Source organism: Acinetobacter sp. BWR-L5 (assembly GCF_039655985.1).
Lineage (GTDB): Bacteria > Pseudomonadota > Gammaproteobacteria > Pseudomonadales > Moraxellaceae > Acinetobacter > Acinetobacter johnsonii.
Genome location: NZ_JAGFEV010000003.1, coordinates 57,672 through 173,014, shown reverse-complemented (window position 1 = coordinate 173,014; position 115,343 = coordinate 57,672). Strand labels below are relative to the sequence as shown.

Here is a 115,343-nt window from a genome sequence, read left to right as displayed (position 1 = left end):
AAACCGACTGAGAGCGAAGCTAAAAAAGTGACAAAAATGATTAGCCCGACCTGAATGCCAATACTTTGCTGAATGCCAAAAAGATAATTCAGTCCCGAATTAATTTGGGTCACCCCAAAACCAAGTGTGGTCGCAACCCCGAAAATAGTGCCTAAAGTTGCAAAGGTATCAACCGCATCTCCCGTTGCACCATAGATTTTTTTGCCCACCAAAGGATATAAAGCAGAGCGAACTTTTAAAGGCAAATTATGTCGGAAAGAGAAATAGGCCAGTGACAATCCCACAAGCGCATAAATGGCCCATGCATGTAATCCCCAGTGGAAAAAGGTGATCCGCATTGCTTGTTGTGCGGCATCTACGGTTTGCCCATCTCCTGTGGGCGGGTTGACATAATGCATCACTGGTTCAGCGACACCGAAGAACATCAAACCAATCCCCATCCCTGCGGTAAACAGCATGGCGAACCAAGAGCTACTGCTATATTCAGGCAGACTATGATCAGGACCGAGTTTGATTTTCCCCATATCGGAGAGCGCAATAAAGATCAGTAAGATCAGAAATAACGCGACAGATAAAACATAAAACCAGCTAAATGAATCAATAATCCATTGATTTAAATGTTTGGTTAAAGCCTCAAAACCACTTGGATCAAAAAGAATCAAGGCCAGAAAAAGCACTAGAATCACGACAGTGCTGAGAAATACATTCCGTTTGATGTTTGCAAACAGCGATGGCTTTATGGAAGGCATAATTCCCCCAGAAAATTATTTTTAGTACAAAGATATAACCAAAATGGTTAATTAGACGAGTCTAATAAAGAGTGAAGAATGAATAGCTTAAAATTTAACGATTCTGTTCCATCATAATTTATGTTTAAAAATAAGGCAGTGCGAATCCTGTAACAGTTTAATTTTCTTTATGATCATTGGGTCGATGCTGAATATACTGCAAGGCAATCAAGCGTGAGACGACTAAAGCCAAATACATCACCCCACAAAACATCTGTAACATCGCGATCATACGAGCCAGCGGTGTTAATGGCATTAGATCAGACAAACCTGTCGCCGACTGTAAACTAAAGCTTAAAAAAAGTAAATCGAGCCATGACTGTGCGCCCGCCACATTGGGATTTAAAAAGCTATTCGGTTCTAAAATCTGACAAATGCTATATAAAAAGGCAAAACCCCATGCAATAAGCGTAAACACTGCCCCTGCAGCAAATAGCTCATCCTTAGTCAAATAACGGTCTGCAAACATATAGCGCAGCAAGCCATAGGCCGCAATAAAATAGGCCATCGCCTCAAAGGCATGACTAATCACCAACAGCATCGGATCTCGCGCACCCAGCAAAATCAGTAAGGAAAAGAACAATGCACCACCAACAAAACTCAAGCCGAGGATGGTAAACACGGGGGTTTGACGAATGACCTTGGCAATGAGTAATAGGACCAAAACACCTAAGCCCCAAACCAATACACGTAAAGACAAGCTATGGCCGCTCAACAGCGCCAAAATCAGCATAATAAATTGCAATAGCAGTAACCATGCTGATGGCAGTAAACGGAAGCCTTTCCAAAATTCGACAAATACTTGCATATGCAGCCTGTTGTTTTTAAAGCCAAGTTTGATTGGTTCTTGTTCTCGCTTTTAAACTTAGCACGAATAGCCACTGAAACCGATGCTTTTTATTCACGTGATTCAATTCATTTTGATTACAACTTGAGTACAGACTGTATATCACGATCTTGCATTTCAGCATTCAATGCCAACAAAATTAGGTATTCAACACCATAAAAAAAGCCCCAATCAATGGGGCTTTTTTTAGTTCAGGTTCAGATTAGTGATCTGAAGCGCCTGAGATACCAATACCTGTTTGTGAACGTACATACTGCGCATCAAATGCTTTACGTTCTGCTTGTGCACGTGCTGAGTTATCAGTCACAGAGAACAACCAGCAGCAGAAGAACGCCAATGGCATTGCAAAGATCGCTGGACCATTGAATGGATTTACTGGCGTTTCAGAGATTGCGAATGTATCTACCCAAACGGCTTTAGACAAGACAATAAGTACTACTGCAGTCGCTAGACCCACTACACCACCAATCACCGCACCACGCGTGGTTAAACCTTTCCAGAACATTGAAAGTACAAGAACTGGGAAGTTCGCACATGCTGCTACAGAGAATGCTAATCCGACCATGAAAGCAACGTTTTGTTTCTCGAACAGAATCCCTAAAATCATTGCAAAAATAGCAAGACCTAAAGTCGCGATTTTAGACATACGAAGTTCAGATTCAGGAGTCGTTTGACCTTTCTTGAATACGTTTGCGTACAAGTCATGCGAGATTGCTGAAGCACCTGACAAGGTCAGACCTGCAACAACAGCAAGAATCGTTGCGAACGCTACTGCTGAAATGAAGCCCATGAACAAGTCACCGCCCAATGCATCAGACAAGTGAACCGCTGCCATGTTGTTACCACCAACAAGCTCTAGCTTGCCAGTTACTGCCATTTTCGCGACATCAAGGAACTGCGGGTTGTTCGATACATAAAGGATCGCACCAAAACCAATGATGAAGGTTAGAAGGTAGAAGTAACCAATGAAACCTGTTGCAACAACCACTGATTTACGTGCTTCTTTAGCATCTTTAACGGTAAAGAAACGCATTAAGATGTGTGGTAAACCCGCTGTACCGAACATTAAAGCCAAACCTAAAGAAATGGCATCAATTGGGTTCGCTGCAAGTTTACCTGGGCCCATGATATTGCCCGCTTCTGCTAAAGAAATGTCATGTACTTTAGAGAAAACTTGAATTGACTGGGTGAACATTTCAGAGAAGCTGAAGCCCACGCCTTTCATCACCATGAAAGCCATGAATGTCGCGCCAGACAAAAGCATCACAGCTTTAATAATCTGTACCCAAGTCGTTGCCAACATCCCACCGAAGATCACGTAAGCCATCATCAGAAGGCCGACAATCACTACAGCAATGTTGTAGTTCAAACCAAATAAGAGTTTGATCAGCTGACCTGCACCCACCATCTGAGCGATCAGATAGAATGCAACGACAACCAATGAACTCACTGCTGCAAGCGTACGCACTGGTTTTTCCGCTAAACGGAATGACACTACGTCAGATAAGTTGAACTTACCTAAGTTACGTAGACGTTCAGCCACCAAGAACAATACGATTGGCCAACCAACCATGAAACCCAATGAATACAGCAAGCCGTCGAAGCCTGAACTGAAAACCATTGCGGAAATTCCCAAGAATGACGCTGCGGACATATAGTCACCCGCAATCGCTAAACCATTTTGGAAACCTGAAATCCCGCCACCTGCTGTGTAGAAGTCAGCAGTGTTGGTGGTTTGTTTTGCTGCCCATTTGGTGATGAGCAAAGTAAATCCGACAAAGATACCGAACATGATAATTGCATGCCAGTTTGTCGCTTGTTGTTGAGCCTCGCCCAAATCTGGGCCTGCAAGTGCTAGGCTCGAAGTCAACAGTGCGATAGCAGCGACTGTAAGCGCTTTCAATGAATTCCATTTCATTAGTGCTGTCCTTTCTCTTGCGCAATGGCTTCGACTTCACGCATTGCTTCTTCATTTAATGCGTCGAGCTTGTTATTCGAGATATACGAATACACACCACACAAAACAAAAGACAATACAATAATGCTTAGACCCAATGGCATTCCAATCGTGGTCACCCCACCACTGACTGAAGTCATTAAAAATTCTTTGTTGTAGCCGACCAACAACATGAAACCAACGTATACAACCAACATAATAGTTGTCAGTGTCCAGCTCAGTTTACTTTTACGACTAACCATTTCCTTGAATTTGGGATTTTGTAGAATCTGTTCTACTTGTCTCTCATCCATAACCATACTCCTGTCTGTATCCAACCGTAGATACAATTTTTTAATTCGAATTATTACATTTGCTAAAGTAGCAAGCTTCTGTATTGGTTGTAATTTAGACTTTGGTCTGTAAATTTTAAACAAGCTCAGCAGCCTCTATCCCAGATGCGCTATGATGGCCGAGATGATGGAAAAACTTTAGGTAAAATGAACAGCTGGCTCATTATCGGGGTATTGGCCCTCTATATCGTCTTACTCTTTATCTGCGCCTTTTTTGGTGAAAAACACGCCAGCCGCCTGAGCACGCGTGGGCGCATGCTATTGTTTAGTTTAACTTTAGGGGTCTACTGTTCATCTTGGACCTTTTATGGCGCAACAGGTGCAGCAGTTCGTGAAGGCATTATCTTTCTGCCGATCTACCTTGGCCCACTACTCTTCGTCGCACTGGGCTATGACATTTGGCGTCGTTTAGGCCGCGTCCGTCAGCACCATGCTATTTCATCGATTGCCGATTTTGTTGCTGCACGTTATGGTAAAAGTGGGCCTTTGGCCTCGATGGTGACCATCCTCGCCGTCATTGCGATTATCCCTTACTTAGCCCTGCAGTTACGCGCTATTGCACTTAGTGCTGCGGTGATTTTAGAGCCCACCGCAGGCAGTATCGCCTCAACCACCAACGGTGTGCTATTCCTCACCGGTATTTTGGCGATTTTAGCCATGATTTTCGGGACCAGACAGATTGCCAATACAGAACAACATGGTGGTCTGATGTTGGCGGTAGCCTTCGAGTCTTTTGTTAAACTGTTTGCTTTGCTGTGTGTTGCGCTCTTTTTCGTGTTTGCTGCACCTGAAAACATCCATCAAATTTCTAAGGATGTCGCAGAGACTTTCCATCAAGTACAACTGATTGGTGTACCCGATACGTTTTGGATTCAAACCTTATTGGCTGGACTCGCGATCATTTGCTTACCGCGTCAGTTCCACGTCGCTGTGGTCGAATTACGTGATGAAAAGCATATTCGCGGGGCACGGCGCTGGTTCGCAGTTTATTTAGTTTTAACCATCATTGCTATTATCCCGATTGCCAGTTGGGCGCTGCATGCAACGCCAGGTTACTTAGCTATTCCCGATGTAGCGGTTTTGTCTCTACCCTTAAGCTATGGCCAAGACTGGTTAACCCTATTGGCCTTTTTAGGTGGCTTTTCTGCCTCTACGGGTATGCTGTTGGTGTCTTCAGTTGCGCTATCAATCATGCTCAGTAATGACTTGATCATGCCTGCCTTATGGCGTACCAATTTACTGTCCCGCCACGATAAACGCTTACCTTTGGTACTTAAATTTACCCGTCGGGTCTGTATTTTAGCCGTCATGTTATTGGGCTTTTTGTTCTTCCATTTTTTCAATGACATTGACCAACTTTCAGTCTTTGGCTTATTGGCCTTTAGTGCGGTGGCTCAGTTCTCACCTGCCCTCATTGGTGGTCTATACTGGCGTGGCGGCAGTAAACAAGGCGTCTATGCAGGTTTATTGGCTGGTTTTGGTATGTGGGCCTACACCCTGCTATTACCCACTGTACTGCGCAGTTTGCCTGCAGAATATTCACACTTTACCGAAAGCTTTCTCAATTTCGGGCCAATGGGCATTAACTGGTTACGCCCTGAAGCTCTGCTCGGTTTTGAATCCTTTGCCGCTCTCACCCATGGGGTGGTGTGGGCACTGGGTCTGAATATTATTTTATACATTTGGATTTCTCGAATTTTCCGCCCCAGCGTGGCCGAACAAATTCAAGCAGAAAGCTTTTTCTATTATGAAACCAAACCACTACCAACGCAGAGCACGTCTACAGACATCAACTACATTCATCACGATGTTGCACGCTTAAAAGTCGGTGATTTAATTACCTTAGCCAAACGGATTACAGGGGATGGCGCAACCATGCGCGCTTTCCAACAGTTCTGTGCACAGAACAATGTGGTGCTGAATGAAAACAGCAATGCCAACGGCATGTGGTGGCGTTTTACCGAACAATATTTGGCAGGCACCATTGGTGCTGCATCGGCACGTACTCTGCTCACCACCGCAATGGTCAACAATGGCCTCGCTTTGGGGCAAGTGGCAAACATTCTAGACCAAGCCTCACAGTGGCAACGTTTTAATCAAAACCTGATCATGACCATGATTGACCACATGACCCAAGGGGTGAGTGTGGTCGATGAAAATATGTGTTTGGTGGCGTGGAATAATCAATATTTAAAACTGTTTGATTACCCAAAAGATATTGTCTATGTCGGTTGTCCGATTTCCGATTTGATTCGGTATAACGCAGAGCGCGGCGAATGTGGCCCGGGTTCGGTCGAAGAACATGTACGGAAACGGATGCACTGGATGCAAGTCGGTAGTGCGCACGAGTTTGAACGGATTCGTAAAGATGGTCGTGTCATTCAAATGCGTGGCAACCCAATTGAAGGCGGCGGCTTTGTCACCACCTTTGCCGACATTACCGCCTTCCGTGAAAATGAAGCCATGCTGGAGGCACGTGTCCAAGACCGAACCCAACAGCTAGCAGATGCATTGACTGAACAACAACTGGCACGTGAACAAGCCGACAAAGCCAATATGTCGAAAAGCCGCTTTATTGCCGCGGCCAGTCATGACTTATTGCAACCGATGCATGCTGCGCGTCTATTCAGTACGGCTTTAGAACAAAGCGTTCAAAGTGAAGAAGACCGTAAAACCTTACAACAGCTTGATCGTGCCTTACACGGTGCAGAAAGTATGTTGTCTGCGCTGTTGGATATTGCCCGTCTTGAAGGTGGCACCATTCAACCCAACCGTCAGGCTTATCCGCTGCATGATTTACTCAGTGACCTCGAATTGCAGTTTAAATCCATTGCAGCACAGCGCGGTATTCGTTTCAGCGTACATGATGCTCAGTTCTGGATAGATACCGACCCACAATGGATTCGCCGTATTATTCAGAACTTTGTCAGTAATGCCCTACGCTACACTGCCAAAGGCAAAGTGGTGGTGGGCGTACTCCGCTCCACGGACAAACCACGCCATATTCGAATTGGAGTTTGGGATACAGGACCCGGGATTGCAGAAGAACAACGAATCAAACTATTCCAAGAGTTTGAGCGCTGTGGCCATACCTCACCGTGGGGTGAGCAAGGGCTTGGCTTAGGCTTAGCCATCGTACAGCGGATGACCAGCCTGCTCGACTACCCAGTGCATGTCTATTCAGAGTATGGCAAAGGGTCATGCTTTATGATTGAAGTACCAATCATTGCCCCACCAAAAGTCGTAGCAGCGCCTGTACAAGCGGTACCACTCAAAACCAAAGCCTATAAGATTTTGTGTTTGGACAATGACGAAACCATTTTAGAAGGGATGTCGACTTTACTGACCAAATGGGGCTATCAAGTGTTTAAGGCAACTGAACCTGAACAGGCTTTTGAGATGATTCAGCAAGAAAACATTCAGGTCTGGTTGGTCGATCAGCACTTAAATCATGACAAAATTGGTTTGGACTTTATTTTGGCCAATCGCCAAGAAAATGTACCTGTCGCTTTGATTACCGCAGACTCAGATCCTGAACTGCCACAACGGGTCAAAGATATGAATATCGTGCTTTTGAAAAAACCATTAAAACCTGCTTCTTTACGAGCATGGTTATCGGGTTTAAAAATTTCAAATCCTGAATAAATTCACTACATTTACTCACAAAACCCAAGTCATCTGACTTGGGTTTTTGTCTTTTTTAGGCCCTGTATATACGCAAACTGACTAAAGTTTTAAAGGTTTCGACCAAAGTGCTCATTTCCAGCTCTTTGAAGCCCCACAGTATTGGCTAAAAATTACACATCCATTTTTACTATGGCAAAATACACCACTTACATTAGTGAACACTTGTATACTTAGTTACAATTTTTCAAGTATTTGTTTTATTTAAACTAAATATACATAAAAACACAAACTACGACTTTAGTCGTATTCATCTCCACAGGGGATTGGCAGATAACTAGGACTAAGAAAAGATCAGTTTTTCTACCTATATACCCCTTCCTTCGCTGAAGAAACTGATCATCCTTCTCTTGGAGTTTTATGATGAACATTTCTAAAGCAATGCCACATGGCTCAGATCAGTCACAACAATTTTTGCGCCAGTATAGTGCCAATGCCTTTTTACCCAGTATTGACTGGGTCGAACTCTTTAAACAAAGTAGGCTCAACGAGACTCATGTTCAGGCCTTAGATACGCTGTATCACACCGCTATTCCCCTCGCATTACAAGTGTTTGAACAACTCGACTTTGATGTGTTTCGACCTGCGGCGTACCAACCGCACGGCTTAGGTCTATTTGAAAAACTTCAACAACAAGAAGACCCGTTCTTGCTGGCATTGGAAACTGAATCCAGTGCACTCAGTGTAGATGTACGCCATCAAATTTGGAGTATGCTCCTTCGCGGCGGCGCAGTATTGGTGTTTAAAGCATGGCTCGGTAAAGTCAAAACCGATCAGGATCAACTCGACACCACCCAGTTTGACCAATTGTCGGATCTGCTCTTTATTAAAACACCACCGCAAGTCTTGGCGGATCGATTAAGTATTGATACGCAAGGGACACAAGACCATATTTTCCTCATGTATGACAACGAAATCTACTTAGACCGTTTCAATAGCTTGGAAACGGCGGCTTTATTTGTCGATCTTGGCGTGTATGATGCGGCCTTTTTAAGTCTGCGTGATGACCGTGTTGCCGCTTATTTGAAACAACAGGGCTATGTCTCTGAAGAGCAAATTGATGACTTACAATGTGCTTTAAATCCTTTATTTTGTACCGATGTCACCAGCAAACAAAACTGCTTGGCTTAAACTCAAAACCGAAAAAAAGCGCTGATGATTCAGCGCTTTTTTAATTCAATAGATCAGCTTACATGCGTTTTTCTTCAATATTTAAAGCATTGATCGCGAGGACCGCTTGAGTTCGGTTTTGTACCCCGAGCTTACGGAAAATCGCAGTCACGTGCGCTTTAATCGTTGCTTCTGAAACATCGAGTTCATAGGCAATCTGCTTATTCAGCAAACCTTCTGCCACCATCATCAATACACGGAACTGCTGAGGTGTTAAGGATTGAATTCGCTCAGCCAGTGCAGTTTCATCGGCAGCACGTGGGTCAAAGTTCATGTTGGCGGGTAAATTTGGCGGCAACCAAATTTCACCATCTAAGACTTCGCGAATTGCTTCGCCAATATGACTTGGATGTGCCGACTTTGGAATATAACCCATCGCACCATGCGCAATTGAACGCTGAATGATCGACGTCTCTTCATGCGCTGAAACGACAATAATCGGTAATGATGGATACTGGGCACGAACGTGTACCAATGCAGAAAAACCTGAAGCACCTGGTAAGTTTAAGTCCAATAGCACCAAATCAGGTTCAGGACCTTTTTCAAGGCGTTCATAAAACTCGTTTACTGCGGCTGTTTCATGAATTTGAGCTTGCGGTAAGCTATAACGAACAGCTTGGATTAACGCATGGCGAAACAGCGGATGGTCATCAACGATTAATATATTCATAAGCAACGAGAGATTTCGAGTGCACTAGTCTTGACTATTCTAACCATACAAGTGCCGATAAGGATATGCAAAGTCTAACTTTTTTTCACTTTATCACGCTTTCAGCAGGAAAATAGCCTCAATTCCAAGTCGATATTGAAATATAAATAACTAATCACATTTTGATATAAAATTTATAAGCACATCGAAAAAGGTTATTTATTTTAAATATATATATAAAATACAACTACTTAATAAAAATTTTAGTAACCTTTTTCAAGCTCAACAGATATATCTTAAAATCAGATAACTTAACGCTATTTCTTTATTTTACAGCCTTCGTTCAGATATTAGATAAATAAGCCCATTCCGAGATACAACACTTTAGGGCTGTCCTTATGTCTACTTTACTGCAAAAACCACTCAATATTGTCGCTGTGTCAGGCGGTTTAAATACTCCGTCTAAAACTGAGGCATTGGTACAAGAAATTTTAAATGAACTGGGCGATGCAACCCCAATCAATGTACATTTCATTAAGTTTAGCGAAATTGGACACCTACTCGGTGGTGCAATATACCGCAATCAACTGCCTCAACGTGTGCAAGATGACTTAGCCGCGGTCGAAGCTGCCGATGCTTTGATTGTTGGAACACCAGTTTACCGTGCTTCTTTTACTGGTTTATTCAAACACTTTTTCGACTTTGTTGAGCAAACGGCGCTGGTCGATGTACCGGTACTACTTGCAGCCTCAGGCGGCAGTGAGCGTCATGCCCTGGTACTGGAGCATCAACTTCGCCCACTATTTAGTTTCTTCCAAGCGCAAACTTTACCGATTGGAGTCTATGCCACAGACAAAGACTTTACACCCGCGTATACCATCCACAGTGAATTATTACGAGATCGCATCACCCTTGCTGTGGCCCGTGCTTTACCCATTCTAGAATGGGCACCTGCCAAAGGTCAGCGTGCAGAAGTGGTGAAAGAAAAAACCCAACTTGCCAATCAGAACTTGGGTATCAACACGCAAATCGAACAAGACGATGTACTGCCTTCAGCAGCAGTACCAAATTTAGATGCAGCCGAGTCTCGCTTGCATCAGAAAAAAGCCAAACCACAGGTCGCTTAACGCAAAAAGCATTGAGAGGGTTTTCACATGTCACAACAGAATAAAAATATTACGTTTGCTTATTGGGTACCCAATGTTAGCGGTGGCTTAGTGGTGAGTAATATTGAGCAGCGCACAGACTGGAGTTATGACTATAACGTCCGTTTAGCGCAGGCTGCGGAAAAAAATGGCTTTGACTATGCTCTAACTCAGATTCGTTTTACTGCGGGTTATAACGCAGAAAACCAACATGAGTCGGTCAGCTTTAGTCACGGTATCTTAGCCAAAACCAGCAAACTCAAAGTCATAGCCGCCATTTTACCTGGCCCGTGGAAACCCGTGCTTGCCGCAAAACAGCTTGCAACCATCGACCACTTAACCCAAGGGCGTATTGCGATTAATGTGGTCAGTGGTTGGTTCCGCGGCGAATTTGATGCCATTGGTGAAACATGGCCTGAACATGACCAACGCTATGCTCGCTCGGAAGAGTTTATTCGTGCATTAAAAGGCGTTTGGACCCAAGACAACTATAGTTTTGATGGAAAATACTACCAGTTCAAAGACTACACCTTGTCCCCCAAACCTGTGCAAAAGCCGCATATTGAAATTTTCCAAGGCGGCAGCTCTCGTGCTGCACGGGATATGGCTGCACGAGTTTCAGACTGGTATTTTACCAATGGCAATACCCCTGATGAACTCAAAAAACAGATTGATGATATTCGTGCAAAAGCCCAACAGAATGGCCATCAGGTCAAAATTGGGGTGAATGCTTTTATCATTGCCCGAGATACCGAGGAAGAAGCGAAAACGGTTCTGCAAGAAATTATTGATAAAGCCAATATTCAAGCGGTTCATGCCTTTGGCGAGGCCACCCGTGAAGCGGGTGCAGCAACACTGGAAGGTGAAGGCAATTGGGCCAAATCGACCTTTGAAGATTTGGTTCAATACAATGATGGCTTTAAAACCAATTTGATTGGTACACCACGCCAAATTGCTGAACGTATTGTGGAATTAAAAGCCGTTGGTGTGGATTTAATCCTTTCAGGTTTTTTACATTTTATCGAAGAGGTTGAATACTTCGGTGCCAAAGTGTTGCCATTGGTTCGTGAGTTGGAAGCTCAGCAGCAATCCGTTGAGACTGCCAAATCTGCTTAGCTCGGTAAGCAGCAGACACGAACTAAAAAATAATAATGATAGGTGACTCTATTCTTCCCTCAAGGCTCGGCTTGAGGGTTTTTTTATTGGTGTATAATCCGCACAAAGTAAAAAATAACCATTTTATATGAACAACAGCCAACCCTCTAAATTCATTAATCTTTCTTTGGCCTTTTTATGGGGCTATCAAGGTTTAGTTCCTAAAATCCTTTTTATCAATCCCGATGAGATTGCCATTTGGCAAACTTTTGGGCTTTCCTACACACAGGCCCAACTGGCAGGTCAGGGCTCAGGTGTGCTTGAGTGTGTTTTTGCTTTATTGTTCCTCTTTAATTCCAGTAAATATCTGCATTACCTCAGTATTTGCAGCTTAGTGTTTTTATTCGCACTGGTCGCTTTTCTGATCCCAGATAGTCTCATTCGTGCTTTTAACCCTGTGGTTATGAACCTTGCAATGATCAGTCTATCCATTTGTTATTGTATGCTTCACAGTCAACAAGCGACGTCCTTTAGTGCACAAAGTAAAGGATTCATATGAATTCAAAATCAGGTTGCATCGTCATTACAGGCAGTTCTAAAGGTATCGGCTTGGGTTTAGCTCAAGCCTTCTTGGAACAGCAACAAGCCGTTGTGATTTCTGGGCGAAATAGCACAGATTTACAGCGCACCCTGCAACAGCTACGGCATCGTTTTCCCGCTGCGCTGATTCATGCTGTCACTTGTGATGTCACGCAGATCCATGAAGTACAAATGCTTTGGGATGAAGCCATTCAACAATTTGGTGCTGTTCAGATTTGGATTAATAATGCAGGCAGTTGTACTGCGACACTAGACTTTAAAGATCTCGCAGCAGCAGAAATACAGACAGTGGTGCAAACCAATATTCTAGGCAGTATGTTCGGCTCACAAGTGGCCTTAAACGGCATGCTGGCACAAGGCTATGGTCAAATTTTCAATATGGAAGGTTGGGGTACTCGAGGCGAATGGAGTGCAGGCATGACCGCCTATGCCACCACCAAACGTGCCATAGGGTACTTTAGTCAAGCCCTGTTTAAAGAAACCAAACAGACCCACATTCAAGTCGGTACACTCAGTCCCGGAATGGTAGCAACTGACCTACTGGTATCCTCTTGGCAAAATGGCAATGTTCAGCACTGGAACAAAATGAAACGGCTTTTTTTGTTTATTATCGATCCTCCTGAGGTGGTCTGCCGCTATTTGGCCCAACGTATTTTAGAGAATAAACGTCGCCATACTCGAATCGTATGGATGACGCCCTTACGGCTGTTGCTCCGATTTTTGCGGCCCTATTATTGGCGTCGAAATCCCATTAAAGATACAGCTTTAGCGCATCTCAACTCAAAATAATACCACATCAAGTTGTAGATCATTTACATTAAACATAACCCCCGAATTAGGAAGACTTCTGATGTACACAGGTATTGTACAAGGCTTAGAGAAAATTCTAGATGTCCGTCAAGGCGACGGTTTTAGCACCCTTGTCGTTTCAAATACACACAACTTTTTTCACGATGTCTTCATCGGTGCAAGTGTAGCTATCAATGGCACCTGCTTAACTGCAACGCACATCGATCTGACCGCCAATCAAGTCCATTTTGATGTCTCAGATTTGACTCGACGCCTGACCACTTTAGGCACTTTACAGGCAGGTGATGAGGTGAATATTGAACGTTCAGCCAAAGTCGGAATGGAAAATGGGGGGCATAACTTGTATGGACATATCGAAGGAACGGCTACAGTAAAGCAGCTGAGCCGTCACGGCGAGACTCTGCATTTGGATCTTCACATTCCAGAAGGCAATATTAAATACTTTTTCTTAAAAGGTTTTATTGGTCTGAATGGTTGTAGCCTCACCGTCAACCATGTTGATCGTAACAACCATGAAATTTCAGTTGATTTGATTCCTGAAACCTTGCGTCTAACCACGTGGGCATCGGTACAAATCGGCGATGCAGTCAATTATGAAATTGATCAGATGACACGGACGATGGTGGATACCTTAGAAAGCATCCATCAGCGTTAAACTGCGTTTTTTGACATTACAGCTGTACAAAAGCGCCTAACTCAGGCGTTTTCTGTATTTTAAAAATGTTATTTATCAAAATGATATACGTATAATTTCAATATTAAGCATCAATCAACTTACCGATACTCATCCCCCTTTTCGACTCTTCTCAGTTCAAATCTCTAAGGGTTGAGCTTCATATTTCACATCAATAATCGCTGCCAAAAACTACGACTAAAGTCGTATAAAATTTCCGCACAGGAGAGATTGTTCAAAATTTACATGTTGCATGCAACATGCTACTATCAATTTTAGATCCAGTTGAGATAGTCATTGGTACTGTAATCTGACCAGTTTTCACGTTTTTCCGATTCTTGGTTTATCAGTAGCGTAGCGGTATTGATTATGTGAGCTTTCATCAAGTTAGCGGCTTGTTGAGCATCTCCACTCACAAATGCATGATGTAACTTTAAATGGTCATCAAAGGTCTGTATACAATTTCGCGAATGCGGAATGGTTGCAGAACCCGCGATTAACACTTGGTTACGGGTATTGCTAATAATATCAATCGCTTTCTGATTGCCCACAATTTGTAACAACGCTAAATGGTAATCCCGGTCAGCTTTTAGAGTCCCTGTAATGTCATTTGAGGCCGCCTTCAGTTTGAACTCCTCAAAAATAGCATTCAAATGTTCAATATCTTGCTCTGTTCTGACCTTAGTTGCACGGTAGACCAGAGGAACCTCCAGCATCAATCGGATTTGAAAGGATTCAATCATTGTGGTGAATGTTGTCGGAATAATACGTATCCCTTTATTTTTCTCAATTTTCACAATACCAATCTTTTCAAGCATTTGTGCTGCTTCACGTACAGGTGTGCGTGAAATGCCGCCAAGCATCTGACCCAATTCTGTTGCTGAGTACAAGACATTGAACTGTAAGTGATTATTGATAATTGCATCCTGCAAAATTTCAAAAGCTTCTTCAGTTAATGTTTTTGGTTTTTGGATCAGTTTCATGAGGTTTTACAAAGGGAATCAATATGCTGAATAAACATTATGCCATCATCGGGGGGGGAATCAATGGATTGGCTGTTGCCCGCCAACTTCTGTTGGACTATCCAGATGCCCGTGTCACGGTATTTGAAAAAGAAACTGATGTTGCCATGCATCAATCTAGCCATAATTCAGGTGTAGTACATGCTGGACTATATTATGAACCAGGTGGCTTAAAAGCCCGCTTATGCCGTCGTGGTGCGACACTGGTTCAACAATACTGTACTGAAAACCAAATTCCCTATGATGAATGTGGCAAAGTCGTGGTTGCACTCTCTAAAGATGAAGAAGGCCGTCTCGACGCAATCTACAAAAAATCAATGGCCAACCAAGTTCCTGATGTCCGTATTCTGCAAGCTGGCGAAATTCAAGACGTCGAGCCGAATTGTATTGGGACCAAAGCCCTCTATTCCCCACGTACCGCAATTGTCAGCTACGGTGCAATTGCCAAAAAAATTGCAGAAGAAATTAAACAGAAAAATGGCACCTTGGTATTGGGTCGAAAAGTCATTAATTTGACGGAAAAAAATAATAAAGTCAGCATACATTTTGATGATCATGAGGTCTATCCAACCCAGTTTGACTACGTCGTAACCTGTGCAGGTTTACAGTCTGACCGACTTGCGAGCAATTCAGGCGATATTGCCACGCCAAAAATTGTCCCATTCTTTGGTCAATACTATGTGATTGATGAACAATTCAAAAATCATGTCAAAGGTCTGATTTATCCTGTACCCGATCCTAAATATCCATTTTTAGGGGTGCATTTCACCAAACGAATTGATGGTCAGATGACCATTGGACCAAATGCGTTTATTTCGTTTGGCCGTGAAAACTATACAGGTAATAAATTTAACCTCACCGATATTTACGACTTCCTCACTTACAAAGGTTTCTGGAAATTCTCATCTAAAAACATGCCAGCAGCGGTACGAGAGCTGAGAACGGTGCTCAGCCAAACCAATTTTGTCGCAGAAGCAGCCAAATATGTGCCATCTCTTGCTGACGTCTCTGTTGAACCTGCAACACGTGGCATTCGAGCTCAAGCTATGGAAGCTGATGGCTCATTGGTCGATGACTTTGTCATTCGCAAACAAGGCAATATCACCCATATTCGTAATGCCCCGTCTCCGGGTGCGACCTCCTCTTTAGCGATTGCCGAATATATTGTGCGCGAAGTCATGTCTCACCACTAATAAAAAACTGACTCTCATAAAGGAATATCAAATGAGCAATACTCATGAAACAGAATTAGAAAAAAAGAAGCGACTCAAAAAAGTAGCAACCGCAACCATTGTCGGCTCCATGTTAGAGTGGTATGACTTCTATCTGTATGCCACCATGGCCTCGATTGTCTTTGCTAAAGTGTTTTTTGACACTTCAGACCCAGGTAGTGCCAGTCTGAAAGCCTTTGCTACTTTCGCGATTGGCTTTATCGCACGCCCTCTAGGGGGGCTGTTCTTTGGCTATTTTGGCGATAAATATGGTCGTAAGAAGATGCTGTTTGTCACCTTCTTGTTGATGGGATTATGTACCACGGCCATTGGTCTAATTCCTACCTATGAATCCATCGGTATCTGGGCAGCAGTGTTGTTGGTGACCTTCCGTATTATTCAGGGTCTCGGTGCAGGGGCTGAATTTGCAGGGGCTGCGATTACCTCGTATGAACATGCCTCTGAAGATAAACGCGGTAGTCAAGGTGCATGGCCTGCCCTAGGTCTAAACCTAGGACTCCTACTCTCTTCACTTACGGTCTTTTTATTAACCTTAAATGGTGATGAGTTCTTAATTAATGGTGGTTGGCGTATTCCATTTATTCTCAGTTTTGTGCTGGTGATTATTGGTTTATGGGTACGTAAAAGTTTGCCTGAAACGCCTGATTATGCTGAAGCACACGTCGAAAAATCGACTGAAAATCCATTTAAACAGATCTTAAAAACCAATATGAAAGGTCTAAGCGTGGTCTTTCTGATTGCAATTGGCTATAACGCCTTGAGCTATATTTTTAAAACCTTCTCTTTGGCTTATTTAACTCAATTCCAAGGTGTTACGGCACATGTCACTTCATTATCCGTGACCATTGCAAGTTTGGTCGCCATCTTCACTGTACCATTCTTCGGTTGGTTGTGTGACAAATGGAACAGTAGAAATGTTCTGATCTTAGGTGGTTTTCTCTCAATCCTGTTTGCCTATCCATTTATGAAATTACTGGAAACAGGAAACAACACTTCAATCTACATCGCTTTAGCGATTGGGACAGGTATTCTTGCTCCAATGATGTTCGCACCACAGGGATCTTTCCTCAGTCGTCAGTTTGCCGTGGAGAACCGTTCTACTGGAGTAAGTACAGGCCGCGAAATTGGAACAGCAATTGCAGGGGGCTTAGCACCTTTAGGTGCCTTGTCATTGGTGGCAGCTTCACCAACCCATTCGACGACAGGTGTGATTCTAATTTTAGCGCTAGCAGGTTTATTTGTGGTCTTAACTGCCCTTTGCGATCAAGGCTATAAATTCTCCAAACATAAAAACTAAGCACTTGAACAACTCTTCGTTCACAAAGACAAAGCCCATGTCTAAAATTTAAGACATGGGCTTTTTGGCTGCAGCCAACATTTATCCGTTTGGATAAACTTCTTTAATCAACACTTCGACCACTTGTGGTTCAGCCAGCGTCGATGTATCGCCCAAACTATCTAACTCGTTCGCCGCAATTTTTCTTAAAATACGGCGCATAATTTTACCTGAACGTGTTTTCGGTAAAGATGGTGCCCAATGTAAGGCATCTGGTGTCGCCACTGGACCGAGTACCTTTCGTACCCACTGAATCAGCTCTGCACGGAGTTCTTCCGTTTGTGCAGTGCCCGCTTGTAAAGTGACAAAGGAACAAATTCCTTGCCCTTTGATGTCATGTGGCATTCCTACTACGGCAGCCTCAGCCACCGCCTCATGTGCCACCAAAGCACTTTCCACTTCGGCCGTGCCTAAGCGGTGCCCTGACACATTTAGTACATCATCGACTCGACCTGTGATCCAGTAGTAACCATCTTTATCACGGCGTGCACCATCGCCCGTGAAATACGTTCCCGGATAAGTTGCAAAATACGCTTCGATAAACCGCTCAGGATCCCCCCAAATGGTTCGCATTTGTCCCGGCCATGAATCCTTAATCACCAGATTGCCTTCGGCCTCACCTTCTAACTCTTTGCCTTCAGCATCAACCAAAGCGGGTTGAATCCCAAATAAAGGACGCGTTGCAGACCCTGGTTTAAGTGGTGTCGCACCCGGAAGTGGAGAAATTAAAATCCCGCCTGTTTCAGTTTGCCACCAAGTATCCACCACTGGGCAACGGCTTTCCCCCACCACTGTGTAGTACCAATTCCATGCTTCAGGGTTGATCGGCTCTCCGACGGAACCAATTAAACGCAAACTGCTACGATCACTCTCACGGACAAAGGCATCCCCTTCACGCATCATGGCGCGGATCGCTGTCGGTGCCGTGTATAAAATCGTCACATTGTGTTTGTCGACAATATGCCCTGTACGTGCCCAACTTGGATACTGTGGGATTCCTTCAAACATCACCGTTGTGGTTCCATTCGACAAGGGGCCATACAGCACATAAGAGTGTCCCGTAATCCAGCCTACATCGGCGGTACACCAAAACACATCATCTTGTTTTAAGTCGAACACTTCACGGAAGGTACTATTCACATAAGTTAAATATCCCCCTGTGGTATGCAGCACCCCTTTGGGCTTACCCGTTGAACCTGAGGTATATAAAATAAATAGGGGATCTTCGGCATTCATCGGTTCAGGTGGGCAAATCTCATTGACGGTCATGATTTCCATGTGATACCACAAATCACGCCCTTCTTTCAGCGTAATCGGATTGCCTGTCCGGTGTACCACAATCACGTTTTGTACCGAGTCTGTCCCGGGTAGATTCAATGCTGCGTCTACATTTTCTTTCAACGGAATGGGTTTCCCCCCGCGCATTCCAGAGTCTGCGGTAATCACAATTTTGGCTTGACTGTCATCAATTCGGCTTGCTAATGAATCAGGCGAGAAACCACCAAACACCACACAATGCACGGCACCGATTCGGGCACAGGCCAACATCGAAATGGCTGCTTCTGAAATCATTGGCATATACAGCACCACACGATCACCCTTCACCACGCCATGCTTTTTCAGGACATTGGCAAAACGACACACTTCGTCATACAGTTCAGCAAAGGAAATGATTTTATGGCGCGACGGATGGTCACCTTCCCAAATAATGGCAGGTTTATACGGATGCTCTTTTAAGTGGCGATCAAGGCAGTTAGCACTTAGGTTTAACTGCCCATCGGCAAACCATTCAATTTTAAAATTATCTTTGTCATAACTGGTGTTTTTAACTTGGCTAAAAGGCTTGATCCAATCGAGTTTCAAAGCTTGTTCAGCCCAATATTCATCAGGTTGTTCTATCGATTTTTGATAACGTTCAAAATATTCTTGTTCATTGGTGCGCGCAGTTTTTTCAAATTCAGCAGGTACAGGATAGACTTCTTTCATATCATACTTCCTTATATTCTGACTCTCATCGCGAGAGTTCATGCCACAGTTATTAGTTTATTATTGGACTGCATAACCACAGTATGACGATTGTTTTTTAAACAGATCAACACGGCTTTGGTCGTATATTATTTCTACAATTTAAAACACATTTTATAGTGATCATTCAAGGAGATCCTGTGTTTAATCCGTAACATGAACAAAGCTGAACTCAGTAAAGTCGCTCCAGCTAGGCTTTTTTAAGCATATTGTTACACTTCAGTCGGTACTATTTCATGCACAAGGAGCATGACTTAGTGCCTTCAATTCAAAACTAAAGCGTTTAAAAAACATAAATATGGGTTTTTATCCGTCTATCAATCACCCAGAATGCGATAATTTCATACGTATTTCTCTATTAAACGCACACATTTTTCAGGCAAAATATGCCAAATTTTCAGCGATTGGAGCACCAGTGTCAGAACAAAATCATAGCTTGAGCGAGGTTGCTCAAGGTACGTCAGAGATGCTACATGACGCGACAGCAAAAACCACGCAAAGTGTGATTGCACATACTGCAAAATATAATGATGCCTATTCCACCATCGACAAATTTATCGATGGTTTTTGGGAGCGTATGCCTTATTTTTGTATTGCACTGATTACCTTCATCATTTTTTATTTGCTCTCCAAACTGTTTAAGCTTTTTGTTCGTAAAGCACTGTCTGATCGCTCTTATACCAAGCAAAACCTTGTTCTAGTCCTGAATCGTGTCGGCAGTTCAGCCATCGTCTTTATTGGCTTCCTGATTGCCATGGTGATTGCAATTCCAGGTTTCACACCCGGTCAGTTGATGAGTGCTTTAGGGATTGGTTCTGTTGCCATTGGTTTTGCATTTAAAGATATCTTCCAAAACCTACTTTCAGGGATTCTCATTTTACTGGGTGAACCATTTAAGATTGGCGATGACATCATTGTCTCGGGTATGGAAGGTAATGTTGAAGATATTCAAATTCGTGCCACTTACTTACGTGCACCAGATGGCCGTCGTATCGTGATTCCGAATGCAACCGTGTATACCAGTGCAGTCACTGTCAACACCGCCTATCCACGTCGTCGCTGCGAGTTCTTGGTCGGTATTGGTTATGAAGATGACATCAAAAAAGCCAAAGATATTGTACTGGGCATTTTAGACCGAGACACGACTATTTTAAGTCAACCAGGTTTTAGCGTGAACGTCGCTGCACTTGCAGATTTTTCGGTGAATCTCAAAGTCCAATGGTGGGTCAACACCACAGAAACTACGGTATCTGGCTCGATCAGTTCGGTACAAGAATATGTGGTTCAGGCCTTTGCTGAGCAAGGAATTTCTATTCCATACCCAGTCCAAGAAGTTCGCGTCGCAAAAAATGACAGCTACCCGACAGAAGCCTCAACCGCTAAATAAGCGTCCTAAAACATAAGGGATCACGGTTTCAGTCCGAATAATACGGTTGCCTAAGCTCATCACTTGGCAGCCGTTTTTTACAAGTAGGTCAACTTCGTAAGGGATAAATCCACCTTCCGGTCCGATCACAACCGTACAGGGATGCTGAATCGCAAAAGGCATTTTGGCATCGCTATAAGGATGTGCCACATAAGCAGGACAATCGGCTGAAATCAGACTTGGCAATTGATCTTCAACAAAAGGCTTAAAGCGTTTATAAATTTCAATTTTGGGTGCAACCGTATCACCTGCCTGCTCTAGCCCCAAAGTCACATATTGGTCCAACTGTTGTAAGAACGGGGTTTGCCAATAACTTTTATCGACCCGATAGCTGTGCAGCAAAATGATTTTTTCAACCCCTAAAGTCACCGCATCCATAATCAAACGACGCAGAACTTTAGGGCGTGGCATCGCGACAATTAAAGTCACGGGTAGTTTGGCTGGTACAGGTTCTTCATATAAGGGTTTTATGCGTACAGCTGTTTCGGAAACCTCAACCACTTGCGTAAGATGACGCTTTCCGTTTTGTATCCCGACTTTTAACGTATCACCGGCTTTCAGCTCTAAATGACGATGCAAATGTTCAAGCTGACGCTTAGCGCTAATGGACCAGAGTTCAGATTCGGTTTGTCGCGGGTCTAAGAGAACGATATTCATAATTTGAAAAAACTACTTTAAACTGTGCGAACTCGTGATATTCAGCAGCTTAATCACTCATAGCCACAAATAACAATATAAATTTAAAGCCCCTGTGTAGGCATGACCCTACTTTTGAAAGAGCAAAAGTAGGCAAAACTCTTTGTTAGGCTGATAGTACATCCCTATACCACAGCCTAACGGTGGCATCCCTGCCACCTCACCGTTCCCATTTTTTGTGAATAGTCTATAAATAAGCATCAATCACTTGAATATGCTTTTTCAAAGAGCCCGTATTTAACTGCATAATCTTTTGTGCCGCTTGATTCAGTGTATTCGCCTGCTCAGTATCCTCTAACAGTGTCATCAACAGCGCAGCAGCTTGTTCAGCATCATCAACAACTTTCACCGCATCGGCTTGTACAAATTCATCGACAATGGTTTGGAAATTAAAATAGTTTTTGCCCAAAACCGTCGGCACATGTAACGCAATTGGCTCTAAAATATTATGTCCGCCACCCGGTTCATTTAGTGATCCCCCGACAAAACAAGCATCAGATAAGGCATACCATAACCACATCTCCCCCATCGAATCGGCTAAATAGACTTGGGTGTCCGCCTCTATTCTTTGTCCCGTACTTCTGCGAGTGGTGTTTAAATTTAAACTTTGCGTGATGTTAAAGACCTCATCAAAACGCTCTGGATGACGCGGCACAGCAATACACAACATTTCAGGCTGTGTATCCAAATATGGCTTAAGCGCACTTAACAGTTTTTGTTCTTCAGGTGCATGAGTACTGGCAATAGTAATGATCTTACGCCCAACGAGCGACCATTCTTTCTTGAGCTGAACTGCTTGTTTGACAAAAGATTCTGGCGCATGAATATCAAACTTAATACTCCCCACCACCTGTGTTACCGATGGCGCTGCACCGAGCTGAATAAAGCGCTCTGCAGTTGCCTGATCTTGTGCCAAGAGCTGATCTATTCCGTGTAACATCGGCTGCGTCAGGCTATACACTTTGGCATAGCCTTTGGCTGATTTTTCAGAAAGACGTGCATTAATCAAGATACATGGCACCTGACTCTGCCCCGCTTGGGCAATTAAATTCGGCCAGAGTTCAGTTTCAACCAAAGCCAAAAGTTTGGGCTGATACAATGCGAAAAACCGACGAACTAAAGGTTTTTGATCCGCAGGTAAATATACAGCTTGGAACAGCTCTAAATAAGGTGCTTTTAAAAATAGCGATTTGGCACGCGCCTGACCCGTTTTGGTGGTATTGGTCACCAAGACTGGATGACCCGATTTTAAATAATGCTCGATGAGAGGCTGCGCTGCATTAGTTTCGCCCACCGACACCACATGGAACCAAATCGCTTGGCGATTTTTAACCGGTTGAAATGGCCCGAAACGTTCGAGACATTCTTGTTGAAATTGTTCTGTAGTCTCTGCACGTTTTTTTATTTTAGACTTATACAGCGGTTTGATCAGCGCAAGTGCTGCGTTATACCAAAAAGGAGTAGCCAAATACGTGCTCCAAAAATCAATGCAAAAATAAAACAGCGCAACTCATATTATCCCATGAATTGCGCTGTTATCTTGTCGCGAATTTAACGGAAAAGCAATTTAAACCGCAGCAGTTTCCATTTCAGCTAAAGTCGGATAGTCCACATAGCCTGCCGCGACATCTGTTCCAATCATATTTTCCAGTTTCAATTCATTCAGTGGCGCATCTTGTAGTAGACGTTCATACAAGTCTGGATTGGCAATATAATCCTTACCCCAAGACACTGCATCAGCCTGACCCGATTCCAATAGATCAATCGCATCTTCACGGCTTAAACGCATATTGGCAATCAATGGCACACCACCCGAACGTTGTTTCAGGTAAGTACTAATACTGTCATCTGCCAAATATTCACGGGTAAAGAAGAACGCAATCTGACGTTGACCCAGTTGCTCCAGTGCATAACCAAAGGTTTCACGTGGATCATCATCGCCCATGTCATGCTCATCACCACGTGGAGCTAAATGCACCCCAACACGACCTGCACCCCAGACTTCAATCAGCACATCCACCACTTCAAGTAACAAACGCGCGCGGTTTTCTACGCTGCCACCATATTGGTCTTCACGTAGATTGGTTGAACTTTGCAGGAATTGGTCAATCAAATAGCCATTGGCTGCGTGCAATTCAACCCCATCAAAGCCCGCAGCTTTGGCATGAATCGCAGCCTGTTTATACTGTTCAACAATGCTCTGAATTTCAGCAACCTCTAATGCACGAGGCACCACATATTCACGTTTCGGACGCAATAAGCTGACATAGCCTTTTTGTTGCACACTACTTGCTGAAACTGGGGTTTCACCATCCAATAAATCAGGATGCGATACACGGCCCACATGCCACAACTGCGCCACAATTAAGCCCGCTTGGTCATGTACAGCTTGAGTGACTTGTTTCCAGCCTTCAACTTGAGCTTCATTAAATAGCCCCGGGGTATTCAAATAGCCATTGGCTTCTTCAGAAATCACGGTCGCTTCAGAAATGATCAAACCTGCACTTGCACGCTGTGCATAATACTCCGCCATCATGGCTGTTGGCACACGGTCTGCCGTTGCACGACTTCGTGTTAAAGGAGCCATAATGACACGGTTTTTTAAGTGTAGATCACCTAAAGTTAAAGGAGTATTCAGTTCAGCCATAGTCGCCTCGATCGTCACTTTTTTCAATTAAAGTGAACGTTGCAAATGTTCGATATATTGCTGAATCAACGCTTCATTGCGCGAAAAATAAGACCATTGTCCATATTTTTCCACTTGAATTAAACCAGCCTGCTGTAGCACAGACAAATGATTCGACATCGTCGATTGCGATACATTTCCCAACCGTTCGATATGACCTGCACATACGCCGCGTCTAAAGTCACCACATTCGTCACTCGATAAAAATTGTTCCGGTTTTTTTAACCATTCCAAAATTTGGCGACGCGTTGGATTAGCCAAGGCTTTAAAAATTAAATCTATATCCATACTCAAGACACGTTTAATGGGCAGCAAAGCGTTGTCAGCTTGTTTTACCTAATATATCGCATTTTTTCGATTTTAATATCGATTTTTTTAGATATATTGTAAAATAACTGATAACACTTTGCTTTCATTCATCATTTAAATTACAAACCTTGCTTTAAGCTGGCTTCAATAAACTTATCAAGGTCACCATCTAGTACTGCACCTGTGTTGGAGTTTTCAACACCCGTACGTAAGTCTTTAATACGCGAGTCATCCAACACATAAGAACGAATCTGACTGCCCCAACCAATATCCGACTTCGAGTCTTCAAGTGCTTGAGCTGCTTCGTTACGTTTGCTCATTTCCAACTCATACAACTTCGCACGTAACTGTTTCCAAGCATGGTCACGGTTGGCATGTTGTGAACGTTGGTTCTGACACGCCACCACAATGCCTGTTGGCGCGTGGGTTAAACGTACCGCAGAGTCTGTTTTGTTAATGTGCTGACCACCTGCACCCGAAGCACGATAGGTATCGGTACGCACGTCAGATGGGTTGATATCAATTTCAATGTTGTCATCGACTTCTGGCGAGACAAACACAGCAGAGAACGACGTATGACGGCGGTTACCCGAGTCAAATGGCGATTTACGTACTAAGCGATGCACGCCCGATTCGGTCCGCAACCAACCATAGGCATATTCACCTTCAACACGAATCGTTGCTGACTTAATCCCAGCCACGTCGCCGTCTGATTCTTCCATCAATTCAGCTTTAAATCCGTGACGTTCAATCCAACGCATATACATACGCAGTAGCATTGACGCCCAATCCTGCGCTTCTGTACCACCTGAACCAGCTTGAATTTCCACATAACATGGATTTGGGTCCATTGGGTTACTGAACATACGGCGGAATTCAAGCTTCGCTAACTCTTCTTCTGCAGAGGTCAATTCAGCTTGGACATCAGCCAACAGACTTTCATCATCGGCTTCGACTGCCAAATCAAGCATCGCTTGCGCATCTTCAAGCTGCGTTGCCAAACCATCTAACACATTTAAGACGTTTTCAAGTTCGCCTTTTTCTTTGGCCATGGCTTGTGCACGGTTTTGATCATTCCAAATCGCTGGGTCTTCTAATTCACGGAGAACCTCTTCTAAACGCTCTTTTTTCAGATCGTAGTCAAAGATACCCCCGTAATGTGAGACCACGGTCGTTTAAGTCTTTTAATTGGTTTAGATACGGATTAATTTCCACGTGAATTACTCTCAATCAATATAAAGCGAAAAATAGCCGCTGATTATATCACAGTCGACGGCTAGGATTATTCATCTCAAATTCGACAAAAACACACCCTTCTTTCTAGAGATTAAAACTGTTTAGCCTCCAAAAAAGCATTCTCTTGAACCGCAATCAAGCTGCATATAAATGCGAACCATCCCATAAAATACATACCGGAGAAGTGTTCTCAACAGACAAACGGACTAAACATTTTGAGTTAAAATTGATTAAAATAGCGTCAAAAATTATGAAATCCACAGAATCTACACAATTTTAATAAAACAAAACATTATAAATTTATAATTTATTATCAATCATTTAAATTTAAAAAATTACACGATGTAACCGTAGATACAGAGCATTAACTTTCCTTTGGTTGACGCTTTTTTATTTTGCCCTAGACTGAAGTTGTAACAAAAAATTAATGAAATACAGTTCCACTTACGAGGGGTACATACCATGAAAAAATTAGCAATTGCTTCAGCATTACTTTCCGCTCTAGCGATCACAGGTACTGCACATGCATACCAAGCAGAGGTGGGTGCTTCAGCTGGCCTAATTGATCCAGACAACGGTAGTTCAAGTGGCTCTTTTGGCGTAGATGGCACATACTATTTCAATCCAGTTCAAACACGTAATGCGCCACTTGCAGAAGCAGCGTTCTTAGACCGTGCAAGTAACGTTAACGCAAAATACCAATACGACGAAGTCGGTGATGATGAGCGTCATCAATATGGCGTCGGTGCTGAAGTTTTCATCCCGAACTCAGACTTTTACCTAGGTGGTAAAGTGGGTCGTGATGATTATTCTTTTGACAATGGCGGTGACTTTGATACCACCGTTTATAGCGCTGAAGTCGGTTATTTACCTGCACCAGGCTTATTAATTGCTGCGGGTTTAAAAGGTTATGACAACGACTATAACGACGGTGTCGATCCAACTCTACGTGCTAAATATGTGACCACACTGAGCAATGGTAAAGACATTAACTTAGAAGCAGGCGCAGCTTTTGGTGATCTTGATGAATACAATCTTAAAGGCGATTACTTCATCGATAAAACTTTAAGCTTAGGTGCTGACTATTACAGCAATGACTTAAGTGATACTAGCGAATTTGGTATCAATGCCCGTAAATTCTTTACTCCACAAGTCAGCCTTGAAGGCCGTGTTGGTTTTGGTGAAGTTGGCAACAACGACTACAACAAATTCGGTGTAGCTGCGAAATATCGCTTCTAAAACCCATTAGAAAACCTTGAATACTCAAAGCCCATTTTCGAATGGGCTTTTTGCGCTCTGATAAAGCATTGTTATAAATAAAGATTGACTCCCTGCTACTTTTTTGTACACTTCGTTACAACTGTCATAGAACAGTCATATTTTTATAACAAAGAGAGAACCTCTAAAATGCTTAAACAACTTGCACTTACTACCGCACTTATTGCGAGCTTCGGGACTGCACATGCTTACCAAGCGGAAATCAATGCAAACTACGAAAATACAAGCTTTGATGGTGACAGTGAAGACCTTGATACTTTTGGCATCAGTGGCAAGTACTACTTAAATGGAGTGATCACTAAAAATTCGCCACTTGCAGAGGCTGCTTTTTTAAGCAAAGCAAGCAACATTGGTCTTGGTTATGCGAACTCAAGTATTGATGAAGACGGCGCCGATTTAGAAATTGACACAGTCGGTTTAAATGGTGAATTTTTCATCCCAAACTCTCAATTTTATGTTTCTGGTAGCCTCAACCGCTCTGAAGTAACGGTTGAAAGTGAATTTGGTAAAGCATCAGATGATAATGTGGGTTATGCATTAGAAGCAGGTTACCTGCCTGTCGATGGGCTACTCATTGCGGCTGGTGTAGCCAAAGAAAATCTTGATCCAATGTATGTTTCAAAAAATGGCTTCATTGATACATTCTCAAATATCTCCGCAGTAGCAGACGATACAGCTGTGACCTTACGCGCTAAATATGTGACTCAAATTGGTAACCATTTTACCAATTTTGAAGGTGCAACATACTTTGGCGATGAAACTGCTTACCGCTTAGGTGCCGATTTATATATCGATCCAACCTTAAGTGTTGGTGTTTCATTTATGGATACAACATTCGATGACTTTGACACTGTTTGGGCTGTTCGCGCGCAAAAATTCTTTACGCCTGCTATTGCTGTTGGCTTGAACTACACAACAACGGAAGATGCTGATTCATACGGTATCAATGGTACATTCCGCTTCTAATTGAAACAAAAATGTATTAAAAAAACCGCTCTATAGAGCGGTTTTTTAGTGTTGTTCTAAATGCAAAATGCGAAGTTGTACGCTGACATTGCCACGAAATTCATTTTTATCCAGCTCATAGAGCAAACGAATTTGATGGTTCATCTCATTGAACTGGTATTTGTCCGCCGCATTAAAAGCAATGGCATCCACGACCTGTCCATTGTCTAAAGCAATACGTAATTTTAAATGCACTTCTTTCAACCAGCGGAAATCTACAATTTGAAAGTTTCCTTCAAAAATAGGTGCTGGAAACTTTTGCCCCCATGGACTAATCTGCTGTAGAAGATCGACCGTTTCAACCTGAATATTTTCTGCTGCTAACTCACCATCGGTCCATAAAGTCGCAGTAAATAGACCTTCATCCTGAGCTGCCATCAGTACTTCAAAGGCCTGCTTAAACTCTTCAAAATGGACTTTTTGAATGGTTAAACCCGCTGCCGCAGCATGCCCACCAAAGTGGCTGACCAAATGTGGATATTGCTCAGCAACACACTCAATGGCATCGCGGATATGCACTCCTTCAATCGAACGTGCTGAACCTTTGATATGTATCCCATCTTCATCTGCGGCAAATACAATACTCGGACGATGAAACTGTTCTTTTAAGCGTCCCGCAACAATGCCAATCACCCCTTGATGCCAATGCGGCTCGAACATAATTAAAGCCGCGGGTAAGACCGTATCATCTAGTTGAATTTGATCCAAGGCTATTAAGGCCTCTTGTTTCATCGTGGTTTCAACCTGACGACGTTCCACATTCAACTGATTCAGTTGTTCTGCCAATGGATAAGCGGAAGCAAAGTCCTGTGCCAACAGACATTCAATACCGATATCCATGGTTTCCATACGACCTGCCGCATTAATACGTGGTCCCAGTACAAACCCCAAATCTTGCGCTTTTAAAGTTGCAGCCTCTCGACCTGCAATCTCCAGTAGAGCGCTGATGCCCGGACGACATAAACGTTGTTGAATACGCTTCAGGCCAACATCAACCAAGATACGATTGTTATAGTCAAGACTAGCAACATCGGCATAGGTGCCTAATGCTACCAAATCCAAATACTGACTCATGACTGCCGAAGACTTATTCAGTTTTTTACGATAGGTTGATAAGTTAGCCAAGACATAAAAGGCCACGCCGACCCCAGCTAAGGCTTTACTTGGAAAATCACACCCCAACTGGTTCGGATTCACTACCGCTTGGGCACTGGGAGTCGGTTTGGTGGTCAAATGGTGATCGGTAATAATCACCTGTATACCATGATCTTGCGCTTGTTTCACGCCGTCATGACTGGAAATACCATTATCCACAGTAATCAATAAATCAGGTGTAAAGGTGGTAAATGCTAAATCCGCAATCGCAGGCGTTAAGCCATAACCATATTTAAAGCGGTCTGGAACCAGATACTCTACCTGCGCCCCCATTTCTCGCAAAGCCAAGATCATTAAAGCGGTGCTGGTTGCACCATCTGCATCATAATCACCCACAATGACAATTTTGTGTTGCTGATCAATTGCAGCATCCATCAACTGAACCGCTTCATTTAAGCCTTTCAGACTAGGGGCCAGTAAATGCTTGAGCTTTAACTCCAGCTCCTGCGTTGACGCCACCCCACGGCGGGCTAAAATTTCTGCAATAAACGCAGGAATGTCCTGAAATAATTCAGGACAGGTAATAAAGGGTCTTTGCTTAATTTGAATGGCTGACATTTATGGCATCAAACGTTTCAGCATCCAGACATCTTGCTGTTTTTCATAACTTAAACGGTCATGTAAACGGTTCGGACGCCCTTGCCAAAACTCATAGTAGTCGGGCTCGAGACGGTAGCCACCCCAAAAGAGGGGTTTATTGAGTTCTGATTTACCTTCAACTTGGTTCTGCAATTGCTCAAAACGTTGTTGCAAGACTTCACGGCTTTCAATCACGCCACTTTGTGGTGTACTGATATGTGCCGCAATTTGGCTATCTCGTGGGCGCTTATGATAGTAGTCCGTCGATTCTGCTTCAGAAATTTTAACCACTTTACCACCAATGCGAATCTGACGTTCCTGCTCTTGCCAATAAAACAGTAACTCTGCATATGGGTTTTCAGCCAAATCATTGCCTTTTTGACTGTCATAATTGGTATAAAAATCATAACCTGCTTCAGTTGCACCGCGCAGCAATACCGTTCGTACATGCGGACGACCCTGGACACTTGCTGTCGCCAGTGACATAGCATAGGGTTCGTGCAGTTGTGCTTCTAAAGCATGATTAAACCAAAGCAAGAACTGAGCATGTGGATGGGTTTCTACACGATCTTCTCGCAGCTCGCCTTTTTGATAACTTAAACGAAGCTCGCTGAGATCTTTAATTAAATCACTCATTTTTCACTCCTTATTAAGCTGCATTCGCACGTACAGCATCAGCCAATGTATTGGCTAAAGTGTTGACTTCATCGAGGTCATCCCCTTCCACCATGACACGAATCACAGGTTCAGTACCTGATTTACGAATCAACAAACGACCACGACCTTTGAGTTGTTGCTCGGCTTTATCAAATTCAGCCACCAAAGCAGGCACCGCATAAGGGTCAAACATCGCCTCTAAACGTACATTCACCAGCACATTCGGTAGAAGCTTAAAGTCAGCAACCAATTCATGAAGCGCTTTCTTCTGCTCGACCATCACGGTAAGGACTTGTAGGGCGGCAATAATGGCATCACCTGTGGTACTTTTATCCAAGGTTAAAATATGCCCTGATGGCTCACCACCAATGACCCAGCCTTTTTCTTCTAGGCCTTGTAGGACATAGCGATCACCCACATTCGCACGTAATAACGCTACACCGGCTCTTTCCAAAGCCAGCTCTAAAGCCATGTTTGACATTAAGGTACCCACTATTCCAGCAGGTTTTTTAGCGCTCTGAGTCGCCAAGATATATAAAATATGGTCGCCATCAATCAGCTTGCCATCTTTATCCACCAAAATAACGCGGTCTGCATCCCCATCAAAGGCAATCCCCAAATCAGCCTTATGCTTCACTACGAGTTGCTGCAAATGCTCAGGATGGGTCGAACCACATTGCTCATTGATATTTACACCGTTAGGCTCATTATGAATGGCAATGACCTTGGCGCCGAGCTCACGAAAGACCGATGGACCCACGTTATATGCAGCACCATTGGCGCAATCCACCACAATGGTTAAATCATTCAAGTCTAAATGGTATGGAAATGTGGATTTACAAAATTCAATATAGCGGCCATTGGCATCTTTTACGCGGACACTTTTACCTAAGTTTGCCGTGTCTTCAATCACTAATTCTTTTTCAAGTTCTTGATTAATTTCTTCTTGAATAGCATCTGGTAGTTTCTTACCTTCACTGGAAAAGAACTTGATCCCATTATCAAAATAAGGATTATGTGATGCTGAAATCACAATGCCCAAACTTGCATGTAAAGCACGGGTCAAATGTGCAATCGCTGGGGTTGGTAATGGGCCCAATAAATGTACATAAACCCCTGCCGCATTTAAACCTGCTTGCAATGCCGACTCTAAAATATAACCGGATAAACGTGTATCTTTTCCGAGTACTACCAATGGTTTTGATTTTTTACTGTGGCGCTTTAAAACTTTCCCTGCGGCAAAACCTAGTTTAAGGGCAAATTCAGGGGTAATAGGGAGGACGCCAAACTTACCGCGAATACCATCGGTACCAAAATAACTCATGTTCTACTCACTTCTTAATGGTGATCTAAATCATCACTTTTTTACTCACGACACTTTACACCAAAACGAAAAAGCCGTCATAAAAATGACGGCTTTTACATTCAACAATTCGTATAACTTTATTAGCCAACGCGATAGTTCGGTGCTTCTTTGGTAATCGTCACGTCGTGAACATGTGACTCCGACATACCTGCCGAAGTAATTTTCACAAACTTCGCATTTTGACGAAGATCTTCAATCACAGATGAACCCGTATAGCCCATAGAAGAACGTAAACCGCCCATCATTTGGTGCACAATGTTGCCCATTGGACCTTTGTATGGCACACGACCTTCGATCCCTTCAGGAACAAGTTTTTCAGCGCCTGCTTTAGAGTCTTGGAAATAACGATCCGCAGAACCTGTTGCTCCTGCCATCGCGCCCAATGACCCCATACCACGATACGCTTTATAGTAACGACCTTGGAAGAATTCCACTTCACCTGGCGCTTCTTCAGTCCCAGCAAGGAGTGAACCGACCATAATCGTACTCGCACCCGCGCCAATCGCTTTCGCCATATCGCCAGAGAAACGAATACCACCATCTGCAATTAATGGAATTTGATCTTTTAGTGCATTGGCAACGCTATCAATCGCAGAAATCTGCGGCATGCCAATACCCGCTACAATACGCGTGGTACAAATTGAACCTGGGCCGATACCGACTTTGACCGCATCTGCGCCTGCATCGAGAAGTGCCAATGCTGCATCACCAGTTGCAATGTTACCGCCAATCACTTGGACTTGTGGGTAATTCGCTTTCACCCAACGTACACGCTCGATCACACCCGCAGAGTGACCATGCGCCGTATCCACGACAATTGCATCAACACCCGCTTCAACCAAAGCTTCTACACGACTTGGTGTTTCTACACCTGTACCGACTGCAGCACCTACGCGTAAGCGACCAAGGTCATCTTTACAGCTGCTTGGATAGCTTTCCGCTTTACGGAAGTCAGTGACTGTAATTAAACCTTTGAGTTCGTTATGTTCTCCAACGACCAAAACTTTTTCAATGCGGTGCTTTTGCAGTAAAGCTTGAATATTTTCTTTCGATTCACCTTCACGAACAGTCACAAGGCGGTCTTGACCAGTCATGATGTTGCTTACAGGTTGCTCAAGGTTCGTTTCAAAGCGTGTATCGCGACCTGTGACAATACCGACCACTTTGCCATCTTTCACAACAGGCACACCGCTGATGTTGTTGGCTTGAGTAATCGAGATCAATTCGCGTACTGTGGTTTCAGGTGTCACAGTGATTGGATCTTTCACCATCCCTGCTTCAAATTTTTTCACACGACGGACTTCTGCAGCTTGTGCAGCAATATCCATGTTCTTGTGCAAAATACCAATACCACCGTTTTGCGCCATCGCAATCGCCATACGTGATTCAGTCACCGTATCCATTGCTGCTGAAACAAGGGGGATATTTAAATTAATGCCGCGCGTGAATCGTGTCTTTAATGAGACATCTTTTGGGAGAACAGTAGAATAGGCAGGGAGTAATAGGACATCATCAAAAGTTAACGCGTCTTGAACGATGGTCAACATGGCAGTCTCACTGGTAATTTCCGTGCGCTATTATAAACAAATATGAACTTAAATTTCATTTCAATTGAAAATTTATTTTTTTATCTTAGAAAATAAAGTGATAAAACCTATATTTTATTTGAACTCTTCATTTTCACCTTTATTTTTTTATTTCTTGTTTTGAGATGGATTTTATTTACTTTAAAAAAACTCAAAAAAGCAGAGCCTTAACTCTGCTTCTAACGATTAACAGACTTGATCAAAACCTTCATCGTTGACGGCAATGCTCGCTTCCAATTGCACAAATGGAATCATATTGTGCGCACGTCGTGCTTTGTTGCATTGATCATCAGCGATTTGAACTTCTTTACATGAAGAACTACGCTGTTCATACATCCCACAACTCACGTGTTCACCAATGGTGCCTTGCAGTGCGATACAGCGTGGACTGGCTTGATTAGTTCCAACCATGCATGAATACACAGCCGTCACTGGCTCTGTGTAATGTTCAGGCATGGAAATGCCTTCAGCCCAGTAAAATGAGACTCTAAAAAAGGCACAACATGCCCCGCAGCTTAAACAGGCATCTTCCGTTGGAACTTGAGACAACATCCTTTATATTCTCATTTTCAAAAACTTTTTTTGGAAGAAAATATTAAAAAAATTGTGGTTGCCAAACAAGCAAAATTTACGACTATTTTGTCACTTAAGTTGGACAGGTAAAAACACTCTCATCCATCAAGTCGGTACCGCACTCCAGCGTCTCAATCCAATCTAAAAATTGATGAATCTGCTCGTGCCCAATAAACGGTGTCCCATGCTGCGGTACAATCATTTCAACATCCATGGTGCGGACCATATTGACCCATAAACGAATCACTTTGTTATTGCACATATAGCGCTGATGAAACCCTTTCATTTTAGGAATATGCGCAGCAAAGTTTTCCAAAGGTTTTGAGGCATCGTCCACCATCGATGCCCCCATATCACCTGAAAATAAAATTTTGGCAATTGGGTCATAAAACTGAAAATTACCCACCGAATGTAAAAAATGCGCAGGCACAGCAATAATCGAAGACTGCCCCAACGTAATCACCTGACCGTGGTCTGGTAGCTCCACTAAACGATCCAGCCAGTTACCTTTCATCCGCTCACTCATAAAGGCAGAGTTCAAGTGAGGTAAAAAGCGTGCCCAAAGTTTAGAAGCCACCACTTTCGCTTCGGTATAGACCAACCAACGCGGCATTGAGGTAATAATGTCGGGGTCTTGGTGTGAGGCCATCACAAAATCAAGATTGGTCAAACGCGTATATTTATTCAACTCCATGGTCAGCGGCACATAGGTTAAATCACCACCCGGATCTAAGACCGCAGCACGCTCATGGTCAATAATTAAAAACTGATTTGCCTGTACACCCTCGCCTTTGACCAAGCTGGTAAAGCTAATACACTTGTGTGTGCCATCATCATATAAAACCTGTGACGTTGTGCGGTCAAATGCCATGCCCATCCCCTCAAAATGCTGTTTTTCTTAAAAGACTTTTTAATACCTACAACATATATGGATTTACACAAACTTACAATGCATTTGCGACCAATATCATTTGATATATCAATAAATTGAAGATCATTTTTCAATAAAAAATCCCGATTTTTTAAGTCGGGATTCTTATTTTCTACGGTGAATTAGAAGAAATAATGCTGTACAAGTGTCGCAATACCAATGACCAAGAAAATGGCCGCACCAATTTTATGAATTAAGGCAATTGGCAACCTGGTCGCCAACTTATCGCCAATAAAGACCGCTGGCGCATTAGCCAACATCATCCCTAAAGTCGTACCCAACATCACCCAAACTATACTGTCAAAACGTGCCGCTAAAGCCACTGTCGCAATTTGGGTTTTATCACCAATTTCGGCCAAAAAGAACAACACAAACGTTGCGCCAAATACCCCTAGTTTCTGCCATTTCTTAATGCTGCCTGACTCATCATCCAACTGATCAGGAATCAACATCCAACCTGCCATAGCAATGAAACCAATCGAGAGAATCCAGATCAGCGCATCAGGGCTTAAAACTGTGGTGATCCATTGGCCTAAAACAGCAGAGACACCATGGTTAATAATGGTCGCCAGCAAAATAGCCAATAGAATTGGGACGGGTTTACGGAAACGTGCAGCAAGTAACAATGCAAGCAGTTGGGTCTTATCGCCCATTTCAGCTAAAGCCACGATGGCTGTGGAGAGGAGGAATTCATACATGATGTCTTTCTCTGGCTAGCATAACAAATACCAATGACTCACCGCTCCTGCTAGCCAAAAATCTGCAGAGTGGTAAATCAAAGGTCTTGCCAACAAAAGAAAGCTCTTTAGAAGCTCATTTGGTTCTTTGCTATGATGACCATGCTCGTTTTAGAGCAAATATGTTGATCATCACCTGTTCTGAGGAACAGCGGCTACTCCCCAATGAAGTAACACCATGTTAGGCGAAAATATGTTTTTTGGCAATCTATAAATACAAAAGACCCTGCCGAAGCAGGGTCTTTATTGAGGTATTTTTGCAGTGCTTCCAGCCGCTATTTTTCTCTTGTGAGAAGAGAGAATAGCAGGGCTAAAAGCTAGATCATCAGATCAGCAAAGTACGGATGTCTTTCAACAACTTGGTCAGCTTATTGGTAAAGCGCGCTGCATCAGCCCCATTAATCACACGGTGGTCATAAGACAAAGACAACGGCAACATCAGTTTCGGATCGAAACCTTGACCATTCCATACGGGTTGCATCGTCGCTGGAGAAATTCCCAAAATTGCGACTTGTGGCCAGTTCACTAGTGGTGTAAATGCCGTACCACCAATTGCACCTAAGCTTGAAATCGTGAAGTTTGCACCTTGTAGATCTTTCGGTGAAAGTTTCTTATCACGGGCTTTTTGACCCAATACACCGAGCTCCACCGCAATGTCTTTAATCGATTTCTGATCTGGATTACGGAGTACAGGAACGGTTAAACCATCTGGTGTTGCTACAGCAATGCCCATATGGATTTCGTTACGCAACAGTACAGACTTGCCATCATCAGCCAAGTGACCAGCAAAATCACGCTCTTCTTTCAACAAGTGCGCAACCGCTTTGATGATGAACGCCATAATGGTCAAGCTAATACCATCTTTCTTAAAGTTACCTTTCAGATCATTACGCCAAGCTTCAAGTTCAGTAATATCCGCCAAATCAAACTGAGTCACTTGCGGGATATAGTTGTTTAAAGATAACTGCGGAATAGAGACTTGTTGCAGACGTGTCAGCACTTTCTCTTCTACACCACCAAACGCACTAAAGTCAGGCAGTTTCGGTAAGCCCGCGGCAGCAACAACCGTCGCAGCAGATGCAGTTTGCGGTGCGGTTAAGCGACCTTTCACATAAGCAAAAATGTCATCTTTCATTAAACGTGCATGCGGCCCAGAGGCTTTTACTTCTGCCAGCACCACGCCCAATTCACGCGCCAGTTTACGTACCGCAGGACCCGCGTAGACTTTAGCATTGGCTGCATTTTGCTCTTTGGTCAGCTTATCTGCACCTTGAACTGCTGGTACAGTAGATGCCACCACTGGTGTAGTTACAGCTGGAGCCGCTGTAGGTTTCGTTGGTGTCTGAGCAACAGCTTGAGTCGTTGGTGCAGGGGCTTGACCCTCCGCTTCAATGGTCACCAAAGCCACACCTTCCGATACATTTTGTCCCAATGCAACATGAATGGCTTTAATCACACCCGCTGTTGTACTTGGAACTTCAACCGTTGCTTTGTCTGATTCAACCACGATGATACTTTGGTCTTTTTCAACCGTATCACCTACTGACACTAAAATTTCAGCAACAGCCGCTTTGTCTACGCCCAAGTCAGGCACTGCAATTTCAACTGCACCTGCAGGCGCAGCAGCGGCTTGTGGCGCCGCTTCAGCAGGCTGAGCTTCAATGGCTTGAGGTGCTGCAACTGGCGTAGGCTCAGCAGTCACTGGTGCAACTGACACTGCTGTTTTTACAGTAAGGATCACTACGCCTTCTTTAACACTGTCGCCGACGTGAACACTAATCGATTCCACTGTGCCTGAAATCGTACTCGGGACTTCCACAGTCGCTTTGTCTGACTCAACCACAAGGATGCTTTGATCAACGTCAATTTGATCGCCAACTGACACCAAAATTTCACCAACGGTTGCTTTTTCCACACCAATATCTGGCACTTGCACATCAATCACTTGTGATGCTGTAGTCGCAGCGGGTGCAACCGTTTCAGCAACAGCAGCGGATGCAGGCTTTTCTTCAACTTGAACAGCTTCAGCCTGTACTTGTGCCGCTGACGCTTCAGTTTGCCCCTCAGCTTCTAGCTCAATGAGCGCTGCACCTTCGGCAACCGAGTCACCCAAGCTCACCAAAATACTTTTCACCACCCCAGCTGAAGTGCTTGGCACTTCAACAGAAGCTTTGTCGGATTCAAGTAAAATAATGCTGTCATCGACACTAATGCGATCACCGACTTTTACTAAGATTTCAGCGACGGTCGCCTTATCTACACCAATATCAGGAGTCGTAATTTGCATGATTATTTCTCCTCTTTGTAGTCTGCAACAGCATGCACTTCAGGTGTTGCTTGCGGTGCCCACGCCACAGGACGATCGGTATCTAATTCAAAATTAGAAATGGCATCTTTGACTAAGCGTGCATCCACTTCACCTTCATCTGCTAATTTTTTCAAGGTTGCAACCACAATATGTGCAGCATCAACACCGAAGTAACTACGCAGGTTGGCACGAGTATCTGAGCGACCATAACCATCTGTACCCAATGCAACAAATGGGCGACCATCTGGCAGATACGCACGGATTTGTTCGCTATAAGCACGCATATGATCTGTTGCAGAAACAACAATACCAGCTTTGCTACGCAACTGCTGAGATACCCAAGCTTCTTTCACATCTTCAGTTACAGGGTGTAAGCGGTTGTATTCTTCACATGCCATACCATCACGTGCTAATTCGTTAAAGCTAGTCACGCTCCACACGTTTGAGTGAATTTGGTATTCATCACGTAAAATTTTCGCAGCTTTAATCACTTCACGCAGAATTACACCTGAACCCAACAGCTGAACAGTAGCTTTTTCATCTTCTTGGAACAGATACATACCACGTTTGATGCCTTCCTCAGCGCCTACTGGCATTTCAGGGTGCTCATAGTTTTCGTTCATTACGGTTAAGTAATAGAACACACGCTCTTGGTTCACATACATACGTTGTAAACCGTCATGCACGATCACCGCCAATTCATAACCGAAACATGGGTCATAAGACACGCAGTTTGGAATGGTGTTCGCAAGGATGTGTGAGTGGCCGTCTTGGTGTTGTAAGCCTTCACCGTTCAGTGTGGTACGACCAGCAGTTGCACCTAGCAAGAAGCCCTGCGCTTGAGCATCACCTGCTGCCCATGCAATATCACCAATACGTTGGAAACCAAACATCGAGTAGTACATGTACATTGGAATCATTGGCAAGTTATTGGTTGAATAACTGGTTGCCAACGCTGCCCATGCGCTCATCGCACCAGCTTCGTTAATCCCTTCTTGTAACATGTGACCGTCTTTGGCTTCACGGTAATGCATCAATTGTTCTTGGTCTTCTGGGGTATATTTCTGACCATGCGCAGCATAAATACCCAACTGACGGAACATACCTTCTAAACCAAACGTACGCGCTTCATCAGGAACAATTGGCACCACACGGTCTTTAATCGCTTTTTCTTTCAATAACGAAGAAATTAAACGCACCATGACCATGGTGGTCGATTGCTCTTTACCTGCAGAACCTTTGAGTACCGCATCGAATACCGATAACTCAGGAATCGCCAGCTGCTCGCTTTCTTTACGACGTGCAGGCAAGTAACCACCCAAAGCCTCGCGACGCGCCTTCATGTATTTCAATTCTGGCGAGTTTTCACTTGGACGATAGAATGGAACTTCTTCAAGTTGCGCATCGGTAAACGGCAAGTTGAAACGGTTACGCACATACTTCAACGAATCAATTTGCATTTTCTTGATTTGATGCGTTTTGTTGACCGCTTCAATTTCTTCAGATAAGCCATAACCTTTGACTGTTTTCGCAAGGATGACCGTCGGCTGACCTTTGGCTTTCATGGCTTCCGCATAGGCTGCAAAGACTTTATACGGGTCATGACCACCACGGTTTAGGTTATCAATATCCTCATCACTAAGGTCTTTGATTAATTCTTTCGCTTCAGGATATTTACCAAAGAATTTCTCACGCGTGTACGCACCGCCTTTCACTTGGTAGCGTTGGTAATCACCATCCACCGCTTCTTCCATTACTGCTTTTAAAGCGCCAGTGCTATCTTTAGCTAGTAGTGGATCCCAATGACGACCCCATACTACTTTAATGACACGCCAGCCTGCACCACGAAATAGAGATTCTAATTCTTGAATGATTTTGCCGTTACCACGTACTGGGCCATCCAGACGTTGTAAGTTACAGTTCACCACCCAGATCAAGTTATCGAGTTTTTCACGTCCAGCCAGTGAGATTGCACCTGTGCTTTCAGGCTCGTCCATCTCACCATCGCCTAGATACGCCCAGACTTTACGGTCTTCTTCTTTAATCAAACCACGGTTCATCAAATACTTTTGAATATGTGCTTGATAAATCGACATGATTGGCCCTAGACCCATCGATACGGTCGGGAACTGCCAATAGTCAGGCATTAAATACGGGTGCGGATACGAAGGTAAACCAATCCCCCCGACTTCGCGGCGGAAATTATTCAAATGCTCTTCGGTTAAACGACCTTCAAGGAATGAACGTGCATAGATGCCCGGTGCACAGTGACCTTGATAATAGATCATGTCCCCGCCAAAATTGTCGTTATTGGCACGGAAAAAGTGGTTAAAGCCAACATCATATAAAGTTGCTGAAGATGCAAAGCTGGCCAAGTGACCACCTAAATCATCACCCGTTTTATTGGCACGAAGTACCATCGCTAGCGCATTCCAACGAATCAATGCACGGATACGACGCTCCATGTCTTGATCGCCTGGCATTGCAGGTTCTTCAGCCACTGAAATTGTATTTAAATAAGGCGTGTTTAAACGCTGAATAGGGACATGTTTAGCGATGGCTTGTTGATACAGTTTTTCCAATAGAAAAGCTGCACGCTCAGTCCCCATGTGTTGTAAAACGGAGTCAAACGCATCTTGCCATTCTTGCGTTTCTTGCGCGTCAGTATCACCATAAAACGCCATAATTCACCTATTTCGATATCCTAATCTTATACGTTAATATGTATCATACTTTCGTCCTATAAGAGTATCGCCACAGCTGAATATGGCTGAGCCATACTATTTAGTAACTAAATAGTCATTGACCATTCGTTACCCAAGATAACAAAAAACCGCCAATTTAGGCGGTTTTTTATACATTTAATGCTATTTTTTGATGCTAACTTAGATTTCGTCAGAGCTGTATTCCTTTTTCAAGCATCAGACCAACGGTAAGTTCGGATCATCGATCAAATCGGGATTAAGGCAACATGGCTAGATAAGTCGATGGGTTTTTGCGTTGACCATCTTTAACTACTTCATAGTGTAAATGTGGGCCAGTACAACGACCTGTACAACCAACATTAGCAATATGTTCACCCGCGTCTACACGGTCGCCAACACGAGCAATTAAACGTGATGCATGAGCATAGCGCGTGATATAACCATTGCCATGGTTAATTTCAACATATTGACCATAGCCTGTACCCCAACCTGACTTGGTCACAATCCCTGGGCCTGTCGCATAAATCGGTGTACCGCTTGGCGCAGCAAGATCTAGACCTGAGTGGCGCTCAGCACGACCATTCATTGTACGGCCACCGTAACTTGAGCTAACACGTGCACTTGGAAGCGGGTGTGTCACTAACCACGAATATGGATTATTTGAAAAACTTTTTGCAGAGGATTCCGAACCGTATTTTTTCGCCAGTGAAGCGTTGTTGAGCTCAACCGTTTTCTCACGTAGTTTCACGGACATTTTCGTTTCGGCAGGGATATCAATATCATTCGATTCGGTATAAGCGCCTTCCGATAAAGTGCGTGTCAATTGCTCAATTCGATCCGAAGAAGCATTATTTGTATTGAGTTCTACCAAATCAGCGAAGGCTACTGAAGCAGCCGATGCCGCAAAAGAAAAAGCCAACAAAATACGTCGCATATGCATAAAAAACCTCTTAAAACTGTTCTTACGAATGTTTCTTGCGTGATCTCGTCCTTGATATCTACCGAAAGAAGCGCATAAGATTAAGACATTAACATGAAGGAAATATGTATGTCCGAACCAGTGAATCTCTTTCAACAAACCAGAAAACACATAAAAACAGGAAACTTAACGTTTCTCTCAAAGCAAGTAACTGCATGGCAGAAACTTACAAAACTGATTCAACCTATCCTACCGCAACCAGAGCAGTGGCAGGTTGTTTGTTATCAATATGGTATTTTGACGATTACCGGCGAAAATCAAGCGATGATTAGTCAACTTGGTTACCTTCAAAAACAATATATTGCACAACTGTCGGAACTTGATGAGTTTAAAGACCTACAAAAACTCCAAGTTCGTTTGAGAATCCCCTCTCAAACACCCGCAAAGATACAATCTATTTCAAGATCGCTAAGCACAGAAACTCAAGACTTAATCCGAGGTGCTGCTGACTTTGTGAGCGACCCTAAGCTTAGCCAAGCAATGCGACGTTTGGCAAGCAAAAAAAAGTAACCTCGTCTCGACCCGCTTCAGAATTGCGTTTTTAAAATGATAAATTCATCACATTTATGTTTGTTACAATATAACATCACACAATAAAGACAATGACTTAAGTCACACTCACATAAGGAATTGGACACTGATCTTCGTCATTAAATGTTACAATTTCATAGCTGCTTGGATCACTTTGGACATTGCGCAATAATTGATTATTCAAAGCATGCCCAGACTTATATCCATCAAATTTGGCAATAATTTGGTGACCGAGCAAGTAAAGATCCCCCACCGCATCTAATATTTTGTGACGAACAAACTCATCTGAGAAGCGCAAACCTTCTTCATTCACCACCCCCGTTTCATCGACGCCAATGGCATTGTCTAAACTTGCCCCCAAAGCGAGATTATTGGCTTTGAGATAGTCCAAATCTTTCATAAAACCAAAAGTACGAGCCTCGCTGACTTCATAAACAAAGGTTTCGGTTGAAAAATCAATAGTGGCAGACTGATATTCTTTCTTAAAAGCGGGATGGTCGAAGTCAATGGTAAAATTGAGTTGGAAACCCTCATGCGGGCGGAAAATGGCGCGTTTGTCGTCGATAAGTGCTTCTACAGGTTTGAGGATTTTTATAAATTTTTTAGGGGCATCCAGTTCTTTGAGACCACCTTGCATGAGCAAGTAAATAAACGGACCTGCACTGCCATCCATAATTGGGACTTCAGAGGCAGACACTTCAATGATCAAGTTATCAATACCCAAACCTGCAATTGCACTCATAACATGTTCAATCGTACCGACTTTGGCATCTTCTTGAACTAAGTTTGAACACATGAAGGCTTCTTGGATCAACATCGCATTTGCACGAATGTCGACCGGTGGATTGAGATCGATACGACGAAACACAATTCCTCCGTCCGCATGATGTGGCACAAAGTTAATTAAGACTTTTTGACCACTATGCAAACCAATGCCGCTTGCTTTAACGACACGTTGTAGAGTTCTTTGTTTCAACATGTTTCATATCATCTCACCACTAAACCGCTATACGTTAGCATATTTAGCCATTGATAAAAAACAAAAAGGTAGTCAGAGACTACCTTTTCTTCATCACGTGTGGCTTAACCACATAGATAAATATTACTTACGCTGTTGATTTTTCAAGTAATCTTGAATACTCATTGGTGTTGGGCGTGCAGCACTCACTGTCGATGCAGAACTCGCTGCAGCAGCCACGTCTTGGTTCTGACGCTGGATTGCAGGCACATCATCATCTTCAACAACCGCTTGCGTTGCATGCCCATGTTGTGCTACCTGCACATGTGCATTTGGACGCTTCACTGGCTCAGCAGAATCTGCTGAGTTTCGAGTTAAACCTGTTGCAATGACAGTGACACTGATTTCATCACGCGCGTCTGGATCAAATACGGTACCGTAGAAGACTTGGCCTTCGTCTAGATCGACAATTTGGTTCACAACGTCGGTAATTTCTTCAATTTCGCCAAACGTAACATCATCACCACCCGTTACATTAATCAGAATCCCTTTGGCATTCATAATGGTGACATTATCCAGCAATGGGCTACGGATCGCTTGTTCAGCTGCTTGACGTGCACGGTTTTCACCACGACCTAAACCCGCACCCATCATGGCATAACCACGTGTGCTCATCGCAGTTTTCAAGTCAGCAAAGTCAAGGTTAATATGACCTGGGCGTACCACTAAATCAAAGATACTACGGACCGCATTTAATAAGACATCATCCGCTTTTTTGTAGGCATCTTTCATTGAGATGTCACGGAAAACTTTTAACAAACGTTGGTTTGGAATGATGATTAAAGAATCTACATGCGCTTCTAATGCTTCAATGCCTTGCTCAGCAGACTGAAGACGACGTTTACCTTCAAAGTTAAACGGTGTCGTTACCACGCCTACGGTTAAAATGCCCATTTCTTTGGCAATTTCAGCAACCACTGGCGCAGCACCTGTACCTGTACCACCGCCCATACCAGCAGTGACAAACACCATGTCAGTACCTTCAAGGTGCTGACGAATCAAGTCACGACTTTCTTCAGCCGCTGCTTGACCTACATTTGGATTGGCACCCGCACCTAAACCACGAGTACTTTGCTCACCCAACTGGATTTTGAATTGTGCATTCATACGGTCTAGCGCTTGCTTGTCCGTATTGGCACATACAAATTTTACACCTTGAATATCTGACTCAAGCATGTGTTGTACGGCGTTACCACCTGCACCACCAACACCAAACACAGTAAAACGGGCTTGACCGTTGCTATCGGTTTGATCATCTTCTAAAAATTCAAATGAGGCCATGACCTATAGATTTCCTAATTCGTTATTGGCAGTCACTTAAGCCCGTATACTGCCTTGATCTTAATAAACAAAATTGCTTTTAAGCATGCTGTGCAAGCCATAGCTTGTCAAGTTTAAGCGATGCGTTGTACAACTTCTTAACAATATTCCAAAAAAATTCAACTTAAAAAACAGATTTCAGCTTTTCATTGAGTCCAGACCAAGCACGTCCAACGCGTTTAATCAGAGACAGTTTTTCTGTATCTTCTGGTTCCACTATAGTTTCTTGTGTTTCGCTCTGACTAAACATCAACAAACCTGCGGCAGTGGCATACTGAGAGCGACGCAGTGCGGCAATATTTTGCTCATCTGCTGTCACTTGCACAGGTGGATTACCCAAATGCGCAGACACACCCAACATACGACGAGTCAACGTCACCATACCTTCGATTTGACTAGCATCACCAGTTAACACCACACCATGATACAAACCATGAATCGCACCATTACGCTCTAGCTCTTGGCGAACTTGGCCTAAGATTTCTTCATAACGCGCAATCACGATTTCAGTCAGCTCAATACGACTAATCGTTTGCGGACCATCAATCCCTTGGATCTGAATCATATGGTCCGGTTTAACCGACTTAATGTCGACACACCCATAGAGTAATTTAATTCGCTCAGCTTCTTCAGTGGTGGTTTGTAACACAGCAGCAATATCACGGGTGACATGTTCGCCACCACGCTGCAAAGTATGTGTCAACGCCAAACGACCATCTAAATACACCGCAATGTTGGTGGTACCTGCACCAATATCTACTAAACAGACACCATACTCTTTTTCATCTTTGAGTAGACTCGCTTCTGCCGTTGCCAAACAAGACACCACCAGTTTCTCCACCCCAATGTTCGCACCCTTCAAGGCCCGATCAAGATTTTGCATGGTACTAATTGGTAACATCATCAACTGATAATGACCAATCATGCTGTGTGCAGACATCCGTATTGGGTTTTGTACCCACTCAGTGGAGTCATCCAACTCAAAGCCCAGTGGAACAGCACTAACCAAATAATGATCCGAGGTCATGTGGCTGGCTTTGGCCAACTCTAATGCACGAACCACTTCACTTGTTGTAATTGTATGGTCAGTATTCTCAACTGGCGTTCGTCCAGATGCATAAAAGCTTTTTAACTCGGCACTTGGGATTGAGACCCACGCGGAATGGACACGGCATTCAGCCATATCTTCTGCTTCTTGCACGGCATTTTTTATCGCTGTAATGACTTTATCAAGACTTACAATTTTTCCTTTATTCATGCCTCGGTTACGAGCAGTTGCCATTCCTATCACTTGGATATTGTCTGGCGCATGTACCTTACCAATCAAAACTGAAACTTTGTGCGTCCCAATGTCAATCGCAACAACTGAGGGAACCGCTTCATTCATTATTTACTACTACCATCGCATGTTTGTTTAATTTATGGCTTTATGCCTCTGTTTTAAAGCCAAGTATTATGGCTTTGCTGCTGCTCCACCTGCAATGCTTGTGTCATCAATCGTTACAACAAAATGACCATTTGCTATCTTTGGTGCGGCAGCATTCTTCCATTGGATGGCCAAGCCATTTCGATAACGCAAATCAATAGCAGATACTTTGGCCCAAACTGGCTTCAAATCACTTTGAGCCAAATAACTCAAACGTTGCAGCTTACTCATGGTTTGATCCTGATCTACGATAACACGTAAACCTGAATCGAACTGCATAAACCAAGTCATACGCTCCGTTAAATATAGTTCTTTTAAACGAAGGTTGACTGGCTGGAATAATTGATTAATTTCATTATAACGGCGCATCATCATTTTAGACTGACTGATTGGGCCGTGTAATAAAGGCAAATTCTGATTATTTTTCGGCGTCACTTCGCTAAATACGTCACCACTGTCACTTAAGAGACGCCCCGTCCCCCAACGTGCAATTGCATGCCGAGGCATGACGCGAACGCGAATTGCATTTGGCCATGCCCGCGAAACCACCACGCGATCCACCCAAGCCAGCTCTAAGGTACGATCACGAATTTCTTCTAAATCTGAGGTGAAATAATTATGAGTAATGGCTGGTGAAACATGTCCCATCACCTGATTTTTTTCCGCCTCAGAACGTACGCCCACCACATCAAGTTCGGCCACACGTGCATCTGTCATGACTTGATATAAGCCATAAATACCAACCAACAGCACCGCCACGGCAACGACCAACATCACCCAACCACCGAAGTTGGCAAGCTTTTCCTTACGCGTCGGTGGTTTATCGTGTATTGAAGTAATCGCTGCGCGTTTACGGCGCATAGAAGCAGGTAATTGCGCCATTTAGTGAGCCGCACCTGTCAGTGTTTGCTCTAAAATTTGGACACAAAGCGCATCAAAGCTATAACCCACTGCATTTGCTGCTTTCGGCACCAAAGAGTGACTGGTCATCCCTGGGACTGTATTCACTTCTAGTAACCAGAAATTTCCTTGCTCATCTTGCATCGCATCTATACGGCCCCAACCACTTGCACCTACCGCTTGGAATGCACGGAGGCAAAGCGCTTGTAACTTTTGCTCTTCTTCCGCACTTAAGCCACACGGAATTCCGTATTCCACATCATTACGTTGATATTTCGCTTCATAATCATAAAAAGCCACATCCGCAGGCGGTTGTAGACGAATCACAGGTAACGGTTGACCATTTAAAAATGAAATCGTGAACTCACGTCCCGTAATCCATTTTTCAGCCATTACCACAGCATCGTGTTGGGTCGCTTTGGCAATTGCCGCTGCCAAATCTTCTGCTTTTTCAACTTTACTCATGCCGACACTTGAACCTTCGTGTACCGGCTTGATAATCAGCGGAAGACCTAAATTCGCCACCACTTCAGCTAAATCTGACTCTTGGCTAATGATGCGATAAGGCGCTGTCGGTAAGTCTGAACCCTGCCAAACTTGCTTGGTTTTAACTTTATCCATGCCAATAGCAGAACCCTGTACGCCTGTTCCGGTATACGGGATGTTGAGCCACTCTAAGACCCCTTGGATTTGACCGTCTTCCCCACCGCGACCATGCAACACAATAAACGCACGGTCATAACCGACCAATTCGGTCACACTACGCTCTTGCGGATCAAAAGCTTCTGCGTTTACACCCGAACGAACCAATGCTTCAAGTACAGCTGCACCACTATCTAGAGAAACCTCACGCTCAGCAGACTTACCACCAAGCAACACCGCTACTTTGCCGAATTTTGAAGCATTTGACACATTGATATCCTTAAACTTTATGACTGTTTTATTCATTGAGTAATCACAAAACGTGATTATTTTAAATATAAATGATTGCTTGCAAGCTCAACCGAGATAGCCCCCACATTACCTGCGCCTTGCGTCAATAACAAGTCATCCGCTTGTAACACTTTTTTCAACGCATGCTGCAAATTACCTTCGACTGGATCGATCAAAATCGGCTCTACATCACCACGTAAACGAATACTACGCGCCAATGATCGGCTGTCTGCCCCCACAATCGGTTTTTCACCCGCAGGATAGACTTCAAGCAGCAACAACTGATCGACATGTGACAATACATCCACAAAGTCATCGAAACAGTCACGGGTACGGCTAAAACGGTGTGGCTGAAACATCATCACTAAACGGCGGTCTGGATGGCTTGCACGTGCCGCTTTAATGGTCGCTTCGACTTCTTTTGGATGGTGACCATAGTCATCCACCAATTTCACATTGCCGCCTTCGATGTCAAATTCGCCCTGTACTTGGAAACGACGGCCTACGCCGCTGAAACTTTCCAGCGCACGTGCAATCGCAGCATCAGAGACACCTTCATCAGTTGCAATACCGATCGCTGCAAGTGCATTTAAAATATTATGCAAACCCGGCAAATTGATGGTTAAACGCAAAGGCTCACGATCTTTACGCAATACGGTAAAGTGCGACTGCATGCCTTCTTGTTCAATATCCACTGCACGAATGTCATTGTCTTCGTTAAAACCATACGTGATCAATGGACGACCAATGCGCGGCATGATTTCACGAATGTTGGCATCATCGCCACACACCACAGCCAAGCCGTAAAATGGTAGTTTTTGTAAGAACTGTACAAAGGTATCTTTTAAGACATCGAAACTACCACCATAGGTGTCCATATGGTCTGCATCAATATTGGTCACGATGGTGGCCATCGGTTGCAGATGCAGGAATGACGCATCTGATTCATCTGCCTCTGCCACGATAAAACGACTCGCGCCCAGTGCAGCATTCACACCAGTACGATTCAGCAAACCGCCAATCACATAAGTTGGGTCGAGATTTTCTTCTGCCAACATACACGTGACAAGGCTAGTGGTCGTGGTTTTACCATGCGTTCCCGCAACAGCAATCCCATGACGGTAGCGCATCAGCTCACCCAGCATTTCTGCACGGCGCACCACAGGTGTACGCGTTTCAATGGCTGCTTTGATTTCAGGGTTTTCTGCATCAATTGCAGTCGACACCACAATCACGTTTGCCCCTTGAATATTTTCAGCGGTATGCCCGATATAGACTTTGATGCCGTTTTCTTCAAGCTGAGCCGTGGTTTTTGATGCTTTGATATCTGAACCTGAGACTTTGTAGCCTTGGTTCTTGAGCACTTCAGCAATACCACACATACCCGCACCACCAATCCCAATAAAATGGATGTGCTTAATACGGCGCATTTCTGGCACTTTAATTAACTTTTTTGCTTGATCAGCAGGCGTAGATGGCGACATAAAATACTCGGTTTACAATGCTTGAATTAAACGAACCACATGTTGGGTTGCATCGGGTTGTGCTTGCTGACGTGCTTTCACTGCCATTTCAGACAATAACTGACGGTTCATCAAGGGTAATAATAATTCTTTTAAACTCTCGGGCGTCATGCTTGCTTGTGGGCAAATTTTGGCTGCACCGATATTGGCTAAAAACTTTGCATTGGCCGTTTGGTGATCATCCACTGCGCTTGGCAGTGGAACAAACACCGCAGCCACACCCGCAGTGGCAATTTCGGTCACGGTTAACGCCCCAGCACGGCAAATAATTAAATCGGCATCGCTATAGGCTTGGGCCATATCTTCAATAAAAGGGTGGACTTCAACCTGAAGCTGTTCAGGAGCATCGGTATAACGCGCTTGGGTCGCATCTGCATGGTTTTGACCACACTGATGATAAACGCTTAACGGCACATTCAATTGCTTCAATGCTTCAGGAACACGCTCATTTAACGCTTGTGCACCCAACGAGCCACCCACAATTAAAACTCGAAGCATGGCCCCTGCTTTTTCACGTTCTTGATAACGCCAAGACGGATTTAAAATTTCCGTAATTTCTTTGCGGACGGGATTGCCCGTGGTCACAATTTTATCTTGTGCAGCAAAGGTGTTTGGAAAAGCCTGACACACTGTTTTGGCAATACGTGATAACTGCGTATTGGTAAATCCAGCAATCGCATTCTGCTCATGAATAATCACAGGAATACCCAGTGCGCGCGCAGCCAATCCACCAGGCCCAGCGACATAACCCCCAAAGCCTGCGACGGCATCGACTTTGAGCTGCTTCATGTAACGCATTGCACTTAAAGTGGCTTTTAAAATTTTAAAGGGTGCCAATACTTTGCGGACTAAGCCATTGCCGCGCACACCTTGAATATCAATTTGATAAATTGGGATATCGTGATTTTTAAGCAGGCGATTTTCCATACCTGTAGGCGTAGCAAGCCACGAGACTTGACAGCCTTGTTGCTGTAATTCCTTAGCCACAGCAAGTGCTGGAAAAACATGCCCGCCCGTTCCGGCAGCCATCATCATTACATGTTTCGGCTTTGTTGGTGTTGCTTCGGTCACAGTCTAATTCTTCAATTCTAAAAATATGGAAACAAAATTCAATTTTAAGCGATCAATTGTAATCACAAACGCATAGCCGCGAAAGATTATTTACTTTTTTTCAACAGGCATTTGATTGTTTTTTTCTACTGATTTTCAAGTTTAAACTAGATTTGTTATCAGATGTGCATTTTTACTCAAACTACAGCACACAATCAGGCTCAACAGTGCAATTGGAGATATTTAAAAATAAAACAATGAAGCTGATTTGAATCAAATATTTAACATCATTCTAAAGTGTAATTCACTTCATTTTAGCGGCTAGAAATACAATCTGAGTGCATACATTTGAACAGAATGAAAATTAGTGGTGTCTAGCAACATAATCCGCTTTATTTTCAACCAAATTTATACACTTTGCAGCAAAGTACAGCTCTATTCCAAAACCGACCACCTCCATGAAAGAAAAAAGGAACCATTTCAGGTTCCTTTTCTGTCATTTTAGCTGGCTTTGCCTGCTTCTAAAATATCAAATAAAATATCGGCAATCGAGGTACCAAATTGTGCATCAATCTCACGAATACAGGTTGGACTGGTGACATTAATCTCGGTCACATAGTTGCCAATTACATCAAGTCCGACAAAAACCAAACCTTTTTCACGTAAGAAGGGCCCCACTTTTGCAGCAATCGCCTTGTCGTTTTCAGTCAAAGGACGTGCTTGACCCAAACCACCTGCGGCCAAATTCCCACGCACTTCACCGTTTTGTGGAATACGCGCCAAGCAATACGGAATCGGTTCACCATTGACCAGCAAAATACGCTTATCCCCTTCCACAATTTCAGGAATATAACGCTGCGCCATAATCGGACGTGTGCCCATCTCCGTCAACATTTCCAAAGTTGAGCCAATGTTCACACCATCTTGATATAAACGGAAAATTCCCATCCCCCCCATACCATCAAGCGGCTTCACAATCACATCACCATGTTCTTTGATAAATTCACGAATGAGGCTTTGTTGTGAAGTCACCAATGTAGGCACTTGGAGTTCGGGGAACTGCGTGGCAAACAGTTTTTCATTACAATCACGTAAGGACTGTGGTTTGTTGATAATCCACGCACCTTCACGTTCCGCTTGTTCCAAAATATAGGTGGTGTAGACAAAGTTCATGTCGAACGGTGGATCTTTACGCATCAAGATCACATCGTAATCGGCCAAGGACTCTTTTTGCTGTTCACCCAACTCAAAATAATGATCGTAATCTTCAAACACCTTTAAGGGAGAAATCAGACCAAAGGCTTTGCCTTGATCGATATATAAATCGTGTTGTAATGCATAACCCAGTTCATGTCCGCGACGGCTTGCTGCCCATAACATAGCCATGGTGGAATCTTTTTTCAGATTCACCGTTTCAATCGGGTCCATCACTACCAGTACACGCATAATTCTCACGCTCATATTTTTTAAACTTGGCAAAAAGTATAGCGAAGTTTTCAGGTTTGGGTGCAACAAGTTGTGTAATAATTAAAGATTAAAAAATCTATTTTATTCAAATAACTACAACACACTGCAGTAACAAATCAGATACTAACTGCTCGATACAACAAAGGAAGTATGCGCCTATTACCACACGGCAGCTCCTTTCCACACTTTCTCCATTAAGTCAAAAGGCGTTGAATATCCTTGGCAATTTTTTCAGGTTTAACAATCGGCGCATAGCGTTTCACCACCTGCCCTTTTTGGTTAATGAGAAATTTGGTGAAATTCCATTTGATGCTTTGACTACCTAAAATGCCTTTAGCTTCAGTGGTTAAATACTGATACAGCGGATGCGCTGTAGGACCATTCACGTCAACTTTGGCAAACATCGGGAAAGAGACCCCATAATTACGCTGACAAAAACTGCCGATCTCTTCATTACTCGCAGGGTCTTGCTGCGCAAATTGGTTGCAGGGAAAACCTAAAATCAGCAGACCTTGCTGTTGATAGTCCTGATATAACTGTTCCAAGCCTTCAAATTGCGGGGTTAAACCACATTGGCTGGCGGTATTCACCACCAATAAAACCTTGCCCTGATAATCGGCCAGATTTTTTTGCTCGCCTTCCAACAGTTCGGCCTGAAAATCATAAATTGTGCTCATTACATCTCTTCCATTCATCAAAATGTCATTACTGAAAGTCGCTTCAAAAGCTGAACCGACTTCATCCGCAAAATAATATCGCACACAATTAACTTGCGCACAATATTATTATGCGCAATATACTTTCATCCCTATTTCATTTATACTGCTTTACAGACATTAACACCCAAGGACATGCAATATGGCGGACACCCCACTTTTAGAAAACCGCGTGTGTTTTGCCATGTATTCCGCAACCAATGCCATGGTTCGTCAATACCGTCCACGCTTACAGGTTTACGATCTGACCTATCCGCAATTTATTGTTTTGTTGGCTTTATACGAGCAGGACAATGTGACGCTGACCGAGATTGGACAAAAAACCTTTTTTGACTCAGGTACCTTGACCCCCATTATTAAAAAACTAGAAGAAAAACAGTTTTTAAAGCGTGTTGCCGTCAAAGAAGATGAACGTATGAAAAAAGTCGTTCTGCTGGAAAAAGCACTCTTAGCCAAAAATAAAATTATGGCCATTCCATTTGAGCTGGCGTGTTCTTTAGGTCTAGATCCCGATGATTTGGTAGCCATCCATCAATTGTGTCAACGTTTTTTGAATGGCTTAGAACAGCCTCAACACGATAGTCGAGATACTTAAGTGCAACAAGCGATTGTCGGTTTTCATCTCGATGAAGAACATCATTGGGTGGCGGAGCTTGCCTGTGGCCACACACAACATGTCCGCCATACTCCACCGTGGCAAAACCGTCCTTGGGTACAAACTGAGCAAGGACGCCAAGAAAAAATAGGCGTTCTTTTAAACTGTAAAAAATGCATGGAAAATTCCCAAAAATAATTCTTTTGCATTTCCTTCAAATTTTAATGCTTATTTATCAATTTTTTAGAAAAATTAAACAGCCTGTATAGCTGTACTTTTCAACTCAGTAATACTATGTAGAAAAAATGAATATTACCGTAAGTCTTGTTCATTTTTAGTAAATGATTATACTTCTCATTTTTATTGGCAATTCACTCTCTCCGAGCCTTAAATCATGATGAAATTTTCACCACAGCCGCTTTGTGGTTCTAACCTATTCAAATATAGCCTTCTCAGCTTTATGATTTTAAATGCGCATGCAGCCTATGCGGATGAAGCGACACTACAAAATAATGAGAACCCCTCCTCTCAAGCGACGACAAACAAATCGAACACAACAGCAGTTCTGCCTACCTTGAAAATTGAGGCAATGAGTGAACTTGATCCAATCAAAAGCTATGTCGATTATGATCAGGCCAATGTCACACGAAATGGGTTAAAGAAAAAAGATATTCCTCAAACCATCGATACCATCGATGTACAGAAATATAAAATCTATGGCTCTAACGACCTCAGTGTGATGCTACAAGGCACACCAGGGGTTTCAACCAGCTACGATATGCGTGGTGATGGCATCACCCTCCGTGGTTTCTCTGCCGACTCGGGTGATATTTACCGTGATGGTATCCGTGAAAGTGGCCAAGTGCGTCGTAGTACAGCCAACATTGAACGCATTGAAATTTTAAAAGGCCCTGCCTCGGTGTTATATGGTCGTAGTGCAGGCGGCGGTGTGGTCAATATGGTGAGTAAATACGCCAACTTTGACTCAAAAAGCTCAGTCGGTACTTACGTAGGCTCATATGATACTTATGGCGCAACAGCGGATATTAACCAAGTCTTAAATGACAACTGGGCTGTCCGTTTAACAGGTGAATACGGTGAAGCGGATAGTTTCCGTTCAGGCATCGACAGTCAAATTGAGATGATCTCGCCAAGTTTCACTTATAAAAATGATGATGAAACCCTTACGTGGACCACACAATATACCTATGACAAATTAGGTCGAGTACCTGACCGTGGACCAAGTTATAGTGTTTTACCTGCTGGAACATCCATTAAAACGGGCTTCGCACAAAAAGGCGATTACGTTAATGACGTGCTACAGGTCATTCGTTCAGATTTAAATTACGAATTTGCGCCGAATTGGAAATTCCATTGGGCAACCAGTTACCGACAGGCAGATCAAGACTTTGATCATTTTTATGGTGGCACCTACTGTGCTTCGAATGAGACCACCAGCAATGGTGAAAGTAGTAAAGCGGGTGCCAGTTTTACTCCTGTAGATCAACGTCGCTGCTATAACAATGTCGGAAAAATTTCGCAAAACTATTACTGGCAGCAAACATCTAATCGAACCACCACCAACACATGGGATATTACAGGCGAGTTTGATACGGGCGCTATTAAACATAATCTTTTAGTGGGTACCGATTGGACCTATGAACAAAGAGAGCCTAAACTTTCTAATAAAAACGCCAATGGCAGTCGAATTGATGGTTTTTATGACCCAATTACAGGTCAATTAACACAGAATAATCGTGATAACGGTGCTAAAACCATTACTCAGCATAATTATAATGAAGGCACAAGCTACGGCTTTTTCATTCAAGACTTAATTAGTTTTAATGAATATTTCAAAGTAATGCTTGGTGCACGTTATGATTATTACGATACATCAACCACCAATAAATTATTAGCTTCTTCTGACATCAATTACCATCGTAGTATCAATGATGAAAGCTTTAGCCCCAACATTGGTTTCATTTGGCAACCCACAGATCAACACAGCTTGTATGCTTCATACAATAAAAGCTTTGCACCGTTTGGTGGGCGTGTAGGTGTCAGTGTTGTATCCGCAAATACCAATCTGAATACTTTTGATTCAGAACCTCAATATAATGAGCAATATGAAATTGGGGTCAAAAGTGACTGGTTTGACGACCGTTTAAATACACAGCTCTCAGTTTTTGACATTCGCAAAAATAATATTCGTTATGTGCCAGATGACACTAAACCTGAAGAATGGGCAACTGCGGGTGAACATCAATCTAAAGGTCTAGAGTTTAGTTTTATTGGTCGCGTATTGGATAATGTATTTGTCCGTGGTGGATATGGTTATCTACAAGCCGAAGTTAAAAAAGACAAGCAAAATCCAGGTAATGTGAATAAAGTGCTAAATAATGCGCCTGAACATACGGGTAACTTATTTGTTCGATACTTACCTACAGAAAAACTCTATGGTGAAGTTGGTGTGACTTATGTGGGTGATTACAAAGCCTACCCTAATAGCAATTTAAGCAACCAGCCCTTGGATATGAAAGCTTTCTCACGTGTCGATGCTGCCATTGGTTATAGTGCTGATCCATGGAACGTGACTTTAGCTGTCAGTAACTTGACCAATAAAGAATATTGGCGTTCGGACTCTATGCCAGGTACACCGCGTAGCTTCCTCATGCGTTTGAACTACCAGTTCTAAACCTATTTAGTTAAAATGCCATCTCAAGCGGAACAGGTCACTGTTCCGCTTTTTTTATGCTTAGCAATAGATGACTAAATCAATCAATAAATGCTTTGAGCCTTTTGTTATATAACGCAAGAAACGGATTTTCAGGCCTCACTGAATTTGTTACTGTTTTCTTAAGTTAAATGATTTCCGCGAGTAATCATGACAGAACATAGCAATTACGCACGTGTGGCAAAAGCAATTGAATACATTGAACAAAACTTCAAACAGCAACCCAGTTTGGCTGAGATTGCAGAACACGTTCATTTAAGCCCTACACATTTTCAGCGTATCTTTAGCGAATGGGCAGGCATTAGCCCGAAGAAATTTCTGCAATATATTAGTGTGGAATATGCAAAGTCGGTTTTGAACAATCACACAGAAAATAATATTTTTGCAGCAACCTTTGACACTGGCCTTTCTAGTACCAGTCGATTGCATGATTTATTTGTCCAAATCGAAGGGATGACGCCCGCAGAATATAAACATGGCGGTGAAGCACTCCACATTCACTATAGTTTTGCCGAAACCATTTTTGGCTCCGTCATTATTGCCTCGACCCCTAAAGGGATTTGTCATATGGCCTTTACTGAAGTAGATCAGGATGGATTGACCTATCTGAAAAAACAGTTCCCACGTGCGACATTTATTGAAGATCAGGATGAATTACAACGCAAAGCACTCACAATTTTTCAGCACGATCAAAACAGCCTATCGGAGATTAAACTGCATCTGAAAGGCACCGACTTTCAGCTCAAGGTGTGGCAAAGTCTGCTTAAAATTCCCATGGGGCAGCTCAGCAGTTATGCACATATTGCCCAAGAGATTGGGCAAGAGCGTGCCTCACGAGCGGTCGGAACAGCAATTGGTAACAATCCCGTTGCCTTTTTAATTCCATGCCATCGGGTCATTCAGTCTTCAGGACAACGTGGCGGCTATATGTGGGGGACGACACGTAAAACCGCGATGATTGGCTGGGAAGGTGCGCATAGTCAAACACTAGCCGAAAAAGAGAGCAAATAAAAAAGGAAGCCGAAGCTTCCTTTTTTTGTTTCAATGCTTAGACGCCATACTTCACGCGATAGGCTTCCATTTTTGCTAAAGCTTCAGTCTCACCTTTAGCCTCTAAATAATTCATCAAATCTTTCATGGTCACCAGTGCATGCACAGGAATTTCCAATTCTTTTTGGACTTCTTGAATCGCAGACAGTTCACCTTGACCTTTTTCTTGACGGTCTAATGCCACCAACACACCTGCAATCTGCGCACCTGCATTTTTCAAAATGGTGACCACTTCACGGATCGCTGTACCCGCAGTAATCACGTCATCAATAATCCAGACTTTTTTGCCTGCAACAGATGCACCAACCAAGACCCCACCTTCACCATGATCTTTGGCTTCTTTACGGTTAAAACCCCAAGGCACACTTACCCCATGATTTTGTGACAAAGCCACTGCTGTTGCAGCAACAAAAGGAATCCCTTTGTACGCAGGGCCAAACACCACCTCAACATTGTTGCATTCTGTCAGTTTGGCTGCATAGCCAGACGCCAGTAATGACAAGGCTTCACCGTCATTAAGTAGACCTGCATTAAAAAAATAAGGACTCACACGACCCGATTTTAAAGTAAACTCACCAAATTTAAGCACGCCACGTGATAATGCGAGTTCGATAAAAGCTTGAGGGTTAAATGTCGCTTGCGTTGTCATGCGGTGCTCCGTATTTTCAAATTGAGGTAAGACTTGCGCATGATACCAAAGAGTAGCTATCCAAGTGATCAAAAAATTTTACGTGTGGTTTCAATTAACGTAAATGGTCTACGTTCTGCAGAAAAAAAAGGGATTTTTGATTGGATTGCCACATCAGATGCTGATGTGATTTGCATGCAAGAATCTCGCATCACCCACGAACAATGGACCGATAAATTTAAACCTGAAGGCTGGCATACTCACCTGTTCCCTGCTGAACGTCCAGGGTATGCTGGCACTGCTATTTATAGCCGTTTACCATTTGTTTCAGTTACTGATGGACTTGGTTTTGAATTGGCCGATTCTCAAGGCCGCTTTATTTCGGCTGAGTTTGACTTAGGCTTAGACCAAAACGTGCATATTTGTTCACTCTATTTACCATCGGGTTCTTCTGGTGAAGAGGCACAAGTACGTAAAGACCACTTCTTAGAAGAATACAAACAAATTTTGAAACAATGGCGTGATGAAAATAAATCCGTGATTGTCTGTGGTGACTACAACATCGTGCATAAACGCATCGACATTAAAAACTGGTCAGGCAACCAAAAAGCCTCAGGCTGCTTACCACACGAACGCGCTTGGCTCGATCATATTTATGATGAACTCGGCTATGTCGATACTTTCCGTGAAGTGCGTCCAGAGGCTGAGCTTTATTCTTGGTGGTCAAACCGAGGACAAGCTCGTGCGAAGAACGTAGGCTGGCGCATTGACTATCAAGCGTGCTCACCTGACTGGAAAGCCCGTACAGTCAATGCTTGGGTCTATAAAGAAACATGGTTTAGCGACCATGCACCTGTCATTATTGACTACAAAATCTAGAAAAATTTAAGTATTTAGCTCATATTAAGTGAACAACTGTTTACTGAATATGAGTTTTTAACCTACATTATCTGCCGTTTTTTGAGTCTTTTTCTGATCAATCAATCAGTGCATTATGTTTCCACGGCAAAGGGACGATGTCAGGATGACAGCACAAGGACAGGACGCCGTAGGATGAAATTAAAACGAACTATGGAAATAGTTGGTTTTCAAGGATGTGACAATGGACGTTGTAATGAGACCCGCATGATCAGGATGATTAAATGCGGGTTTTCTCTTTTTTAGTCTCTGCCTTTTTTAATGCTTCTTCTTTTTAGATTCTATTTTTCTTTGATTTGATTCTAAATCGCTTTTATGACAAGACGATGACGCTTTAAGCTTAGATCGACACACTAGAGCTCCTCTGTTTTTTCCGTTACTCTAAACCCAGCTTAAAATTCAGAAGGGTTTTCCATGTTAAACGTGTATGGCATTAAAAATTGTAATTCAATGAAAAAAGCATTCGACCTACTGAATGAGTTAGGTTTAGCGTATGAGTTTCATGATTATAAAAAACAAGGCATTGATGCTGCGACTGTCAAAACATGGCTCGATCAGATTGGGGCAGATGTGGTCCTGAATAAAAAAGGTACCACTTGGCGTAAGTTGACTGAAACAGAACAAGACACTGCTTTAGCTTCAGAGCAAGGACTAATTGATGCCCTCACCACACATAACAGTCTCATTAAGCGTCCCGTAATTGCAACCCCGAAAGGTTTTATTGTGGGTTTCAATGAAGATGCAATTCGTGCCCTAAAAGCATAACAAAACAAAAAAGCCGAGCAATTGCTCGGCTTTTTTTGTTGGATGGGATTAGTTCGCGCGAATCCAAGTTTGGTTACGGCCTAATGCAGCCACGCCAATATAACCACGAAGCTCTAGTTTTTTACCACCAGCAGCAATGTTGCCTTTTAATTTATAGGTTTTACCAGTTTGCGGATCTAAAATTGATCCACCGTCATAGCTTGTACCACCCACATTTTTCAGACCATGTACAATCGTTAAACCTTTCAAAGATTTATTTTTATACGGGCCTTCACACTTGGTACATGCATTTTCTTCACCTGGCGTCAAAATACCTTGAATACTCGCAGTTAAAGTTCCATTTTTTTGCTCAGTGAATTTAACCAAGGCTTTCGCTTGTTTAGTTTTGTCATCAATCGTTTTCCAAACAGTGCCATTCAGCGGATCTGCTGCATGAGCTAGAGCGGTTAATCCTAGTACGCTTAACGCAAGTGCAATTTTTTTCATTTTTGTCATTTCCCTAGTCTAGTATAGACGACTATCATTATTAAAAAGTCACAACAATTTTTCAATTTTTCAATGTGACCAATTAGTGTAACCTTGTAAATTATGTTGGTAAATACACAAACTCAAGGTAAAACAAATAACAAAATGGAATAACTATGAAGATTGCCGATCCATGGAAACAAATCATTACAGAGCAGTTTTTAAAAACCACGATTCGAACCCCAAGTCGCTTTAGTCTCCCACCCAGTAGTCAGCGTTTTCTTCTTGAACAAATGTGTCGTGCATTTCCGCTCAATAAGTCGATCCAGATTCGTCCTCTACGTCTTGCAGGCCTGCGTGCGGAAGAGTTAAAACCTGAAACTGAAGCCACTCAGCTCATTTTGCATATTCATGGTGGAGCTTTCTTTTTAGGTTCAATGAATACCCACCGTGCGTTTGTCTCAGACCTTGCAGCCAGTACACAAATGCAAGTCATTCACCTTGACTATCCGTTGTCACCCGAACACCCCTATCCTGAAGCCATTGATGCGCTGTTTGATGTTTATCTGCTGTTATTGGAGCAAGGGATACAAGCCAAAGATATTATTTTATCGGGAGATTCATGTGGTGCAAATTTAGCGCTAGCCTTGGCGCTGCGCATTCGTGATGAGCAACGTCCTCAAGTCAGTGGATTAATTCTACTTTCGCCATTTTTGGATTTAAGCTTAACCAGTGAATCTATTCGCTATAACAGCAAGCTCGATGCACTTTTATCCATCGAGGCCCTTGAAACAGGCATCGACTATTATGTTCCAGAACAAATCGACCCCGCCGACCCACTTGTTTCACCTTTATTTGATGATTTAGCAGACCTCCCGCCGACCCTTGTACAAGTCGGTTCGAAAGAAATTCTCTTGGACGATGCCCAGCGGTTTAGAGATAAAGCGACCAAGGCCGGCGTAGACGTGACATTTAAACTTTACACAGGCATGTGGCATAACTTTCAAATGTTTAATGCATGGTTTCCAGAAGCTAAAATGGCTTTGGATGATATCGCAACGTTTGCTCAAGCGCTCGACCAAGACTAGACACATTCCGCATAAAAAAAGGTCAGCTGAACGCTGACCAAATGAGGAATCATGGGACTACAGTTATTGTTATTAAATCGCTTGCACCTGTGCTAAAGCTGCCGCAATGGCTTTGTCTTTCAGCTCTAGCCCCATATTCACGCCTTCAGCACGAATGATTTCAACATCGGTCACACCGGTAAAATTAAAGACGGTTTTTAAGAAGCCTTCTTGGAAGTCAACAGGACTATTTTCACCATAGACACCACCGCGACTACTGGCAATATAGGCTTTCTTGTCACCAGCCAAACCGACCGGGCCATTTTCAGTATATTTGAAAGTACGACCTGCAACACTAATGCGGTCAATCCATGCTTTTAAAGTCGAAGTAATCCCGAAGTTATACATCGCTGCACCAATCACCACAACGTCCGCATCTAAGTACTGTTGAATAATACGTTCGCCCAGAGCCGATTGTTCTGCATTTTGACCCATTAAAATTTCTGCGTCTAAATGTGGAATCGGTTGCGTTGCCAAATCCAAATATTCAACCTCAACTTGCGCATGCTTTTCGCTGAGTTGCGAAACAATCGCTTGGCTCAACTGACGAGACACAGAAGCATCCGCCATAATACTTGAATCAATATGTAAAACTTTCATGGGATGTTCCAACATAATCTTTATTGAATAGTTGCATTTTAAAATAAGATTATCCTTAGAATAATAGGCCTATTCAAAACACTATGTTCTAAAAATAGAATGGTCTTTCCCTTCTGAGCTACATACTCAGTTCGTCACCTTTGATACCGTCTTTTTATAAGATTGTGATATGTTGAAAGCAATGTATAAGAAATCAATCACATTATTTAAAAAATAAAGCGGATATATCAAGGATGAAACGATTGAATGAGTTCATGGTTCTCAATATCTAAACAGCTAAGCAACAGCAAACTTTCTCATTATCTACTTGAAGAGGAAGTGATTATGAACTGGGATACCTTGAAAAAGTGTATTTTAATCCTTGTTCTCGGCTGTTGTGTCAATTTGATCTGGTTAGTTTGGGAGACTTTTGTACTGTTCAACTCAGAATATTGGCATGTCGTTAATGTTCAGCTTTTGCGCCATAAATTAGTTATTAATTCCATTTTTTTCATCACGTTATTGGGTTTGATTTACCCTTGCTATGCCCTACAAAAACAAGCTTGGGTACAACGATTCCTCCCTTATATTGCGATTGGAATTTTAATCATCTCACTTTGCTATAACGGCTATATGATTGGGGTGTTTAGCCCTGTCACTATGGTGGTCTATATTTGTCTGATCGCTGTCGGTTTGGTGTTGTTTGAGCGAAAGATCGTGTATGCGATGCTAATTCCTGCGACAGGCTTCTTAACCTTCTCAGGCTACCTCAGTTTTATTGATGTGATTCCTTATGCTCCAATTTTTCAGATTGATGGCCAACTCTTTCTCAATGGGTTTTGGCTCCTATCGATGCTGCATTTCGTTATTCCCATTCTAATCACTTGTATAATTTTATTTGAAATTTTACTTAGCCAATGGCGACATCGTGAACGACTCATTCAACATTTAAGTCAGATCGACCCACTAACCAATACATTTAACCGTCGCCGTATTAGCCAAAGTTTGGAGTATTTGCATCAGCAAGATCCGCAGAATCCCTATGCGGTTATCCTCTTAGATCTCGATCATTTTAAAAGCATCAATGACCAATTTGGACATCATATGGGAGATAACGTGCTCATCGCTGTGAGCCAACAATTAAATAACCAGATACAAGACCATGACCTAGTGGGGCGCTTTGGCGGAGAGGAGTTTATCCTTATTTTAAAACATGCTTCACTCTCTAAAGCCCATCAAATTGCGGAACGTTGTCGTTCAGCCATCGAGGCTTTAGTCATTAACAATGATGAAGGCCAATCTATCCATGTCACAGCTAGTTTTGGTATTGCACAATCTCACCATGGACTCAGACCTCAGCAAGTTTTGAGTCAAGCAGACAAAGCACTCTATGCCGCTAAAGCCAGTGGACGTAATCAAATCAAATGCTATTTAGAAATCAATCCCGGTGAACTCAAATATAGCGCTGCATGTGGTGACACACAGCACATTTCACCTAACTAAACGGCTTCTGCCCGTGCCGCGTCGACCCATTGTATGACCGCAGGATGCTGCATAATGTGTTGCATATACTGCTGGCTGCGCTCAGATACAGGTAGTGCATAACTCTTGAAACGCATCACTACAGGGGCATAGAAGGCATCGGCTATAGAAAAATCACCAAATAGAAAGGGATGTTCATCTGCACGCTGTGCCCAAATTTGTTCAATTCGTTCGACATCTGCTCTTAACTCAACATGCTGCGCCCACAAAGCTAGCCCCTCAGCTATGCTGTACTGCGCCTGAATATTCATGGGGCATAATTGGCGTAGTGCCATAAAACTACTGTGCATCTCACCACTGATACTCCGTGCTTCTGCTCTCAAATAGTCAAGCTTGGGCCACAGGGCTAAATCTGGATTTTGCTCGGCCAAATATTCACAGATGGCTAAAGAATCCCAAATTTTAAATTCACCCACATCCAATACGGGCACTTTAGCATTAGCATGAATGTGGGACAGTTGCTCTTTAAAACTGGGGTTTGTCGCATCAAAGCGAACCAGTACCTCTTCAAAATCCAGATCAAATGCAGTCAAGACCAACCACGCTCGCATCGACCAACTGGAGTAATTTTTATTGGCAATATATAAACGTTGCATCACCCTTCTCCCTCAGGTTTAAAAACGTTGTAATTGAGCTAAAAGTTCAGCCTCAGTAAATGCACCGGTTAAACGTAAACCACGAATTTCTTGTTGTGAGGCATCTAAGAATAAATAGGTCGGTGGTCCTAAAATATCCCACTGGTTTAAGAGCAGTTGATGGGTTGCATCGTAATGACTCAAATCTAATTTGATCAAATAATACGGCGCAAGCGCTTGCTGTACCGTTGCAGACTTTAATATACGGTGTTCAATCGGCTGACAAGCAACACACCAATCAGCATAGACATCGATAATGATCTTTTGACCTTTTGGTGCTTGTGCCAAGAGCTGCTTAAACTCCGTTGCCGTCGCTGCCACATGCCAACGTGCAGATGTAGCCACTGGCGCTTCAAAGAAACGCTGACTCTGCTGATATTGGCTATAGGCAATGTACGTCCCGCCAATGATTAAAGCCACAATGTACAGCATACGCAACTGAGTTTTATGCCACATCAAACGATACAACACATAAATAATAAAGCTCAAGCCTAGCAGCAGACTCAGTGCTTGCATCCATGTTTCAGAAAGCAAAGGACGCACAAAATACAGCGCTAAAGCCAACATGATGAAAGCAAAGAATACCCGAACCTGATTCATCCACAGACCAGCACGAGGTAATACCTTAGCACCCAGTACGCTTGCCAATAACAATGGTGTCCCCATACCAAAGCCTAAGGTGAACAGCAAAATGGCCCCTTGCCACTGGCTTTGTGTCTGCGAAATAAACAGTAAAGCGCCTGCCAAAGGTGCCGTCATACACGGTCCAACCAACAGCGCAGAGATCATGCCCATAATCGCAGCACTGATCAGACTTCCACCCTTTTGCATAGACTGGATATGATCGAGTTTATTCACCACGGCTTGCGGCAGTTTAAGTTCAAACAAACCAAATAGATTGAGCGCGAATAAAACAAAAAGAATGCTAAAAGCAATCAGGGTGGATGGCTGTTGTAACCAACGCTGGAAGTTCAAACCCGCAGATGAGGCCACCAAACCCAAAATGGCATAGACCATGGCCATACTGCACACAAAGACCAAGGCAATCATCCATGCTTTGAGGCCTTTGCTATCGCGAATAATTAATGAGGTTAAAATCGGCAACATCGGCAAAGAACACGGCGTAAACGCAAGTAATATCCCGAGGCCAAAGAACAGCAATAAACCATAAGCCAATGAGCTTTTGGCTAACTCTTCAGACCAAATTTGATCTTGCGCAGCCATCGCATCGGAAGCTGTTACGACGGGTTCAGCAGTGACCGTTGGATTGATCGGCTCAAATTGCGGATTCGACTGCGCGGCTAAATCTAACAGTCGTTTTGAGCCACCTGCTTGGTCTTGTAGACTGACCAAACCGTTGACATCGGTTTTAAACTCAATACTTTGCGGTGGATAGCAAATGCGATCTTTGGCACAGCCTTGCCAAGTCACCTTATAAGTTTGTGAAGCCTGTGTGTCTAAGTCAAATTGCACTTGTTGATAATAAACTTGGGTGTGTCCATAGTTTTCATCATACAAATCATGCGCAGGCGGCAGCTCAAGCTTAAGGGGCTGACCCGCCTGCTGTACTTCAAATTTGTGCTGATACAGATAATACTGTTCAGGGATATTCCAGTGCAGTTGAGCGGTATGCTCAGTCGTGGATTCCACTGTAAATGGAAAAGCATCTTCAGCTGAAAGAAGTGGAGTTTCTGCATGAACGTTTAGGATACTGGCCCAGATACACAGATTGATGATCAATACTGACAGCGCCAGATACCACGTTTTGCCGCTCATCCCCTGTTTCAGATGAAGATGCTTTTTCATAATATGTTCTTTTTTCTAATTAAAATAAGTATGAAACGCCAAGGCCTGAATAATAACTTTTATCTGCACCATTTAAGTCGACACCAACACTTGCGTCCAACTGCATCCGATTATTCACCGCATACATGACACCTGTACCGAGCGCATATTCATTGTCTTGACTTTCTGCTTTACGATAAACCAATTCAGAAAAACCGCTGAGTTTATCTGTAAATTGATATTCTAAAGTCGGAATTGCAGAAATGGCCCAATCACTATTTTGCACTTCATAACGCATAGTGATGGATGTCGACACGAGGTCGCTATAATCGTATGCAACCACAGATGACAGACTATAAATATCATCTTCATTGGTGAAACCATCATTACCTGTGGCAATAATCGCTTCAGCCAGTACCGCCATACTCAAGCGTTCATCATCCAAAGGAATCGCCGCTTTCACACCCACACTGACATCCCCCAAACCATCTGTTTCAGACTTATTGCCTGCCACTTTCATTTGTTGCCAAGAGGGCCCAGCCCAACCCAATTGCAATTCGATGTTTTCAGCTAAACCTGTGCGCAATAACATATCTGCATTTAAGCTGGTGGTTTTGACTTTTTCACCATCAGTCGTGGTCGATTCAGCATAGTGCGCATTGGCCAAGCCCTGCTCCCAAGCCAACTGCCCCACAGGCGTAATCCCTGTCCCTATACCCGAACCCGGACGGTCAAAGGAAAAATCTGCAGCCATCGCATTCATACTGAACCCAGTGGCTACACATAAACCTAAATGTTTTAATTGCATCATGATGATCTCGCTGATTAAGCTAATTCTTTTGTCATTTTTGCACCATGCTGACGAAGCAACTCTAAAGTTTGCTTTTCTTCAGCCAATGCTTCGGCCCAATTAATTTCGTCAAATTCACAATCAAAGAATAAATCGCTAATTGAAGATAAAATAGTTAAGCCATCTTCATCTTTGGTGTTTGGATCAACTTTTTCATCCAATAAACGTTTGACCGCGGGCGCACATGCAGCACTTGCCGCATCCCAAAGTGGGCCATAAATTTCTTCTGTATCCCACAAATGCAAGTTTGCTTTGCCATGAATCAGTTGTTCTAAAATGTCTAAATGTACCGCTAGAGTCTGTTGTTTTTCTTGTTCTGACAGCGGTGCGCCTGCTTCATACGCTTCGCAAATCGCTTCCCACCATTTGAATAAGCCGTCCGACCAGACAGAAATCACAGGTCCTTTTTCAGGATCGATAAAATTGAGACTTAACCCATCGGTCAATAGACGTTGAACTTGTTGAAGATCTAATTCTTCAAGTGCTTGCACGAAAGCTTGTTGTTGCGCGGTTAACATGGAGATGACGCTCTTCAATTCAGTTTATTCTATTATGCCGAATAAACGGGACATTTGTTATCCGTAATGTTGGATAAAAGTGAGTGCCCAGCATTAAAAAAGCCCCTGATTGAGGGGCTTTTTTTAAATTCGGTGAGGTTTAATCTTCCTCATCATCAACTAGGCCATCATCCTGATCTGCATATACAGGTTGGCCAGCACGTGGTTTATCATTTTTTTCAAAGGTATGTTCTAAACTACGTTTAAGGCGATCGATCGCGCCATGAATCGCAGTATCGACATTATGACCTTTATGATTTACAACCACGGGTTTTAAACCTGCTGGACGCGCTTCAATCATACATTGAATGTCGTCATCTCCGCCTTTATGGCTATTGGCATCACTTAGATGCACTGAAAAATGAGTAATGCGCTCACTGTGACGTTGAAATTCTTGATTCAGCTCTTCGCGTATATAACTAATTAAACGGTCACTATTTTGAATGTTTTTATCTGTACGGATTTCTATGTTCATAAAATAACATCCTCTCTCTTTCTTTATTCGACTCTTTTTTTGTACGAAGATTTTTATCTCTTGGCACACTTGTAACTTACTGTTTTAACAGTATTCGACCATCTTCAATTGCTTTGGAATGTAACCTCCATCGATTGAATGATGAACACTTTTGAGTCTGCAGATCTGTGTCCTTCTCCTTTGAATATCGGGCCTAACTGAAAATTATGCAAGTGATATTTTTAAAAAAATATGAAAAGGATACTTATTGTGACAAGCCCTTACTTGCATGGCTAAAAACAGATGGATTTGATTCCATCTTCTAACTATTCACGTGACCTCATTGGCTAGAATGAACAAAAAAATCTAATAATTATGACAACTTCAATTACGGCAGGAATGACTGCAAGCATCGATCATTCATTCTTTGCAAACATCCCCAAATAAGTACAAACTCTGTTACATTCTAGGATTTTCCCGAGCTGTATCATGTCGATATTGCTAAATTTATTATTCAATCCCCTAACATTTTTTCCAAGAAGGCCCATATCAAATTAAGTGTCATGCCTGAAAGGCAACATTAAACCATTTGGTAAAAAAGTATAAAAAATGGCTCATTTTGATATCTATTTTCCATGACGTTCGTCAAATTTGGCTTTATTTTTGCTTAATAATCGGTATCCTGTATCCGATTTTTTGGGGAAATATTCATGAAACTGACTCAAATTGCTGCTTTCGTAGCATTATCTTCTGCTGCGGCAATCTCTCAAGCTGCGCCGATTTGGCAAGACTTTAGCTTCACTGGTTTATATGGTGAAAACTACAAATCACCATTTGTGACTCAAGACGAAAAACTTGAGCAAACAACCATTACTGCAGAATATGCAGCTGGCTTCAAATATGGCGATTTCTTCGCTTTCGCTGACCGTACCAACAACGATGCTGATGGCAATGAAACTTACTTTGAAGTTGCACCACGTTTCAGCTTAGGTGCGATGACAGGAACTAAACTTGAGCTTGGCCCAGTTAAAGATGTGTTAGTTGCAACGACATGGGAAGGCGGTGAAGGTTTCAACAACTACCTCTATGGTATTGGTTTTGCCTTAAATGTGCCATATACACAGTATGCAAACATCAACTTCTACAAAGCAGATAACGACCTGACTGATGATGATTATCAAATGACCATCACCTATGCAGTACCGTTCAAACTTGGTTCTGAAGACTTTTTAGTTGATGCCTTCCTTGACTGGTCAACTGCTGAAGATGACCATGCAAGCGAGTTAAACTGGACTAGTCAGTACAAATGGAATGTAGGTAAACACATTTCTCCAGATACACGCCTATACGTGGGTATCGAGCACTCAGTTTGGAATAACAAATACGGCTATAAAGGCGTTGACCAAAATGACGTAAGTGCGTTAATCAAATACCACTTCTAATTCACTTTTGTGAATATCCAAAAGCAAGACTTCTGTCTTGCTTTTTTTTATGCAAAAGCAGCATGATAAAGCCCCAACGCATACAACCTTGCCTTCATGTCTTTTCTCATTCGTCCAGCCACTGAACACGATCTACCCGAGATCCAAAACATTTATAATGCAGAAGTCTTACATGGCATGGCCACTTGGAATGAACATGCCTATGATTTAGCGCATTTCCAAAAACAGCTACAACACTTTCAACAGAATCAATTTCCATTTTGCGTGGTGGAAGACCAAGAAACGCAGGCCATTGCAGGCTTTGCAGACTATGCCACCTTCCGTAATTTTTCAGGCTATCGTTATACCGTTGAGCACTCAATTTATATTTCACCCAACTATGCCCGTCAGGGCTTAGGTCAACAGCTTTTAGCGTATTTGATTGAACAAGCAAAAATGCAGCACATGCATGTCATGGTTGCAGGAATAGACCACGCCAATCTGGCTTCAATTGCTTTGCATGAAAAGTTTGGCTTTGTACAAACTGGCTATATGCCCCAAGTCGGACAAAAGTTTGGGCAATGGCGTGATCTGGTGTTGATGCAACTGCTGTTAAATCAGTGAGGTCGGGACTAACTTGTCACTGGTGACGCTGATCACGGCATAGGTATGCTTGGCCGCATGTTCATAAAAGTTTCTGAGCTGAGCAAAGACTAAACTCAACTCGGCAAATTGCAATTCAATCGATTCGGTCTGGATGCCATGTTCCTGTTCTAAGCGTTTCAAACAATTGGTTTGCATATGCTTTTTAAAGTCTTCGATATCCAATTTTGCTAAAGCTTCCTGGACTTCAACCACACGCACCGCGGTGTTATAACGTACCTCTGTAAGTTGTTTTTGGCGCTCTGCCAAGTGATGCTCGGCTTGCAAACTCAAAGCCAGTAAAGAAGTGCCAGACTTAAAACTGCCTTGCAATAAGGTCTGTAAGATTTTCCAGTTTTTACCTAAAAGCAGATGTGACTCGATGTGCTCCGAATTCAGCACATCGTCGACAGAAATAGATTCTAAAATCAACGTTTCCAAAGCATTGGGCGGAATACTTAATAATAATGTGTCCATATGGCTGCTCTTATTGTTGTTGCTTTGCATTAGCTTAACGCGTCTAAAAGCATACTGCTCAAACAATTTGTATGAGTAATTTTTCATACAAAGTTAAAGACGACCAACCTTTACTTCCAACCCAAAGGCCGGCCAACACAGACTATAATTTACCCCTCCTAGCAAATGTATATATTGAGACTCAAACAATCGAATCCCTCAAGGGAGTTTTCGGTTTTGATTGGATGAGGACAGAACATCATTGTGATATTTTTCAGCTTGATGAAAAAATTCAAATTACACGTCTAGATCATCCCTAACCAAGTATTTATGCGTTAATATCTCATTTAATTATTCAAAATAATCAGAGGGATAAATGGCAAAATTTTTAAATACGAGTGGTACTAATTTTTTTCTTGAAGAACTCATCAAAAATGCAAAAGAACGCCTTATTTTAATTAGTCCTTATCTCCGTTTAAATGACCGAATTAAGGAATTACTCGAAGATAAAGATCGTCTCAAAATTGACATTCGTATTGTCTATGGAAAAAGTGATTTACACCCAGACGAAATTAAATGGATGCAAAAATTGGATTATGTTCGCGTTAGCTTTTGCAAAAACTTACATGCAAAATGCTATATCAATGAAAGTGAATGTATTATTTCAAGTCTAAACCTTTATGAGTTCAGCCAAGTCAATAACAATGAAATGGGAATCTTAGTCCGTAAGTATGAAGATAATGAAGTCTTCAAAGATGCTTATGAGGAAGCTCAACGGATTATCCGTATTAGTGATGAAGTACGTATTACTCTAGATGAAGTAAAAGCTGAAGCTTCTCCAGTTTCAGAGATGAAAGAAAGCGAAGAAGAAATAATTTTTACCAAATTAACAACTGCAAAACTCGCAGCAAAAGTTGGAATTAAAACCCCAGACTTATTAGAAAAATTAGTCAATAAAGGCTATTTAAACCTTACAGAAAATGGAAAACATTTTCTTACCGATTCAGGAAAAGCTATTGGTGGTGAGTTCCGAACTGGTCAGTATGGTATTTATTTTTTATGGGATGAAAATACTGAGATTTAAAAACAATAAATCCCTCCCCCCCATTTAAAAGGGAGGCTTCCCCCTCTCCCTTTGGAAGAGGGGGAGAATAAAAAAGCTTAAATCGCCACCAACTCTCGAATACCTTTTGCAGGCATTTCACAGCCTGCCCCTTGCGCAATCACTTGCCCACGGGCCATGACGGTATATGCATCGGCCAGCTCCTCGGCAAAATCATAAAACTGCTCGACCAAAACCACCGCCATGTCGCCGCCATCCGCCAGTTTACGAATCACTCGGCCAATGTCTTTGATAATAGAAGGTTGAATGCCTTCTGTAGGCTCATCCAAAATTAACACCCGAGGCTCTGATGCTAAAGCACGCGCAATCGCCAGTTGCTGCTGCTGCCCCCCTGATAAATCCCCGCCGCGGCGGTGTTTCATTTCATCTAATATGGGGAAAATTTCATACAAATGCTCAGGTACTTTTCGGGTTTTCGCCCCCTTAAACTTAGCCATGCCAATCAGGATATTTTCTTCAACCGTTAAGGTTGAAAAAATATCACGCCCTTGCGGCACATAAGCCAAACCTACACGCACGCGTTGCTCGGGACTCATTTTCGAAATGTCCTGACCATCAAGTAAAATCTGTCCGGACTTAATCGGTAAAATCCCCATTAAACATTTCAGTAAAGTGGTTTTCCCTACGCCATTACGCCCCAGCACCACGGAGCACTCTCCCACAGGGGCCTGAAAGGAGACATCTCTTAAAATATGGCTGCCACCGTAAAACTGATTGACGTCTTTGACTTCTAACATGGTCGGCTCCTTAACGTCCTAAATATTTCTCAATCACATCTTCATTGGCCTGTACCTCAGCCAATGTACCTTCGGCTAAGATCGCCCCTTGAGCCAGTACAGTCACTTTTTCACTGATGGTGTCGATAAAGCTCATGTCATGTTCAACCACCACCAAGGTGTGATTTTTCTTTAACTCTAAACATAGCTCAGCGGTTCGTTCCGTTTCGGCATCGGTCATACCCGCCACAGGTTCATCGAGTAGAATCAGCTTAGGACGTTGCATAAGCAACATGCCAATTTCCAACCATTGCTTTTGTCCATGTGACAACAGCCCCGCAGGTTTATGTACCCACTCTTCTAGGCGGATTTGCGCCAATGACTCATCCAAAGCCAACTGTGCATCTGGGTCAAGTTTGCTAAAAAAGCTTTTCTTCACCCGCTTATCTTTTGGTGCAGCAAGCAGTAAGTTTTCCATCACTGTAAAGTTTTCAAATACCGTTGGTTTTTGAAATTTACGGCCAATGCCTGCTTCCGCAATTTGCTCGGTACTCATCTTGGCCAAATCATAGTTTTGCCCAAAAAAGGCGGAGCCTTCGGTCGGTCGGGTTTTGCCCGTAATCACATCCATTAGTGTGGTTTTACCTGCCCCATTGGGCCCAATGATGCAACGTAGCTCCCCTTCTTGGATGTATAGCGATAAATCATTTAAGGCACGAAAAGCATCAAACCAAACACTGACTTTTTCCAAGTACAGTGCAATCCCATGGCTAAAGTCGGCACCTTGTTCTTTGGGACGTCCATAGCCGTCTGAAGCATGGCCACCATGAGGTTGAATTAGCTCACTCATTCGCTACGCTCCTTTTTAAAACGGTCAAATAGACCAATGACACCTTTGGGTAAGAAAATGGTGACCACAATAAATAAAGCACCCAAGATCAATAACCATGCTTCTGGATAAGCCACGGTGAAATAGGTTTTCACGCCATTAATTAACCCTGCACCCAAAATTGGGCCAATCAAAGTCCCACGCCCACCCGCAGCCACCCATACCGCCATTTCAATCGAATTGACAGGGTTCATTTCACTCGGGTTAATAATGCCAGCCTGAGGCACATACAAGGCTCCTGCAATACCTGCAATCACTGCGGACAGCACCCATGCAGAAAGCTTGTACCACAGCGTACGATAGCCCAAGTACTGCAAGCGGTTTTCACTATCCCGAATTGCCCCCAGCACACGACCGTAGGGTTTATTCATTAAATGACGCAACCCCACAAAGCACAACATCAACACCAAAGCCGTTAGGGAACATAAGGTGGCACGCATAGGAGCAGAAGTGATGTCCATGCCTAAAATAGTCTTAAAGCCTGTAAACCCATTGTTGCCGCCAAAGCCTGTTTCATTGCGGAAAAACAATAGTGCCGCAGCAAATGTCATGGCCTGCGTAATAATCGAGAAATATACGCCCTTAATTTTGGAGCGAAAGGCAAAGAAACCAAAGATGAAGGCCACCATACCAGGCACCAACACCACCAAGGCCAAAGCCCATAAGAAGTGATTGCTACCCACCCAATACCACGGCAGTTCAGTCCAGCTTAAAAACCGCATAAAGTCAGGCAGGCTGTCACCCGCTGTCTGACGCATCAAATACATACCAAACGCGTAGCCACCAAGGGCAAAGTACAAGCCATGGCCTAGGCTTAAAATGCCTGCATAACCCCAAACCAAGTCCAGCGCCAAAGCCACCAGAGCCAAGCACATGATTTTACCAATCAAGGTGACCCAATACGCAGAGAGATGAAGGGCAGAATCTGCCGGTAGCAAATGTAACCAAGGCAGGATCAACATCACCGTAAAGCAGACCGCAATAGCGAACGCACTATAAGGTTTATCGGAAAATAAAGAAGTGAATTTCATGCACTTACTCCACAAAACGGCCTTTGATGGCAAACAAACCTTGTGGACGTTTTTGAATAAACAAAATCACAAGAACCAGTAGAATAATTTTTGCAAGAACAGCCCCCATCCCAATTTCAAGGACTGTACCGCTGATCCCTAAACCAAGTGCCGCCAACACAGCTCCCCAAACTTGCCCTACACCACCCACCACAACAACCAAGAAAGCATCGATAATATAGTTCTGACCCAAATCAGGCCCAACATTACCCACTTGCGCTAAGGCACAGCCCGCTAAACCAGCTAACCCAGAACCCAGCCCAAAGGCCAACATATCGATACGGCTAGAGCGAATACCGACAGCACGTGCCATTTGACGGTTTTGTGTCACTGCACGAACAAACAGACCAAAGCGGGTTTTATTGAGTAGGTAAACCAACAGCAGTAGCACCGCAACCGTAAACACAATAATGGCAATCCGGTTATACGGCAGCATTAAACTTGGACTCAGCGCAATACCGCCCGATAACCAAGAAATATTCGAGACTTCAACATTTTGTGCGCCAAAAATCATCCGCACCAATTGCATCAAAATCAGACTGACCCCAAAAGTGGCCAACAAGGTTTCAAGCTGACGACCATATAGTGGTCGAATTACCGTCCGTTCAATCAACATGCCAATTAAGGCGCTCACTAAAAAGGCTGCAGGAATAGCTGCTATTAAATACCAATCGACATAACTGCCTAAATAAGTCTTAAACAGGCTTTGCACCACATAAGTGGTATAAGCCCCAATCATAATCAACTCACCATGCGCCATATTAATCACACCAAGCAGACCATAAGTGATGGCCAACCCGAGTGCTGCTAGCAGTAAAATACTGGCTGTACTGAAACCTGAAAACACATGCCCTGCCCATTCACTGACTTGGATGCGGGTTTTAATCTGACTTTTGGCATCCGCCAAAACAGCTTTGAGTTCTGGGTTTAAATTTGATTGAGTTAAAGCTTGCTCAACCAGTGCCAGCACCTCGGGACGGTTGGAATCGCTAAGGACTTTAGCAGCCTGAATTTGGACTAAAACATCTGGACTTTCAAAGTCGAGGCGCGCTTTGAGCTGTGCCAAGCGCTGTTTAACTTTATTATTTTGTTCATGCAGATAGAGCTGATTAATCTGCGCAACATTCAGTTCAGACAGATTATTTTCTAAAATATCAATGGCTGCTAAACGTTGGGCAGATTCTTCAGATTTTAATTTGGCCTGTGCCTGCCCAAAATTTAAGGCTTTACGTAAAGTGTTGACCAAAGTTACCTGAGACAAATCCCCCGGCCAAGTGTCAATCACTTGCTCATCGGGATAACGCAATAATTTTTCATTATTTTTTAAAATATACGTCGTGCCTGCGCTGTCCCGATACAGCTCATCACTGTCGATCAGTGCCACCAATCGATCAAATTCTTCAATCGTCCCCGGCCATTGGCTCAGCATGGCACGGCGCTCAGCAAACTCAGCTTTGACAAAACGTTGAATCGTATCGCTCGATGCTGATACGCTTTGGGTCTGAGCAGAAAGTTGAGCCTCTTCAGCCCAAATACTGCTACTCACGAACTGTGCCATTGCGCACAGCAGTGCGGCACAAAAAAATTTAAGATTCATAATATGACTTCCTTAAGCTTGCTTAAAACATCCCACATCGGGATGTGCTTACTGAAAAGCCCACAGCAATCGCAGCAGGCTCAACGCTTAAGAAAATTATTTAGGAATGTACGGACTCCAAGGTTCCGCCTTAATCACTTTTGGTGTTTTATAGACCACATCAAACTGACCATCACCACGGATTTCACCAATCATCACTGGTTTTTGTAGATGATGATTTTCAGCATCCATTTTTAAGGTATAGCCTGAAGGTGCTTTGAATTCTTGACCAGCCATCGCAACGCGAACTTTATCAACATCGGTACTGCCTGCCTTTTCAACCGCTTGCTTCCACATATTGATGCCCACATAGGTGGCTTCCATCGGGTCATTGGTCACGATTTTGTCTGCATTCGGCAGCTTATACTGCACCGCATACTGCTTCATTTTATTCACAAATTCGGTGTTGATTGGATTTTTCACCGACATGAAATAATTCCAAGCAGCCAAATGTCCAACCAATGGTTTGGTATCAATACCACGGAGTTCTTCTTCACCCACAGAGAAGGCCATGACAGGAATATCTGAAGCTTTAATGCCTTGGTTACCCAGCTCACGATAGAACGGCACATTAGAATCGCCATTGATTGTTGAAATCACCGCGGTTTTCTTACCTGCAGCAAATTTCTTCACATTACCAACAATGGTTTGATAGTTACTATGACCGAAGGGTGTGTACTCTTCCATGATGTCCGCATCGGCCACACCTTTGGACTTCAAAAACGCACGTAAAATTTTATTGGTGGTGCGTGGGTAAACATAGTCCGTACCGAGTAGAACAAAGCGCTCTGCTTTACCGCCCTCTTCGCTCATCAAATATTCCACCGCAGGAATCGCCTGTTGGTTCGGTGCGGCGCCTGTATAGAAAATATTTTTCGACTGTTCCTGCCCCTCATACTGCACTGGATAGAACAATAAACCATTCAACTCTTCTACCACAGGTAACACTGACTTACGCGATACCGATGTCCATGAACCAAAAATCACCGCGACTTTATCTTGGGTAATGAGTTGACGTGCTTTTTCAGCAAATAAAGGCCAATCAGATGCTGGATCGACCACTACAGGTTCTAATTTTTTACCCAGCACCCCACCATTGGCATTAATTTCATTGATAGTCATCAAGGCCGTATCTTTGAGTGAGGTTTCAGAAATTGCCATGGTGCCTGATAGCGAGTGCAAAATTCCGACTTTGATGGTGTCACCGCTGCTCACTGCCGCTGTTGGCTCAGACGTTGCTGTTTCCGCTTTCTCCGCAGGTTTTGAACAACCTGTCAAAGCAATAGTCCCCATCATTGCAGTTGCAAGGAATGTTTTAGTGAGTAATTTTTGTTGGAACATCTTGATTTTCTCCAAACTTGAAACTTAGGGTGCATTTTGCAATGCATGATTGTTATTCGCGCTATGAGTGCCAATTCAATTTCTATGCCAAGCAGGGTTTTATGATGTGAAAATCATTGTAAAAATTTTAATTATTTCAATATTTATCAATTATTTATTAATTTTTAAATGCACTGTATTTTAGGTAGATTTGCGCTCAAATGGCTACTTTTCTGCATACAAACTTGTATACATCATGTGTTCCAAATCAATTCATTTCGCCTAATTCAGTCGATTGATCTGGAAAATTGTGCACAGATTAGGCGCAATTTTATTGCTCATCTGCGCAGCAAAAAGCCCGCAATGTGCGGGCTTTTTGATTTTGTCCTTAGCCGTACTTAAACCACTAACTCGGCCAAGTTACCTTTCTGCTCTAACCATTCTTTACGGTCACTCGAACGTTTTTTGGCCAGCAACTTGTCCAACAAACCAGCAGTAAAATGACTGTCATCCAAATCTAATTGCACCAAACGGCGTGTGTTTGGATCCAGCGTAGTTTCACGCAGTTGGCTTGCGTTCATTTCACCCAAACCTTTAAATCGAGTAATTTGCGGGTTCTTGGTTTTGCATTTTTTCAACATGCTTTCAAGCTCGTCATCGTCCAAGGCATAGTGCACATCTTTTGCATCATCAATTCGATACAACGGAGGCATCGCCACATACAGATGTCCTTCTTCAACCAAGATCGGAAAATGTTTCACAAACAAAGCACATAGCAGAGTCGCAATGTGTAGACCATCCGAGTCAGCATCGGCCAAAATACAGATCTTGCCATAACGTAATTCGGATAGATCATCCGACCCCGGATCGACCCCAATCGCAATGGCAATGTTATGCACTTCTTGCGAAGCTAAGACTTCATCAGAAGAGACTTCCCAAGTATTTAAGATTTTCCCACGAATGGGCATGATCGCTTGGAAGTTTTTATCACGCGCCTGCTTGGCTGAACCACCCGCAGAATCCCCTTCCACAATGAACAGTTCAGACTCTTCTAAGGTATGTCCAACGCAGTCTGACAGTTTTCCAGGTAAAGTTGGCCCTGCCACAATTTTCTTACGTTCGACCTTTTTCGCAGCTTTCAGACGACGACCTGCTTTTGAGATCGCCATTTCAGCCAACTGCATGGCAATATCGGAGTTTTGGTTCAACCACAGTGCAAAAGCATCTTTGGCAATGTTCTGGACAATGCCCGATGCTTCACGGCTAGATAAACGCTCTTTGGTTTGGCCTGAAAACTGTGGCTCTTGGAACTTCAACGACAAAATATAGTTCACACCATCCCAGACGTCTTCAGCTGACAGCTTCATATTGCGTGGCAGCAAGTTACGCAGTTCACAAAACTCACGCATTGCATCGGTCACACCTGAGCGTAGGCCGTTCACATGGGTTCCGCCCTGCGCCGTTGGAATCAAGTTCACATAACTTTCTTGGACCAACTCGCCGCCATCGACATTCCAACAAATGGCAAATTCGGCACTGGCACGCTCAGCATCTCCTGTTGCCACAAAGGCTGGATGAGGCAGAATCTCACGATCCTCAATTTCATCCATCAAATAATCGACGAGGCCATTTTCAAACTGCCAAACGATTTTTTCGTCATTGATTTGGTCGACGTAATTGATTTGCAAACCTGCCGCCAAAACGGCTTTGGCTTTTAAGTTGTGCTTCAGCGCTTTCAGAGCAAATTTCGGTGAATCAAAATATTTAGCTTCAGGCCAAAAGTGAACGGTGGTCCCTGTCGCACGCTTCGGAGCTTTACCTTCTAATACCGCCAAAGGCGCAGTCGGCTCACCCTGCTCAAAGGCCATTTGGTAAAGGTTGCCTTGACGCTGAACTTCTACTTCGACTCGGCTAGATAAAGCATTCACCACGGAAATGCCTACGCCATGCAAACCACCTGAGAACTGGTAGTTGTCGGTACTGAATTTACCACCAGCATGCAGCTTGGTCAGGATGATCTCGATCCCGCTTTGACCGTATTCAGGGTGAATATCGACAGGCATGCCACGACCATTGTCTTCGACTGAGAGTGAACCATCTTTATAAACGATGACGGTAATTTTGTTGGCATGACCAGCCAGTGCCTCATCGACTGCATTATCAATAACTTCTTGCGCCAAATGGTTTGGGCGTGTGGTATCGGTATACATGCCGGGACGACGACGTACCGGATCTAAACCAGATAATACTTCAAGCGATTGAGCCGTATATTGAGACACGTTGTACTGTTTCCTTATTTTAAGCAGTCCGATAAAAACTGTAATGCCATCGGTATTTTGTCTGCGAAATCTTCCATCGCATGATTGCCTTGCGTTTCCGAGATCATGAGCGCTGCGCCATTATAATAGCGCTGTGCTTCACGATAATCCAAAACTTCATCGCCTTGTTGCAATAACACTAAAATTTTGTCTGCATCTTGCACAAATGGCAGCTCAATCTGTTCTAAATAGTCCAATTGCGCATCATCGAGCGTCCAATGCTCATTGACTTTATAGGGCAGTTGCGTCGCGCCAAATAGATCTCGGAACAAGTGCCATGGTTGCATAGCCGGATTGATCAGCACAGCCGGTACTGCCAACTTCGCGACCAGTTGTGTCGCATAAAACCCGCCTAAACTACTGCCCACCAGCACCACCTGATCCAATTCCTGAATCAAGGCGGCCAATTTTTCTAAAGCCAAATGCGGCGGCATGTTCAAGTCTGGCAAATGCACGTGCCACTGTGGACGGGATTCGCAATAGCGTTTCAGCAATTGACCTTTAATCGATAAAGAACTGCTTTGAAAGCCATGTAAATAAATAATATTCATGCTGTACATTTACTCTTCTACATCATTTTTATTGAACTCAAAAGAGATGGCTTCAGCCGACTGTATTATTTTGTATGGATATAAAAATTGTCAGACAAAAAAATAAGGTCATCTGTGTATTCATCGCTATTGTAAAAGTTGTTCGAGATGAATTAGATAAGCTAGAGTGCTAAGAATTTATACCGTGATCGTTGAAAAAAATAAAGTCCCTTTGGACACAGAAACACAAGGGTAGAAAAAATGCCAAGTTTAACGCCTCTGCACGAGACCTATTGTAAATGGGATCGTACTCCTCCCAGCCAAGCCGACCTGCTTGAAGGGATTGCTCAGTTGGTGACAACCCGCTTAGGCGATGTCGTCCACGATTTAATTCAGGCTATTCAGCGTGAAATTTTAATCAGTTTATTTGGGATGAATGAAACCAGTTCCAAGAAGTTTCTGTCGACACGGTCAATTGAAAAAATTTACCAATTTTCCTTCAATACTTTGCAAAACTACGGTAGCTATTTATTGGCGCCAAGTTTGCGTCATATCATTGAAAAATTTCCAAATTTGCATCGCAAACCCTTAACTCCAACCATGCATTATTTAGTCGGTGCAATCAATGGTGTTTTGGGCGACTATTTACTGAAATACCATAACCCTGTGGCGCTACCGATGGTGTTTTATGATCATTACGGTGCTATCCAGCAAGGCGAATTGTCTGGTCGCGTGGTGATTATGGTCCATGGTCTATGCATGAACCATTTGTACTGGAGCACGGCGCGTTATGGCGGTATAGGGGAAAAACTGCTGGCGCAACGTGCGCAAAATACCATGCTATATCTCAACTACAACACAGGTCGTCGTATTTCAGCCAATGGGCGTAGCTTTGCCAACTCATTACAAGATTTACTCAACCGTAACCCACGGATTAGCTCGATTGATCTGATTGGGCACAGTATGGGTGGACTGGTTTCACGCAGTGCGCTGTTCTACGGCAAACAAAATATGCAAAGCTGGATTCATGTGGTGGAAAACATGGTCTGTATTGGTTCTCCGCATCATGGTGCGGCTTTAGAACGTTTTGGCTTTCATTTGCAGGACAAATTGGGACGTTTCCCTTTTGTCAAAATTATTGGGCATATCGTCAACATTCGCAGCAACGGTATTTTAGACTTACGTCATGGCAGTGTGCGGGATGATGACTGGGAACATAATGAAGCGCGTATTGGTCATGTTGATGACAACCGTAAACCAGCCCCTTTGCCCTCCCATATCAATACCTTCTTGGTAGCAGGTACTATTGAGTTTGAACATCGCAAATATCGTGCGCTCAATGTGATTGGGGATTATTTGGTCAGTGTGAAAAGTGCTTTAGGCGAGCATATGAATCCACGCTTTCAACTGAAAGTCCCCGATTCACATAAAGCCATTTTCTACGGCTTAAACCATTTTGAGCTACACACCCATGCCAGTGTTGCCGAACAAATCGTAAATTGGTTCTATCCAAATCCAACTGAAACCGAATATGGTCAAGTGCATGAATACATGATCGGGCTGGACGACTTAGAAGGCATTGCACTCACCTAAATCACTGATACACCTAATAAAAAAGCCAACACGACGTTGGCTTTTTTATCTTTATTATTTTTTCTGTGCATGGCTTGGATATTTACGCAACAGTTGCCACAGGCTAATCAGTGCCAGTGCCACAAAAAACACCAAAGACCACACAGGTAAAGACTGACCTAGGAAAGTCCAATCTACCAGTGCACATTCACCTGAACCTGTTAAGACTTGCTCAAACACAGCACGCAGCGGCAAAGTGTCTAACCAATAATCCAAGCCTGGGCCACAGCTCGGCACTTGATCAGGTGGTAAGCTCTGTAACCAAACGTGACGTGCTGCCACACCAGCGGACCATAAGATCGAGAGACTACCTAAAAGAGCATAAACGCGTTTAAAACCATTCGATGCTGGGTTATGCAAAAAGGCAATCAGCGAAATAATCCCCAGTCCAATCAGTCCCACACGTTGGAACACACAGAGTGGACATGGGTTTAACTGTAGCGGGCCGTGCTCTAAATACAAGGCAAAGGCCATCCCAATGATACTGGCTAAAACCAAAACACCACTCACGAAGCGATAACTCCATTGCATGGTCAATCCTCTTAATTTTTTATCTAAATTGCGCAAGATACTGTTCAAAACTCAGTTGACTGTCTTGCTCTAATTGCTGTTGTTGTTGCAGTGATTGTGTAGCTAAATCGTCAAAATAAGCCCATGTCTCTGCACTCAACTGATGACGCTCATAACTCGATGCATGTTGTGCAGCCATTTGGCTACCAAAGCCCCATGTCCCCCCCGCTTCCAGAGTATCTTCGATCATCTGCGCCGACAAAGTATCGTCAACTTCAGCGACTCTCTGTTGCATGACTGTCATCGCTTTACTATACAGTGTGGTGTCATAGCACTGATCTAACAACACAACCAGTTCTTGCATCGCCTCTAAATGAGACTGACTCCATGCTTCAATTGGAAACGATTGCTCACCCACAGCAATTGCAGCATTCGGTGCGCGACCGCGATTGACCACTTCCGCTTGGTTTTTCTCGATTTGATCTTGCTCTGCGGCCAATAAGTCTGGGCTATCCAGCAGTAAGCAATACAGCGCCAGCACTTCTAAGAAACCTGCGGTATCTTCATTGATCCCAATTGGGCTATATGGGTTCACATCCACCGCACGCAGTTCGACATACCCAACGCCTCGATTGCTCAGTGCTTGTGATGGCGTTTCACCTGCTTGCGGTACTTGCTTTGGACGCACCAAACTGTAGTACTCATTTTCAATTTGCAGGACATGATCATTAATTTGAATCGGCTCGCCCTGCGCATCGTTGAGGCCTAAACGACTAAACGGCGCATAAGCCGTTTTGACTGCCTTTTGTAGGCCTTCGAGATAACCATCGATATTGTTGTAATGAATACCGAGCTGCTTTTGTGCTGAGTTTTGATAACCAAAACGTCCCATTCGCAAAGCAGTCGCATACGGTAAATACAAGGTCCCGCGCAGCAATGGCAACAGATGATGTTCACGCCCTGTCATAAAACACTGGCAGACCGATGGACTTGCTCCGACCAAAAACATGACCAACGGCGTAAGGCGAATAAAGTTGCGGATCAATCCAAAATAGCGGTGACTACGATAGTCTTGTGCAGATAAGGCTTTTAGTGCCTCATCTGTTTCATGTTGTTGTAATTGTTCAAACAGTTGATCTGGAAAAGATAAGTTATAGTGTAAACCTGAAATGGTTTGCATACGGCGACCATAACGTACCCCTAAACCATGACGGTACAAGGTCTTGAACTTCCCGATATTTGAGCTGCCATATTGGGCTAAGCGAATTTTATCGTCATTATCATCCAACATACATGGCATCGACAGCGGCCAGAGCTTTTCACCATGTTCCAAATGACGATGCGCCACACTATGAATGTCTTTTAAATAATGCAACGCCTCCGTAATGCTGGGCTGGGGTGGTGTAATAAATTCTAATAAAGCTTCCGAATAATCCGTCGTAATATGCGGATGGGTCAGCGCAGAACCCAAAGCTTGAGGGTGGTCAGCTTGTGATAAAAAGCCATCACTTTGCATGCGCAAACTTTCACGCTCAATCCCGCGTAACATCCCTTGCAAAAGTGATGAATTGACCCAAGTCGGTAACACAGCTGTAGATTTAGATGCGGGTTGACCCATTACAATCTCACTTTTTGGAAGAAACAATTACAACGACGAATAAAATAAAATCATCAGTTTATATCAGTATAACGTGATTTTAATTCGGCACATTACACCCAGTCCTATTTTCAAGTAAACCATCTGTTCTATTTTTTCGGAAAATATTTATCACAAAGTTACGCTATTAGACATGTCAAAAGTGTGATTGTATTGAAGAATAAATGCTAAAGAATTGTAAACTTTATGAATTATCAAGAAATTTTAGATTTTTGGTTCGATCCCAAAAACCAAAGCTGGTGGTTTAGCCAAAATGATGCGTTCGATGCACTCATCGAAGAAAAATTTAAGACAATTCATCAACAAGCGGCACATGCTGAACTATGGTCTTGGCGAAGTAGTGCTGAAGGGCGTTTGGCTGAAATTATTGTGCTCGACCAACTGTCGAGAAACCTGTATCGCAACAGTTCTTTGGCCTTTGCTCAGGACGCTTTGGCCTTGGCTTTGGCGCAAGAAGCCATCACGCTAGAACTAGATGCAGCACTGCCATCCATACAACGCAGTTTTTTATATATGCCCTTTATGCATAGTGAATCGAAACTTATTCATCAATATGCTTTAAAATTGTTCCAAGACTTAGGCAATCCGATTAACCTCGATTTTGAACAGCGTCACAAAGTGATTATCGATCGTTTTGGACGCTATCCGCATCGGAACCAAGTCCTTGGCCGCAACTCAAGCCAAGAAGAACTGGATTTTTTGACTCAGCCCAACAGCCATTTTTAACTGTTCGGCTTCTCCCTCTGTGCTAAGGAGTCTATCTCATGAAGAAAATTTTAATCGCCTGTGCACTGGCGACGGGTCTGAGTTTAGTAGGCTGTGCCTCTACCCCCTCAAAGCCCTTAACCTTCGACCAGTTAGGTCGGTTTAGTAATACGCCATTAAACACCTCGACTTATCGCATCAGTTTCCAAGCGCGCCCAAATATGAGCTATGGCACGGCTGAAGAAATTACCCTGGTCAAAGCCGCGCAAACCACAGTGCAAAATGGTTATCGTTTCTTTAAAGTACTGAATGACCCGAGCAACCAAAACCAACCGCCCCGACAAGCCGTGGTGTATTCAAACCCAATGCCTTATTACCCATATGGTTATTATTCTCGCCATCCAGCCTTTTGGCCTGATCCGTTCTACGATGTACCACGTGTAGTCGACATTGACCCCGTGCAAGTGTCATACAGCATTCAATGCTTTAAAGACCAAAAATCGGCACCAAGCGATGCCTTTGATGCCACGCTGATTTTAAAATCGCTGGGTGGAAAATACGGTTTGAGCCCAACCGGTGAAGTGCTCCCACCGCCTGAACCGAGTAGCCCCGCGTCGACCAGCAAATAAAGCATAGAGCCTGCCTATGAATGAACCTCAAGCCGTCCCATCGAGTCTGAAACGCAGCAAACGTTTTGCCACCATTGCCCTAATCACGGCAGTGGTGACATGGCTGCTGCTGATGGTCGTGGCCAAGTTTGTCCCCACAGACAAAGTCTGGATCATTCATATTTTAATGTTATCCGCAGAAGCAGGTGTAGTCGGCGGCTTGGCTGACTGGTATGCCATTACTGTGCTGTTCCGTAATCCCTTTGGGAAAATGCCAATTCCAAAGTTTTTACGCGATCACACCGAAATTATTCCTCGTAACAAAGACCGTATTGCAGAGTCTATGGGCCGCTTTGTACAAGAAAACTTTCTTTCTCCACAAGTGGTGGAAAAAAGCCTGCAAAGTACCGACCTGTCTTTGGCGGTTGGCCAATGGCTTGCCAACCCACAAAACAATCTGCAAGTCACCCAAGTCATTCAACAAACGGTGCCTAAAGTCTTTGAATTTGTGGGCCAAGAACAAATCGGACGCTTTATTCAAAGTAACAGCGTGCAGTGGGTGCGTAACACTCAGGTCAATCATTTGGCCAGTGAAATGCTGCGTGCAGTGCTGGAAAATGATTTCCATCAAGATGTATTACAACGCGGACTCGACTTGGCGCATGATTGGATGACCCAACATCCTGAACAAAGTCGTGAGTTGACCCGAACCTTGTTCAAAGAACTCGGGGTTTGGAAACTGGCCAAAGGGGCCAGTTGGATTGGCATCGATGTGCAGCAAAGAACCATCGACTCACTCATTCAACGAGTCGAGTCAATGTTGGCCGATCCTGAGCATCCGTGGCGTCAAAAAATTGAAGCGATGGGGCACGCGCTCATGCTCGAACTGGCAGACATCGACAGTAAAGCCAGCCAGCGTTTAAACCAGACCAAGGATGCCCTACTGGATAGCCCACAAGTGCTGAATTTTATTAGCGGCGCAGTGGTCATTTTATGTGATGCCATTAAGCAAGACTTACAAAAACCAGACTCTGGCATTGCTCACAACATCCGTGTATCCATTCAACAAATTGGGGAGAACATCATCTCCAATCAAGCCGTCAGAGACTTGCTTAATCAACGCCTCAGCAGCATTGCGGTCAATCTCAGTGACCAATACAGCGAAAAAGTCATTCGTTTTATCAGTGAACGTATTCACGAATGGGACTCCAGTGTAATGATTGATAAGATCGAAAATGAAGTCGGTGGCGACTTGCATATGATTCGGGTCAATGGCGTGGTGGTCGGTGCTTTTATTGGCTTAGCACTGGGGATTATTCGCGCGGCAGTTGAACAGCTCCTATAACAGCAATCCACAAAAATGCATGCTTTACCCCTGTCCTACATGCAAAATTTGCATAAGTAAAGGGGAATGAATATGCTATTTTGGGCTGATATTTAGACACTTTTAAGCATTCATGATTCAGTTGCCTTCATCTAAACTGCCTGCACAAGGCGTCACTATTTTCAGCACCATGACTGCCATGGCACAGCGCTTAAATGCCCTAAATCTATCCCAAGGTTTTCCAGACTTCGAAGCTCCTGCTGAACTGCTGGATGCTTTAGCACAGGCAACTCAAAGTGGTTTCAATCAGTATGCTCCAGGCGATGGGGTCTGGTTATTACGCGAGCAACTGGCGCAGCAATTTGCACAACGCGATCAGATTCAGCTCGACCCGATGACTGAAATTACCATCACTCCGGGCGCAACCATTGGCCTTTTTGCCACTATTCAAGCCGTAGTCCATGCGGATGATGAAGTCCTCATTTTTGACCCCAGTTATGACAGCTATGCGCCAAGTGTTGCGTTAGTTGGTGGTAAAGCCATTCATATTCCGCTCCAACCCCCACATTTTTCAGTCGATTGGGAGCAGGTCAAATCAGCCATTACGGCCAAAACCAAACTGATCATTATCAACACACCACATAACCCGAGTGGTGCCATTTGGAGCAAGCAAGATTGGTTGACGCTGATTGAACTGATTCGCGACAGCAATATTTTAGTCCTGTCTGATGAAGTCTATGAACATCTGGTATTTGATGGTCAACGTCACTATTCGGCTTTGTCTTTTCCTGAACTGCGTGAACGCAGTGTGGTGGTGGGTTCCTTTGGCAAAACCTTTCATGTGACCGGTTGGAAAACCGGATACTGCGTTGCTACACCTACGCTGATGCAACTGTTCCGACAGGTCTATCAGTTTGCCAACTTCTGCGGAGTCACCCCTGTACAACTGGCTTTGGCCAATTATATGCAGCAACATCCTGAGCATATTCAAAACTTAGCGGGCTTTTATCAAGCAAAACGCGATCGTTTTATTGAGGGTTTAACTGGTTCACACTTTCAATGGCTGCCTTCGCAAGGCACTTACTTTCAAAATGTCGACTACAGCCGCATTCGTCCCGATTTAAACGATGTTGAATTTTGCCGCTTTCTAGCAGAGCAGCATGGCATTGTTGGCATTCCTGTTTCGGTGTTTTATCAGCAGGCGCCAGAGGCTTTGCGCATGATTCGTTTTTGCTTTGCTAAGACCGATCAAACCTTGGCTCAGGCAGCAGAAATTTTGCAAAGCGTTTAAATCTTTTTCAGCTTTGCTTTTGCACAAGAACAGGCTTCGCTTACTGAAATACATCGGCTTTTCAGCACCGAACTATGCTAGGGTAAGCCTTAGAAATGTAATAAAAATAACCTCAGGATGACTTATGTCAGCACACACCCCATTGGTGCAACAGCAAAAGCTATGGAAAGCCTTTTTTATTTTCCTGATGCCTTTGATTGCCACCAATATTCTGCAAAATCTGTCGGGTACGATTAATACCATCTTTGTCGGACAGATGATGGGTGTGCAGGCGATTGCAGCGGTTGCAGTGTTCTTCCCCATCCTGTTTTGCTTAATGGCCTTCGTAATTGGACTATCCGCGGGATCGACCGTCTTGGTTGGTCAAGCATGGGGCGCACAGAATATTGAAAAAGTCCGTGCGGTGGTCGGCTCCACTATTTTTATGACTCTCATTGGTGGCAGCTTTATTGCATTTTTAGGGGTAGTTTTTGCGCGACCAATTTTATCGGCTTTGGGTATCGATGAAGACGTCATGCATCTCTCGTTACCTTATGTGCAATGGATGTTGGCAGGTAGCCCTTTACTGTTTGTATATATTATTTATACCTCAATTTTACGCGGTGTCGGAGACAGCACGACACCTCTAATTGCTTCTGGCATGACCATCTTGATTGGGCTTTGTGTCACACCCGTTCTGATTGCGGGTTATTTTGGCTTTCCAAAACTGGGGATTGTTGCGCCTGCCATTGCGACCATTTTAGGCTTTGTTTCTGTGCTGACCTTTTTGTATTTCTATTTGAACTATAAACAGCACCCACTCCGACTCGATGCACAACTGCTACGTCATATTCGCTTTGACCGCCAGCTGAGTAAAATCATTCTGCGCTTAGGGGTTCCAACAGGTATTCAAATGATCACCACCTCCGTCGCGGGTCTTGTGATTGTGGGCCTAGTCAACCGCCACGGGGCCGATGCGACCGCAGCTTATGGTGCGGTCAATCAGGTTCTGAATTATATTCAATTCCCTGCTCTATCGATTGCCATTGCTGCATCGATTTTTGGTGCACAAGCCATTGGCGCAGGCAAATCCGAGTTATTGGCCAAAGTCACACGTACCGCGCTCGGCATGAACATCATCATTACAGGTTCCTTGGTGGTCTTGGCTTATCTTTTCTCCAAATACCTCATGGCACTCTTTATCACTGACCATGCAGTGGTTGAGCTGGGGCAACAGCTGTTGTTCATTGTGCTGTGGTCCATTTTATTCTTTGGTGCCAGTGCCATTTTTGCCTCTATTATGCGGGCCAGCGGTACAGTCACCATGCCCATGATCATCAATATCATTGCGATTATTGCGATTGAAGTGCCCTGTGCCTACTTATTTAGTGAATGGTGGGGACTGCAAGGGATTTGGTATGCTTATGCACTGGCCTTTGTCAGCTTATGCATTATGCAGGGGCTTTATTATCAATTTATTTGGAAGAAAAAGACCATTGAAACGCTCATTTAAAGTTAAACGGATATTTAATAAAACAGTTTTTTGATCATGACACTCATTAAAATTAAGCATAAAAGAACCCGCCAAAGCGGGTTTTTTACATCACAACATTAAGACTTTCTTTGGCTTAATTTGGTCGCAAAAGCCGTCACTTTTTGGTAGCCCGTTGGTAAGATGCGCTGAATCAAATCTAGCGTTTTTGCATCATTGCCAATCAATAAACGACGCTTGTCTTTTTGTACCGCCTCTAAAATTTGACGCGCCGCTTCTTCAGGTGGACAGCGTAATAATTTATTAAAGGTCTGCGCAGACTTCTCAGGGTTCATCCCGATGCTACGCAAGCTGTCATTCACTTTGGCAGCATTGGCAATATTGGTTCGAATCCCGCCCGGATGAACGCACAATGCGCTCACGCCACAGTTTTCCATATCTAACTCTTGGCGTAATGACTCGGTAAAGCCACGCACCGCAAACTTAGTGGCATTGTAAGCAGACTGAGTCGGTTGAGCCGTTAGACCAAATAAACTGGAAATATTGATGATATGCCCATCGCCTGTTTTTTTAATATAAGGCAAAAACTCTTTGGTGCCATAGACCACACCCCAGAAATTAATCCCCACGATCCATTCCAGCTCTTCATAGGATGCACCTTCTACGGTTGAACCCAAAGCAACGCCGGCATTATTAAAAATCATATTCACAGAACCATGATTTTGTACGGTTTCTTCAGCCCACGCTTGCATCGCTAAACGGTCTGAGACGTCTAATTTTTTCGTGGTGACATGTACATTGGTGCCTTGTAGCAGTTCAACTGTTTTCGCCAACCCTTGTTCATTGACATCACTCAATGACACATGACAGCCCGCCTTGACCAATAAAAGTGCCAATTGTTGGCCAATACCCGATCCTGCACCTGTAATTGCCGCAACTTTATTTTTAAAATTCTTCATGAGATTGTGGTTGTCCTTTATCTTTGTACATCGACTGTAGATGCTTTTTTTATAATTGACAATATCAATTGTCATAAATTTAATAGCCAAAAGTGTCAAGTCTATAAAAACCAGCTAGAGATTAAAGCCTGCGCATAGGTAGAGTCGTGGTTTATTGCTAAACTATGCAAAACCTTGGCTTTCAAATAGGGCGATGAAATCTGATGACGGCATCTGAACCAGTACAAAAAAACAGCGACAAAAATAAAACCAAAGAAAGACAATTCAAAGGCTTATCGCTTTCTGAACGTAAACAGCTGCGTCGTGGAAAACTCATTGAAGCAGGAATTGAAGCCTACGGCACTCACGGCTTTTTTGCCGTGACGGTGAAAGATATTTGTAATGAAGCCAAACTTACTGAACGTTATTTTTATGAGTCGTTTAAAAAAAGTGAGCAGCTGTTTCAAACCATTTTTTTAAAGCTGATCGATGAGTTACAGCACAATGTCATGCAAGCCATCATGCAAGCTTCTTCAGATCCACACAAAATGATTGATGCAGGACTGCGTGCCCTACTCACTACCTTAAAAGACAATCCCCGTATGGCGCGTATTATTTATATCGATGCGATGCTGGTGCAAGAATTACATAACCAAGCCACCATTCATGAAACCATGACCCGTTTTGACCGGATGATTCAAGCCTTTGTCATGCTGATGATGCCGCAAATTAACCGTTCCGAACGAGAAATTTCGCTGGTCGCCACAGGCCTCAATGGCTATGTCACACAAATTGCGATCCGTTGGGTGGTCAGTGGGTTTAAACAATCCTTTGAAGAAGTTTTAACCTCCAGCCGTATTGTGTTTATTTCACTTCTAGAAACCTTTTCAGACCCGAATACACGGGCAAAATTGGATGTTTAAGACTTTTCACTTGGATGAGATCGGCATTTTCAAATGCAATTTAGATTAAACTTCCATTAATTTTGAATCCCAATATGACGATTTTTTGTCACATTTTTTTGCAAATTTCATCAATCGTCTGTTTTTTGCAATGATACTGTCATAATTAATCTTTGTAATAAGCCTGTCATAAAATTAAAACGGCCTGCCGTTACCTACAATAGGATATTGCGTTGTGAAAGATGACTACATTTTAATCGTCGATGATGAACTTCCCATTCGAGAAATGATTCACACCTCGTTGGATATGGCAGGCTTTCAATGCTTACAAGCAGAAGATGCAAAACAAGCCCACCAAATGATTGTGGATCAGCGTCCTGCTTTGATCTTGCTCGACTGGATGATGCCTGGTGGTGTCAGTGGTGTAGACTTATGTCGTCGTCTCAAGCGCGATGAAAATCTCTCTGAAATTCCCGTCATTATGCTCACGGCACGTGGCGAAGAAGACCATAAAGTACAAGGTCTGGACGCTGGTGCAGATGACTACATGACTAAACCGTTTTCGACCCGCGAATTGGTTTCACGTATTAAAGCGGTTTTACGCCGCGCTAACGCGCTCAGTGGTGAAAAATCGATTGATGCCAATGGCTTAATCTTAGACCCTGTCAGCCAACGGGTCAGCTTTGGCAATAATTTCCTCGACATGGGGCCAACCGAGTACCGTTTATTGGCCTTCTTCATGACTCATCCTGAGCGTGCCTACACCCGTGCACAACTTCTTGACCAAGTCTGGGGCGGAAACGTGTATATTGAAGACCGTACCATCGACGTGCATATTCGCCGCTTACGTAAAGTGCTTGAGCCTTATGCTGCAGATCGTTTTGTGCAAACAGTTCGGGGTACAGGCTATCGATTCTCTACACGTGCGGATATCGCCCTAGGTTAATTTTGTTTTATGTATGAACCCTACCCGGTCCCTGAACTTGCACGCGAGCATAAAAAAACGCGATACAGCAGTTTATGGGGCTTTGCCAAACAGGACTTACGTCTCCTTGCCTTTTTCTTGCTGATTGCAAGCTTGATTGGCTTTGGCGTCGGTTATTTTTGGACGTGTATTTCCTTTGCTTTTGCCGTTTTTTTTATTCTGCAAATGCGCTCTTTGTATTTGGTCAATGACTGGATTTCCAATCGTCCCTACGAAGTTCCACCCAACCTTGGGGGCATTTGGGGGGCATTATTGTTCAATGTCTATCGTGCACAGCGCCAAGAACGTATTGTACAAGCGGAAATGGTCGGGTTGATTGATCGGGCGCAGTCATCCTTGGTCGCTTTGCAAGAAGCCGTGGTGCTGATCGATGACATGCAACAAATTGAATGGTGGAACCCTGCTGCAGAACGGTTATTAGGCATCGAACAAAATGACCGTGGCCGTAATATTTTGACTTTATTACGCCAACCGAGTTTTGTGGATTATTACAATAATATTGATGCTGCACCAGACGGCTTAAAAATGAAGTCATCCAGTTTTGATGAACATTATGTTCAAGTCAAAATGACCCGATTTGGTGGAGAAAGTCGTTTACTGGTCGCCTATGACGTGACCCGTATGCATAATCTCGAACAAATGCGTAAAGACTTTGTCGATAACATTTCACATGAACTACGTACACCACTCACAGTACTTAGTGGTTATATTGAAACCTTTACCGACCAAGAAGACCTCAACCCACGTTGGAAGCGGGCCTTTGACCAAATGCAGGCACAGGCCAAACGCATGAATGCCTTGGTGAATGATTTGCTCTTACTGTCACGCCTAGAAAATGACAAGCAAATTGCTAAAAATCAAATCATTGATATGCCTAGCTTAATGAACCAACTTTATGACGATGCACATGCCTATAATATTGATTATGGGCATACGCTCAATCTCGACATTGACAGTCACTGCGACTTAATCGGTTCAGATATGGAGTTAGCCAGTGCTTTTAGTAATCTGATTACCAATGCCATCAAATACACACCGAAAGGCGGAACGGTGACCATGGGGTGGCATGACAATGGTGAACAGGCTTATTTTACTGTGGAAGATACTGGCATAGGCATTGATCCTAAACACTTGCCTCGTTTAACCGAACGCTTCTACCGTGTCGACAGCGCGCGCAGTCGACAAACAGGTGGCACAGGCTTAGGACTCGCAATTGTGAAACATGTGTTAATGCAACACCAAGCACATTTAGAAATTGAATCTAAAGAAAATCAAGGCTCTATTTTTAAAGTGATTTTCCCCAAAGAACGCACCTATAATCCTGAATAAGCCTTTCTTCAAAAGCATGAAAAAAGCACCGATATCGGTGCTTTTTTGTCTCTCACCGTCCCTTTAACAAGGACGGTGACCGAGAGCTGAAACGATTAAACTGTATGTCCCATCACTTCACCCATCACCACAGTCGAGTTGGCTTTAAAGGCTGCATCCCACGTCATTTTGTCTTTTTCAAACAGTACCACAGCGGTTGAGCCTAAGTAAAAGCGACCCAGTTCAGCTCCTTTGTCCAAGAATAAATTATGCTGATTTAATTCTAAACGGCCAGTAGGCTTCACTTTTCCTGTTGCAACAGTTTCAATCCCCGCCACAATCATGGCGCCAACGAGAACTACGGCCATACGGCCGATTTCTGTATCAAATAAACAGACCATACGTTCATTTCGGGCAAACAAGCCTGGAATGTTTTCAGCAGTGGTTTGATTGACAGAGAACAATTCACCTGGCACATATAAGGTTTCCGTCAATGTGCCTGCAAATGGCATATGCACACGGTGATAATCTTTAGGCGATAAATACACCGTTGCAAACTGACCATTTTTAAACGGTTCAGCCAACTGCGGATCTGCAATTAAATTATCAACGGTGAATTTTTGCCCTTTGGCTTGGAAAATATCACCTTCCACAATTGGACCCAACTGTGAAATCGCACCGTCCGCAGGCGATACAATACTGGTCGCATCGGTATCAATATCACGCACACCCTCTTTTAATGCACGGGTAAAGAACTCATTAAAGGACTTGAACTTCAGTGCATTACTCTGCTCAGCAATCGACATATCAATGCCGTACTGCGCTTTAAATGCAGTGATGACCGCATTTTTCACAATCGAATTTTCGCTGGCTGCGACTCTGCCCACGACACGTGATAACTGATGTTGGGGTACAACACGTTGAGCTTGAATGAAAATTTGTTTTTTTAAGCGTGATGTGAGGCTCAAGACGGCATCTCTCCGGTAATGATAGGACTGTCGAGGCGGTTGCCCCATTCACTCCACGCACCGTCATACGCCTGAATATTCCAACCCAATAAACGACCTAAAATATAAGCCAGTCCTGAACGGTGATGTGACTGACAGTACACCACCACAGGTTCATTTAAGTTAAAACCCAATTGTTCTAAGCGTTGCTGCGTGCGTTCTAAAGGGTGCAATCTTAAATGATTTTCACGGTTAAGGGCAGTACTCCATTCAAAATGTAGTGCATTTGGAATGTGACCGCCGCGTCGCGCTGCAAGACGCAGCCCCGTATATTCGTCTTCTGTGCGGCAGTCCCAGAGTTGGACTTGGCTGCTTTGAACTTTCTCTAATAACTCAGCATATTCAATTCGATACTGCTGTATTTTGGCTTGATCGACCTGTACCAAGGCACTGACAGGTTCAAACTGTTCCACTTCAGAAGTGGTTGGAAGTCCTGCTGCAAGCCATGCATGAATTCCACCATTCAGCAGGCTGGTATTTTCAAAACCTAAGCAGTGTAAATTCCAAATCAAACGCCCCGCCCATGCGCCACCTTCATCGTCGTAAACCACGACATGATGCTCGGGTGAAATATTCAAATAACGAATCAGCTCTTGTAAACCTTCTACATCGGGAAGTAATCCCGTGGCTTGTTCATCTTGGCGCACCAAAAATTTTGGCTTTAAATGTAAAGCATGTGGAATATGCAATTGGTCATAGACTGAAGCTCGACTTAAATCGACGATGCGTAATTTGTCATTCCCTAAATGCGGAATCAACTGCTCTGTGTCTATCAACAAGCCAAAATCAAAGGCAGAATGTGTCATATTATTTCGTATGTTTTCAGATCATGCTTTGATCTTAGCACAACTCATTTTTACAATTATTCTGATTCTTTGCATTCTTTTAGCAGAATTATAGATATCACTATTCATCAGTTTTTTAATACAACAATGCCAGAACGGATTCTGGCATGGTATATATTCTGGATTAATTGGCTTCTGCTTCAGCAATCTCAAAAACCTGACGTAAATACGCTAAAAAGGTGTCGTTATCCGTCATGGTTTTGCCCGGACTGTCCGAGATTTTCGCAACCGACTGGCCATTACACTCGACCAGTTTAAGCACAATATTTAATGGCGTTTGCCCCATATCATTGGTCAAATTGGTACCAATTCCAAAACTGACTTGGAAACGGTCTTTGAAATAGTTGTGCAGGTCCCACGCTTTCTCTAAATTCAGTCCATCACTAAACGTTAGCATTTTGGTTTTACTGTCAATTTTCAACTTTTTATAGTGGGCATAGGCCTTATCGCCCCATTCATATGGGTCACCACTGTCATGGCGTAAGCCATCGAACAATTTGGCAAAGTACAAGTCAAAATCACGCAGGAATGCATCCATCCCCACCACATCCGTCAAAGCAATACCTAAGTCACCACGGTATTCTTGTACCCACGTTTCCAGTGCTGATTTTTGGAAATTACGTAAACGTACATCCAACGCTTGGAATGCTTGTAGGAATTCATGTGCCATGGTACCAATCGGGGTCAGACCCAATTGCTTCGCAATTAAAACATTACTGGTACCACGGAAAATATGCGGTGCAGCTTGATTAAACACTTCAATCACATGTTTTTGCCACGCCAAACTATAGCGGCGCCGTGTACCAAAGTCAGAAACTAAAAATGGGGGATCATTTGGCGTTTGCGATGTTTCATAGTGTTTTAATAAAGCCACTTTGGCCTGTAAACGACGTTCGCCCTCAGCCATGACCTCTTCGCTTCGAATACGGCGGAAATACAGCTCATTGACGATGGCAAGCACAAAGATTTCAAACATCATAGCTTGAACCATCGGCCCTTCAATGCGAATGTCTAAACGGCCTTGGTGATCGATACTGGCCACAATAAAACGGCGTTTGAGCTGAAACAACTCTAAATAATCGACAAAATCACTTTTGATAAAGCGCAAACCACGCAGGTATTGCAGCTCATCGTCTTGAAAACGTAATTGGCAGAGCAAATCTAGTTGGTGGTTTAAATCCTCGAGAATGTCGACCAAAGGATAGACCGTGTCATCCAAATTACGACAACGGAACTGGTACACACTATGCGCTTGGGGAAACTTATGCAGGACCACCTGTAGCATCGTAAATTTGTACAGATCAGTATCTAATAAGGATTGGATGATGGCAGACATATCATTTTCGGTTTTTAGCAACTTATTGCATTAAAGCACATTTTTTTAAACTGCATAGCCATGTTTTGGTAATTCGGCCTTGCTATTCGACCAATTACTCGGTACATCCCTTGTTTCTCTCTATTCAGAATCCAAGTGTTGATGCCCTTGCTGTCATCGCTTTTGGTCTATGCTCTTTTACTTAAACATTGCTGTGAATATCAACGCAATTGCCTTGTTTTTTCAATCGATATCTCTCCTGTGCTGCACTGGGTTTGCTACAATTTCAGTCTGCACAATCAAATGGTAGATAGAATCAGTCATGCGGGCCTTATTACAACGCGTTCTCGAAGCCAAAGTGGTGGTCGATGGTGAAACCACAGGCGAAATTCAACACGGTATCTTGGTTTTTTTAGGCCTTGGGAAAGAAGACACTTTAGACAAAGGCAAAAAGCTGATCGACAAGATCTTGAAATATCGTTTTTTTGACGACGAACAAGGCAAAATGGGTTGGAATGTCAGTCAAGCTGGTGGGGGTATTCTTCTGGTTTCTCAGTTCACCTTAATGGCGCACACCCAAAAAGGTTTACGTCCTGACTTTGGACCAGCCATGCCACCAAATGATGCCGAGGCCTTATACGAACAACTGGTTGAGTATGCCAAGACCCAGTTTGAGCGTGTGCAAACCGGTATTTTTGCTGCCGACATGAAAGTACATTTGGTCAATGATGGACCCGTGACTTTCAATTTAGAAGTCGAATAAAACACCATGCATAAAAAAGCCCTCGATAGAGGGCTTTTTCGATTTCATCGCTCTCAATCTCCCTTTTATAAAGGAGCAGAAATCGAGAAGTTGAAAAAATCTTTTTACTTACCCGTTTTTTCTTTCAAAAACGCGCGCGCGGCTTTAATTTTTGCTTTCACAGGCTTTGGTAACTTTGGTGGAACCAATTTTGCAACTTGGTTGAACCAAACCAATAGACCAAAATCACCTTCCATTTTAATGCTGCCGTTTTGCATGCCCGTCATAAATGCGGTTGGGTCGCCTTTGATTAAAGTTTTCACACCCTGCTCACTGTCCGCAAACTGTAAAATAAAATCTGCTTTTTCGGCATCACCTGAAACGGTATCAATCTGACCATTGTTCACAATAATTTGGCGTGCCATACCCAGATCAGTACCAATTTGAATACGGAACTGACGTTCATGAACTAATTCAATAAATTTTGGACTGGTACGCGCCAGCTGTTTCATACGAAGTGCCAAACCAGTAACCATTAAATCCAGCGGATCCGTGCTGACATCAACCAATGGAAGTTTAACCACAGGAATTGAAGATAGTTTCATGACATGAAAGCCTATTGTAATTGTTGATAAATTGACTGTTTTCAATGCTACCACAAGTTGCCATTTTTACCGCTAGGCTTTGTATAACAATCATGTAAGAACGTAAAAAAGATGCTCTAGACATCTTCTTTTACGGTATGAGGTTATGACTTAGCGGCTAGAACACTGCTGTTGGTCATCTTCATATACAGGTGTATGTTCAATACAACGGCGCTGCGCCAGAGCACGTTCTGCGCGACGGTCTTCACGTAGAAGCAACATCGTTACAATAAGCATCGCTGAAGTTAAAGCAGTTAAGTAGCTATAAGTGATCGGCATTTCAAACACTGCTTGCACACCTAGGCGAATGACTTCCAATATTCCCCAAAACACCATACCCGCCACCATAAAACTCAACCAGCGACGATAAGGCGAAAAGAAAACAGCAATTAACGCAGCGGCGACTAAACTTAAGCCAACGATGGTTGCTAAATTCGCTGTTACCATAAAAACCTCCGTCTAAGATAAATTCAGGCGACTGATACACTGTGCTGAACTCATCCCCGATACCGTTTAAAATTAATGGATTGTGTAGCTTTCAAACTCTATGCATGCATTATGAGCAGTTTTGAAAAGAAAAAAAGGCTTGTATTTTTAGAATGCGACATACCTTGTCGCCATATTATATTGTCATTACATTTTTTTAGATTTGAACTTTTCCAAAACAAAGACGCGCTCAGTCTTGGCGTGTCATTACAAAATAAAACCCGTATTTTCAGCACTTAAAAATATTTTTTCCAATTCTGTTGATCGTTGTTTTTATCGACATTTTTCACTGACCGCTCATCATTTTTCGCTTAAATTTGCAACAAAAAAACGCAGCTCAAAGGCTGCGTTTTTAATAACACAGAGATGCTTTAAGCACGATTTAAGTCTTTATCGTGCACACCCAATAAATACAACACCCCATCTAAGCCGACACTTGAAATGGCTTGATTAGCGTTTTGTCTCACCAGCGGTTTCGCACGGAAAGCTACACCTAGGCCAGCAATCGACAACATCGGTAAATCGTTCGCACCATCTCCTACTGCAATCGCCTGCTCAAGAGAAATGCCCATCTTATCGGCTAACTCACGTAATAATAATGCCTTACGTGCACCATCGACAATGTGACCTTTAACTTCGCCCGTCACCAACCCATTGTCAACGTCTAGGACATTGGCATGAACTTCGTCAATACCAAGTTTGGCTTGTAGATACTCTGCAAAGTACTGAAAACCACCCGACAAGATAGCCGTGCGGTAGCCTAATGCTTTTAAAGTTGAAATTAAGCGTTCAGCACCTTCTGTAACGGTCAGACGTTCTGCAATTTTAGGTAGGACAGAGGCATCCATCCCTTTGAGCAGTGCGACACGTGCACGGAAGCTTTGCTGGAAATCTAGCTCACCCTGCATTGCACGTTCGGTGATTTCAGCGACTTGTGCGCCGACACCCGCTTCAATCGCCAACTCATCAATCACTTCTTGCTCGATTAAAGTCGAGTCCATGTCAAAACACACCAAACGGCGGTTACGACGGTAGGCATTGTCTTCTTGTACCGCTACATCGACATTCAGTTCATGTGACAAACGTAAACAAGCTGCACGCATGGCTGCGGCATCCAGCATTTGACCACTTAAACCGAATTGAACACAGGCGCGTTTCGGCCCATCGACTTCGCCATTTAAGACTGGACGACCAGACAGACGGGTCACGGTTTCGATGTTGAAACCTTGGTTGGACACAATATTTGTAACTGCTTGTAAGTGAGACGCTTCAAGCTCTGGCGCCAAAGCCGTGACGATATAACGCGTCCGTCCACCTTCACTCACCCACTGGTCATATTCAGTTGTAGTGATTGGTTTAAAACGTACAGTTAAACCAATATCATGTGCTAAAATTAGAATTTCCTTCATGGCCAAAGCTGTTGCAGTTTGGTCATCTGAAGAAATAACAATACCTAAGGTCAATTGGTTATGAATAACTGCTTGTCCGACATCTAAAATTTGTAATGAATGAGTGGACAATACCTGCATTAATCGAGTGAACTGATTCGGCTGGTCTGGTCCTAAAAATGAAATAAGAATGATTTCTCGCATGAATTGACTCGGGTCTGAGCTACGACTATTGTTAGAATCATAATCGAAATTGAATATATTTTCTTTGGAAGTTTACGTTGAATGCGCCTAGACAAGGGCTATTTGCTAGCCTATTAATTGTAAGTTTTGCTTTACATACCTTTTTATTGGTATTGGCAACGACTCATCAACTGAATGAAAACCGTGCCAACCAAGGCCAACTGATGACCTCTCAATTGGTCACGGACAGTCTTGCAGAGCTGGAGCCTGCCAACACGGTTTCTCTTGCGCTTTTGGTCGATCGCTATGCGACCAATCCAAGCGTAGCTTCCATTCGTATTTTGGATGCCAACAATCAAGTCTTGGCGACAGGTGGCCAAGTTCGAACTCGTGATGGCGAAGTGTTTGTCCGTGATGCGCTGCAAAATGAAAAGAAAGTGGGTAGCATTGAAATCACGCTCATTAAACCAAGTATGGGTGAGATTTTACGTACTCAGTGGTTAGCGATTTTATTGTCCTTAGCGATTCATGGTTTATTGTGGCTGGCTTATCGCGCCATTGCGCGCCCAAGCCGTACCGAATATTTGGCACGGATCAATAATGAATCCCGCTTAAAACACGAAATTCAAGTTTTAACCCAAACGCTTGAACAAGAGAAACACCATACGGCAGTCGCGATTGCCCAAGCACAACAACAAATCAAAACCAGTGCGAAACCTAAAGAACAAAAACCCGTGATCGTGGATAATCATTCGGTTGCGCTCAATATTCAATTTTATGACCCGAAACAGTTGATGGACTCGGTGAATACAACCGTGTCTATTCCATACTTTAATTTGTGTCAGATTTTCCTCAATAAAAGCACAGAACTTTGTCTAAAACACTACAAACTCAACAGCTCGGACATCAGTACAGTTCAATCCTTTAATGAGCATGGTGCCACCCTCAGCATGTCGACAGACACACCGAATGCAGTGCCATGTTTAATGATGGTCAGCAGTGTATTCCAACTGCTTTCTGAGGTTTTGTATAAACGTTACCGCGAAGAAAAGCGCTTTGTTTTGCAAACGCGCTGTGGCATTTCAACCGCAGTCGATGCGATGCAGCTGTCTGCAAATCAAGCTGCTGAGCGTTTGGTCCAACAGTTGTCTGCCAAAGAAAGTGCCATACATTTAAGCAACGAATTATTGAAAGACATTTCTGAAAGTTACCAACTGGTGAATTTACCTAATCCAACCAATGTCTTGACCCGCCATGCCTTTATGGTCAATGGCATGGGTGCGGAGTCTGCAGAGTTGGCACAAAGCTTAAGAACGGAAATTTTAAAAGCAAAACAATCTAAAGCCTCTTAATGATGTCCAACCATAAAAAAGCCTGACATATGTCAGGCTTTTTTATGGCAATTGTTAAATTTTAAGTTGCTTCTGCGCAATCAAATGTTGCTGCGCACTATACCTTTGCTCTGGATCGGTACAGGCCACTTTAAGCCAATGACCATCGGCTTGTAGCTCCCAAGCATTCAAACAATCATTTAAGTAACTGATTAATCCGTCTTTATAAATCTGCTTTTTCAAAACGCGATCTAATATTGGAAAGCAGGTTTCAACACGCGAAAATAAATTACGTCCCATCCAGTCTGCGCTGGCACAGTACAGCTTTTTCTCACCGCCATGCTCAAAACAATACACACGGGTATGTTCCAGAAAACGGCCCACAATCGAACGCACACGAATATTCTCAGACATACCTTGGACCTGTGGAATCAAACAGCAGATCGAACGGATAACCAGATCAACCTGTACCCCCGCTTGTGACGCACGATACAGTGCAGCAATTAACTGAGGCTCTGTCAAAGCATTGACTTTGATGATGATACGCGCCTTTTGACCGACTTGCGCAAACTGAATTTCTTGCTCAATCAGTTTTAAAAGTTCACTGTGTAACGTAAAAGGCGCATGTAACAACGCCTTCAACTTGGCCATTTTGCCCATCCCCGTCAGTTCTTGGAACATACGGTGTACATCTTCACAAATATCAGGTTGTGTGGTCATCAACCCATAATCTGTATACATACGCGCATTACCCGCATGATAATTGCCTGTGCCCAGATGGGCATAACGGACCAACTGAGCATTTTCACGGCGTACGATCAAAATCATTTTGGCATGGGTTTTATAACCGACAATGCCATACACCACCACCGCTCCAGCTTCTTGCAAAATATTGGCCACGGTAATGTTCGACTCTTCATCAAAACGCGCACGCAACTCAATCACGGCTGTGACTTCCTTGCCATTTCGTGCTGCTTCTGCCAAGACCTGTACAATTTCCGAGTCAGGTCCACTGCGGTAGAGCGTTTGTTTAATTGCCAGCACATTTGGGTCTTTCGCTGCTTCTTTTAATAAACCAATCACAGGCTGAAAAGAATCAAAAGGATGATGCAGCAACACATCCTGTGCTTTTAAGGTATCAAAGGTACTTTTTTGTTTACGCAAAATTTTGGGAATAACGGGAATAAAAACTGGATGCTTTAATTCAGGTCGGTCACAACTGGTACTGAGACGTGAAAGATTGATTGGCCCATCAATGCGATAAAGCTCCTGCTCAGTTAAATCAAATTCCTTGAGCAAATAATCAATCACCGCTTCGGGACAGTCATCTTCGATTTCTAAACGCACCGCACGACCAAAACGGCGTGAAGACAGCTCATCTTTGAGTGCAACCGCCAAATCATCAACATCTTCCGACAAAATCAGATCGGCATTACGCGTCACACGAAAAGCATAACAACCCGTGGCTTTCATCCCCGGAAATAGATCACTGATGTGCTGCTGAATCATTGCGGTTAAAAAAATCTGCGTGTCGATATTGCCTGCCACGTTTTTCGGCATCTGAATTAAACGCGGTAATGAGCGCGGTGCAGGGACAATCGCCATCTCAATACTTCGTCCAAAAGCATCTTTACCTTGTAAACTCACAATGAAATTCAGACTTTTATTCACGAGGCGAGGAAAAGGGTGTGACGGATCTAAGCTGATGGGGGTCAAAACGGGTTGAATTTCTTTGGCAAAATATTCTGCAATCCATGCTTTATGTTTTTCTAAAATATCTTGGAACTGGATGAACTGAATGCCCTGCGCTTGTAACTCAGGCAAAATCGAATGATTTAAAACTTCAAACTGTTTTTTGACGGCACGATGAATGGATTGGGACAAGTCTTCTAATATCACTTCAGTGGGAACAGCATCAGGGGTCCGTGCTATCACATTCATATCGCGTTGTTTCATCAAGCCCGCAATACGAATTTCAAAAAACTCATCTAAATTACGTGAAAAAATAATTAAAAAAGTTAAGCGCTCCAGCACTGGCAAACTCGGATCTAATGCTTGTGCTAAAACCCGCTGATGAAACTCAAATAACGATAGCTCTCGGTTAAAATACGTCGCCGATGAATGCTGAAAATTATCCATACCCTCTCAATGCTGTTTGCAACAGTCTGTTATGAAGTGTTTGGCAGGGATGTTAGGTAGTCTTTATGACAGTTTAGTTACAACCTCATGCCAAATAGAAAATTCATCCTGACTTTATGCTTAAAGCTGCAACAGCGTATAGTATTCAAACCGACATATGTTCCTTTTCACCTTTTTCCTTGGCAGTGGCGTCTGCTTTGGCGGCCCAATAACTGGCTAAAATTGGCCCTGAAATGTTATGCCACAAACTAAAGATCGCACTGGGTACCGCCGTAATTGGCGAAGCAGCAAAATGCACAGCAGCCAAAGCCACGCCTAGTCCTGAGTTTTGCATACCAACCTCAATCGAAACCGCTTTACAGTCAGCATGTGGCAAGTGAAACATTCGTGCAGCTGTAAAGCCAAGCAAATAACCAATCGCGTTATGTAGCACCACCACAGCTAAAATCAATAAGCCTGATTCTAAAATTTGTGCTTTTGAGCCGCCAATAATAGCCGCCACAATCAGCACAATCGCCACTACAGAAATTAAGGGCATCACCGAAATATAGCTTTCAACTTTGTGTTTCAGCACGGCACGTACCACCAGCCCTAAAATAATCGGGAACAGCACCACCTGCAAAATTGAACTCAGCATCGACCATGCATTAATTTCAATCCATTGGCTGGCCAACAGATAGAAAATCGCGGGAGTCAACACAGGCGCCAATAAGGTCGATACCGTGGTACATGCGACAGACAAAGCCGTATTGCCTTTCGCCATATAAGTAATCACATTAGATGCTGTGCCACCCGGACAGCAACCCACCAAAATCACCCCGATCGCAATTTCAGTCGGCAAGCGAAATAATAAGCACAGCAGATAAGCCACGCTTGGCATCACCACAAACTGAGCCGCTACCCCAATTGCAACCGCTTTAGGACTTTGCATCACCCCTTTAAAATCTTCCAGTGTCATGGTCATGCCCATACCAAACATGATCAGCCCTAACATCCACGTGATATAAGCCTTCATCCAGACAAAAGTTTCAGGGCTTAGGAGCGCAATGCCTGCAAATAACACCACCCACAGGGCAAAGGTTTTTTGAATCCAAGCGGTAAATTTTAAAAAAGTGCCCATGACCCTTCCCTACTGCATGTTTTTATAATGTCGATATTAGTGATTGAGGTGAGCCGATTGGTTCAGCGCATCAGTTCACGGCATATTGTTGCACAATATCTTTGCAATACAGACGTTTCACACCATGGGCCAGCATCTCTTGCCATGCATGTTGTAAAGAACCATGTAAATCAATGCCTTTGGTGGCATCGGCAATCACATAGGTTTGAAAACCAAGTTTACAGGCATCCATTGCTGTCCATGCCACACAAAAGTCAGTTGCAATCCCAACAATAAACACAGTATCAATCCCACGCTCTCTTAAATAGCCTGCGAGTCCCGTCTGGGTTTTGTGATCCGCTTCTAAAAAAGCAGAATAACTATCAATGTGAGTATGACATCCTTTACGAATGATCAACTGCGCTTTGGCAAGGTCGAGATCAGGATGCAGTTCAGCATCTTGTGTGCCTTGTACACAGTGACGTGGCCAGAGTACTTGTGTGCCATAGTCCAATTCAATGGTTTGAAAGGCTTGTTGATCGGGGTGATTGTCTGCAAAAGAAATGTGATTTTCGGGATGCCAATCTTGGGTGAGTATAATAGTGTCAAAATAATCAGCCAACTGATTAATTTTAGGAATAATTTGATCTGATCCTGCTACCGCCAAATTTCCACCAGGCGTAAAACCATTTTGTACATCCACCACAATCAATGCCATATTCTTCTGCATTCTTCTCTGTCCTTTTTGTTCTGCGCTCGAAGGCCAAGCATAGCTTAATTTATAAAACAGTATTCATCCTCGCGGGTCAAAATTAAATGACCACAGCCTTGAGTGCAATGGATATTGCGGCAAATTGAAGCGAAAATAGAATACAGAACAAAATGCTAGGCATTAATCTATAACGTTAAAAGGACGATGTCACACATACTTAGAGAACTCGTATAATCATGCAAAATCCTGACGTTTATAGAAGTTTATAACCCAATATTCAATTTGATCGGCTTCTAATGCTCGATTGAGATGAAGAGCCTCTTTTTTTTTAAATGCGTTAATCCATGGCCATAGGTTATGCAAAACGCTCTTTTCAGATGCAAAATAAGATGCATTTCTTTGTCTACCATTTGAACAAGCTGTATTTTTGTAGCGACAGATAAAGTTTTTATACACTTTGACTAAAGCATATTGTTCTTCATGTTGTGTTCGTTCATAATTTGCATAAGCATTATTCAATGCATCAGCGCTTTGAAAATGCTATAAATTAAAATACGCACCCATCCAATCTTATGTTTTTCTGGCCTAACTGGATGGACAAATAGGATATTTTTTTAAAATGACTCAGCAAGCACAGACCATCCAAGGCTCAATTGTCGCAATCGTCACCCCTATGTTTGAAGATGGCAGCGTAGATTGGAAGGGTCTAGAGAAGCTCGTTGAGTGGCACATCGCACAAGGCACAAATAGCATTGTTGCTGTCGGTACAACGGGTGAAGCGTCTACTCTAAGCATGAAAGAGCATACACAAGTGATTAAAGAAATCATTCGTGTCGCGAACAAACGCATCCCTATTATTGCGGGGACTGGCGCGAATTCAACGCGTGAAGCCATCGAGTTGACGAAAGAAGCCAAAGAACTCGGTGCAGATGCTGCTCTTCTGGTTACCCCTTATTATAATAAACCGACTCAAGAAGGCTTATATCAACACTATAAAGCTATTGCTGAAGCTGTTGATCTTCCTCAAATTCTGTATAACGTACCTGGTCGTACAGGTGTCGATATGGCGAATGAAACGGTCATTCGTTTGGCCGATATTCCTCAAATTGTGGGCATTAAAGATGCCACAGGTGATGTCCCTCGTGGCCAAGCACTGCTCGAAGGCCTTGCTGGCAAAGCGATGACCGTCTATTCAGGTGATGATGCAACGGCTTATCAACTGATTCTGTCGGGAGCAAAAGGTAATATTTCTGTGACTGCGAACGTTGCCCCAAAAGAAATGAGCGATGTTTGTGCGGCAGCACTGGCAGGCGAAGCTGAACAAGCTGAAAACCTAAATACCCAAGTTGCAAATTTACACGAAATTCTATTTTGCGAATCAAACCCAATTCCTGTGAAATGGGCACTTCATGAAATGGAGTTAATCGAAACGGGTATTCGTTTACCATTAACACCACTTGCAGAACAATATCGCACACCGCTCCGTGAAGCACTCACAACAGCGGGTGTCATTAAATAAAGAGCACATCAATATGCAATTACGTTTAGGTCTTACTCTCGCACTTTCAGTTGTCAGTTTAGCGGGTTGTAGTTCCCTTGCAGTCAATAACGGTAGTTTGGACTATAAAGAAACAGCAACCTTAGAACCTCTTAAGTACCCTGAAGGCTCTATGGTTCGACCTGCAACGCCGTTGTATCCAGCTCCAACGGTTGAAGCGCTCGCTCTTGAACATGCACCTGTACTTGAAAATAAGCGCGGAAACCGTTTTGCAATGCCGCGCCCTCAAGCTGCTCAAGTCATGTCGAATGCAGAATCAACGGAAACAGTTGATACAGCTGTGAGCCGCCCTCAATTGATTATTGACGGAAATAAGAATCCGCTGCTCAAAATTGAGGGAAATTCTGCTACAATTTGGCAATATACGCTTGCCACCCTCAGCAGCCTCAACCATCAAATTGTTGGTCAAAGCAAAAATGGTTATGAAGCAACCATTAAAATCGATCAACAGGTCTATGTGTTAAGACTAACCGCGGTCGGCAGCAGCAATAACCTCGCTGTGTTCAATGCCGATAACAGTTTTGCAGCGCCTGAAAAAGCCACAGAATTGTTAACCCAGATTTACCAAAATTGGCCAGCCTAGTCGTACTAGGCATTTTTTTTTGAAAAAGGTTCCCTCATGTTAAAACAAACCTTGCTCTATACTGGTAAAGCGAAATCTGTCTATGAAACAGACAGTGCAGACCACCTGATTTTAGTCTTTCGTGATGATGCTTCGGCATTTAATGGTGAAAAGATCGAACAACTAGATCGTAAAGGTAAGGTGAACAACCGTTTTAACGCCTTTATCATGGATAAATTGGCTGCGGCTGGCATTGAGACTCACTTTGAAAAACTTCTTTCTCCAACTGAAGTTCTAGTGAAAAAACTCAGCATGATCCCTGTTGAATGTGTAATTCGTAATTATGCAGCAGGTTCTTTATGCCGTCGCTTAGGTGTAGAAGAAGGTAAGGAATTAACCCCGCCGACTTTTGAATTATTTTTCAAAGATGATGCGCTTGGTGACCCAATGGTCAATGAGTCTCAAGCAATTGCTTTAGGTTGGGCAACTGCCGAGCAACTTGAGCAAATGAAAGTCCTCACTTACCAAGTAAACGAAGTGCTTAAAAACTTATTTGACCAAGGTGGCATGCTACTTGTGGACTTCAAACTTGAGTTTGGTGTATTCCACGACCGAATTGTTCTTGGTGATGAGTTCTCTCCAGACGGTTGTCGTCTATGGGACAAAGAAACCAAGAAAAAGCTCGACAAAGACCGTTTCCGCCAAGGTTTAGGCGGTGTGGTTGAAGCTTATGAAGAAGTTGCTGCACGTTTAGGTATCGACCTTTCTGATATCTAATCTGTTACAGATTCAAAAACCGAGCTTAATCGCTCGGTTTTTTTATGTTTCACATTTTAGATCAATGCCTTGTTATAACTGCAATACAAGCCTATAAGTTCTTTTTTAATCCCCCCTCTACAACATAAATATTAAAGTTTCATGAAATTTTATTTATTTTTTTGTAAAATAGTCATTTCAATCACATGAAATGTCACATTTCTAATGATGCTTTTCTTGTATATCTCCTGATAGAAGGCCCTATGATTTATCAATTAGATGAACTGCAATGTATCGGACAAGGCTGTTCAAAAATGGTGTTTCAGCATCCTGAGGATGAAAACAAAATCATCAAAGTCATGAATCCAAATCGAGTGGATGAAGATGGTGGCTGGAAAGGACATGGCAAACTTAAACGTAGAATGTCGCAAGGCGTTTATCGCCAATTCCGCCGTGAATTATTGCAATATCTACAGCTATGTAAAAATCATTATAAAAATAATATCTTTAGCTTTCCTGTCGAAATGCCTTATGGTTTTGTGAAAACTTCTGTAGGCTTGGGTTTTGTGACTGAAAAAATTGTCTGCCCAAGTGGTGAAGGTATGACTTTATTTGAGTTATGCAAATCACATCAATTTGAGGAAAAACACGCCAAAGCTCTAGATGACTTTTTTCAGCTTTGCTGCGACTTACACATTATCTTCGGTGAGGTAAACATCGCAGGAATTATGTATACAGAGCAGCGAAATAATAAGCCCGAATTTGTCTTGGTCGATGGTATGGGTGAGAAATTATTTATTCCAATCCGGGCTATGAGCAAAAGAATTAATGCACATAATGTACGAAAAACTGAGCGAAAAATTCGCGCCCAAATGCAGCAAATGCTGAACTTAAAAGATGAGCTTCTTCCTCTAAGCTAATACCACTCCTTTAAGTTGCGTCATTCAAAAAGCCGAGCTTAAACGTTCGGTTTTTTTGTTTTCAGATCCAGTGCTATTGCAGTACTTCAGCTTACTTATAAGCTATTCAGCACTGAAAAATAGTCTTGTAAGACATTGATCCACTGTTAAAAAATCATCAATTCTGTACGCCATAGCGCACAAGACTTCAGGTATATTTCAACTATGTCTCACCTTCATTTTTTCATATGATAAAAACATATGAACAGGACGTTCTCAGATAAAAATTATTCCAACCGAAAAAATACCCTTATTTCCTCATCTCTCATGGCGACAAGATCCATCGATCTCCTAAGAGCCGAAAGCTGGTATAGATGTTGCTTTTATTCAAAAGTACTCAGTAGGGTAAGTTCTATCTTCGTCTTATTTCTTAGATTTGTTTTTTTACGGATGGCTATATTTAAAATGAAAAACTGGCAAAAAAAATTACTACTTTCCACTACATTCGTAGCCGTAGCACTGAGCAGTACTGTCCAAGCAAAAGAATGGAAAACCATTCGTTTTGGCACAGAATCCGCATATGCACCTTTTGAATATAAAACACCAGACAATAAGCTGGTCGGTTTTGACATCGACTTGGGCAATGCCATTTGTGCCAAATTAAAAGCCAAATGTGTATGGGTAGAAAACTCCTTTGATGGGATGATTCCTGCGCTCAAAGCGAAAAAGTTCGACGGTATTTTGTCTTCAATGACGGTCACTACGGATCGCGCAAAACAAATCGCATTTAGTAATAAAATTTACAACACGCCTACCCGCATGGTCGCGAAGAAAGGTTCTCCTTTACTCCCTACACCAGCATCTTTGAAAGGAAAGCGTGTGGGTGTACAACAAGGCACCATTCAAGAAGGCTATGCAAAAGCCTATTGGGCACCTAAGGGTGTGAATGTGGTTCCTTATCCAAACCAAGACGTGCTTTACCAAGACATGGTTTCGGGACGTCTAGATGCAACATTACAAGATGCGATTATGGTCGATGCTGGTTTCCTGAAATCGGCCAAAGGCAAAGGCTTTGCTTTTGCAGGCAATAATGTGGTCGATGCCAAAACACTCGGTGTAGGGGCTGCAATCGGCTTACGTAAAGAAGATGTCGATCTTAAAAAGAATATTGATAAAGCGTTAGCTGAAATTATTGCCGACGGCACCTATAAGAAACTCGAGAAAAAATACTTCTCCTTCAGCATTTATTAATTTATAGAGTGTCGGTTCACCACCGACACTTTTTAGATACTGCTGATTTATAAAATTTTATATTTTTACTCGGAGAAACTGAGTATGTTTCTGTCTGGCTATGGTCCCGTATTACTCAGTGGCACTTGGATGACCATACAGCTTGCTTTGTTATCACTGCTACTTTCGATCATTATTGGATTGTTTGGGGCAAGTGCCAAACTCTCTCGTATTCAAATCTTACGTCATGTTGCAACCCTCTATACCACGCTCATTCGTAGTGTTCCTGATCTGGTGATCATGTTGTTGTTGTTCTATAGCCTGCAACTTGGATTGAACTCGATTACCGAATCGATCCATATGGAGCAAATTGACATCAATCCCTTTGTGGCAGGGGTGATTACTTTAGCCTTTATTTATGGGGCCTATTTTACGGAAACCTTCCGTGGCGCATTTCAAGCCGTCCCCAAAGGTCAACTTGAAGCTGCATATGCCTATGGCATGACCCCATTTCAAGTCTTCAGGCGTGTCCTCTTTCCACAAATGATGCGTTTTGCCTTACCGGGGATTGGCAATAACTGGCAAGTCCTTATCAAAGCCACTGCCTTGGTGTCCTTAATTGGTTTGACCGACATCGTCAAAATTACCCAAGATGCAGGTCGAAGCAGCATGCAAGTGTTCTATTTCAGTATTGTTGCAGCCGTCATTTATCTGGCCATCACCACCCTTTCGAATTTGATTCTCATGTGGCTGGAACGTCGTTATTCTGCTGGTGTGAAAAAGGGACAACTATGATTGAAATTATTCAACAATACTGGCAGTCCTATCTGTGGACCGATGGTTTTCAAATGACTGGGGTCGCCATGACCGCATGGCTACTGGTCTTATCGATTGCGATTGGTTTTGTTCTGGCTGTGCCTTTGTCAATTGCTCGAGTTTCTGAGCATGCTTTTGTACGTGGACCTGTTTGGTTTTTTACTTATATTTTCCGTGGTACTCCCTTATATGTGCAGCTACTGATTATTTATACCGGGATTTATAGCCTCGAATTTGTCCATGCCCATGAACGGCTCGATGAGTTTTTTAGAGAAGGACTTAATTGCACCATTTTAGCGTTTGCACTCAATACAGCAGCTTATACCACTGAAATTTTTGCAGGGGCGATACGTTCGATTCCCTACGGTGAAATTGAGGCAGCAAAAGCCTTTGGAATGTCGCCTTGGAAACGCTATACCCGCATTATTATTCCATCGATGCTACGCCGAGCATTACCGTTTTATGGCAATGAAGTCATTTTGATGCTGCATGCAACCACCATTGCCTTCACTGCAACCGTGCCTGATATTCTCAAAATTGCACGGGATGTCAATGCTGCCACTTATGCCACGTTTGATGCCTTTGGCATTGCCGCTGTGCTGTATGCCTGTCTGGCATTTATCCTCATTTGGATCTTTCGTAAATTGGAACAACGCTGGTTGGCATTTTTAAAACCATCGAATCATTAGGAGAAACAATGGAACATTCAGCAAAACTGGTGATTCGAGACCTTTGTAAAAGTTTTGGCGATCATGAAGTCTTAAAAGGGGTTTCACTAGAGGCGCATGCAGGTGATGTCATTAGCATTATTGGTTCCTCGGGTTCAGGTAAAAGCACCTTTCTTCGCTGCATCAATTTTCTAGAGCAACCGAGCCAGGGCAGCATTCGGCTCAATGGTGAACAGTTAGAGACCACTTTAGATAAAAACGGCGATCTCAAAGCCACAAACCCTAAACAACTGCAAAAAATGCGTACTCAACTGATGATGGTTTTTCAACATTTCAATTTATGGTCGCATATGACGGTATTAGAAAATATTATTGAAGGACCCGTTCATGTCTTGGGGCTAAAGCGGAGTGAGGCAGAAGAGCGTGCGCGAAAATATTTAAGAAAAGTTGGGCTCGCAGAAAGTGTCGAAAAGAAATATCCGTCTTTTTTGTCAGGAGGACAACAACAGCGTGTTGCGATTGCCCGTGCCTTGGCAATGGAGCCGGAAGTAATGTTGTTTGATGAACCGACCAGTGCTCTAGATCCTGAACTGGTGGGTGAGGTGTTGAAAGTGATGCAAAGTTTGGCTGAAGAAGGCCGAACCATGATTGTGGTCACCCATGAAATGGGCTTCGCACGCCATGTGTCCAATCATGTCATTTTCTTAGATCAAGGCAAAATTGAAGAACAAGGTGATCCAAAAGAAGTTTTGATTCACCCCAAAAGTGAACGCCTGCAACAGTTTTTAGAGGGTAACTTTAAATAATTGAATAGTCTTCAAGAGCTTGATGCAGCAATGATTCAACACTCAATGCTTAGTTAAAAAGATAAAGCGCCTCGTTTGATATGATCCCGCGAAACTATATGTACTCAGATAAAAACCGAGCCATTTCGCTCGGTTTTTTACCTTTCCATCTAAGCTTTTATAGATTGGTATATCGATTTTTAGTGGTATCCATCACCAAAAAACTGGTGATCGAGCTAATGGAAGGAATCGTTCCCAAAACATCAGTATGAAACTTTTTATAAGACTTGATGTCTGCCACTTCAACCCTGAGTAAATACTCGACCGAGCCTGTAATGGTATGACACTCTGTGACTTCATCCGTTGCTGTGATCACATCCTCAAACTGACTCAAGCTTTCTTTTGAGTGACAAGACAGCCCAATGGTCACATAAACCGTTAAACCAACACCCAAAAGCGAACGGTCAATCACCGCTTTATAGCCTCGGATCACACCAATTCTTTCTAACTCTTGCACGCGTCGTAAACAGGCCGAAGGTGACAAACCCACGCGTTCTGCCAGTTTAATATTGGTTAAATGTGCATCGCGCTCAAGCTCACACAATATTTTTCGGTCTAATCGATCTAATTCAATCATTTATTGCATAAAACTCAGTATTAACGATCAATATACAACCAAATTGTGATAGATCAACAATAAAATGATACTTATTTGATTACTCCATCCCCTTTATGAACGCTTCACTGTTTGTCTCTTATCTGCTGTTCTGTGTCGTAATGACCTGCACGCCTGGGCCCAATAATGCACTGGTCATGCTGTCTGGTGCGCGATTTGGTATCCGTAAAACCCTACCTCTGGTTTTAGGCATTGCCTTTGGTGTGGCCGTGCAACTCTTCGCCATCGGCATCGGGTTAAATCAAATGTTTCTGGCCCTGCCCCAGCTCCAATTTATTTTAAGTTTAATCGGCACAGCTTATATGCTGTGGCTCGCATGGAAAATCGCGTCCAGTGGGCCACTCAACATCGAATTAGAACAAAAACCATCGATGGGTTTTCTACAAGGGGCTCTTTTTCAGTGGGTCAATCCCAAAGCGTGGATGATCTCCATCAGCACCATTGCCACTTATTTTGCTTTAAACCCTCATGTCAGTGATATTCTTTATGCGGCCCTGATTTTAATGGTAGTTTCCATTCCATGTGTCGGGGTTTGGGCTGTCGGTGGTCTTTTCTTACGCCAATATCTGATGAAACCACGCTTTGCCTTGAGCTTTAACATCACAATGGCAATCGCTTTATTAGCCGCTGTGTTACCTGCGGCATTAAAATTGATGAATACGCACATCGGAACATAAAACGCTACAGTGCTTAAAGAAAAAACTGCTCAATGAATGTGACTAAATCCTAAGCCTCAAAAAAACAAAAGCCTGATTTTTTCATCAGGCTTTTTATTACTGCTGCTGTTGCTGTTCTTGTTGCCAACGGCGTTGCTGTAAACGCTCACCCTCAACCTCACGCTTATTACGTGCCGACTCATACAGTTTAGTTCCTTTGAGCTCAGGGGGTAAATATTCTTGTATCACAAAATGCTCTGGATAGTTGTGCGGATACAAGTAGTCGACGCCATAACCCTGCTCTTTCATCAACTTGGTCGGTGCATTTCTTAAATGCAGCGGCACAGGTAAATTAGCTGTTTTCTCAGCCAAATCCAAAGCTTTGTTGATCGCAAGATAAGTACTGTTACTTTTGGCACTGGTCGCCAAATACACCGCACACTGCCCAAGAATAATTCGACACTCTGGCATGCCCACCGCTTGAACAGAACGGAAGCATTCTCCAGCAAGCAGCAGTGCATTGGGGTTTGAGTTACCAATGTCCTCAGAGGCTGCAATCAACATCCGACGGGCAATAAAAACGGGATCTTCACCACCTTTGAGCATACGTGCCATCCAATACAAAGTGGCATCAGGATCACTCCCTCGAATTGACTTAATAAAAGCCGACACCAAATCATAATGCTGCTCACCCGATTTGTCATAACGGGCAATATTTTGCTGTGCAACTTTGACCACCGTTGCATTGGTCACGATATTTTCAAGGTCAGGCTCGAAGGTGCCCGCAATCAGTTCAACCAAATTCAAGGCTTTGCGGGCATCACCTGCGGCAAACTGCACCAGTGCTTCAAATTCTTCAATTTGAATATAACGCTCTTTTAAAAACGGATCGTTCTTAATCGCTTGCAGTAATAAAGTTTGAATCGCATCGGCATCGAGCGCATTTAAGGTATAGACCTGACAACGCGACAACAATGCACTGTTGACTTCAAAAGAAGGATTTTCGGTGGTGGCACCAATGAGGGTAATTTTGCCTTTCTCCACAGCATTGAGTAAGGCATCTTGCTGTGATTTGTTAAAACGATGAATTTCGTCAATAAACACCACAGGTGGCATTAAATCTCCGCCATCAGCAATGATCTCACGGAGTTCTTTGACCCCCGTATTGAGCGCAGATAGACTGACAAATGGTCGGTCGATTGCTTGCGCCAACAGTAAAGCAATCGTGGTTTTCCCCACACCTGGCGGCCCCCAAAAAATGATCGATGGCAAATGCCCTTGATCAATCATTTGGCGGAGCGGTGCCTGCTCACCCAATAAGTGATCCTGCCCAATAATTTCAGATAAATCACGCGGGCGTAAACGTTCAGGCAGTGGAATATTGCTATCGGACATAGGGCTAGGACTTATCATGCGTTCATCGAATGCTTATGTTATGGCAAATTCAGGCAAATGACACAAGCTTTTCATGCAATTTGATTGTGCTTTTATCGACTAGCGAACCCAACGCACAATATAGTCTTCGATGTCGTCATCCTGAATCTCTTCTTCAGAAATACAACGTCCTGCCGCAGACTTTTTCGCTTTCAGAATACTTTGACGTGAGCCCGTGTTCAGATAGTGCCATCTGGGCAAATTTTTACCTTCATGCAGACGACGGTAAGCACAGCTCGGTGGTAACCAATGAATCGTGTCTAAAAGTTCGGGCGTGAGCTGGATACAATCGGGCACATGCTGCTTGCGGTTCGGATAATCCCGACAACTGGCCGTTTGACAGTCCAGCAGTTTACAGGCCACCTTGGTATAGGCGACTTCTTGGCTTTCTTCATCTTCAAGTTTCACCAGACAGCATAAACCACAACCATCACACAACGCTTCCCACTCTGCTGAACGTAGCTCAGTGAGCGCATAATGCTTCCAAAACTCTGGTCTTAATTCGTTGGACATAACCACTGCCAATAAAACTGAATGCACTATTATAACCTATAGTCATATGGCTTTCAGAGCTATCTAAAGTGTCAATATTTACATCATATTCATAAACTTAAAATACAAACAGAACACTTTTTAAACAAAAGCAACACAGTGTGTCCGAACCTTGTTTCTATACTAATAGAGTAATAAATAAGAACATCTATGGAGAAAAATTATGTTTCGTTGGGCGATTATCTTCGCAGTGATTGCACTGATTGCAAGTTTACTTGGTTTTGGCGGCGTAGCAGGTTTATCCAAAGACTTTGCGATTATTT

Annotated in this window: 108 protein-coding genes and 1 riboswitch (2 of these 109 cut by a window edge); of the genes, 45 read left to right on the top strand and 63 right to left on the bottom strand. The window is 43.3% G+C overall.

Going from position 1 to position 115,343, the window contains the following annotated elements; genetic code table 11:
• The 4 genes from betT to JZ787_RS06545 form a co-directional block, all read right to left on the bottom strand.
• Positions 1-749, bottom strand: partial view of a choline BCCT transporter BetT gene (gene betT, locus JZ787_RS06560; RefSeq protein WP_346311962.1) — the 5' end (the start) only. Its footprint begins 1,219 nt before the window's first position; only the first 749 of its 1,968 coding nucleotides appear in the window; it begins with the start codon at positions 747-749; the stop codon falls past the left edge of the window.
• 157 nt (positions 750-906) lie between these two features.
• The gene (locus JZ787_RS06555; protein WP_004691682.1) at positions 907-1,596 is read right to left on the bottom strand and encodes an ion channel; all 690 of its coding nucleotides are present in this window, start codon (positions 1,594-1,596) and stop codon (positions 907-909) included.
• 241 nt (positions 1,597-1,837) lie between these two features.
• Entirely contained in the window at positions 1,838-3,553 is a 1,716-nt protein-coding gene (locus tag JZ787_RS06550) for a cation acetate symporter (RefSeq protein WP_168158711.1), read from the bottom strand.
• Positions 3,553-3,885 (bottom strand): DUF485 domain-containing protein, encoded by a 333-nt coding sequence (locus tag JZ787_RS06545; RefSeq protein WP_004691685.1) that lies wholly within the window; start codon positions 3,883-3,885, stop codon positions 3,553-3,555. Before JZ787_RS06545 ends, JZ787_RS06550 begins: the two co-directional genes overlap by 1 nt.
• A 186-nt stretch (positions 3,886-4,071) precedes the next feature.
• Here JZ787_RS06545 and JZ787_RS06540 point away from each other — a divergent pair, with 186 nt between their 5' ends.
• Together JZ787_RS06540 and JZ787_RS06535 are read left to right on the top strand one after the other, a co-directional pair.
• Positions 4,072-7,569 carry a PAS domain-containing hybrid sensor histidine kinase/response regulator gene (locus JZ787_RS06540; RefSeq protein ID WP_346312067.1) on the top strand — a complete coding sequence of 1,166 codons (3,498 nt, stop codon included), beginning with the start codon at positions 4,072-4,074 and terminating at the stop codon, positions 7,567-7,569.
• 402 nt (positions 7,570-7,971) lie between these two features.
• Positions 7,972-8,739 carry a hypothetical protein gene (locus JZ787_RS06535; protein ID WP_346312066.1) on the top strand — a complete coding sequence of 256 codons (768 nt, stop codon included), beginning with the start codon at positions 7,972-7,974 and terminating at the stop codon, positions 8,737-8,739.
• A gap of 58 nt (positions 8,740-8,797) precedes the next feature.
• On the opposite strand, the gene JZ787_RS06530 is transcribed toward JZ787_RS06535, so the two are convergent.
• Positions 8,798-9,448, bottom strand: coding sequence for a response regulator transcription factor (locus tag JZ787_RS06530; RefSeq protein WP_004691689.1), 651 nt, complete (start codon positions 9,446-9,448; stop codon positions 8,798-8,800).
• A 377-nt stretch (positions 9,449-9,825) separates the two neighbouring features.
• Between JZ787_RS06530 and msuE the strand changes: the two genes are divergently transcribed.
• The 5 genes from msuE to JZ787_RS06505 all read left to right on the top strand — a co-directional run bounded on the left by msuE (position 9,826) and on the right by JZ787_RS06505 (position 13,732).
• Positions 9,826-10,554, top strand: a complete 729-nt coding sequence (gene msuE / locus JZ787_RS06525; RefSeq protein WP_004691693.1) for an FMN reductase — start codon at positions 9,826-9,828, stop codon at positions 10,552-10,554.
• Positions 10,555-10,581: 27 nt separating this feature from the next.
• Positions 10,582-11,688: a dimethylsulfone monooxygenase SfnG gene (sfnG, locus tag JZ787_RS06520; RefSeq protein WP_234951007.1), complete on the top strand. Its 1,107-nt coding sequence runs from the start codon at positions 10,582-10,584 to the stop codon at positions 11,686-11,688.
• 127 nt (positions 11,689-11,815) lie between these two features.
• The gene (locus JZ787_RS06515; protein ID WP_346311961.1) at positions 11,816-12,226 is read left to right on the top strand and encodes a DoxX-like family protein; all 411 of its coding nucleotides are present in this window, start codon (positions 11,816-11,818) and stop codon (positions 12,224-12,226) included.
• Positions 12,223-13,056, top strand: coding sequence for an SDR family oxidoreductase (locus JZ787_RS06510; protein ID WP_168158714.1), 834 nt, complete (start codon positions 12,223-12,225; stop codon positions 13,054-13,056). Before JZ787_RS06515 ends, JZ787_RS06510 begins: the two co-directional genes overlap by 4 nt.
• Positions 13,057-13,117: 61 nt before the next feature.
• Positions 13,118-13,732: a riboflavin synthase subunit alpha gene (locus tag JZ787_RS06505; protein WP_168158715.1), complete on the top strand. Its 615-nt coding sequence runs from the start codon at positions 13,118-13,120 to the stop codon at positions 13,730-13,732.
• Positions 13,733-14,025: 293 nt separating this feature from the next.
• On the opposite strand, the gene JZ787_RS06500 is transcribed toward JZ787_RS06505, so the two are convergent.
• Positions 14,026-14,733, bottom strand: a complete 708-nt coding sequence (locus JZ787_RS06500; RefSeq protein ID WP_004978238.1) for a GntR family transcriptional regulator — start codon at positions 14,731-14,733, stop codon at positions 14,026-14,028.
• A 23-nt stretch (positions 14,734-14,756) separates the two neighbouring features.
• Between JZ787_RS06500 and lhgO the strand changes: the two genes are divergently transcribed.
• Entirely contained in the window at positions 14,757-15,965 is a 1,209-nt protein-coding gene (gene lhgO / locus JZ787_RS06495) for an L-2-hydroxyglutarate oxidase (protein WP_168158716.1), read from the top strand.
• A 31-nt stretch (positions 15,966-15,996) separates the two neighbouring features.
• Positions 15,997-17,301 (top strand): MFS transporter, encoded by a 1,305-nt coding sequence (locus JZ787_RS06490; RefSeq protein ID WP_234964996.1) that lies wholly within the window; start codon positions 15,997-15,999, stop codon positions 17,299-17,301.
• A gap of 81 nt (positions 17,302-17,382) precedes the next feature.
• Here the strand turns inward: JZ787_RS06490 and acs are convergent, their stop codons facing one another.
• Positions 17,383-19,326, bottom strand: coding sequence for an acetate--CoA ligase (gene acs / locus JZ787_RS06485; protein WP_346311960.1), 1,944 nt, complete (start codon positions 19,324-19,326; stop codon positions 17,383-17,385).
• 454 nt (positions 19,327-19,780) lie between these two features.
• Here acs and JZ787_RS06480 point away from each other — a divergent pair, with 454 nt between their 5' ends.
• Complete coding sequence (locus JZ787_RS06480; RefSeq protein ID WP_346311959.1) at positions 19,781-20,752, top strand: mechanosensitive ion channel family protein; 972 nt, start codon at positions 19,781-19,783, stop codon at positions 20,750-20,752.
• Here JZ787_RS06480 and JZ787_RS06475 read toward each other — a convergent pair.
• The 5 genes from JZ787_RS06475 to prfB form a co-directional block, all read right to left on the bottom strand.
• A complete protein-coding gene (locus JZ787_RS06475; protein WP_168158720.1) occupies positions 20,738-21,448 on the bottom strand; it encodes a 16S rRNA (uracil(1498)-N(3))-methyltransferase in 711 nt (236 codons plus the stop codon). The two genes, JZ787_RS06480 and JZ787_RS06475, sit on opposite strands and share 15 nt — an antisense overlap.
• A 226-nt stretch (positions 21,449-21,674) precedes the next feature.
• On the bottom strand, positions 21,675-22,955 hold the full coding sequence (locus JZ787_RS06470) for a 3-deoxy-D-manno-octulosonic acid transferase (protein WP_346311958.1): 1,281 nt from the start codon (positions 22,953-22,955) through the stop codon (positions 21,675-21,677).
• 99 nt (positions 22,956-23,054) lie between these two features.
• Positions 23,055-24,134, bottom strand: coding sequence for an alkene reductase (locus JZ787_RS06465; RefSeq protein WP_218288625.1), 1,080 nt, complete (start codon positions 24,132-24,134; stop codon positions 23,055-23,057).
• Positions 24,135-24,161: 27 nt separating this feature from the next.
• Complete coding sequence (locus JZ787_RS06460; RefSeq protein WP_004691709.1) at positions 24,162-24,461, bottom strand: metalloregulator ArsR/SmtB family transcription factor; 300 nt, start codon at positions 24,459-24,461, stop codon at positions 24,162-24,164.
• A gap of 140 nt (positions 24,462-24,601) precedes the next feature.
• Positions 24,602-25,697 (bottom strand): peptide chain release factor 2 gene (gene prfB / locus JZ787_RS06455; protein WP_155115836.1). Its coding sequence is split into 2 segments (ribosomal slippage): positions 24,602-25,624 and positions 25,626-25,697, totalling 1,095 coding nucleotides; the frame shifts between segments, so codons are not numbered across the junction.
• 483 nt (positions 25,698-26,180) lie between these two features.
• Between prfB and JZ787_RS06450 the strand changes: the two genes are divergently transcribed.
• Positions 26,181-26,957: a putative porin gene (locus JZ787_RS06450; RefSeq protein WP_005401517.1), complete on the top strand. Its 777-nt coding sequence runs from the start codon at positions 26,181-26,183 to the stop codon at positions 26,955-26,957.
• Positions 26,958-27,125: 168 nt separating this feature from the next.
• Positions 27,126-27,962, top strand: a complete 837-nt coding sequence (locus JZ787_RS06445) for a putative porin (protein ID WP_346311957.1) — start codon at positions 27,126-27,128, stop codon at positions 27,960-27,962.
• Between the two features lie 45 nt (positions 27,963-28,007).
• Here the strand turns inward: JZ787_RS06445 and recJ are convergent, their stop codons facing one another.
• The 10 genes from recJ to JZ787_RS06395 all read right to left on the bottom strand — a co-directional run bounded on the left by recJ (position 28,008) and on the right by JZ787_RS06395 (position 41,538).
• Positions 28,008-29,714: a single-stranded-DNA-specific exonuclease RecJ gene (gene recJ, locus JZ787_RS06440; RefSeq protein WP_346311956.1), complete on the bottom strand. Its 1,707-nt coding sequence runs from the start codon at positions 29,712-29,714 to the stop codon at positions 28,008-28,010.
• Positions 29,715-30,371 carry a pyridoxamine 5'-phosphate oxidase gene (gene pdxH / locus JZ787_RS06435; RefSeq protein ID WP_005401514.1) on the bottom strand — a complete coding sequence of 219 codons (657 nt, stop codon included), beginning with the start codon at positions 30,369-30,371 and terminating at the stop codon, positions 29,715-29,717.
• Positions 30,372-30,384: 13 nt separating this feature from the next.
• Complete coding sequence (glmM, locus tag JZ787_RS06430; protein WP_094148480.1) at positions 30,385-31,716, bottom strand: phosphoglucosamine mutase; 1,332 nt, start codon at positions 31,714-31,716, stop codon at positions 30,385-30,387.
• A gap of 122 nt (positions 31,717-31,838) precedes the next feature.
• On the bottom strand, positions 31,839-33,305 hold the full coding sequence (gene guaB / locus JZ787_RS06425; RefSeq protein WP_004691717.1) for an IMP dehydrogenase: 1,467 nt from the start codon (positions 33,303-33,305) through the stop codon (positions 31,839-31,841).
• A 225-nt stretch (positions 33,306-33,530) separates the two neighbouring features.
• On the bottom strand, positions 33,531-33,896 hold the full coding sequence (locus tag JZ787_RS06420) for a YkgJ family cysteine cluster protein (RefSeq protein ID WP_062031975.1): 366 nt from the start codon (positions 33,894-33,896) through the stop codon (positions 33,531-33,533).
• Positions 33,897-33,990: 94 nt separating this feature from the next.
• A complete protein-coding gene (locus JZ787_RS06415; RefSeq protein ID WP_062031972.1) occupies positions 33,991-34,788 on the bottom strand; it encodes an MBL fold metallo-hydrolase in 798 nt (265 codons plus the stop codon).
• 182 nt (positions 34,789-34,970) lie between these two features.
• Positions 34,971-35,546, bottom strand: a complete 576-nt coding sequence (locus tag JZ787_RS06410) for a TMEM165/GDT1 family protein (RefSeq protein ID WP_168158728.1) — start codon at positions 35,544-35,546, stop codon at positions 34,971-34,973.
• A 76-nt stretch (positions 35,547-35,622) separates the two neighbouring features.
• Positions 35,623-35,761: riboswitch (yybP-ykoY riboswitch) on the bottom strand.
• A 149-nt stretch (positions 35,762-35,910) separates the two neighbouring features.
• Complete coding sequence (locus JZ787_RS06405) at positions 35,911-37,872, bottom strand: 2-oxo acid dehydrogenase subunit E2 (RefSeq protein ID WP_346311955.1); 1,962 nt, start codon at positions 37,870-37,872, stop codon at positions 35,911-35,913.
• 2 nt (positions 37,873-37,874) lie between these two features.
• Positions 37,875-40,577, bottom strand: coding sequence for a pyruvate dehydrogenase (acetyl-transferring), homodimeric type (gene aceE / locus JZ787_RS06400; protein ID WP_168158730.1), 2,703 nt, complete (start codon positions 40,575-40,577; stop codon positions 37,875-37,877).
• 277 nt (positions 40,578-40,854) lie between these two features.
• Complete coding sequence (locus tag JZ787_RS06395) at positions 40,855-41,538, bottom strand: M23 family metallopeptidase (RefSeq protein WP_125280667.1); 684 nt, start codon at positions 41,536-41,538, stop codon at positions 40,855-40,857.
• Between the two features lie 108 nt (positions 41,539-41,646).
• On the opposite strand from JZ787_RS06395, the gene JZ787_RS06390 reads away from it, so the two are divergent.
• Complete coding sequence (locus JZ787_RS06390) at positions 41,647-42,087, top strand: hypothetical protein (protein ID WP_058870506.1); 441 nt, start codon at positions 41,647-41,649, stop codon at positions 42,085-42,087.
• 97 nt (positions 42,088-42,184) lie between these two features.
• Here the strand turns inward: JZ787_RS06390 and lpxC are convergent, their stop codons facing one another.
• The 9 genes from lpxC to JZ787_RS06345 all read right to left on the bottom strand — a co-directional run bounded on the left by lpxC (position 42,185) and on the right by JZ787_RS06345 (position 52,422).
• Entirely contained in the window at positions 42,185-43,087 is a 903-nt protein-coding gene (gene lpxC, locus JZ787_RS06385; protein WP_062031958.1) for a UDP-3-O-acyl-N-acetylglucosamine deacetylase, read from the bottom strand.
• A 123-nt stretch (positions 43,088-43,210) separates the two neighbouring features.
• Positions 43,211-44,407: a cell division protein FtsZ gene (gene ftsZ, locus JZ787_RS06380; RefSeq protein WP_004691726.1), complete on the bottom strand. Its 1,197-nt coding sequence runs from the start codon at positions 44,405-44,407 to the stop codon at positions 43,211-43,213.
• Between the two features lie 163 nt (positions 44,408-44,570).
• Positions 44,571-45,833 carry a cell division protein FtsA gene (gene ftsA / locus JZ787_RS06375; protein ID WP_004691727.1) on the bottom strand — a complete coding sequence of 421 codons (1,263 nt, stop codon included), beginning with the start codon at positions 45,831-45,833 and terminating at the stop codon, positions 44,571-44,573.
• 66 nt (positions 45,834-45,899) lie between these two features.
• Positions 45,900-46,754 (bottom strand): cell division protein FtsQ/DivIB, encoded by an 855-nt coding sequence (locus JZ787_RS06370; RefSeq protein ID WP_058870508.1) that lies wholly within the window; start codon positions 46,752-46,754, stop codon positions 45,900-45,902.
• Positions 46,755-47,684, bottom strand: a complete 930-nt coding sequence (locus tag JZ787_RS06365) for a D-alanine--D-alanine ligase (protein WP_004978280.1) — start codon at positions 47,682-47,684, stop codon at positions 46,755-46,757.
• Positions 47,685-47,740: 56 nt separating this feature from the next.
• On the bottom strand, positions 47,741-49,189 hold the full coding sequence (gene murC / locus JZ787_RS06360; protein ID WP_004691731.1) for a UDP-N-acetylmuramate--L-alanine ligase: 1,449 nt from the start codon (positions 49,187-49,189) through the stop codon (positions 47,741-47,743).
• 12 nt (positions 49,190-49,201) lie between these two features.
• A complete protein-coding gene (gene murG, locus JZ787_RS06355; RefSeq protein WP_218288633.1) occupies positions 49,202-50,299 on the bottom strand; it encodes an undecaprenyldiphospho-muramoylpentapeptide beta-N-acetylglucosaminyltransferase in 1,098 nt (365 codons plus the stop codon).
• Positions 50,300-50,779: 480 nt separating this feature from the next.
• Positions 50,780-51,724 (bottom strand): glutathione synthase, encoded by a 945-nt coding sequence (gshB, locus tag JZ787_RS06350; protein WP_218288689.1) that lies wholly within the window; start codon positions 51,722-51,724, stop codon positions 50,780-50,782.
• A 215-nt stretch (positions 51,725-51,939) separates the two neighbouring features.
• Positions 51,940-52,422: a glutathione peroxidase gene (locus JZ787_RS06345; RefSeq protein WP_062031943.1), complete on the bottom strand. Its 483-nt coding sequence runs from the start codon at positions 52,420-52,422 to the stop codon at positions 51,940-51,942.
• Positions 52,423-52,603: 181 nt separating this feature from the next.
• Between JZ787_RS06345 and JZ787_RS06340 the strand changes: the two genes are divergently transcribed.
• From JZ787_RS06340 to JZ787_RS06325, 4 genes are all read left to right on the top strand, one after another.
• A complete protein-coding gene (locus tag JZ787_RS06340; protein WP_218288634.1) occupies positions 52,604-53,056 on the top strand; it encodes a MarR family transcriptional regulator in 453 nt (150 codons plus the stop codon).
• Positions 53,057-53,254 (top strand): DUF3565 domain-containing protein, encoded by a 198-nt coding sequence (locus tag JZ787_RS06335; RefSeq protein ID WP_004978292.1) that lies wholly within the window; start codon positions 53,057-53,059, stop codon positions 53,252-53,254. It begins immediately after the preceding gene.
• Positions 53,255-53,450: 196 nt separating this feature from the next.
• Positions 53,451-55,751, top strand: coding sequence for a TonB-dependent receptor (locus JZ787_RS06330; protein WP_346311954.1), 2,301 nt, complete (start codon positions 53,451-53,453; stop codon positions 55,749-55,751).
• Positions 55,752-55,940: 189 nt separating this feature from the next.
• Positions 55,941-56,801 carry a methylated-DNA--[protein]-cysteine S-methyltransferase gene (locus tag JZ787_RS06325; RefSeq protein WP_346311953.1) on the top strand — a complete coding sequence of 287 codons (861 nt, stop codon included), beginning with the start codon at positions 55,941-55,943 and terminating at the stop codon, positions 56,799-56,801.
• 37 nt (positions 56,802-56,838) lie between these two features.
• Here JZ787_RS06325 and pyrE read toward each other — a convergent pair whose 3' ends face one another.
• Positions 56,839-57,489 (bottom strand): orotate phosphoribosyltransferase, encoded by a 651-nt coding sequence (gene pyrE, locus JZ787_RS06320; protein WP_004691742.1) that lies wholly within the window; start codon positions 57,487-57,489, stop codon positions 56,839-56,841.
• Between the two features lie 39 nt (positions 57,490-57,528).
• On the opposite strand from pyrE, the gene JZ787_RS06315 reads away from it, so the two are divergent.
• Together JZ787_RS06315 and JZ787_RS06310 are read left to right on the top strand one after the other, a co-directional pair.
• A complete protein-coding gene (locus JZ787_RS06315) occupies positions 57,529-58,347 on the top strand; it encodes an exodeoxyribonuclease III (protein ID WP_062031929.1) in 819 nt (272 codons plus the stop codon).
• 453 nt (positions 58,348-58,800) lie between these two features.
• Positions 58,801-59,151 (top strand): Spx/MgsR family RNA polymerase-binding regulatory protein, encoded by a 351-nt coding sequence (locus JZ787_RS06310; RefSeq protein ID WP_078388305.1) that lies wholly within the window; start codon positions 58,801-58,803, stop codon positions 59,149-59,151.
• Between the two features lie 48 nt (positions 59,152-59,199).
• Here the strand turns inward: JZ787_RS06310 and JZ787_RS06305 are convergent, their stop codons facing one another.
• Entirely contained in the window at positions 59,200-59,637 is a 438-nt protein-coding gene (locus tag JZ787_RS06305; protein ID WP_005401494.1) for a DUF2147 domain-containing protein, read from the bottom strand.
• A 155-nt stretch (positions 59,638-59,792) separates the two neighbouring features.
• Between JZ787_RS06305 and JZ787_RS06300 the strand changes: the two genes are divergently transcribed.
• Positions 59,793-60,704 carry an alpha/beta hydrolase gene (locus JZ787_RS06300; RefSeq protein ID WP_062031922.1) on the top strand — a complete coding sequence of 304 codons (912 nt, stop codon included), beginning with the start codon at positions 59,793-59,795 and terminating at the stop codon, positions 60,702-60,704.
• A gap of 72 nt (positions 60,705-60,776) precedes the next feature.
• Here JZ787_RS06300 and JZ787_RS06295 read toward each other — a convergent pair whose 3' ends face one another.
• Complete coding sequence (locus JZ787_RS06295; RefSeq protein ID WP_346311952.1) at positions 60,777-61,343, bottom strand: NAD(P)H-dependent oxidoreductase; 567 nt, start codon at positions 61,341-61,343, stop codon at positions 60,777-60,779.
• Positions 61,344-61,589: 246 nt separating this feature from the next.
• Here JZ787_RS06295 and JZ787_RS06290 point away from each other — a divergent pair, with 246 nt between their 5' ends.
• Complete coding sequence (locus JZ787_RS06290) at positions 61,590-62,825, top strand: GGDEF domain-containing protein (RefSeq protein ID WP_346311951.1); 1,236 nt, start codon at positions 61,590-61,592, stop codon at positions 62,823-62,825.
• Here JZ787_RS06290 and JZ787_RS06285 read toward each other — a convergent pair.
• The 5 genes from JZ787_RS06285 to JZ787_RS06265 form a co-directional block, all read right to left on the bottom strand.
• On the bottom strand, positions 62,822-63,460 hold the full coding sequence (locus JZ787_RS06285; protein WP_346311950.1) for a glutathione S-transferase family protein: 639 nt from the start codon (positions 63,458-63,460) through the stop codon (positions 62,822-62,824). The two genes, JZ787_RS06290 and JZ787_RS06285, sit on opposite strands and share 4 nt — an antisense overlap.
• 18 nt (positions 63,461-63,478) lie before the next feature.
• Complete coding sequence (dsbD, locus tag JZ787_RS06280; protein ID WP_346311949.1) at positions 63,479-65,305, bottom strand: protein-disulfide reductase DsbD; 1,827 nt, start codon at positions 65,303-65,305, stop codon at positions 63,479-63,481.
• Positions 65,306-65,324: 19 nt separating this feature from the next.
• Positions 65,325-66,095 (bottom strand): transporter, encoded by a 771-nt coding sequence (locus tag JZ787_RS06275; RefSeq protein ID WP_218288642.1) that lies wholly within the window; start codon positions 66,093-66,095, stop codon positions 65,325-65,327.
• A gap of 14 nt (positions 66,096-66,109) precedes the next feature.
• On the bottom strand, positions 66,110-66,652 hold the full coding sequence (locus tag JZ787_RS06270; RefSeq protein WP_004978318.1) for a hypothetical protein: 543 nt from the start codon (positions 66,650-66,652) through the stop codon (positions 66,110-66,112).
• A 139-nt stretch (positions 66,653-66,791) separates the two neighbouring features.
• Positions 66,792-67,166: an HPF/RaiA family ribosome-associated protein gene (locus tag JZ787_RS06265; protein ID WP_004691760.1), complete on the bottom strand. Its 375-nt coding sequence runs from the start codon at positions 67,164-67,166 to the stop codon at positions 66,792-66,794.
• A 689-nt stretch (positions 67,167-67,855) separates the two neighbouring features.
• Here JZ787_RS06265 and JZ787_RS06260 point away from each other — a divergent pair.
• Both JZ787_RS06260 and JZ787_RS06255 read left to right on the top strand, forming a co-directional pair.
• Positions 67,856-68,587 (top strand): outer membrane protein OmpK, encoded by a 732-nt coding sequence (locus JZ787_RS06260; RefSeq protein ID WP_148825311.1) that lies wholly within the window; start codon positions 67,856-67,858, stop codon positions 68,585-68,587.
• 96 nt (positions 68,588-68,683) lie between these two features.
• Positions 68,684-69,190 (top strand): N-acetyltransferase family protein, encoded by a 507-nt coding sequence (locus JZ787_RS06255; RefSeq protein WP_346311948.1) that lies wholly within the window; start codon positions 68,684-68,686, stop codon positions 69,188-69,190.
• On the opposite strand, the gene JZ787_RS06250 is transcribed toward JZ787_RS06255, so the two are convergent.
• On the bottom strand, positions 69,179-69,685 hold the full coding sequence (locus JZ787_RS06250) for a DUF1877 family protein (protein WP_346311947.1): 507 nt from the start codon (positions 69,683-69,685) through the stop codon (positions 69,179-69,181). The genes JZ787_RS06255 and JZ787_RS06250 overlap by 12 nt on opposite strands.
• Before the next feature lie 355 nt (positions 69,686-70,040).
• On the opposite strand from JZ787_RS06250, the gene JZ787_RS06245 reads away from it, so the two are divergent.
• Complete coding sequence (locus JZ787_RS06245; RefSeq protein WP_058870529.1) at positions 70,041-70,748, top strand: phospholipase D family protein; 708 nt, start codon at positions 70,041-70,043, stop codon at positions 70,746-70,748.
• Positions 70,749-70,825: 77 nt separating this feature from the next.
• On the opposite strand, the gene urtE is transcribed toward JZ787_RS06245, so the two are convergent.
• The 7 genes from urtE to JZ787_RS06210 form a co-directional block, all read right to left on the bottom strand.
• On the bottom strand, positions 70,826-71,524 hold the full coding sequence (urtE, locus tag JZ787_RS06240; RefSeq protein ID WP_201706916.1) for an urea ABC transporter ATP-binding subunit UrtE: 699 nt from the start codon (positions 71,522-71,524) through the stop codon (positions 70,826-70,828).
• Between the two features lie 10 nt (positions 71,525-71,534).
• Positions 71,535-72,353 (bottom strand): urea ABC transporter ATP-binding protein UrtD, encoded by an 819-nt coding sequence (urtD, locus tag JZ787_RS06235; RefSeq protein WP_087526658.1) that lies wholly within the window; start codon positions 72,351-72,353, stop codon positions 71,535-71,537.
• Entirely contained in the window at positions 72,350-73,423 is a 1,074-nt protein-coding gene (urtC, locus tag JZ787_RS06230; RefSeq protein ID WP_346311946.1) for an urea ABC transporter permease subunit UrtC, read from the bottom strand. Before urtC ends, urtD begins: the two co-directional genes overlap by 4 nt.
• 4 nt (positions 73,424-73,427) lie before the next feature.
• Positions 73,428-75,059, bottom strand: coding sequence for an urea ABC transporter permease subunit UrtB (gene urtB / locus JZ787_RS06225; protein ID WP_218288647.1), 1,632 nt, complete (start codon positions 75,057-75,059; stop codon positions 73,428-73,430).
• A 96-nt stretch (positions 75,060-75,155) separates the two neighbouring features.
• Positions 75,156-76,439, bottom strand: a complete 1,284-nt coding sequence (gene urtA / locus JZ787_RS06220; protein ID WP_218288648.1) for an urea ABC transporter substrate-binding protein — start codon at positions 76,437-76,439, stop codon at positions 75,156-75,158.
• Positions 76,440-76,816: 377 nt separating this feature from the next.
• Positions 76,817-78,697 (bottom strand): DNA topoisomerase IV subunit B, encoded by a 1,881-nt coding sequence (parE, locus tag JZ787_RS06215; protein ID WP_346311945.1) that lies wholly within the window; start codon positions 78,695-78,697, stop codon positions 76,817-76,819.
• Positions 78,698-78,711: 14 nt separating this feature from the next.
• Complete coding sequence (locus JZ787_RS06210) at positions 78,712-79,287, bottom strand: YqiA/YcfP family alpha/beta fold hydrolase (protein ID WP_346311944.1); 576 nt, start codon at positions 79,285-79,287, stop codon at positions 78,712-78,714.
• Between the two features lie 240 nt (positions 79,288-79,527).
• Here JZ787_RS06210 and JZ787_RS06205 point away from each other — a divergent pair, with 240 nt between their 5' ends.
• Entirely contained in the window at positions 79,528-80,859 is a 1,332-nt protein-coding gene (locus JZ787_RS06205; protein WP_062031880.1) for a hypothetical protein, read from the top strand.
• 54 nt (positions 80,860-80,913) lie between these two features.
• Here the strand turns inward: JZ787_RS06205 and JZ787_RS06200 are convergent, their stop codons facing one another.
• Positions 80,914-81,429 (bottom strand): disulfide bond formation protein B, encoded by a 516-nt coding sequence (locus JZ787_RS06200; protein ID WP_234950976.1) that lies wholly within the window; start codon positions 81,427-81,429, stop codon positions 80,914-80,916.
• 19 nt (positions 81,430-81,448) lie between these two features.
• Complete coding sequence (gene gshA / locus JZ787_RS06195) at positions 81,449-83,026, bottom strand: glutamate--cysteine ligase (protein ID WP_114837385.1); 1,578 nt, start codon at positions 83,024-83,026, stop codon at positions 81,449-81,451.
• Positions 83,027-83,251: 225 nt separating this feature from the next.
• Between gshA and JZ787_RS06190 the strand changes: the two genes are divergently transcribed.
• The 5 genes from JZ787_RS06190 to JZ787_RS06170 all read left to right on the top strand — a co-directional run bounded on the left by JZ787_RS06190 (position 83,252) and on the right by JZ787_RS06170 (position 88,485).
• Positions 83,252-83,791, top strand: coding sequence for a DUF924 family protein (locus JZ787_RS06190; RefSeq protein WP_346311943.1), 540 nt, complete (start codon positions 83,252-83,254; stop codon positions 83,789-83,791).
• A 38-nt stretch (positions 83,792-83,829) separates the two neighbouring features.
• On the top strand, positions 83,830-84,399 hold the full coding sequence (locus tag JZ787_RS06185; protein ID WP_058951504.1) for a hypothetical protein: 570 nt from the start codon (positions 83,830-83,832) through the stop codon (positions 84,397-84,399).
• A 16-nt stretch (positions 84,400-84,415) separates the two neighbouring features.
• Positions 84,416-85,723 (top strand): DUF445 domain-containing protein, encoded by a 1,308-nt coding sequence (locus JZ787_RS06180; RefSeq protein ID WP_346311942.1) that lies wholly within the window; start codon positions 84,416-84,418, stop codon positions 85,721-85,723.
• Positions 85,724-85,835: 112 nt separating this feature from the next.
• Positions 85,836-86,993: a methionine aminotransferase gene (locus JZ787_RS06175; RefSeq protein ID WP_346311941.1), complete on the top strand. Its 1,158-nt coding sequence runs from the start codon at positions 85,836-85,838 to the stop codon at positions 86,991-86,993.
• A gap of 124 nt (positions 86,994-87,117) precedes the next feature.
• Positions 87,118-88,485 (top strand): MATE family efflux transporter, encoded by a 1,368-nt coding sequence (locus tag JZ787_RS06170; protein WP_279747109.1) that lies wholly within the window; start codon positions 87,118-87,120, stop codon positions 88,483-88,485.
• A gap of 98 nt (positions 88,486-88,583) precedes the next feature.
• Here JZ787_RS06170 and JZ787_RS06165 read toward each other — a convergent pair whose 3' ends face one another.
• A complete protein-coding gene (locus JZ787_RS06165) occupies positions 88,584-89,423 on the bottom strand; it encodes an SDR family NAD(P)-dependent oxidoreductase (protein ID WP_346311940.1) in 840 nt (279 codons plus the stop codon).
• Positions 89,424-89,626: 203 nt separating this feature from the next.
• Here JZ787_RS06165 and JZ787_RS06160 point away from each other — a divergent pair, with 203 nt between their 5' ends.
• From JZ787_RS06160 to phoR, 3 genes are all read left to right on the top strand, one after another.
• Positions 89,627-90,325, top strand: a complete 699-nt coding sequence (locus JZ787_RS06160) for a helix-turn-helix domain-containing protein (protein ID WP_346311939.1) — start codon at positions 89,627-89,629, stop codon at positions 90,323-90,325.
• Between the two features lie 214 nt (positions 90,326-90,539).
• The gene (gene phoB / locus JZ787_RS06155) at positions 90,540-91,250 is read left to right on the top strand and encodes a phosphate regulon transcriptional regulator PhoB (RefSeq protein WP_004691794.1); all 711 of its coding nucleotides are present in this window, start codon (positions 90,540-90,542) and stop codon (positions 91,248-91,250) included.
• A 9-nt stretch (positions 91,251-91,259) separates the two neighbouring features.
• Complete coding sequence (gene phoR / locus JZ787_RS06150) at positions 91,260-92,618, top strand: phosphate regulon sensor histidine kinase PhoR (RefSeq protein WP_004691795.1); 1,359 nt, start codon at positions 91,260-91,262, stop codon at positions 92,616-92,618.
• A gap of 95 nt (positions 92,619-92,713) precedes the next feature.
• On the opposite strand, the gene asd is transcribed toward phoR, so the two are convergent.
• The 3 genes from asd to pncB all read right to left on the bottom strand — a co-directional run bounded on the left by asd (position 92,714) and on the right by pncB (position 95,785).
• Positions 92,714-93,565, bottom strand: a complete 852-nt coding sequence (gene asd / locus JZ787_RS06145; protein WP_346311938.1) for an archaetidylserine decarboxylase — start codon at positions 93,563-93,565, stop codon at positions 92,714-92,716.
• Entirely contained in the window at positions 93,562-94,410 is an 849-nt protein-coding gene (locus tag JZ787_RS06140; RefSeq protein WP_184117891.1) for a sulfurtransferase, read from the bottom strand. The genes asd and JZ787_RS06140 overlap by 4 nt, the downstream gene beginning before the upstream one ends.
• A gap of 163 nt (positions 94,411-94,573) precedes the next feature.
• Entirely contained in the window at positions 94,574-95,785 is a 1,212-nt protein-coding gene (gene pncB, locus JZ787_RS06135) for a nicotinate phosphoribosyltransferase (protein ID WP_159128665.1), read from the bottom strand.
• Positions 95,786-96,086: 301 nt separating this feature from the next.
• Here pncB and dtd point away from each other — a divergent pair, with 301 nt between their 5' ends.
• Complete coding sequence (gene dtd / locus JZ787_RS06130) at positions 96,087-96,527, top strand: D-aminoacyl-tRNA deacylase (RefSeq protein WP_346311937.1); 441 nt, start codon at positions 96,087-96,089, stop codon at positions 96,525-96,527.
• A gap of 104 nt (positions 96,528-96,631) precedes the next feature.
• Here the strand turns inward: dtd and JZ787_RS06125 are convergent, their stop codons facing one another.
• The 3 genes from JZ787_RS06125 to serB form a co-directional block, all read right to left on the bottom strand.
• Positions 96,632-97,111, bottom strand: coding sequence for an SCP2 sterol-binding domain-containing protein (locus tag JZ787_RS06125; protein WP_004691804.1), 480 nt, complete (start codon positions 97,109-97,111; stop codon positions 96,632-96,634).
• 150 nt (positions 97,112-97,261) lie between these two features.
• Positions 97,262-97,597 (bottom strand): ciprofloxacin tolerance protein AciT, encoded by a 336-nt coding sequence (aciT, locus tag JZ787_RS06120; protein ID WP_004691806.1) that lies wholly within the window; start codon positions 97,595-97,597, stop codon positions 97,262-97,264.
• A 410-nt stretch (positions 97,598-98,007) separates the two neighbouring features.
• Entirely contained in the window at positions 98,008-99,228 is a 1,221-nt protein-coding gene (gene serB, locus JZ787_RS06115) for a phosphoserine phosphatase SerB (protein ID WP_131230867.1), read from the bottom strand.
• Between the two features lie 77 nt (positions 99,229-99,305).
• Between serB and JZ787_RS06110 the strand changes: the two genes are divergently transcribed.
• On the top strand, positions 99,306-100,559 hold the full coding sequence (locus tag JZ787_RS06110; protein WP_183173446.1) for a hypothetical protein: 1,254 nt from the start codon (positions 99,306-99,308) through the stop codon (positions 100,557-100,559).
• Between the two features lie 54 nt (positions 100,560-100,613).
• On the opposite strand, the gene ppk1 is transcribed toward JZ787_RS06110, so the two are convergent.
• The 4 genes from ppk1 to JZ787_RS06090 all read right to left on the bottom strand — a co-directional run bounded on the left by ppk1 (position 100,614) and on the right by JZ787_RS06090 (position 105,007).
• Positions 100,614-102,677: a polyphosphate kinase 1 gene (ppk1, locus tag JZ787_RS06105; RefSeq protein ID WP_218288653.1), complete on the bottom strand. Its 2,064-nt coding sequence runs from the start codon at positions 102,675-102,677 to the stop codon at positions 100,614-100,616.
• Between the two features lie 145 nt (positions 102,678-102,822).
• Positions 102,823-103,797: a bile acid:sodium symporter family protein gene (locus JZ787_RS06100; RefSeq protein WP_346311936.1), complete on the bottom strand. Its 975-nt coding sequence runs from the start codon at positions 103,795-103,797 to the stop codon at positions 102,823-102,825.
• Between the two features lie 70 nt (positions 103,798-103,867).
• Positions 103,868-104,506 carry a bifunctional nicotinamidase/pyrazinamidase gene (pncA, locus tag JZ787_RS06095; RefSeq protein WP_131230872.1) on the bottom strand — a complete coding sequence of 213 codons (639 nt, stop codon included), beginning with the start codon at positions 104,504-104,506 and terminating at the stop codon, positions 103,868-103,870.
• Between the two features lie 216 nt (positions 104,507-104,722).
• On the bottom strand, positions 104,723-105,007 hold the full coding sequence (locus tag JZ787_RS06090; protein WP_346311935.1) for a hypothetical protein: 285 nt from the start codon (positions 105,005-105,007) through the stop codon (positions 104,723-104,725).
• Between the two features lie 100 nt (positions 105,008-105,107).
• Between JZ787_RS06090 and dapA the strand changes: the two genes are divergently transcribed.
• The 8 genes from dapA to JZ787_RS06050 all read left to right on the top strand — a co-directional run bounded on the left by dapA (position 105,108) and on the right by JZ787_RS06050 (position 111,783).
• Positions 105,108-106,007 carry a 4-hydroxy-tetrahydrodipicolinate synthase gene (gene dapA / locus JZ787_RS06085; protein ID WP_039890664.1) on the top strand — a complete coding sequence of 300 codons (900 nt, stop codon included), beginning with the start codon at positions 105,108-105,110 and terminating at the stop codon, positions 106,005-106,007.
• A gap of 13 nt (positions 106,008-106,020) precedes the next feature.
• Positions 106,021-106,629, top strand: coding sequence for a hypothetical protein (locus JZ787_RS06080; protein WP_005401459.1), 609 nt, complete (start codon positions 106,021-106,023; stop codon positions 106,627-106,629).
• 36 nt (positions 106,630-106,665) lie between these two features.
• Complete coding sequence (gene purC / locus JZ787_RS06075) at positions 106,666-107,385, top strand: phosphoribosylaminoimidazolesuccinocarboxamide synthase (RefSeq protein WP_004691818.1); 720 nt, start codon at positions 106,666-106,668, stop codon at positions 107,383-107,385.
• A 242-nt stretch (positions 107,386-107,627) separates the two neighbouring features.
• Positions 107,628-108,284 (top strand): YrbL family protein, encoded by a 657-nt coding sequence (locus JZ787_RS06070; RefSeq protein WP_159152755.1) that lies wholly within the window; start codon positions 107,628-107,630, stop codon positions 108,282-108,284.
• A gap of 444 nt (positions 108,285-108,728) precedes the next feature.
• Positions 108,729-109,514, top strand: a complete 786-nt coding sequence (locus JZ787_RS06065; protein WP_004691819.1) for an ABC transporter substrate-binding protein — start codon at positions 108,729-108,731, stop codon at positions 109,512-109,514.
• Positions 109,515-109,598: 84 nt separating this feature from the next.
• On the top strand, positions 109,599-110,288 hold the full coding sequence (locus JZ787_RS06060; RefSeq protein WP_234950965.1) for an ABC transporter permease: 690 nt from the start codon (positions 109,599-109,601) through the stop codon (positions 110,286-110,288).
• On the top strand, positions 110,285-110,998 hold the full coding sequence (locus tag JZ787_RS06055; protein WP_004691821.1) for an ABC transporter permease: 714 nt from the start codon (positions 110,285-110,287) through the stop codon (positions 110,996-110,998). Before JZ787_RS06060 ends, JZ787_RS06055 begins: the two co-directional genes overlap by 4 nt.
• Positions 110,999-111,006: 8 nt before the next feature.
• Positions 111,007-111,783, top strand: coding sequence for an ATP-binding cassette domain-containing protein (locus JZ787_RS06050; protein ID WP_346311934.1), 777 nt, complete (start codon positions 111,007-111,009; stop codon positions 111,781-111,783).
• A gap of 157 nt (positions 111,784-111,940) precedes the next feature.
• On the opposite strand, the gene JZ787_RS06045 is transcribed toward JZ787_RS06050, so the two are convergent.
• Complete coding sequence (locus tag JZ787_RS06045; protein ID WP_062032084.1) at positions 111,941-112,399, bottom strand: Lrp/AsnC family transcriptional regulator; 459 nt, start codon at positions 112,397-112,399, stop codon at positions 111,941-111,943.
• Positions 112,400-112,494: 95 nt separating this feature from the next.
• On the opposite strand from JZ787_RS06045, the gene JZ787_RS06040 reads away from it, so the two are divergent.
• Positions 112,495-113,115 carry a LysE family translocator gene (locus JZ787_RS06040; protein ID WP_346311933.1) on the top strand — a complete coding sequence of 207 codons (621 nt, stop codon included), beginning with the start codon at positions 112,495-112,497 and terminating at the stop codon, positions 113,113-113,115.
• A gap of 96 nt (positions 113,116-113,211) precedes the next feature.
• On the opposite strand, the gene JZ787_RS06035 is transcribed toward JZ787_RS06040, so the two are convergent.
• Both JZ787_RS06035 and JZ787_RS06030 read right to left on the bottom strand, forming a co-directional pair.
• The gene (locus tag JZ787_RS06035) at positions 113,212-114,489 is read right to left on the bottom strand and encodes a replication-associated recombination protein A (RefSeq protein ID WP_346311932.1); all 1,278 of its coding nucleotides are present in this window, start codon (positions 114,487-114,489) and stop codon (positions 113,212-113,214) included.
• A gap of 99 nt (positions 114,490-114,588) precedes the next feature.
• Positions 114,589-115,041: a YcgN family cysteine cluster protein gene (locus JZ787_RS06030; RefSeq protein ID WP_039890724.1), complete on the bottom strand. Its 453-nt coding sequence runs from the start codon at positions 115,039-115,041 to the stop codon at positions 114,589-114,591.
• 202 nt (positions 115,042-115,243) lie between these two features.
• Between JZ787_RS06030 and JZ787_RS06025 the strand changes: the two genes are divergently transcribed.
• A protein-coding gene (locus JZ787_RS06025; protein WP_004647174.1) for a DUF1328 domain-containing protein crosses the window boundary here: on the top strand, positions 115,244-115,343 show its 5' portion. It continues 59 nt past the right edge of the window; the window shows 100 of its 159 coding nt (coding positions 1-100); it begins with the start codon at positions 115,244-115,246; its stop codon lies off the right edge, out of view.

Bases quoted from the DNA above. Each gene is read 5' to 3' on its own strand.
- JZ787_RS06555 (WP_004691682.1), bottom strand. From the start codon at position 1,596: ATGCAAGTATTTGTCGAATTTTGGAAAGGCTTCCGTTTACTGCCATCA.
- JZ787_RS06550 (WP_168158711.1), bottom strand. From the start codon at position 3,553: ATGAAATGGAATTCATTGAAAGCGCTTACAGTCGCTGCTATCGCACTG.
- JZ787_RS06545 (WP_004691685.1), bottom strand. From the start codon at position 3,885: ATGGATGAGAGACAAGTAGAACAGATTCTACAAAATCCCAAATTCAAG.
- JZ787_RS06540 (WP_346312067.1), top strand. From the start codon at position 4,072: ATGAACAGCTGGCTCATTATCGGGGTATTGGCCCTCTATATCGTCTTA.
- JZ787_RS06535 (WP_346312066.1), top strand. From the start codon at position 7,972: ATGAACATTTCTAAAGCAATGCCACATGGCTCAGATCAGTCACAACAA.
- JZ787_RS06530 (WP_004691689.1), bottom strand. From the start codon at position 9,448: ATGAATATATTAATCGTTGATGACCATCCGCTGTTTCGCCATGCGTTA.
- msuE (WP_004691693.1), top strand. From the start codon at position 9,826: ATGTCTACTTTACTGCAAAAACCACTCAATATTGTCGCTGTGTCAGGC.
- sfnG (WP_234951007.1), top strand. From the start codon at position 10,582: ATGTCACAACAGAATAAAAATATTACGTTTGCTTATTGGGTACCCAAT.
- JZ787_RS06515 (WP_346311961.1), top strand. From the start codon at position 11,816: ATGAACAACAGCCAACCCTCTAAATTCATTAATCTTTCTTTGGCCTTT.
- JZ787_RS06510 (WP_168158714.1), top strand. From the start codon at position 12,223: ATGAATTCAAAATCAGGTTGCATCGTCATTACAGGCAGTTCTAAAGGT.
- JZ787_RS06505 (WP_168158715.1), top strand. From the start codon at position 13,118: ATGTACACAGGTATTGTACAAGGCTTAGAGAAAATTCTAGATGTCCGT.
- JZ787_RS06500 (WP_004978238.1), bottom strand. From the start codon at position 14,733: ATGAAACTGATCCAAAAACCAAAAACATTAACTGAAGAAGCTTTTGAA.
- lhgO (WP_168158716.1), top strand. From the start codon at position 14,757: ATGCTGAATAAACATTATGCCATCATCGGGGGGGGAATCAATGGATTG.
- JZ787_RS06490 (WP_234964996.1), top strand. From the start codon at position 15,997: ATGAGCAATACTCATGAAACAGAATTAGAAAAAAAGAAGCGACTCAAA.
- acs (WP_346311960.1), bottom strand. From the start codon at position 19,326: ATGAAAGAAGTCTATCCTGTACCTGCTGAATTTGAAAAAACTGCGCGC.
- JZ787_RS06475 (WP_168158720.1), bottom strand. From the start codon at position 21,448: ATGAATATCGTTCTCTTAGACCCGCGACAAACCGAATCTGAACTCTGG.
- JZ787_RS06465 (WP_218288625.1), bottom strand. From the start codon at position 24,134: ATGGCTGAACTGAATACTCCTTTAACTTTAGGTGATCTACACTTAAAA.
- JZ787_RS06460 (WP_004691709.1), bottom strand. From the start codon at position 24,461: ATGGATATAGATTTAATTTTTAAAGCCTTGGCTAATCCAACGCGTCGC.
- JZ787_RS06450 (WP_005401517.1), top strand. From the start codon at position 26,181: ATGAAAAAATTAGCAATTGCTTCAGCATTACTTTCCGCTCTAGCGATC.
- JZ787_RS06445 (WP_346311957.1), top strand. From the start codon at position 27,126: ATGCTTAAACAACTTGCACTTACTACCGCACTTATTGCGAGCTTCGGG.
- recJ (WP_346311956.1), bottom strand. From the start codon at position 29,714: ATGTCAGCCATTCAAATTAAGCAAAGACCCTTTATTACCTGTCCTGAA.
- pdxH (WP_005401514.1), bottom strand. From the start codon at position 30,371: ATGAGTGATTTAATTAAAGATCTCAGCGAGCTTCGTTTAAGTTATCAA.
- glmM (WP_094148480.1), bottom strand. From the start codon at position 31,716: ATGAGTTATTTTGGTACCGATGGTATTCGCGGTAAGTTTGGCGTCCTC.
- guaB (WP_004691717.1), bottom strand. From the start codon at position 33,305: ATGTTGACCATCGTTCAAGACGCGTTAACTTTTGATGATGTCCTATTA.
- JZ787_RS06420 (WP_062031975.1), bottom strand. From the start codon at position 33,896: ATGTTGTCTCAAGTTCCAACGGAAGATGCCTGTTTAAGCTGCGGGGCA.
- JZ787_RS06415 (WP_062031972.1), bottom strand. From the start codon at position 34,788: ATGGCATTTGACCGCACAACGTCACAGGTTTTATATGATGATGGCACA.
- JZ787_RS06410 (WP_168158728.1), bottom strand. From the start codon at position 35,546: ATGTATGAATTCCTCCTCTCCACAGCCATCGTGGCTTTAGCTGAAATG.
- JZ787_RS06405 (WP_346311955.1), bottom strand. From the start codon at position 37,872: ATGCAAATTACGACTCCTGATATTGGTGTAGATAAGGCGACCGTCGCT.
- aceE (WP_168158730.1), bottom strand. From the start codon at position 40,577: ATGGCGTTTTATGGTGATACTGACGCGCAAGAAACGCAAGAATGGCAA.
- JZ787_RS06395 (WP_125280667.1), bottom strand. From the start codon at position 41,538: ATGCATATGCGACGTATTTTGTTGGCTTTTTCTTTTGCGGCATCGGCT.
- JZ787_RS06390 (WP_058870506.1), top strand. From the start codon at position 41,647: ATGTCCGAACCAGTGAATCTCTTTCAACAAACCAGAAAACACATAAAA.
- lpxC (WP_062031958.1), bottom strand. From the start codon at position 43,087: ATGTTGAAACAAAGAACTCTACAACGTGTCGTTAAAGCAAGCGGCATT.
- ftsZ (WP_004691726.1), bottom strand. From the start codon at position 44,407: ATGGCCTCATTTGAATTTTTAGAAGATGATCAAACCGATAGCAACGGT.
- ftsA (WP_004691727.1), bottom strand. From the start codon at position 45,833: ATGAATGAAGCGGTTCCCTCAGTTGTTGCGATTGACATTGGGACGCAC.
- JZ787_RS06370 (WP_058870508.1), bottom strand. From the start codon at position 46,754: ATGGCGCAATTACCTGCTTCTATGCGCCGTAAACGCGCAGCGATTACT.
- murC (WP_004691731.1), bottom strand. From the start codon at position 49,189: ATGTCGCCATCTACGCCTGCTGATCAAGCAAAAAAGTTAATTAAAGTG.
- gshB (WP_218288689.1), bottom strand. From the start codon at position 51,724: ATGCGTGTACTGGTAGTGATGGACCCGATTGAAACGGTGAATCTGAAA.
- JZ787_RS06345 (WP_062031943.1), bottom strand. From the start codon at position 52,422: ATGAGCACAATTTATGATTTTCAGGCCGAACTGTTGGAAGGCGAGCAA.
- JZ787_RS06340 (WP_218288634.1), top strand. From the start codon at position 52,604: ATGGCGGACACCCCACTTTTAGAAAACCGCGTGTGTTTTGCCATGTAT.
- JZ787_RS06330 (WP_346311954.1), top strand. From the start codon at position 53,451: ATGATGAAATTTTCACCACAGCCGCTTTGTGGTTCTAACCTATTCAAA.
- JZ787_RS06325 (WP_346311953.1), top strand. From the start codon at position 55,941: ATGACAGAACATAGCAATTACGCACGTGTGGCAAAAGCAATTGAATAC.
- pyrE (WP_004691742.1), bottom strand. From the start codon at position 57,489: ATGACAACGCAAGCGACATTTAACCCTCAAGCTTTTATCGAACTCGCA.
- JZ787_RS06315 (WP_062031929.1), top strand. From the start codon at position 57,529: ATGATACCAAAGAGTAGCTATCCAAGTGATCAAAAAATTTTACGTGTG.
- JZ787_RS06310 (WP_078388305.1), top strand. From the start codon at position 58,801: ATGTTAAACGTGTATGGCATTAAAAATTGTAATTCAATGAAAAAAGCA.
- JZ787_RS06305 (WP_005401494.1), bottom strand. From the start codon at position 59,637: ATGAAAAAAATTGCACTTGCGTTAAGCGTACTAGGATTAACCGCTCTA.
- JZ787_RS06300 (WP_062031922.1), top strand. From the start codon at position 59,793: ATGAAGATTGCCGATCCATGGAAACAAATCATTACAGAGCAGTTTTTA.
- JZ787_RS06295 (WP_346311952.1), bottom strand. From the start codon at position 61,343: ATGAAAGTTTTACATATTGATTCAAGTATTATGGCGGATGCTTCTGTG.
- JZ787_RS06290 (WP_346311951.1), top strand. From the start codon at position 61,590: ATGAGTTCATGGTTCTCAATATCTAAACAGCTAAGCAACAGCAAACTT.
- JZ787_RS06285 (WP_346311950.1), bottom strand. From the start codon at position 63,460: ATGCAACGTTTATATATTGCCAATAAAAATTACTCCAGTTGGTCGATG.
- dsbD (WP_346311949.1), bottom strand. From the start codon at position 65,305: ATGAAAAAGCATCTTCATCTGAAACAGGGGATGAGCGGCAAAACGTGG.
- JZ787_RS06275 (WP_218288642.1), bottom strand. From the start codon at position 66,095: ATGATGCAATTAAAACATTTAGGTTTATGTGTAGCCACTGGGTTCAGT.
- JZ787_RS06270 (WP_004978318.1), bottom strand. From the start codon at position 66,652: ATGTTAACCGCGCAACAACAAGCTTTCGTGCAAGCACTTGAAGAATTA.
- JZ787_RS06265 (WP_004691760.1), bottom strand. From the start codon at position 67,166: ATGAACATAGAAATCCGTACAGATAAAAACATTCAAAATAGTGACCGT.
- JZ787_RS06260 (WP_148825311.1), top strand. From the start codon at position 67,856: ATGAAACTGACTCAAATTGCTGCTTTCGTAGCATTATCTTCTGCTGCG.
- JZ787_RS06255 (WP_346311948.1), top strand. From the start codon at position 68,684: ATGTCTTTTCTCATTCGTCCAGCCACTGAACACGATCTACCCGAGATC.
- JZ787_RS06250 (WP_346311947.1), bottom strand. From the start codon at position 69,685: ATGGACACATTATTATTAAGTATTCCGCCCAATGCTTTGGAAACGTTG.
- JZ787_RS06245 (WP_058870529.1), top strand. From the start codon at position 70,041: ATGGCAAAATTTTTAAATACGAGTGGTACTAATTTTTTTCTTGAAGAA.
- urtE (WP_201706916.1), bottom strand. From the start codon at position 71,524: ATGTTAGAAGTCAAAGACGTCAATCAGTTTTACGGTGGCAGCCATATT.
- urtD (WP_087526658.1), bottom strand. From the start codon at position 72,353: ATGAGTGAGCTAATTCAACCTCATGGTGGCCATGCTTCAGACGGCTAT.
- urtC (WP_346311946.1), bottom strand. From the start codon at position 73,423: ATGAAATTCACTTCTTTATTTTCCGATAAACCTTATAGTGCGTTCGCT.
- urtB (WP_218288647.1), bottom strand. From the start codon at position 75,059: ATGAATCTTAAATTTTTTTGTGCCGCACTGCTGTGCGCAATGGCACAG.
- urtA (WP_218288648.1), bottom strand. From the start codon at position 76,439: ATGTTCCAACAAAAATTACTCACTAAAACATTCCTTGCAACTGCAATG.
- JZ787_RS06210 (WP_346311944.1), bottom strand. From the start codon at position 79,287: ATGAATATTATTTATTTACATGGCTTTCAAAGCAGTTCTTTATCGATT.
- JZ787_RS06205 (WP_062031880.1), top strand. From the start codon at position 79,528: ATGCCAAGTTTAACGCCTCTGCACGAGACCTATTGTAAATGGGATCGT.
- JZ787_RS06200 (WP_234950976.1), bottom strand. From the start codon at position 81,429: ATGCAATGGAGTTATCGCTTCGTGAGTGGTGTTTTGGTTTTAGCCAGT.
- gshA (WP_114837385.1), bottom strand. From the start codon at position 83,026: ATGGGTCAACCCGCATCTAAATCTACAGCTGTGTTACCGACTTGGGTC.
- JZ787_RS06190 (WP_346311943.1), top strand. From the start codon at position 83,252: ATGAATTATCAAGAAATTTTAGATTTTTGGTTCGATCCCAAAAACCAA.
- JZ787_RS06185 (WP_058951504.1), top strand. From the start codon at position 83,830: ATGAAGAAAATTTTAATCGCCTGTGCACTGGCGACGGGTCTGAGTTTA.
- JZ787_RS06180 (WP_346311942.1), top strand. From the start codon at position 84,416: ATGAATGAACCTCAAGCCGTCCCATCGAGTCTGAAACGCAGCAAACGT.
- JZ787_RS06175 (WP_346311941.1), top strand. From the start codon at position 85,836: ATGATTCAGTTGCCTTCATCTAAACTGCCTGCACAAGGCGTCACTATT.
- JZ787_RS06170 (WP_279747109.1), top strand. From the start codon at position 87,118: ATGTCAGCACACACCCCATTGGTGCAACAGCAAAAGCTATGGAAAGCC.
- JZ787_RS06165 (WP_346311940.1), bottom strand. From the start codon at position 89,423: ATGAAGAATTTTAAAAATAAAGTTGCGGCAATTACAGGTGCAGGATCG.
- JZ787_RS06160 (WP_346311939.1), top strand. From the start codon at position 89,627: ATGACGGCATCTGAACCAGTACAAAAAAACAGCGACAAAAATAAAACC.
- phoR (WP_004691795.1), top strand. From the start codon at position 91,260: ATGTATGAACCCTACCCGGTCCCTGAACTTGCACGCGAGCATAAAAAA.
- JZ787_RS06140 (WP_184117891.1), bottom strand. From the start codon at position 94,410: ATGACACATTCTGCCTTTGATTTTGGCTTGTTGATAGACACAGAGCAG.
- pncB (WP_159128665.1), bottom strand. From the start codon at position 95,785: ATGTCTGCCATCATCCAATCCTTATTAGATACTGATCTGTACAAATTT.
- dtd (WP_346311937.1), top strand. From the start codon at position 96,087: ATGCGGGCCTTATTACAACGCGTTCTCGAAGCCAAAGTGGTGGTCGAT.
- JZ787_RS06125 (WP_004691804.1), bottom strand. From the start codon at position 97,111: ATGAAACTATCTTCAATTCCTGTGGTTAAACTTCCATTGGTTGATGTC.
- aciT (WP_004691806.1), bottom strand. From the start codon at position 97,597: ATGGTAACAGCGAATTTAGCAACCATCGTTGGCTTAAGTTTAGTCGCC.
- serB (WP_131230867.1), bottom strand. From the start codon at position 99,228: ATGCGAGAAATCATTCTTATTTCATTTTTAGGACCAGACCAGCCGAAT.
- ppk1 (WP_218288653.1), bottom strand. From the start codon at position 102,677: ATGGATAATTTTCAGCATTCATCGGCGACGTATTTTAACCGAGAGCTA.
- JZ787_RS06100 (WP_346311936.1), bottom strand. From the start codon at position 103,797: ATGGGCACTTTTTTAAAATTTACCGCTTGGATTCAAAAAACCTTTGCC.
- pncA (WP_131230872.1), bottom strand. From the start codon at position 104,506: ATGCAGAAGAATATGGCATTGATTGTGGTGGATGTACAAAATGGTTTT.
- dapA (WP_039890664.1), top strand. From the start codon at position 105,108: ATGACTCAGCAAGCACAGACCATCCAAGGCTCAATTGTCGCAATCGTC.
- JZ787_RS06080 (WP_005401459.1), top strand. From the start codon at position 106,021: ATGCAATTACGTTTAGGTCTTACTCTCGCACTTTCAGTTGTCAGTTTA.
- purC (WP_004691818.1), top strand. From the start codon at position 106,666: ATGTTAAAACAAACCTTGCTCTATACTGGTAAAGCGAAATCTGTCTAT.
- JZ787_RS06070 (WP_159152755.1), top strand. From the start codon at position 107,628: ATGATTTATCAATTAGATGAACTGCAATGTATCGGACAAGGCTGTTCA.
- JZ787_RS06065 (WP_004691819.1), top strand. From the start codon at position 108,729: ATGAAAAACTGGCAAAAAAAATTACTACTTTCCACTACATTCGTAGCC.
- JZ787_RS06060 (WP_234950965.1), top strand. From the start codon at position 109,599: ATGTTTCTGTCTGGCTATGGTCCCGTATTACTCAGTGGCACTTGGATG.
- JZ787_RS06055 (WP_004691821.1), top strand. From the start codon at position 110,285: ATGATTGAAATTATTCAACAATACTGGCAGTCCTATCTGTGGACCGAT.
- JZ787_RS06050 (WP_346311934.1), top strand. From the start codon at position 111,007: ATGGAACATTCAGCAAAACTGGTGATTCGAGACCTTTGTAAAAGTTTT.
- JZ787_RS06045 (WP_062032084.1), bottom strand. From the start codon at position 112,399: ATGATTGAATTAGATCGATTAGACCGAAAAATATTGTGTGAGCTTGAG.
- JZ787_RS06040 (WP_346311933.1), top strand. From the start codon at position 112,495: ATGAACGCTTCACTGTTTGTCTCTTATCTGCTGTTCTGTGTCGTAATG.
- JZ787_RS06035 (WP_346311932.1), bottom strand. From the start codon at position 114,489: ATGTCCGATAGCAATATTCCACTGCCTGAACGTTTACGCCCGCGTGAT.
- JZ787_RS06030 (WP_039890724.1), bottom strand. From the start codon at position 115,041: ATGTCCAACGAATTAAGACCAGAGTTTTGGAAGCATTATGCGCTCACT.